Origin of the sequence: Alteromonas australica (genome assembly GCF_000730385.1) — a bacterium.
Taxonomy (GTDB): domain Bacteria; phylum Pseudomonadota; class Gammaproteobacteria; order Enterobacterales; family Alteromonadaceae; genus Alteromonas; species Alteromonas australica.
Map to the genome: position 1 here is coordinate 922,741 of NZ_CP008849.1, position 115,343 is coordinate 1,038,083.

A 115,343-nucleotide genomic window follows, 5' to 3' on the forward strand; every position below is an offset into this window, starting at 1 on the left:
TTTTCTACATCGCTTCCTGAGATTAATTTGGAAATGCAGGAAGACACAACCGAGAAACTGCTTCAGCAGCTCACCGACGGCAGATTAGATTTACTGATTTTAGCCTTGCCGATGGAAACGCCAGGGTGTAAGCAAATGGTGTTAGGCCATGATCCGTTTCATCTTATCGCCCATGAAGATGTGGCTTCTCAACTTCCTGATCCCGTAGATATCTCTAATTTACCTAAGAAAAGCATTTTCTTATTGCAACAAGAGCACTGTATGACCGGTCACGCCGTTAGCGCGTGTAACTTGCAGCACAGCGACCAAATTAGCAGTGTTGCCGCTAGCAGCCTTTATACGCTGGTGCAATTGGCTAACAGTAAAATGGGTTACACATTTTTACCCGAGCTTGCATTAAATCAGTCGATTATCAAAAATACCCAACTTAAAAGCTTTGCGGCGGAAGAGCAGGGGTATCGAGAAATAGGCCTAGTGTGGCGTTCAGGCACCACTCGGATGCAATTATTTCGACGTATTGGCGAGATCATTGCGCCTTTATTACCGGTTCCGACTTTAAAGTAGTTTTTAACGTCTTTTGTCCGTGATAGTCCATCGTAGATAATGTTGGAATGGGTTTTATTAGCCCTTGAGGGCTGCGTGGCCTAACGATGCTGCCCATTTAAGTTCGCGGCGAGAAAGGGCATTGGCCTGCGGGTTAATGCTGTGGAGGGCGCAATATGCACTGTCTGAAGGGAGCCTGTTATAGTGACAAAGGGCATAAAACAACAAACTGCATCTACTTAGCGTTGAATCGCAATGTAAATAGAGATGTGCGCCGTCTTTAAGTACGGTTGTTATTTCCCGCAAATATTGATGTAAAAAGGCTTCTTCAATCGATGCAGATATTGAGGTGGTCTCAAAAGGGACCCACATCCATTTTAGTCCCGACGTGAGACACTGATGTCTAATATCCGCGGCATTTTCATCGCGGGTTTGCACTGTGGCAATATGGCTAACTTTTGCTGACAATAATGGCGCCCAACTAGCGGTGTCTGGACGATTTCCAAAGCAAATTTTGCCGCCGTACAGTGAAAACCACGGAAATCTGCCATTGTCATCGGCAATGGCTTTAGGGTTAGAAGAAAGGTATTGCGATTGCGTTGTCATACTACGAAATAATAAATGGAAAAATAGTGGCAGGCACATCCGCCAATAACGAACAAATGCCAGATTGCATGGGTATATTTTACTTTCTTCGCCACGTAAAAGCACACGCCAATACTGAAGCACAAACCACCAGCAACTAACAACCATAATCCCGTGCCTGGCAACGCAACGTATAACGGATAAATAAGCCCCAAAGCAATCCAGCCCATGAGCAAATAGGTCATCACAGACACTTTAGGGAATCTGTGCTGCGCCACAAGTTTAAAGGCTACACCACCCACAGCAAGACACCAGATAATTGCGGTCATCGTAATGCCTAACGCACCACCAATAGACACTAAAAGTAATGGTGTGTAAGTCCCTGCTATCAATATGTAAATTGCACTGTGGTCGAAAAGTTTAAGCCAGCCCTTAGTTTTTTGGTGGCTAATCGCATGGTACAAGGTTGAACTTAAGAACATGAGAATAAGGGTAGAGCCGTAAATTGCCGCAACCGTAATAGTAAGCGCATCTTCAGCTCTAAAAAGCATAAATACTAAACCAACAATAGCCGCGACAAAGCCAACGCCGTGACTTATGCTATTAAGCCATTCTTCTATAACAGAATAGGCTTTAGTTGGAATTGAGGCCATAAACACTCCTTATGAAATCTGGCGTACACATGTACGCTCAATAGGTAATAATAGCAAACTCCCTAGAATAATGTGATGACAAAAAGGTGAAATAGTTTATTAAGCTTTACACCTTAAGTGACTTATTCATCTTCAATAGGCATAAAGCAGCCATGTAATTTATCAATTAACGTCGCCAGTTGGCTCGCTTCTTCTTTGCTCAGCCCATCAAGTTTACACAGCATTTGTACGGGGATGTCTCCGGCTTTCACTTTCGCCGTGTTGCCAAACGACGTGAGATGAACGTGCTTTACTCGTTTGTCAGCGTGGTCTTTTTCAATGGTGATGAACCCTTTTGCCTCCAGCTTTTTCAATATAAGTGACATGGCACCACCATCAATCATGGTCTTTTGTACCAAGGATGCCACTGTCACACCACTTGTTTCCCATAGCGCCATCAAGGTGACATATTGCGGATAGGTGATATCTAACGCTTTTAACAACGGGCGATAGGCCCGAGTGAAGGCATTAGACAAGGTGTAAAAGCGATGGCATAGCTGATTTTCTAATTTAAGGCGTTCAGTCATGGGTACTAACACGGAAGAAAAAGGTCTGAATAATATTTTGCATACAAATAACTTGATCTGCAAATAAAGATGGTGATATTTTTGTTTGCATGCAAACTAAATGATTGGAGAACAGCATGCATAAACTACAGCAAGTGATTTATACAGGTACAGCCACGGCAACCGGTGGACGTGAAGGTACCGCCACCTCTAGCGACGGCAACTTGTCGGTTACACTTTCAACGCCAAAAGCGTTGGGGGGAGCAGGAGGAGAGGGCACAAACCCAGAACAAATGTTCGCAGCTGGCTACTCTGCGTGCTTCATCGGCGCATTAAAGCATGTCGCGGCAGCCGATGGGGTTAAGCTAGACAATGATATTAAGGTGACTGGCGATGTGAGCATTGGGCCAATTGAAGTGGGGTTTGCCATTGCAGCGAAACTCAGCGTAGATTTAGGCAGCATGGATAAAGAGCAAGCTCGTAGCTTAGTGGAAAAAGCGCACCAGGTGTGCCCCTATTCAAATGCGACTCGCGGCAACATTGAAGTAGAAATTTCCCTAGTCTGACGGTTGTAGGCGTCGCTCTAGTGAGTGGCGCACTTATTATCTGAATTCGGATGCCGTTCACGTTATCTACATTGACTGAAAGCGATCTTAACCCTCTTTCACACGTAGCTGTATATAACCACTTTAGCCTAAGTGAGTTAGGCGAATCGGTGTCATTAATCACTGATTTAACATTTTATGGTACGTGATGAAGGAGTTTTTATGTACACACAAAAGCTACATGCCGGCGCTAAATTTCCTGACATTAAGGCAACATTAACGTCAGGAGAGGAAGTATCGCTAAGCAGTAAGCGTGAAGAATGCGATTGGAAAATGGTCGTGGTCTATCGCGGTAAGCATTGCCCAATTTGCACAAAATATTTAAACGCGCTAGAGGACTTTAAAGGGCGTTTATTGGAACAAAATATAGACTTAATTGCCGTCAGTGCAGACAGTAAGTCTCAGTTAGACGCCCACTTAGACGACCTTTCTATTAGTTTCCCTATCGCTTATGGGTTAACTGAAGACGATATGAAAGCGCTCGGTTTATATATCTCTGAGCCGCGATCAGAAAAAGAGACCGATCATAATTTCGCTGAACCTGCATTGTTCATCATCAATGGTGAAGGACGTATTCAAATTTGTGAAATTGCCAATGCACCATTCGTTCGTCCAGACCTTGAACAACTCGTGTCGGGTTTAGCATTTATTCGCGACCCAGAAAATAGCTATCCTGTTCGCGGAACGCGCGCTTACTAATACCCGTAAAACTATGACGTGTAGCCTGGCGGTTTATGCGTCATAGCCTGTTTACGTGGATAACCGAATTGCAGCGACATGAGCTTCAAAATCTCCCATCCTTTGCTCAGGAAGTGCCAGTGTCATAGTGACGCAATGCGCATAGTTGCAAGACTGAATTTTACCCTGGAATTGTTGGGTTAAATGCCGAACAAACTGTTCGTGTTTGAAGTCTACATTTAGACTTAATTCATGCAGGCTAACTTCTTGTTTGGTTTCGAGTTGTTCCATTACTTGCTGAGCAGCCGCAGAATAGGCGCGTACAAGGCCGCCAGCCCCTAGCTTAATGCCCCCGAAATAGCGGGTAACAACAACCATCACATCGCCCACGTTTTTATGCTGTAAAACATTGAGAATAGGTTTACCCGCGGTACCGCTAGGCTCGCCATCATCGGCCATAGCAAGTGAACGAGGTTGATCGGGAGACCCAATTAAATATGCCCAACAATGATGGCGGGCGTCTGGGTATTTTATTTTTATTTCAGCAAGTTGCTCCATGGCTGCCTCTCTACTATCAGCAAAAGTGGCAAAGGCGATAAACTTACTTTTTTTAATTTCGTACAGGATTTCATGCTGTACTGCAGGCACAGGATACGTCATTCGAGAAGTATATCTTCCATTAGCCGCTGTGGCTAATGGAAGATATGAGTGAGTTTGTCCGGTAGGCGTGACATTACCCTTAGACGGTATAGAGGTCGCTTTAGCGCCGCCTATTGCTACCGCAGAATACCCGAGACAGTTTCTGAGACGTTCACCGCACCTTTTTGAATCTCATCCATGACCGATTGAACTTGAGTAATTTGCTGGCTGTTCAAATCAACGTTATCTTTAACGGCGGCCATTTTCTTGGTGGACTTGTCGGCGAGTTTGCGGTTTTCTGCTACCACCGTTTCAATTTCTACGGTGGAGTCGCTGGTGCGCTGCGCAAGTTGTCTAACTTCATCGGCAACAACGGCGAAGCCGCGACCTTGTTCACCAGCCCGTGCAGCTTCAATTGCAGCGTTAAGCGCCAGTAAGTTGGTTTGGTCTGCAATGCCACTGATGGTGGTTACAATGGTTTCAATTTTTAGTGATTGTTCGCTTAACTCATGCATGAGCAAGTTGGTTTGATCAACTTCATCGAGGGTTGTTTGAAATACGTCAATACTACGATGTAGTGAGGAAGCGCCTTCTGCGGCGATTTGCGAGGTTTCTTCCGCCGTGGATACGGCTAATTCGGCTGCCTGAGAAATGTTGTGTTTTTCAGTGACTTGGTCAGTAACGTTAGAGGCAAACTTAATCACTTTAATGACTTTGCCTGACGCATCAAAAACAGGATTGTAGGTAGCTTCTAACCACAAAGGGTTACTGTTCGCATCAACGCGCTCAAAGGTGCCTGACGAGAAGTTACCTTGTGCCAGTGACTCCCAAAACGTCGGGTTTTCCTGGTAGAATTTATCCTTACAAAACATCCTGTGATGCTTGCCTTGGATTTCACTTAAATTGTATTTAACGGTAGCCGTAAAGTTTTCATTTGCGGTTATAATGGTGCCATCAGGCTCAAACTCGATAACTGCCATCGATTTATCTAGAGAATCAGAAACCGCTTTCCCTTCGTAATAAGCACGCTGCTGTTCGGTGACATCGTGGTAAACAGCGTGAACTTCTGTGCCGTTGGCAACCTTTACGGAGACGTAACTAGCCGTTAACCATAAGGTGGTACCCGTTGCCGATTTACGGGCTACTGTGTCGCTTACACTTTCACCGTTAAGTAATGATTGCCAGAAGTAGTTGTATTGGCTGTCTGTTTGTACAGCCTCAACGCGCAATTGACGGTGGCTAAATGCAGGCGGAGATCCTTTAGGGTAACCTAAGGTTGCCATAAGGCTGTCAGAAGCATAGGTGCAATTTCCTGAACCGTCATAAATGGCATAGGCTAAATTGTTCTTCAACGCATCCAGCGTTACTAAGAGATTGGTGTTCTCGTCCGTGAGAGAAGCTATGTCGTTAGTATATCTTGAACTTGTTACAAACATATCAACTCCGGCAAGCGAATAATTACTGATTAAGTGTTTTTTAAGTTTTTATAAAAATTATATTGAATATAGTAAGCAAAGTTTTTCGAAAAAGCGCTTAGACAATATATCTATTTTTACTGCACTCACGTGACAATTTGGTGTAAGAGGGCATGAAAAACTCGTCGAAAGAATAATGTTTTTTTGTAAACTTAAAAGGTTTTCTCACTTTGATTATTTTCCATAAATGTGTGCTTCTTTTCATAGATACTGACGATTCGGTCTTTTTCTGTCTTATGCGCTGTTGATGCATACCTCATTCATATTAGAATGAGCCCAATTCATTTTTATTTTTCTTTGTTGGCGTTTCACTTACATGAAAATACTGCACACGTCTGATTGGCATTTAGGGCAAAGCTTTTTTACAAAAAGCCGAAAACACGAACACCAAGCATTCTTAAAATGGCTTTTAAACGTAGTAAAAAAACATGAAATTGATGCCGTAATTGTCGCTGGTGATGTCTTTGATACAGGGACGCCGCCAAGTTATGCCAGAGAGCTTTACCACGGGTTTATCGGAGAATTACAAGGGTTGCAATGTACGCTTGTGGTACTGGGTGGAAATCATGATTCTGTGTCGGTTTTAAATGAAAGCAAGGCGCTACTTAAGTACCTAAATAGCCATGTGATTGCCAGTACTTATGGCGAGACAAGCGAGCAGGTAATTACCTTAAATAACCGCGAAGGGCAGCCAAGTGCGGTGTTGTGTGCTGTGCCTTTTATTCGGCCTCGTGATGTGCTGGTGAGTGAAGCAGGACAAAGCGCCACTGATAAGCGCCAGGCACTGGGCGATGCAATCAAACAGCATTATGCGGCACTGTACCATCAAGCGGTAGCACAACGGGCGGCTTTGATTGAAAAAGCAAAAGGGGCCAACGACGAGCAGAATAACGGGATTCCAATCGTCGCTACTGGACACTTAACCGCGTTAGGTGTCAGCCAGTCAGAAAGTGTGCGTGACATTTACATAGGTACTCTTGAGGGCTTTGACGCTAGAGGTTTTCCGCCCGCTGATTACATTGCGCTTGGGCACATACACAGGCCGCAAAAAGTGGCTAAAACCGAACATATTCGTTATTCAGGCTCGCCGATACCGTTAAGCTTTGATGAGCTCAATACGCAAAAACAAGTGGTATTGGTGGAATTTACGTCGCAAAGTACATCCCCGTGCATCTCTACACTCCCTGTGCCTCGCTTCCAACCCATGGAGGTGATTAAAGGAGACTTACAAGCTATTGAAAAAGCCATCAACGCAAGCGAGGCAATTGCCCAGGCATCAAAGACTGATTCAACCAATGGCGCAGATACTGATAGCAATAAAAGTGCGGTGTGGCTTTGCATTGAAGTGGAAACACAAGACTACCTTTCTGATTTACAGCAACGGGTTCAGCAATTTTTAGAGGGCAAAAACGCTGAGATTCTGCAGCTTAAACGGGTACGTCAGCGCACAGCGAAAAGCTTGAGCGAAACGCAAAATGTTCAGCTTAGTGAGTTGTCTGTTAAAGATGTATTTGAAGCGCGTCTGGCCTTGGCGTCTTTAGACGAAACATCTGCGGACACCGTAACCGAAGCGATAGAACCACAGTCAAAAAGTACACCGCTGTCGCGTATTGATCGCATTAGGCATTTGTTTTCTGATGCCGTAGAGCTTGTGCATACAAACAAAGAGGACTTAGCAAACAAAGAAGAGACAGAACCGCTAAGCACGTTGAGCGGCAGTGCGTCGGCTTCTGAGCAAAACCAAGCAACACAAGGCGAAGCATAAATGAGAATACTGACTTTACGCCTTAAAAATCTCAATGCCCTGAAAGGAGAGTGGAAAATTGATTTCACTCAATCGCCTTTTATCGACAATGGTTTGTTCGCAATTACCGGCCCCACGGGGGCAGGCAAGACCACGTTGCTAGATGCCATCTGCTTGGCGTTATATCACCAAACTCCTCGTCTTGGTGCTATTTCTACTTCGAACAATGACATTATGACTCGCGGCACAGCCGAGTGTTTGGCCGAAGTAGAATTTGATATTAAAGGCAAAGCCTATCGAGCATTTTGGAGTATGCGCCGAGCGCGAGGAAAGGTTGACGGTAACTTGCAAAGTGCTGATGTAGAGCTGGCAGAAGTTGAAAGCGGCGATGTTTTAGCCACGCAAGTGAGACCTAAAAATGAAGAAATAGAAAAACTGACCGGCCTTAATTTTGCGCGCTTTACAAAATCGATGATGTTATCGCAGGGTGATTTTGCCGCCTTTTTAAATGCTAATGAAGGTGACAGAGCAGAGCTTTTAGAAGAGCTGACGGGAACAGAAATTTACGGGCAAATTTCTCAAACAGTGCATCAACAATTTAGCGATGCCAAACAAAAGAAAAAAGAATATGAATTGAAGCTTGAAGGGGTTACCTTACTCAGTGATGAGCACGTTGCACAGTTAAAACAAGAGCAAGCCAGTACCCAGCAGCGGATAGAAGCATTTAATAAGCAACTAGCCGAATTGCAACAACAGCAACAATGGCAACTTGCAGTAAAAAGCAACGAACAGGCGCTTTATGACGCGAAACAAGCTCAAAATTCAGCGAATGATGCCATTAATGGGGCAGAGCAAACGCTTGCGCGTTTAGCACAAAGCGAACCGGCAGAAAAACTTCGTGTGCCCTACTTACAGCGCAATTCACTTCAACAGGATGTTACCCGCTACCAAAACAGTGTGAACCACAAAGCAGCTCAACTACCGGAATTGCAAAGCAAAAAAAGGCAGTTAATTGCAGCCGCTAGTCATGCTGAATCAGAACTTAATGAAGCCAAAGCGCAAACTGCGGCCCTTGAAAAGCGTATACATGAACACGTCATTCCCCTTGATAGTGACATAGCGCAACATATCAACGCGCAGCAAAAAGCCAATGAAGCATCACAGCGTTTAACGCAAACGCTAGAACAGCTAAAAACGCACCGTGCGGATACCGAAAGCGCTTCGGCGGAGAATAAATCAACGCTGGCGACATTAGAGACCTTCCTAAGCGAGCACAGCGCATTACTCGGTATGGCTGAATTTATGAGTGGATGGGGCGAAACCGCTCGCTACATAGACAACGAGCAACAGCAACTAAAAGCGCTAACGGAAGCCTTAAGTAAAGAAAGGGAAGTGCTAGCCACACTCGATGGCTCAATAGAAGAAAGTCAGCAAGCATTGAGCGTACTGACGGATAATTACAACGCTGAAAAAACGAGGGTAGCCCACTGTGAACAGGCGTTACACGCAGTACTTAGTAACACTAGCAAAGCCAGTTTGCAGCAAGAGCGCGATATAAAGCTAAACCATTGGGATAATTTGGTGCAGCTAGCCCATGTTCAACAGCAATATCTTGTGTGTGAAGAGGATAAAGCGTCTCTTACCGCTCAACAAGATGCACTCGCTAGCACGCTTTTACAGCAACAAGCAGAGCGAAACAGCTTAGTTCAGGCGTATAAAGCAACCCGCAGTAACTTAAAAGATATTGAGGCGCTTATTGCCCTTGATGCAGAAGTGGCTCACTTGCGTGCGCAATTAAAAAGTGGAGAACCTTGCCCGGTATGCGGGGCTAATGAGCACACCACGTCTAGCGTGACCATAGATGTGCCAGACACCATTGCTAAGCGAGACATCACGAAGCAGCAGCTTGATGACATAGAACAAAAAGGGGCCAAGGCAAAAGACAGTGTCACGCAAACCGAGCTGACGCTTGCCCAAGTGGAAAAGCAAATTACTCAGGCTCACTCACAAAGTGAGGCGCTACTTGTTAAATGGCACAGGATCTCAAACCAACTGTGCACCGATATTCCTCGTTTTAAAGAGGTGAAAGTAGACACTGCCCAAAGTGTGGAGAAGTTTACTCAGCAGTTTAAAACCCGTTTAGATGAAATAAATGTGCAGGTAAAGCATATTGAGCAATGTGAACAGGCGCTCAATACTGCAACGCAACGAGCGAGCCAAGCACACACTACTTTGCAAGCTGAACAGTCTGCCCATGCGATGAATCAGCAACAGAGGGAGACATTGGCAAAGCAAATACGCGAACGCCAAAATGAATTGACGCACAAAACCAAGGCGGTTAACGAGAAAGTGGCTGCATTGAGGCAAGATATTAGTGCCCATCATGATTCTTTTTCAGCGAGCGAAAGTGACGCTACCGAAAGCCAAGCACCGGTCATGGGCCATATTCTTCACTGGTTAAATGAAAAAGCCGACGCGCTTAAAACCTATAAGCAAAAGCAACAGCAGCGCGACGCACTTAAAGACGAGTTGCAAAGTGTTAATGAAACATTACTGCTAATAGACCGCGATATCGAAAGTGCGCAGGCGCAACTTAAGGAAGTGTTAACCCAATTAACACAGCACGAAGAGAAATTGGTTGCGCTGCGGAATACCCGCCTAAACATTTTCCCGGAAGCTGATATTGATGAAGCTCGAAGCAAAGCACGAAAAAAAGTCGATGATGCAGAACAGCAACTGAGTGACACCAAAGCAGAGCTGCAAAATACAGATAACGCGTTATCCCGTTTAGAGGCTGAAATTGCGCAGCTCAATGGGCAAATGGCTGAAAAGCAACAGGCGCTCAATGACGCCACTGAGGCTTTTAACGCCAAACTGGCAGACAGCCCCTTTTCCAACGAACAAGCTTTCAGCAATGCGTTACTCGATGAAGAAACCCGAATGGGCTACGTTGAACTTCAAAAGCGCTTAACCCATAAAAAGCAGCAGGCAGACTTGTTAGTAGAAAATGCATTGGCCACCCAAAAGTCGCTGTCAGCTAAAGCGCATGCCGAACGCTGGGCGCAGTCGTTAGAACACCATGGTTCAGAGTGGGTAGGGCTGCAAATAACTGAAATCGCGCAGCAAAGAGATGGGCTTTTATCGTCGTTAGGGCAACTTGAGCAACAACTTCACGCGAACCATCAAGCCCGTGAAAAGCAGCAAAAACTCGTGGATGAAATGGCAACGTTTGAAGCCTATTACGACGACATTACCTATTTGCATTCGCTTATCGGTTCGGCCAGTGGAGATAAATTCAGGCGTTTCGCACAGGGATTAACGCTAGATAATCTTGTTCAATTGGCCAACCAGCAGCTAGACAAGTTGCACGGTAGGTATCAGTTAAGCCGTAAAGAAAATGAGGGACTGGGCTTAAGCGTGCTGGATACTTGGCAGGGCGATGTGGAGCGAGACACCAAAACTTTGTCAGGCGGAGAGAGCTTTTTAGTGAGTTTAGCGTTGGCGCTAGCGCTGTCAGACTTAGTGAGCCACAAAACCAGTATCGACTCGCTATTCCTAGATGAAGGCTTTGGTACCTTAGATGCTGAAACCTTAGATGTCGCGCTCGACGCGTTAGACAACCTGAATGCCAGCGGCAAAATGATTGGTGTCATTAGCCATATTGAAGCGATGAAAGAGCGCATCCCCACGCAACTAAAAGTTATCAAACGCAACGGGGTAGGATTAAGTGCATTGGATGCAAGGTATAGGGTTGCGTAATATGTAGTGGCTCATATGTGTGATTCATACTAAGCAATTGAGCAGTCATTTCAATTTACTCATTTGCTTTTCTCGGTATTCAGACGGTGATAGGTTTTTAAGCGTTTTAAACTCTTTGTTGAAGCTGGACTTCGTTTGAAATCCGGAGTCAAGCATAACTGATGTAATTGACCGTTTTATCCCCACTAAGATGAACACCTGCTGTCCGCTGGTATCTCCATAACCTTCCTGATAATACTGGTATAGCTATTGCTATTCCAGAACCCAGTTGTGCATGACTGACCATATTTTTAGGGACAAAGCTGGCAACCGTGGAAACACACTTAACTCACATTCTCGTTTTGGATATAAGATAATGAAAAGATTACTATATAGGTTTGTCGCGCTTTCACTGGGTTTTGCAAGCCCTCTAGCATTTTCTGCTGACGCAGCTCCGGTCTCAGATATGGAGCAGGTTCTTAAAAATCTGGTAGAGGAGAATCAGTTAATTGGTACACAATTTGTGGCAATCGTGAACGAAGAAGGGTTGGTGTCTTTTGACAAATTTTCACAAGAAACGCTACATTTTGACGAAAATAGTCAATTTTTGATTGCCTCACATACCAAAGCGATGACCAGCACTTTGGCGGCATTATTACATGCAAATGAGGAAATTGACTTAAACAAGCCAGTCGTTGGCTATAACAAAAATCTCATCACTAACCACAAGGTAGATGCACAAAGCATCACCCTTAAGCAGCTGCTCACACACACTAGCGGCTTTACCAGTATTCAGCATTCATTTAAAACCGCTTACTTAGGGTATGCCGACCAAGCCGAACTTGTTAACGCTCTAAATTTTAATACATTAGTTGCACCCAATAAGGGGTTCCGATACTCAAACACAGGTCCGATTGTTGCGGCTATGGCGTTCGAGTCAACGTTAGGGAAACCTTGGCAGAACCTGCTCAATGAACGTATTTTCTCACCACTTGGAATGACAAATACCACTCATGAAGTTCCCGACAAAATATTTCCCTCGATTGTCACCGCAAATAATGGCACAAGATTCCTGCAAGGACACTTTAAAACTAACCAAACTATGCACGCATCTGGCGGGCTAACGTCTACAGTCGCTGACCTCAGCCGCTGGCTGCAAGCCAATATTAAGCAAAGCCTAGGAAACGAAAAAGACTCGAAGCTATTTGAATTGATGCACAGCAAACAGGTTGAGCAAGACCGACAATATTTCACTTACCAGAGAACAGGCTACACGTTAGGCTGGGATGTAGCACAATACAATACTGAGACCTTGCTAACACGCTTCGGCACTTATGCGGGGTACAGCATCCATGTCTCGTTTATGCCTGAGAAAAAAATTGGCGTAATCAGCTTTACCAATCAGGATATTGCCTTTCTCTTACCACACGTCATCGCTAACTACGCATACAACACAATGTTGTCTAAAGACAATGCCCAGTCGCTCCTTGCTGAAGAATCACAGCGGTTGAAGCAGTTCGTTGACAAACAACGACTGTCTGCACCTTCTCCATCGCAAATCGTGCCTGCAGACGGCAAGGTTAACAGTCTAATTGGTTCTTACTTAAATACGCAAAACTGGCCGCAGATGACAATTTATGTTGAAGATAATCAGATAAAGGTAAGTTGGGGCGTATTAGAAGGTGTTCTTTTGAACGTTGACGGTGAGTATGTCGCTCATTTTGGTTCCATATCACGCCCTATTACCACATCAATGAATGATGACGGTGAATTCATGCTAACAAACGGTTCACTGGTATACCAGCAACAGTAAAAGGCTGGCTTATTTCACTATTCAATACCAATAATATTTTGTTTCTATCGAATTGATCAAGAAAGCGACTCTATCCTACTATTGCTTCGAAGAAAGCCGTCTGATTGACAGGCGCAATTAGACAAAAAGCGGACATTTGCCTGGAATTTTGGTACGTTGGATGATAAACGACTTAAACGAGCAAGCTTTTTAGCCGCTCCACAAGCCGCTCCGAATTCTGTTTAAGGGAACTAAATGAATTTTCAAGCTGAGCCAGTGACAATAAATGCGCTATTGTCAGTTAGTAAACAATATTTTATCCCTAGATACCAAAGAGAGTTTTCTTGGACAAAAGAAAACATTGATGAGCTATGGTCTGATTTGATTAATTCTATCATCCAAACGGAATCAGGCTATGAATGTGAAGAATACTTTATCGGGACGTTAGTCTTGGCTGGACCAGATGACAGCTTCGAGATAGAAGTTGTAGACGGGCAACAAAGATTAACCGTAATCACTATGTTAATCTCTGCATTGTGTAGAGCACTGAATAGCATAGGTGTAGTTCGAGCTGCGCAATCTACATTTGAAACTTACATAAAAGGCTCAGACCGAAGAGGAAACGAGTTTGCAAAGCTAGACAAGCGTTCTTCTACGAACTACTTTCAGTTATTAGTCCAAGACCTAGAGCCACATCAATGTATACCCCAATCTGAAGAAGATACCCTCGTTAAAAATGCCTTTGATCAAATTGCTAAACTAGTAGGTAAGCCCTCTTTAAAAAAACTATTTGGTTTAACTGGCAAGGTTAGTAACGAGAAATATATAGAAATCCTCAATATACTTTTAGATTTAATTGTTGACCACCTGAAAGTTATTCGAGTAAATGTGCTGAATAGCGATGATGCCTACACTATTTTTGAAATACTCAACGCTCGCGGAATAAATCTAAGTCCAGTAGACCTTATAAAAAATAAAGTATTGCAAGAATGGGGGACAACATACCCAATTGATTTTGCAAAAGATAGGTGGAATGGAATTGTCAGCACCTTATCTTCGAGAGAAATATCGGTAGGGTTAGAAGAGTACACAATTCATCATTGGACGACGAAATTTGCTTATACTAGTAAGCGAAATTTATATAAGGCGTTCAAGAAGCAGTGGGATGGGGGTAACTTAATAGCTGAGGATTATCTGCAAGAACTTCATGATGACTGCCTGAGTTATATAAAAATAGTTTCTCCATTATCGACAGATTGGCCGCAAGCTGATCAAAGGGATATCTTCAATTCACTAAGCGCTTTAAGAGTTTTTAACGTAAGCATCATGCGTTCATTTCTATTGTCACTGTTTAAGGCGCGCAATAGAGGTATACTAAAACAAGCTAAGTTAATTGATACTCTGAAAAAAATTGAAAATTTCCACTTCATGTTTAATTCAATTTGTAGCTTGAGACCATCTGGTATAGAGGGAACATATGCCAAGTCAGCACGAAAGCTATCAAACACATCAGATAGCCGAGAAGCCAGAGAAACGATTGATGAACTTTTAACCACCTTAAGTCAGAAGAAACCGACTCAAGAAAATTTCATAGATAAATTTAATAAATTACAGTTTGTTAACGGGAACACCTCCCATAAAAAGCTGATTCAATATATATTTATTAAATTTGAGCGATCATTGAGGAACAGTAATGAGTTTGAACCAAGTGATTTATCAATAGAACATATCTTGAGCCAATCTACATCTGACATAAATAAAGAAATAATAGGCTCTATAGGTAATTTACTACCGCTGGGTCAAAGTTGGAATGGTCAAGCAAATGTCAGTGACTTTTCTATTAAAAAGCAAATTTATCAGAATTCTGATTACCGAATCGTGGAGGAATTCTTAGCATCAGAAACACAAGATCATTGGACACCAGAAAATATAAGTACTCGCACAAATACACTCGCTCTTCGCGCATATACCGATGTTTGGAATTAGCTCCTAAACTAATGACCCTTCAAAGTGTGCTTCTAATGAGCTTGAGCTGTTGTCTCTGTAAAGTAATTAAGTTGTAGCAACTGGCATATTGGCTAAATTGCATTGGTATAAGTCTGAATGCCTGTATATTTAACGGGCAAGCCCTATCTGACTCTACTATTTCCGCTATTCGCTCATTTTCGCAATTCACCACTAAGTATCAGGAACGACCGCTTCACGTACACAAGAGGCCGTCAGATTTGGATACACTTAATCACCGAACTTTAAGCTAAAAGCGCTAGTGTTTTGGCTAAAATTAAAACGAAGTGTGGCAGCCTACTTACTAGCGCATCAGCAGGTTTACAGCAACCGACGCGCTTAAATATCCCTTTTTAATCGTTTATTGACTGTTTCGAGATTTTGCTAAATCTTCGCTTAGATTTTTAGCAAGTTCTTGAATCTTTGGAATAGAAGCTTGCATTAAAGTCTGTGATATTTGCATCGATTCTTGCATCACTGCTGGCATCTTTAACAATAGAGACTGCCCTGTTTCTGTTTTGTAAAATGCCAAAATATCGTTAATTTCCTTTTCCGTGAAATTATTATCGTAGATATTGACAATGAGGGGCTCCATTTTGGCCCAGCTCATTTCTTCATTCATGATGAGAACCATCTGACTGTAATAATCATCAAAAATTTCTTGCTCAGAAGGTTGAACCCTCAATTGCGTGGACATGTTCTGCATCATTGCTTCCATTTGCGAATACATTTGCTCAACCATGGAGTCCATATCCATTACATTTACTAGCTCATTTAATTTTGCTTGCTTTGATTCACTGTCGGCATAGGAGTAACAAGAAGTCGCTAAGAGTATCGTGATGAGTAGAGATTTAATTTTCATTGTAAACATTCCTTAATTTAACGATGAGGTCTAACTTTTAAATAAGACGCCCAGCGAGCGTGCGTCCCTGCGAACCAAGTCTGCAATGGCATTGATAAATTACTTGTTCTCGGCAATGCGCCACAACACACCACTAGGGTCTGTCACACAAAACTCCAGCATTCCCCAAGGTTGAACAACCAATTCAGTAACCTTGGTATCAAACTCTTCAGTGAGATTTAGTGTTTGGATGTGTTCATACCAATGTTGTGCATCTTCCACCAAAAGGTGCATCATAAAGTTGTTACTGTGGACCGGTTTATAAAAGTCCTGAAGTAAAAATGAGCAAGCACCTAATTTAAAATAAGCGATATCCCCGAATTCGGATACCAATTCAAAGCCAATCAACTGATAAAAGCGCTTGGAGCATTCAACGTCCTTTGCAGGAACAAAGGGTTTTATTTCGCGTATTTTTAAATTTACCACTTCTTACTCTAATTCCTTTAGACGGCTTGTTGCTCAAGCGATTAAATAGCTTGAATAAAGTCTATAAACTTGGAACGATGCGCTTTATGTTTCAATATAGACCATCGAATTTTATAAATTAAGGGATTTTATGTTTTATCTATTTCCATTTGGGCGTGTGGCTACTGCAGACGGCGTCATTATTTACGGAGCAGGCGAAGTCGGTCAGTCATTTGTACGGCAATTAAACGTGTTAAATTTATTTCCAACCATATACATGGCAGACAAAAAATTTACTTCGCCACAAACAATAGAAAACATTCGTTATGTCCCTGCAGAGGAAGTGGCGAGTTTGCCCAACTACCCTATCGTTGTCGCTTCAGTCAAATTTGGTGGCGAAATAAGCCAGAGTTTAGTTTCCCAAGGTGTAAGCCAAGATAGGATTGTTACTATTGATAGTAGTTATGCACTGGAAGAGAGTCAGGTAGAGCCTCATTCCTACAACTGGAATGAGTACTATAACAATGCTGAAGGGCATAACGAAGTACATTTCCATACCTATCTTGAACCCTTAATGAATAAATACCACTTCGACTTTTCGAATGTTTTGGATTTTGCCTGTGGGAAAGGAAGGATTGCAGAGCTTTTAAGTACTTTTTCAGGTTCGCTAACTTGTGTGGATACAAATGACGAAGCCATCGCGTATTGCTCGGAACGTTTTTCTAATAAAGATAACGTAGTTTGTAAAGTCAGTGAGCCAGAAAGTATCCCTGTAGACAGCGGCAGTATGAGCTTTATCTATAGCTGGGATGCCATGGTACATTTTGATTATAGAAGTATTGATTACATATTAACTGAGTTTAGCCGAGTATTAAAAAGTGGTGGTCAGGCTGTCATACATCACTCAAACGCAAAAGGGCATAGCAGTTTTGAAGCTGACAAAAACTGGAGAAAAAACCCACATTGGCGTAGTGAATTTAACGCTCAAGATATGGCGCACATCTGCCAAAAGAGTGGCTTTATCATTGAAGAGCAATTGGTTATCGATTGGGGAGTAAAATCCCTAGATTGTATTTCGGTGATAAAAAAGCGCTAAAGCTAATCTGAAACTTACAGGCGGGGTGAAGATTTATTCACCTGAAGTCTGGTTACTATTAGTAAACAATAACAGTCACTTTTTATTCATAAAAGCGCAATCAAAAACTCATTGAACGATCGTTCACTGCATGGTTGAATGCCTATTCACATAAATAGGAATGTCACTATGCTTAAATTTTTCTTTCACCATACGCCTAACCCAATGAAAGTGGCTTTGTTTCTTGAGGAAACAGGGCTTGATTTTCAATTGGTACCCGTGGATACCCTAAAAGGCGACCAACATACCCCGGAGTTTCGTTTAATTAACCCTAATGGCAAAACCCCGGCTATTGAAGATAATGGTCAGCGTGTATTCGACTCGAACGCGATACTCATGTATTTGTCGGAAAAAACAGGCAAATTAGGTGGCAAACCTGAAGACAGAGCAGAGTTGTTGTCCTGGATGATGTTCATTGCCACAGGGTTAGGTCCATACTCTGGTCAATGTGTTCATTTTAGGCATGCGGCTCCCAAAGAAGGGTTAGAGTATGCCGTTAACCGTTATTTACGGGAAGCGCAGCGTCACTATGAAGTGCTCGATTCTCATTTAGCGAATAGAGAATTTATTGTGGGCGATGAATACACGATTGCTGATGTGGCCGCCTGGGGATGGATAGATAAAGCCAACGTGGTGCTAGGTGAAGAGGGGCTTAAGCCTTATCCAAATCTATCGGCATGGTTTGATAAAATAAACGGGCGACCTGCTGCGCTAAGAGCCAGAGACATTGCTAAGGGTATTGAGTTTAAAACAGAATTTGATGAAGAAGCCCGTCGTGCCTTCTTTCCATCAAACTATCCAAAAGCATAAGTTATTTGTTTCACGCCATATTGAGTATGGCGTGTTTGCACCCCTTTTCAATAAGCCTTTTTAATGTTTTTTCAAACACTGCATGCCGTGTTATTTTTAGTGGGTTAAACCAAGCCGTGGTTTAAAAAGTATAATCCAGCAATACACACTCACAAAGATGACAGAAGTGAATAGAATGAATAAACAAAATGATGGCATAAGATCCTGGTTGAAATGTCTTGGCGCAGTATCTGTGATGTTGGGGCTTTCAGCATGCAGTGATAGTGAAGTGGCCGATGTATCTTTGGGGCTTTTTACCACCAAAGACATTAAAATTGATGCATTACAAGACCCAGACATTCCGGGCGTAACTTGCCATATATCCAGCATTGAAGCGAATTTGGATTTGTCTGATCCTTCTGACAGCGCCATTGCTTGTAGGCAAACGGGGCCAATTACGCCCGCCATGCTCGCCAATATTGATACTTCTGATTCGGGGGATATTATTTTTAGAAAATCGAAAAGTGTTTTCTTTAAAAATATGAAAGTAAGGCGAATATTCGACGCGAATTCGCAAACCCTGATGTACTTAACCTACAGTACGAAAGAAACCTCTGGCAGTTACAAACACAGCTTATCTACCGTGCCGTTGTGGGGTACACAAGCGTATGTAAGCAACTAAGGATGGGTTAGGTACAAAAGCGTGCCTAAAAGTTACACCCCCCACTAATTCGACGAACCAAATGTCGGGGGGGGATGTGCGAACGTCATCTTGTTTTTTATTCGGCTTTAGAAAAAACGCGAAAACATCAACATGGCATTAAATGCGCTGTCGCTGTCGGTAAGAGGGCTATCACTGATACTGTCATCATAAAAGGTTGCACCTATTTGAAACCGCGTCATTCCACCCCAAAAAATAGGTGTGGAAACAGCAAGGGCAAGCTCGGTATTCACTGCGCTATCGCCCTTGTAAGCGGCACGAGTTGTCGTGGCTTCTGCTGCGGTTACGCCATAGTAGTAGTCAACGTAATGGTTGTCTTGAAACGTAACACCCACACTGGGCTCTATCACAAATGGCCCTGTTCTAAACGCTTTGCCAATGCTGGCCGTGGCCTGATAACCATTGAAAGTGCCTAGGATATCGGCGTTTGAAGCCAGTTCGTAAGTCCATCCATTTTTGGCATAACGCAAGCTTAGCCCTGCACCAAAACTGAAATCTCTGTCCTCCATGCCGTTAAACACAGCACTGTCATCCTCTTCATAGCCTGCAAAGATGGGCACGAGCTGGGCATCAAGGGTGAATCCGTCGTCTTGCAATAACTGATAACCTACAAAGGGCCCGTATACCCGCAAGCGTTCGCCGACATAACCTATGATGGGAATAGGTACTATGCGGTTATCAAAGTCTGTGTACACGTCTTGAGACGCAGCAATACCTACCCCCCACATCCAGCCTTGCGGGGAGTTATTGGGTGATTGGGCGAAGCTTGCAGTTGAAAAGGTAAGTGCGACAATCGCGCCTAATAAGCTGGTTTTCATTATTGGCTTTCCTTAATAGCGTAAAAGGAATACAGAGCGGCGTTTTAATTCGATCACTCGGTGAATTTATTCTAAATCGAAGGTGTAATCCAGTAGTTGAATGTCTTGTGCGAAGTGCTTATCCACCATCGCTTTCGTTTCATCGGTGTAATAGGCTTGATACTCTTGCCTGTCTGTGGCTTTACGTCTATGGGGTAAGGGTTTCTTCTTTAGTCCTAATCTATCGCAAACATAATGATAGTCTTGTTCGAACGTTTCATATTGGCCAATAAAGTCGGTAAGCAAGTTTCCGTGTAGGTCTATTAGATAATCGGTTTGCAGTTGTAGCGACGTGTCTATGTGATATTGATAAGGGCGTTCAGGGTCGAATTTCCAGCGCATGAAGCTAGTAAATGATTCATGCCCCTCCATTAAATGCGGGCGCTCTCGTTTAATGTGGTGATAAGAACTCACTTGCAAGTCCCATGGATTGCGAACAAACGCAAATTTGAACAGCTTATTAAAGTATTCGTCGGGGAGCATTTCTTTCGCAGCAATAATTTTTGCATGGCGAGGAAAACGACTAGCAAGCTTGTGGCCACAGAACTGACTCATTTTATGGCAAAGAAACTGAGGGAAAGAATACGGATGCCCCCACCGATAAGAGGCTAGCGAACCTCGGATACTGGTGCCGCCCGTTTTTGCAATATGAACAAAAAGAAACTGTTTACTATGGGAAAGCAACATTCAAGAATGTCCTTGTTTTTGTTTGAAAATCCGTTTAGAAGTATGCCTCAGGATTGTGACAACTTATTATATAAAAGCGACAAAGTGATCGCCTTACACAAACCTTACCTAAGGTGGTGGCATTTTGTACAGCGGTTTTACATTATGCTGAAATGCATTGCTAAAATGTCTGCCATGTTGGCGAGACTAAGCCCAGTTTAGTTAATACACAGGATACCCAATGAGCCCATGCGAATATTTCATCGGAATTGATGGCGGCGGAACTCAGTGCAGAGCACAGCTGGAAGATAGCGATGGTTATGTTCTGGGTACAGCTACCTCTGGGCCTGCAAATATCGTCAGCAACAAAGTGCAGGCTACACAATCTATCCTCATGGCGGTAAATGGTGCAGTAGAAAGCAGTGGCCTTTCTATCGCGCTTAATGAATTGCATGTGGCAGCGGGGCTAGCGGGCGCGAATGTGGCAGCAGCAAAAACGACGTTTGATGCCCAACATTGGCCTTTTCGTACATATGCTACGCTAAGCGATTTACATGCGGCTTGCTTAGGTGCCCATAAAGGAGAAGACGGCATTTTAGTTATTTGCGGAACCGGTTCTGCGGCCACCTGTTATAGAGAAGCAGGCTTTTCCGACAAGGGTGGATACGGTTTAACGTTAGGAGACAATGGTAGCGGCGCCTGGTTAGGGGTGGAGGCGGTTAGGCATACCCTTTTATGTATCGACGCCCTTACTAGTCACTCGTTGCTATCGCGAAATATAATGACGCATTTTGGCGTGGTCGATGGCGTTGATATGATTGAAAAAACCATGCATTTTTGCGCCTCAGACTTTGGCAAGCTCTCGCCTTTGGTGTTTGCGGCGTTTAATGAAGGGTGTGAGGCAGCCGCTAGCATCATTCATTTAGGCGCGGGGTATTTATCCCAATTAATACGTAGCATGAGCCAAGACAGACCCTTGCCCGTGGCTTTAGTGGGTGGCCTCGCTGAGCCTTATCAACCTTTACTTGGTAAGGATATTTCAAAGCAACTTTGCGTACCTGCACATAACGCACAAAAAGGGGCGATTCACTATCTTAAAGAAACCTTATTAAAGAGCAATGCCGAGCCACCCCTTAAAACTTAACCCTACAGATTGCATTAGAAAGGTTAATGTTAATTTTTAGTTGAATTAACACTTAATTTACTTTTTACTTAACCTATTAAAGCTGATGCGGTTTTCTGTTTGCCTGGTGGGTATCACTATTGGAAAAGCGATCAGCACTATACTAATAAAAATACATCCAAGAAGGGTGGATCTGCTTTCTAAGAGCATGCTCTTGGTGATTCAAATGGATATTGAGTTAACAGGGGTTAACCATGACTTACCGAGTAGCAATGGCCATTTCTGGCGCTGTGTCTTTAGGTTCTTATGAAGCAGGGTGTGTGTATGAGTTACTCAACGCCTTCAAAGAGCACAACGCCAACCCGCAAAATACACCCATAGAAATAGACGTACTTACTGGCGCAAGTGCCGGAGGTATGACAGCGGCAATGATAGCGCAAAAGCTGTTGTACGATAAAGATGCCCTAGACGGAGAAGAGAGCAACGTTGGCTACAAAGCCTGGGTAAAGTCGGTAGATATTGATGGCTTATTAATGGCCTTTGAAGGCGATAACGCGAAGACGTCGCTGTTATCAAACGGCTTTATTAAAGACATTGCGAATAAGCTTATCCTTAATAGGTACGCCGCGACACCTGCACCGCAAGAACGTGATCCTCATACCGCCAGTGCGGAATTTATTCGCTTAGGGTTGGCTATGTCTAACTTAAATGGCGTTGATTATAATGTACAAGTTTTTAGCTATGGGACGGAATCGCTGGCACAAGATACCTTCACGCAAACCCGTCACCAAGATAGGTTTACCGAAGTTTTAGGGTGGCATTCAGATACCTTTTCTCATTGGGAAAACATTACCACAGCATCTCGGGCATGTGGGGCGTTTCCGCTTGCGTTTTCGCCAATTAGAATGACACGACAATGGCAACATGATGACTACAAAGCGAGAGATGCGGTTAAATTTGAGGAAAACGAGTTTTGCTTTGTTGACGGAGGTACTTTCAATAATTATCCGCTAGGTATGGCAGTGGATTTAGCCAAAATGAACGACACCGAAAATACAGACTACAAACGGCGTTTCTATTTTTATATATCGCCAACAAAGCGAGAGAGCACCGCGAATCCCACGTTTAACAGTGATACCTCAAACCTGTTAGAGATTGCCGCTCAACTCGGTACCAGTATTTTTACCCAAAGTGGTTTTCAAGAATGGTTGATACAAGCGAAAAACAACGCTCTCATTATACGTTTAGACGAGCAAGCCATTACACTAAGAGATGAGTTTTATTTACTGTCACAAGAGAGCATAGCCGCTGAGCAAGCCATAATAACGCCACTCATTTTGCAAACGTTTAGCGGTAACAATGGGGATGAAAGCTACGAAAACGCTTTTGCTCGACTAGCCGAGCAATATGCCGAAGATGTAAAAGACAAGCCGTTAAGCCCTGATGCCTTTAAGTTGTGGATTGATAACATTGCGGTGCTGGAGAAAAGCGCAGAATTAGGCCTTAAAGATTTAAAAACAATATACACAATTTCGGCTGACGAAGACCGTTTAGTGGGTGATTTACTTCAATCTTTTTTGGGCTTCTTTGATGAAAAGTTTAGGCACTACGATTATCAACGGGGGCGCTTAAACGCCATGCATGTGATAAACGGTATATTAAGCGGAGAAAATACGAGTGAAAAAGGGGTAAAGCAACTCATACCTGGCGAACATTTACCGCTGAATATTTCTGCTAGAGATACGTCTACGTTAGACGCCTATTTTGCCAACTCAACATTAAATAAAATATCTGTTAAAGACGTGGACAAACCCACCAGAGATCGAGTTTTTAAACGCGTAAAGTCGAGGTATTACCTGATTGCGAAAGATTCCGGCTTGGGGTGGATTATACGCACTGCCTTATGGAATTTTGTGGTGAAACAGAAAGTGAGAAAAGCGCTGTACCTGTAGCGGCTTCCAGCTTATATAGTAAAGAAAATAGGGGGGCGTAGCCCCCCTGTTTCTATCAATTTACGCGGAAATTTAAGCCAGTGAAACAGTTATATCTCTGCAGAGTGAGCCAAAAACTCTTCGTAATTACCGTCGAAGTGGTTTAACTGTTTGTTTTTGATTTCAATAACCTGCGTGGCCAATGAAGAGACGAATTCTCTATCATGACTGACAAAGATAACCGTGCCGTCAAACTTATAAAGGGCATTATTCAACGCCTCGATTGACTCCATGTCCATATGGTTGGTCGGTTCATCTAGAATCAGTACATTGATGTCTTGCAGCATGAGTTTGCCAAACAATAGCCGGTTCTTTTCACCACCAGAACAAACCTGAACCTTTTTGTTGAAGTCGTCAGAGCTAAACAGTAGTCGTCCAAGCATACCTTTTATTTGTAAGTCATCGTGCTTAGGGCTGCGCCATTGGCTCATCCACTCAAACAAGGTGATATCGTCAGAAAAGAATTTAGCGTTATCTTGCGGAATATAGCCAATGGCCGCATTTTCAGCCCACTTAAGGCTACCTTCTGTCGGGTCTAAATCACCCACAAGGCATTTCAGTAAGGTGGTTTTACCTGCACCATTTTCACCGATAATTGCGAGTCTTTGGCCCGCTTCTAACAGCAAGCTGGCGTTACTGTATAGAGGAAGTTCAGGGTAGCTATGACCCAATTCTTCTAGGGTAATGGCTAATCTGTGAAGCTTTTTGTGTTGCTTAAACACTATATATGGCTTGCGACGGCTAGACGCTTTCACTTCAGCTAATTCAATTTTCTCCAAACGACGCGCTCTCGATGTGGCTTGCTTGGCTTTAGAGGCATTCGCTGAGAACCGTGCGACGAAGCTTTGAAGCTCTTCAATTTCCGCTGACTTTTTAGCATTTTCATTGTGTAACTGTTCTTGAACCAGCATCGCCGCTTGAATGTAGTCATCGTAATTACCGGGGTAAACACGTAATTCACCGTAATCGATGTCGGCCATATGAGTGCAAACAGAGTTTAGGAAGTGTCTGTCGTGAGAAATAATAAGCATGGTTGATTTACGCTTATTCAATTCATCTGCTAACCAACTAATGGTATAAATGTCCAAGTTGTTGGTAGGCTCATCGAGCAGCAATATATCCGGTTCAGCAAAAAGTGCCTGGGCAAGCAAAACACGCACTTTCTTACCTGGTGCCACTTCTTTCATTAAGCCAAAATGGTAGCTTTCATCAATGCCTGCTGAGTTGAGTATATCTCCCGCCCTTGCTTCTGCAGTGTAGCCGTCCATTTCAGCAAATTGTGTTTCTAAGTCGGCGACTCGCATGCCGTCTTCTTCACTCATTTCAGCCTTGCTGTAAATGGCGTCACGTTCTTGCTTAACTTCCCATAGCTCACGATCACCCATTATCACAGCATCAACCACACTAAATTCTTCAAATGCGAATTGATCCTGGCTCAAAATCCCCAATTTAGTCCCTGGCGCCATAGAAACGTTGCCAGAGGTAGGGGTAAGCTTACCACTTAATATTTTCATGAAAGTAGATTTGCCGCAGCCGTTTGCGCCAATGAGGCCATAACGGTTGCCATTGCCAAACTTGGCAGAAATGTTTTCAAACAGCGGCTTAGAGCCAAACTGCATGGTGATATTTGCGGTGGTAATCAAAACAGGTATCCAGCGGGTAAAAATAGAAGAAAAGCTGCTTTCATAGGTATTAGAAGAATACGCCATGAAGCTTGTAGCTATGGGCGCGCACTATAAGGAATTCATGGCCATCTGTCGAGGAAATTTTGAGCATTTAGGGAATATCCCCTTTGTATAATTGAACCTAAAGTCAGCATGCAAAGTAAAAATGACAGAAGTTTAATAAATAACATTGGAAAAGGTATTTCATGAAGATTTTAACGAAGTTTTTAGCGGGCGCGCTGAGTGCGCTAGTATTAGTAGCAGGTAATGTGCACGCGGAAGCGATTAGTTCAGATAGCGTAATGCAAACTCAGTCTGCACAGTACAATAAGCAACAACTTCTTGCCATGGTTAGCCGCGAAGATGTGCAAAATAAACTTATGAGTTTAGGGGTAGACAGTAATGATGCGGTGGCGCGTATTAATGGCATGACTGAAAGTGAAATCGCAAAGCTTAATCAAGAGCTTAATCAAGCGCCAGCGGGTGGCGTTGTGGGTGCGGTGCTTACCGTTTTAGCCATTATTGCTATTCTAGATTTAGTGGGCGTCACCGATGTGTACCCATTTATTCGCCCAGTGAACAGCTAGAAGTATGAAGCCTATTGTTAAAGCCTGCATTGTTGCAGGCTTTTTAGTGTTAGCCGGGTGTCAAGGGACACCTCAAACCGACCAATTGGCCAAGGCCACGCCTGTGGGGTTGGTGAGCGCCCACCAAATCGATAATGTACCTTTCATTGCGCAACAGCAATATTATTGCGGCCCCACGACACTCGCTGAAGTATTTGGCTTTTATGGTACGTCAGTCAGCGCCAATGATATTGCACCTAAAATTTTTATTCCCGACAAAGAAGGGAGTTTGCAGTTAGAAATGGTGACGGCCACCCGCCAGTACCAATACCTACCTTACCAAACCCAAGGTTCGCTTACCCTGATAATGCAGTTTATTAGCGACGATATTCCCGTCATTGTTTTTCAGAATTTATCCATCTCATTGTTACCCCAATGGCACTACGCCGTTGTAACCGGCTTTGATTTAACTAAGAAAACCATAACTTTGCACACTGGGGTGACAAAAGACCATGAAATGTCATTTTCCCTTTTTGAAAAAACCTGGGGCCGGGGGAATTATTGGTTACTTGCGCCTGTTCCACCTAGCGTAACAAGCGAACATATGGTGCCCTTTACCTATGTTAGCGCCGCGTACGATATGCTTAAAGTGGCAGAAAATAACCCCATTCAACAAACCCAGGCATTAGCGTTTTTGCAAAGTGCGACCCAACAATGGCCCAGCCAATGGCTAGCCTATTTCTTATTAGCAAACTTCTATTTAGAGACGCAGCCAGATTTAGCCCGTGAGTGGTTTGAAAAAGGTTACGCGTACGGAAAGGGGCAGAAGCCCTATGTGCACAATTACGCGCTCGCGTTAATAAAGACAGGCCAGCAGGAAGTGGCAAAAAATGTATTGGCCAATGCAACAGACACTTTTCCTAACGACAGCGAGCTTTTAGCACTTAAAGAGCGCTTGGCGGCTAAAAACAGCCCGTAAATACCAGTGAAATAAGACTGTTACGGAATGGGAAGAACAGTTAAATGTTCATCTAAAACCAGCATGGCATTGGCATAGCCCGGTTTAATTGCCCCAAATTTCTGGTGAATGTTGGCGGCGCGAGCGGGCGTTGAAGTCAGCATTTTTAGGCATTCTTGAAGCGGGATATGAGCCTTGAAATGGGCATTTTGCAGCGCCTCAACGAGGGTTAAAACCGACCCTGCCAAATTCCCATTTGAGGTAAGGAGTTTGCCGTCTTTCAAATAAATTGTGTCATCACCGTAGTTAAATGACATATGACGACTGGCAGAGGGCGCCATTGCATCGGTTACCATGAATAGCCGATGACTACCCAACGCCCGATAGGCAGCTTGCAAACTGATGGGGCTAACGTGGATCATGTCGGCAATGATACCGGCGTATGCATCCGCAGAGGCCATTGCACTGCCCACTAACCCTGGTGCCCGGCCAGTGAACCCTGACATAGCGTTAAATAGGTGGGTAAAGCCAATCGCTCCAGCACTTAACGCCTCATTAGCTTGCTCAGCACTGGCATTTGAATGGCCTAAAAATACAATTATACCGTGAGACACAAGCTGGCGAATCTGCTCGCCAGAGACAGTTTCTGGGGCAACGGTGACAATAACTTGCCCCATATCTTTGCGGCAATAAATCGCTATTTCTTCCTGACTTAAGGGGCGAATGTGTTTACCTTCGTGCATACCTTTTTTGCTGTCGCTAAGGTGGGGGCCTTCAAAGTGAACGCCAGCAATCCCTTGAATGCCTTCAGCACGCACCTGGGCAACTGCATCGGCACTTTGCTTCATCACATCAATATCATCAGTGATCACAGTAGGAAACATGGCGCTTGTGCCTGTAGCGGCGTGAGCGTTAAACATGGTGTGCAGGCACTCAGGGGTGGGCGTATGGTTAAATTGCATACCGCCCCCGCCATTAATTTGTAAATCAATGAAACCGGGCACCAGTAAACCTTGAAGTATACTAACCCCTTGTTGCTCAAGTTCGGGTATAGAAAGTGTGGTGTCTTCCACTTTTTCTATTTGCTTTTCACTGGTGTGAATAAGGCGGTTTAACACCATTTGGTTGCCGTCGAACATACGCGGGGCAAAGTAGGTTTTCATAATTAAACAACATGCATAACGATTTAGCGAAAGCATAACGAATGGCGGGTAGCAGTACAATCAAGCGTGAGGGAAAAAGCAAAACCGTTTTCCTCTTTTATAAAAAAAGCAGGGTGTTGAGCTTGGTTTGGGTTTTGCAGGTACAAAGGAAAGAGAATGGGCTTTGGTTTACCCACGTTATCGATACATTTGCCTGAGGAACGCAGTTTACATGGAACTTCCAGCTTGGTTTCAGCAACAAGAGTTTTACACGTTTTGCGCATTAATCGCCGTTGTACTTCTGCTGTTTGGGGTTAAACGCATCATCTTAGTGCGTTTGAAAGAGAAGGCTCGCTCAGAAACCAGTTCTATGTCGAGTATTTATCGAGTATTGGTGTTGTCGCTAAATGCGCCCCTCACCGTCGTTATTTTGCTGATATTTTTGCTACTGGCACGAAACGTTTTCACTTGGAGTGGCCTGCACGAGCAACGTGTGCCTGTGTTTCTTGATGGCGTAGTAGAGGCAGGGGTCATTATTGCGCTTTTCTTATTCGCAGAGCGCTTTTTCACTTACTCACTTAAACGCTATCGAGAGCAATCAACATTGGTGAAAAATACCAGTGCGATTGCGGGTGGCGCATTAAGAGCAGTGTTGGCAACCCTTACCGTATTGATAATTTTGAGCAATATGGGGGTGTCTATCACCCCAATTATCGCGTCGTTAGGCATCACGTCTTTGGCGGTGGCATTGGCGCTGCAACCCACCCTAGAAAATTTCTTTTCCGGTATTCAACTGGTGATGGATAAACCCATTCGTATTGGCGATTACATTGAACTGGATTCAGGGGAACAAGGCTTTGTAGAGAAAATAGGGTGGCGCTCAACGTGGATAAGAATGCTGCCGAACAACATTGTGATTATGCCCAACAGTAAATTATCTAACTCTAAATTAATAAACTACTACTATCCCGAGCGAGAGCTTTCCGTGCCTGTAGAAGTGGGCGTTCACTACAGTTCAGATTTAGAGTTAGTGGAAAAAGTATGTATCGAAGTTGCCGAAAGAATACTCAAAGAGCACGAATATGGTGTAGACACCTATCAGCCATTCGTGCTGTTTCATACCTTTGATAATTCAAGTATTAACTTAACTATTATGCTTAGAACCAAAGAATATTTTAACCGTTTCTTTATCAAGAGTGCTTTTATTAAAAGCCTTAAAAAACGTTTTGATGAAGAAGGTATTGTTATCCCATTTCCCATTACTGCCATTAATACCGAGCAGGAGGGCGTTAAGGTACCGCACCAAAGCGCAACGCCTGAGTAAGCTGGCATTAGACTTCACGTTCTGTTCGGAAGGCGGGAAGGGTGTGCTCAAAATTTGCTTGGCTCAGCACAACCTCTTAGTACCCACGTGCATTATGGTTAGCGGTTCACACTGAATAAGACAGGCCTGTTTATACAAAGCTATGCGTTGTAATGGCGCCATTTAATGCCTGTCTGGTTTAGTTTGTTAAACGAGTATTAGCGTATTACCTGCTACTGTCGTCTTTATCGCTACTTTTAGTTAGCTGCCCTTCAAAACTGGGCACAGCGCGATTTTCTGCCTGCGAGGCATTAAGCGCTTTTCCATTGTCTTCAATATCTTGAATAAGCCACTCCATTTGTTTTATCTCTTTACGTTGGGCTTTAATGATCCCATTAGCGAGTTCGCGCACCCTAACATCTTCAATATTGGCACGCTCACTGGTAAGAATGGCGATGGAGTGGTGCGGTATCATTGCTTTCATATAGGCAGAATCTGATACCGTGGATTGTGAACGTAAAAGGTAAAGGCTAAGCGAAAATAGCGCTATTGCTGAGAGAAAAATCACGGCGTTTAACTTCTTGTTGGTATACATGCCCAACATGAACGCCAGCATAATAATGGCCATGCCCGCGCCCATGTATATCGCCATAAATGTGCGGGTTTCACTAAACCATATATGGGACACCGCGTAGGTATTTAAGTACATCATGACAAACATGGCGAGGGTAGATGTTGCTATCATCGCGAAGAATTTTGCGTATTTCATCTGTAATCCTTACGTTAGAACCCAAAAGGACTTTGAAAAATTTTCTGATTTAACTACGAAAATTAACGAGTAGTAAGGTGGTTACAATTTCTATACCGATAGGGAGGCAGAAGTGATAGTCGCGCTTATAATTTCAATTTTTACGCTATTGATAGGGGTGTTTTTTCATCTTTTAAATATCACTTGGATTGCGGATAGAATTAAATCGCAAAGCGAAAACCTGTATATAAAAACGCCCGCTGTAGTGACCATTGCGATAGTCAGCCAAATTCTGATAGCAGGAATCTTCACTCTTTCCTATGTAATAGCAATGAAGCTAGGAGTAGGCGGTTTCGGGCAACCTGCTACCTTAACCGACATTTTTTATTTTTCTCTGACCACCATTACCACACTGGGGCTTGGAAGCGTTGAGCCTACCGGTGACTTGCGTATGTTGGCAGGCATTGAATCTGCCACTGGTTTTTTACTTATCAGCTGCTCAGCGCAAAAGGTATTTAGAACGATAAATGAGTAAAGGGAAGGAGCAGGGGAGTTCTGAGGTGTTTTTCTGCTTAGGGCCGGCGTTTCTAATGGCTAGTTTTATGCCTGTCTTGTTAAGTTCCATAAAAATTTGAAAAAGACTATGGGACGTTTTAAGAGAAACAAAGCCAGGGGTGACTGGCTTTGTCGCTTTAGTGGTTTTCTTTATTCTTAAATCCTATACGAAAACTCGGCTTCCAAACGGCTGAAGCACCGCATCGATATTGTGACTAAGATTACTCTGAAATAATCTTATCAAACCCAGATTTTGATTTAGAAAGTGCTTCCATTGGCGATAGGTTGTCAGGATATTCTTCTTGTTCAATAACAATCCATTTTGCGCCGCCGCTAACCACCGTCGCTTTGTAAATTGCAGACCAGCTAATACCATCTTCACCGATGATTGGGCGTAAATTACTGCCCTCTTCTACGTCAGATTTAAAATGCGTGGTAATCGTCCTGCCTGGGTACCTCTTTACAAAAGCGATAGGGTCTTTGTCTGCGTGAATTGTCCAGCCTACATCTTGCTGAAGAATCACCGACTTAGGTGTGTTATTCGCAATAAAATCAAAAAACGTGGTGTCTTCATACGAGGCCCATTCTTCGGCGTGATTATGAAACCCAACTCTCATTCCTTTAGGGGCTAATTTTTCTGACAAGCGCGACAACTCACTAACGAATTCTGTTACATCATCGTCATTAAATGCACGATCATCCCAAGGAATAATGAGATCGGTAACGCCCAGCGCTGTATAAAACTGAACGATTTCATCAAAATTATTATTAAGTAGTTCGGCAGACACATGCGCACCACTTGGCGCTAGCCCAATGGATGAAAGGTAGTTTTTTAAAGCGGCTGGATCGTTGTCATAGGGGCCAAAATCGCCCGCAAACTCCACTCCATCAAACCCTAAATCTGCCACTTGTTCGAGTGTACCTTTAAAGTCTTGTTTAAGCGCATCTTTCACAGACCAAAGCTGCACACTAATTTGGGGCGCATTGAGGGTGGCGTTTAGCTGTTTGCTCTCCATCTGCTGCCCAGTATTCTCGGTTTTAGTATTCATAGTGCTGTCGTTGTTGCATCCAGCCATCATGGCAGTAGCACAAAGTACGAAGGGCATCATGATGGAAGAAATGTATTTTTTTCTTAATATCATTAGAGTCGTCCTGATTTAACTTCTTTAACAGCATAGTCGACTGCTCGTGCTGTCATGGCCATAAAGGTAAGTGATGGATTTCCTACGCCAGTTGAGCAGAAGCTGGCCCCATCGGTTACAAATAGGTTGGGTACATCGTGAGATTGATTGAACCCGTTTAAAACCGAATCTTTTGGGTCGCGCCCCATTCTAGCCGTTCCCACTTCATGAATCGCTAGCCCTGGCGGTTGCCCCAAGATACGTTTTTGAATATTGTGAAACCCTGCTTTTTCCATCATGGAAGACGCTACTTCTAATGCACTTTGCATCATAAGGTTTTCGTTTTCCGACCACTGACAGTTAATATGCAGTTGAGGAATACCCCACTTGTCCTTCTTCGACGAGTGGAGGGTAACTTGGTTATCTTGGCGCGGAAGCATTTCACCTTGGGCTTGCAGGCCAATTCCCCATTTACCTGGGTTGTGAAGCATATTTTTGAAACTTGCGCCAAAGCCGTCTCTGGTTCCCATAGATTGCCAGTCTTCACGAGATGCTGATCCCGCCAATGCAAAGCCCCGTTTGAACTTTTTATGGTAGCGGCTGGGTTCATAGTGAAAGTTGGGAACGTATAAAGAGGCGGGCCGCCTTCCGGTGTAATACTCTTGTTCGTACCCATCAATACTGGCTGTAACAAGGGCATTGTAATTATGATCCATCAAATACTGCCCCAATACACCAGAGCTATTGGCAATGCCTTTTGGAAATTTTTTTGAGGTACTGTTCAACATGATTTGAGTAGAACCTAGTGTTGATGCACATAGGAAGACAATCTTGCCGAAATACTCTCGTTGTTTGAGTGTGTCGTTATCTATTACACGCACACCCTTTACCCGATTTGTGGTGTCGTCGTAGATAAGGCTTTCTACAACGCTGTTCGGGGCAATAAATAGGTTACCTGTTTTAGCGGCGGCGGGTAACGTCGCGCTTTGAGTAGAAAAATAGGCGCCAAACGAACAGCCTTTTTGGCATTCGTTTCTTGCCATGCATTGCATTCTTCCCAAGTCGACATGAACTTTCTCAGGCTTGGTTAAGTGTGCGCATCGACTGATAATAACCGGCTTGTCAGGTTCAGCGTCTGCCATTTTTGCGGCGAAATCTTTCTCTGGCTTAGTCATTTCAAACGGTGGCTGAAACACACTATCTGGCAGCTGTGGAAGATTTTCTGATGTTCCGCTGATGCCTACAAACTTTTCAACGTACTCATACCAAGGCGCCAGATCATTATATCTGATTGGCCAATCGTTACCATGTCCGTCCAGTTTATTCGCCTCAAAGTCGAAAGGGCTCATACGATAAGATTGGCGATGCCAAAGCAGTGACTTTCCGCCTAGCTGATTGGCTCTTATCCAGCTAAATTCAGTGCCTGTTTTGGTGGTGTAGGGATAGTCTTTATCATTGCCAAAAAATTGCTTTGTACCATCGTGAAAAGCGTAACACTGCTTTTGAATAGCGAACTGCTCGTCAACAAGTTCCTTATCCACTTTTGTTCGGTTAGCATATTCCCACGGCGGCTTACCTTCGCTAATGTAATCTTTACGATGCTCTACAATACGACCTCGCTCGATAATAAGCGTCTTAAATCCTTTCTCAGTGAGCTCTTTAGCTGCCCACCCACCGGTAATTCCAGAGCCAATAACAATGGCATCGTAGGTTTCTGATGATTCTTCAATATAGGTTTCTTTATTCATAATTGAGACTTCCGTATCTTAATAATAGGCTTTCGAACTGAACGCACTGCCCACAGTAGTTAAGGGGACTGAGCCTTTGAACCCGCCGGGAACGGCGAGATAGGTCAGCTCTTTAGTTGCACCTATTTGAGATGTGTAGTACCCAAAAACGATTAAGCCCTTGATGGTTTTGAAATCAGACCTTAGCGTTTCACTAAATGGTGCCTTGCTGGCTTCCAACATAGAAAGCAACGCCAACTGTGACGTTTTATCTGCGTTAACGAACGATTGTTTGTTTATTTCTTCACTTGCCAAATTAATCGCTGACATGACGTTAATTGCAGATTGCTGTTGTTCTGACGAGTACACAGTACTTAGCTGGTGGTCGATAAAGAGGTGACAATTTACTTCTGCTGCTCCTGGGGTGTCCGTTGGAGGAATGGTTAGCGCACAAATTTGGCGAAGTATCGCGAGGTTATCTCCGCTGAAAAGCGTTGGCGATTTTCCACTTTGCTTTTCACCAAATGCTTTGGCAGATGCAAGTGCAGGGATACTGACCATTGAGTTGGCAACCGCTACACCGCATATCGTCGCAAGGTTTTTGATCAAGTCTCTACGGTTCATCTTAGTCTCACATATTTAATTGAGAGGTATTGGATACTTTCAAATGCTGTAAATTCATTTGGATTTATTTGTTAATTTACATCCTGATGTAACCGGTTTCAAGATTTTAAGGGTGTTACATTGTAATTATATTTTAAATTGTTGATATTTAAGTATTATTTTTATTGTTGGTGAGTTGCTTTGATGGTTATTATGTAACGCAAATGTAAAGTTATTTGTCGTTTTTTATGTGCGTTTTATCGTAATGGGTGAACTTTTTATAATTGTAATTGTTTAGGTGTTTTAATTTTATCCATTTGAATATTAAGATTTTTGTGATGTTTTTTGAGGGTTTTTAAAAAATAATTAAAAAATATATGTAAATGAATTGTTGTTGAAAAGTGTCTTTTGGTGATTTACATTTTTATCACTGAAAACGGTTTCATTTGTGGTGGCGCTAGACGTCATTGACTCATGAAATATTGCCATCACGCTAAAAGGGATGAAAGATGAGAGACAGTTCAAAACACCATCACGGATTCAAACGAACCGCACTAGCATTGTGCGTTCTAGCTGCAACACAAAGTTATGCGGCATCAGCCCAGGAAACTGAGACATCTGATGAACTCGACGATATAGAAGTCATTAATGTTAGCGGTATTAGAGGTTCTCAAGAGGCTTCCATTTTTGCCAAACGGCATGCTGCAACGGTGGTCGACTCTATCGCCGCGACAGATATCGGTAAATTACCGGATGTGACCATTACTGATTCACTGCAACGTATTTCAGGCGTTCAAATTCGACGCACAGCTGGTGAGGGAGGTTCGCTTAACATTCGCGGTTTACCTCAAGTTGTCACTCAGCTAAATGGTGAGCAGTACCTTGGCGCAAACTCAGTAGTATCTACTCAACCTAACTTCAGTGATATTCCTTCTCCCTTGTTTCGTGGTGCCGATGTATTTAAAAATGCCACTGCGAACCTTGGAAATGCGGGTATCACCGGCACGGTGAATCTTAAAACTTATCGTCCATTTGATTTCGAGGAAGGTTCAACATTCAGTGGTGCTGCAGAGGTTCAGCGAGGCGATGAAACAACCTCAAATGATCCGAACTTATCAGCACTTTATAACTGGCAAAACGGGAAAGTTGGCTTCATGCTTTCCGGTACCTATGCCAATGTGAATTTAGCGAATTCTTATAATGGTTTAAACACAGCAAACCCTGGCGACGCCGGTTGGACTGACCGAACTAGTGCCGATGATATCGGAGTAGCAGGCCGAGAAGGAAGGGTGATCCTTGGGGCACAAGGTTTTTCTGCATGGAATCAAGGTACTGAACGAGAACGGATAGGGATAAACTCCTCTACCCAGGTCGATTTAGGAGAAGGTTTCATATTTACCGCTGATGTATTTTACACAGAGCAAGAAGAATACAACCGAAAAGTAGGACTAAGCGCGACCAACAAGTGGGGCCCTAGAGGTTGGTTTGAACCAACCGAAGAGCGAGCTACGGGCGCAATGATTGATGGTGGCGAAATGTACGCTTGGCAGCAAGCAGAGCTTTACCCCTCGCGAATGAAGTCTTTCACGCAAAATGACGTTTATAACAATAGCTCGACGAATATAAATTTGCAGCTAGATTACGATAATGGTGGCGCATTTACTGGTCAGTTTAGAGCAATCATAGGCAGAGCGTCACAGGAGCATCGTCACGGTTATAACGAAGGTGATATGACTAACGGCCAAACTACGCTTGGTCGTACGACGAATCTAGTGCCAGCGGATAAGTGCAGACCAGAGGATGAGGTAGTCGGCGATCAAGGCGGCTGCCTACAAGCGATTAATGCGTTAGGTTATAGTGAAAACCCGCACCTTACCTACGATACAACCGGTGAACATCCTGTATGGAGTGGCTTCGACCGTTCTCTTGCTGGTGGGTTAGGCGATGGCGCGACAATAGCCGATTATATGGGGAATCTGGGAAGCTACAATGTGGGGGCGTATAGCTCTGAGAATAATGAAAACGCAAACGGCGACATTAATGCCTTCAGTATGAAAGGTAAGTATCTCTTTGAAAGTGGTTTCGTTACTAGTATTGAAGCGGGGATCCGTTATGGGAAGCGAAGTGCCGATTATGAGCGCTATCATCTATTTTCACCGGTGCAAACTGCAGGTTGCTTAGCCCAGTGGAAAGCGACCGATGTATTGCTTGGTGCAAATGCTCCATCGTGTTCAGACGGTGAAGTTGTTGATGGTCAATTTATGCCTTATGCCGCGTTAGAAAATATTCCATTAGATCAGAACAACAACGTTATTCAAGTCTCAGACTTTGGGCCAGTGTCGGGCATACCTACCGTATGGGCAGTAGACCCCGCTGACTATGATGATCCAGAAGCTTTTCACAATCGCGTATTTGGCCAATCAACCCGAGAAATTGTGCCAGGTTCCAGCTTCAATGCAGATGTGGCAGAGCTGAGTTATTTTCTACAAGCTAACTTTGAAGGCTTAGATGGTTTATTAACAGGTAATGTAGGCGTACGAGTTATCGAAACAGACTTGTCTGTTAAGCAAAATATTGCCGGTGATAATTTACCGTATAGCGCCACAGCCATTGATGTAGGCGATGTGCTTTCAGACAATGAATATACCGATGTTTTACCCTCATTGAATTTGGCCTACCGCATTACTGACAACGTAATTGCCCGATTTGCTTACTCTGAAAATATGACGCCATTAAATCTAAACCAGTACGGTGAAGGTTTAGCACTTAGCAATGCACTTGATTCAGTTGAAGGCAGCCCTACGCAAGGTCAGTTCATTGTTACCGGTGGAAGTCTTGCGGGTAATCCTCAACTCGATCCATGGCGCTCTACCAACTACGATTTGTCACTAGAATGGTACGTCGGTCAGGCGAGTATGGTGAGTGCCGCTGTTTTCCGTGTTGATATAGACAGTTTTACTGTGAATGAAACGGTAGATATGGAAATGCCAGATGCTGATGGCATTGTAAGAAGAAGCGTGCCTATAACTACCTTGGTGCAGGGAGATGGTGGAACACTTGAAGGCTTCGAACTTGGCGCTAAAGTAGCATTTAGCGACATAGTTGAACCTGATTCATTACTCGCTAGTTTTGGTATAGACACGAACTTCACTTACTCGCCTAGCGAAGGTGCAGGTACCGATATTTATGGTGAAGAGAACATGTTCACCGATAACTCAGAACGTCAGTTCAACGTTATTGGTTGGTATCAGGGAGACAGGTTCGAAGCGCGTATTGCTTATAATTATCGTAGTGAAAGACTAGCTGGCCAAGGCGGGTGGGGAGCACTTAACCTATTTCAAGCGCCGACCTCATACGTAGATATTTCTGCCAGCTACGACATTACAGAGAACATGTCTGTCTATGCGCAGGGCTCTAATATTACTGGGGAATACGAAGATTACTACCTGCAATGGGAAGATCAGTATGCCTTTCAAAATTACTATGAAACAAGATACATAGTAGGCGTTCGCGCCAAGTTCTAATTTAGCTAATCATTGTTGGGGGGTACGTTTTGTACTCCCCATGAATTACACTTGGCAGAAAGGGAAAGTTAGAATGATTTTCAGGTATCTGATATTTCACACCGTAGCACTCTTTTAATCACCTCCATGTTAATAACAATAAGTATCAAAATACTATGGCGACCATCCGAGACGTTTCTAGGGAATCTGGCTTATCAATAGCGACAGTTTCGCGCGCAATAAGTAACCCTGAGATGGTTTCAAAACAAAGCCTTTTACGAGTCAATAAGGCTATTGAGAAACTTCAATATCGACCTAATTTATCGGCACAGAAGTTCCGTTTGCAGCGAACCAATACCATAGTGGTGTTGGTGCCTGACATCGCCAATCTATTTTTTGCGACGCTTATAAGCGGTGTTGAAGATACTGCTGCCAAGCATGGCTATAATGTGCTGTTGGGGGATACTCGAGACAACATGAACCGAGAAGAAGAGTTTATTCGGTTAGTGGAAACCCGACAAGCTGATGGGCTTATTCAACTTACGCCACATTCTAAAAATGCGTTGCTGCCTATGAAAGACGTTAAAGCGATAAATGCTGCTGGCTGCGAGGGCACGCCCTATTTATCTGTTCGTATCGATAATATTGATGCGGCACAAAAAATGGTGCAATACCTCATCAATCTAGGCCATAAACGAATAGGCGTGATTTCGGGGCTTCGAGATAACGCTCATTCGAAGGAAAGGCTTCAAGGATATCGCCAAGCGCTAGAAAAAGCAGGCCTAAGCTACGAAGAAAACTTAGTAGTAGAAGGCGATTTTAAATATTGGTCTGGGTTAAATGCGGTGCGCCATATTCTTAAAATGGAAGATAGGCCAACAGCTATTTTTTGCGCAAATGATCAAATGGCGATAGGAGCAATGAAGGGGATTAAAGAACAAGGTCTTAGAATACCTGAGGATATATCAATAACAGGATTTGACGATCTTGATGTGTCGAGTTATTGCGATCCGTCGTTGACTACAATAAGGCAACCCGCAGTTGAGATGGGAGAAAAAGCCGCCGAACTTTTGTTTCGCATAATTGATGGGAGACAGCCCAGCTTTTCCGAATATATTCTTCCCTATGAAATCATCATTAGAGATAGCACCAGCGCTTTGAAATAAATGTGAGGTTGTTCGTTATTAGTTAATGATAATCAGATTTACATCATGCTTGGTTATGCACACAGTGGTGAAGGTGTATATAGAAAAATGGTGGCCCCACCCTGACTTGAACAGGGGACCTGCCGATTATGAGTCGTTATCTTTCTTGTCACTGACTGCTCTTTCTTGTTTCATGGTGCTTGTTTATCTTATCTATATCAATATTTTATCTCTTTGTGTGGCTCGTTCTGTTGTAGCTTGTTTCAAGTTGTCCTACTATTTAGTCGACTAATAAGGCGACTAAAAAATGCTTACCGATAAACTAATAAAATCACTAAAACCAAAATCGACGCCTTTCTATTCACGAGATACTACAGGGCGTAGAGGCACAGGAACGCTTGTGCTTCAAACTCTGCCTTCTGGAACTAAGACGTTTCACTTTCAGTATTACAAGGATGGAAAAGCTCAGTACTTGAGAATAGGGCGACTGACTACTCATACACTCTCAGAAGCCAGAGCCAAAGCATCTGACTATTCAAGAATGTTGATGGACGGTACAGACCCTAAAGAGTTCGTTGAACAAGAGAAGATGAAAGCCGCTGAAGAGTCTCTCAAAAAGGAGCAGCTCAGCGCGCAGGGCACGTTCAAAGAGCTTATCTATGACTACACAGAGGATATGAAGGTAAAAGGCAAACGGACATTTGATACCGTCCGTAAAGCCATGGAGAAAGAGTTTGAATCATTGCTCGATAAAGCCGCAAGTGAAGTTTCGACAGAAGAGATAGCGCTTGTGCTCTCACACATGATTAAGCGAGGGGCTGCTGTCCAATCTAACAGAGTTCGTTCTTACGCTATGACAGCCTTCAATTTTGCTATTAAGCATGATTACGACCCAATGTATCTTGGCAGGAAGAAGAAGTATTTGGTTAAGACAAACCCTGTTCTTAATATTCCGCGTCAAGCATCTGCGGAAGTAGTAAGAGAGCGCACCTTATCGAGTGATGAGGTGAAGGGCCTACTTACTGCTCTTGAGGGCAAAGGTTTCTCAAGCGACCTGGCAACCTTGATTAAACTCATGTTCTTCTTAGGTGGGCAACGAACATTCGAAATAATTACGCTTGAATGGAAAGATGTCGACTTCTCCAAGTCCGTGATTGAGATATCATCGCAGCGCTCTAAGAACAAAAAGGCTCACGTCATTCCAATGACCTCTACTGTCTCTGAGGTTTTATTGAATCATCGCAAACTGGGAGACAGTGACGGCTTTGTTTTTCCAAACCGTAACACCCCTAGCGAGCATATGCCGACTACCAGCGTTGCGCAGTGTCTAAGGCGCTACTGTGAAAGAGCTGATGTGGAAAGGTTTCAACCTAAAGATATACGTCGAACGGTTAAGACGATTATGGGTGAACTCGGTGTTTCGAAGTTAACTCGTGACCGATTACAGAACCATGCTTTGCAAGATGTATCAGCGAAGCACTACGACAGATATGACTATATAAAAGAAAAAAGAGAAGCGTTAGAAAAATGGGACACTTACTTAAGCAGCCTTTTGCAAACGAAACGATAGGCTTGTCAAAACTGGGACCGGCTGAGCTTATATTAGTTTATATGTCGCAGTTTAATAATCTACCTTGGAAAATTCCATTATGTATCGATGAGGGTTTTGAAGGCTCTTTCAGTGTAACGGAGAGAGCACTGTCTGTACCTACCTCCCATTACCAACGAACAGAATGTCAACGAGAGCGAACGATTTACGAAGATCTCTTTGTTAAAGAGCGGTATTTACCAAAGCGTGTTTATGAGGTTGATAGCGAGAATGCTTTAAACATCTTGTTGACCAAGATTGTTCATTCAAAAGACAAAAAAACGCTATCGAAAAAGTTTATAGAAAAAATTTACTCGATAAGGCCTTCGAATGATTACGTTCATAATTGTGTTAGTGCGGTGAGTCCGTATAAAGGTGTAAAGATGGACTTTTGGCTTGTATTCGAGAGCGGAGCATCAATAGATATTGAGCAGCTATTTGTATATAAAAAAGACCTAGTTCATGACCTAGAGCAAACCATTTTGCAGTTGATAGAAAGTTGTGGCTCAGCGGATGAAGTAAAGAAGTTTCAGCAAGAGTTAATCGACCGTATAAAGCCAAACTCTTTGGATAACGATTTCTTCCCAATAGCCGAAGCCCTTGTGAGATTTATTTTCAAAAAGAAAAGACTGCCATATCAAAGTGGAGTGGATAGAAAGCAGCTATGGGGTCTCATAGCGGTGGCTGTTAGCAAATTTAGTTCACGAAGTGAGGTTAACGCTGGAGAGATTTGCTATTTGTCTAATGATAAAGGTGATAAAGCTTACATTCACAGCGATTACGTTAGATCAGATCTTGAAAAGACATACTACGCAAAATTATTGGCAGAACTATCCGTAAGCCTCTTACCCGAAGAGGATGATGGCTTTTAACGCTTTTTTTACATTCCGGAATTTTTAGGTAATTTAACTCTGCTTCTAAAAATCGTGGAATCATTTCGTTGTCTTAATTACGAGGATATATGAATGATTCTACGAACAGCAAAATTACAAACCTATGTTGGGCTAAGCAGAACAACTATATGGCGCTTAGAAAAGAACGGTCAATTCCCTAAGCGAGTCAGGCTAGGTCAAAACAGCGTGGGCTGGCTCAAAGGAGATGTCGACACTTGGCTTGAGTCTAGAAAGGGGGTTGAGCTATGAACCCTTCTATGATGAAGCGCCGCCTGCTGTGCCCAGCTAAAAAGGGCTTCACTGGCAACATCCACAATTTTGATGAATATACTTCTCACGAGGAACTTTTATTGCCAGCGATAATAAGGATGTCAGGTTGGTTAAGAATCAATCATAATAGCCTAGAATGTTGGCTCATTTTGCAAAATGTCCCGACGAAAGCTGACTTCTTTGTAGTCGCTTTGCGAACTAATCCTAAGTTACGAATCTTCTTTAACCACCACATTGAAGAGTCGTTTGATTTCGTATTCTCGCTTGATAAAGAGGCTTTTAAAGAGTGGCTTGAAGAGAGCTTTTTGCAAAAGCTTTTAAGAGGCGGTTTGATTACCTCTGACGACGTAGTAACTCTCATCGATAAGGTTTAGTGATGGGAGCTGAAGAACAGGTTTCAATCAATGAGGCAGAAGAGGACAGCGTAAAGCTGTCTTCTTTTGACGCGCTAATTAACAGTCCTTTGTCTGCTTGGTCGAACGATAAGCTAATCGAGGGAATTGAGTTAATCACTTCAAAGGTGAATCAAGATAAGTCTCTGTATTTCTCTGTACGAAGAAAGCTGGTGGCGCTTCATCTTGCTTTGAACCGAAAGAAAGGGCTCTCACCGGCACTTAGAGGCGCTGTAAAGCTACTTCCAAGAATGGCTTATGATGATGGACTATATCCGTTGTGGGCAAAGGCGGCCTCTAATGATAAACAGCTCATCGATTTGGACTTTGTATTGCAACAGTATGCACAGTTCGTGAATTTCACTAGAAGCAAATATGGGACTTTCGACTCTGCGCATAATTACGACCTTAACTTAGTTCAAGACTTTGTTTGGGATGTTGGCTCAATTGCGCATAAGTTAGATTCTTTAAACTTGCCGAAATTTTTACTTTTCGCATTACAAAGCCTTAAATCGTCAGAAACCCATAAGCAATCAAAGTTGATCTCAAAAAGCTGCGTAGCTTATGAGCAACTTCTTCGTAAAAGGATGTTTTGCGACAGAAGGTCTCGTCTCAATGAGTCATCAATTACGCTACGAGTACAGGTGCTTAGATGCTTGTGTATATCAAACATGTTAGGCACAACGAAAAACTCGGACGTTAATTTTTATCTTGAATGTTTAACAGGGCAAGCGGTCAACGCTGGTTCATTGTCGAGATTGATTCAACAAGTGCGAAGGGAATGCAGAAAAAGCGAGGTCAGAATATATGACTAAACGAAGTCGACGTACTAGGAAGCTCACTCGCGCAGAATATGAAGATATTTACTATTCGAATTACGTGGGTGAAAAACTTGGATTGGGTGCTATCAGTAGAAAACTCGACATTCCAAAAACGAACCTTTCCCGCAATTTCAAAAAGTTCGACTTGCCGTTGCGTTCCAACATAGAGGCTACCCAACGTTCCAACCGAAAGTGGAGTGATCGAGACATTGAGAAAATATATCAAAATGAGCACATCAATAAGAAGATGACGTTCGAGGCGATATCAAAGGTTCATGGAATATCGCCATCTAGGTTTTCTGCTAGATGTGCGAAGCTTGGACTTAAGGCAAGAAGTAGAGCTGAAGCCAATGAGTGCTTTTGGGAGAGACTTGCTTCTGAAGTACTAGAATCACATATGCTGTACTTTGACGACGATGTAACCGTAGAAGAAATAGCCAAAGAGCAAAACATATCAACTTATCAGGTATATGAGCGCTTTAAACACTTTGGCTTAGAGTCAAAGAGGCCAAGAGGAAGCAACCTTACAGGTGATGATATTTCGCAAATTGTTAAGCTGCATGCAGACGATCAAGCTCCGCGAGAAATCGAAGAGAACCTTGGTATATCAAGCAGCACTGTAAGAAAGGTGCTCAAAAAGCTGGGAATTGAGTCGAGGTCACTCAGTGAAGCTATGAACCTAGCACTTTCAAGAGGCCGAGACAAAAATCGCAATTCGATTAATGCAAATATAAAACTTGAATTCTTTGATCAGGTAACGCCTCAGTTAGCGTGGTTCTTAGGGGCAGTTTGCAGCGACGGTAGTATTGGTTCAATTTATGGGCCTAACAAAACCACAAGTTCCTTTTCTCACGCCTCAATAGACAAAGACTTTGTAGATAAGTTAGGTGCGCTGGTGGGGTTATCACCATCAAAAAGTATGTCATCGACCTATGACAAGCCAATATGGACGCTACGGTGCTCTAATAAGCACTTTGTGAATCACCTTGAGAGATTGGGCGTCCATAGTAATAAATCTTCTACTGTGACGATCCCAGAGGCTATTCCGCCAGAACTAATACGGCATTTTATCAGAGGATACTTCGAAGGTGACGGGTGTGTGAGCAAAAATAGCAAGGGTACGATAAGGTTTAGCCTCTCTTCGAAATCGAGAGAATTGATAATGAGTGTTGCCAAGGTATTGTATGAGCAAGCTGGGATTGGAATCTATGGTAAGAGGTATTCGCAGTCACACGTCAACCCGCAAAACTGTCCTTGCCTTACTGTTTACGTAGTTAGAGAGCAGAGGTCTGATTTAATTATGTACAAGATTGAAACTAGCGCACTGGGTATGATGGAGAAACTTTACCGCTACTTGTACGAAGATGTTGATGAAGCCAACCGAATGAACCGGAAGTTCAACGTGTTCGAGAAGGCACTGGGCAGTTTGTAAGCGAATCTTGAAGGTGCACCGCAATGCTCAAGCAAACCGTCTTGCTAACTTGTTTCAAACGAAGTCCTAGATGAGGTGAGCCAAACACCGTAGCTACCATTCAAAAAAAATTTTCGCATTATAAGAACCCTTATAGTTAGCCTCGCACCCACTTTACTCCGCTGGTGTATGCTTTCTAACACCGGATCTAATTTAAACTTTGTAAAAAGCGAAGAGGTGCGTTAGCGCCTCTTCAAATATATAAAGTTACAAAGTTACAATATTATAAAGTTACAAAGTTATGCTGTTATGTAAGCGTGCGTAATGCTAAGTGATTGTATTGTAATTATTTAATCAATGTGAGGTGCATCGATTGAGTGAATAATGTGTTCAAGAACGAATTTAATCGGGTAATATCAGCATTAATGCAAAATTTCGTAAGATGCCGTATCCTCTCATAAATAGCACAGACATGGACGGTCGTTTCAAATGCAACACAGTTTAGTTTATTCTTTGAGTTACTTCCTATTATCCTTCAACATGCTTCCGAGAGCTGAGAGCTTTAAAGGTGTGAAATGATACTCCACTGCACCAAGAAGCTCTATACCAAGCTACCGGAAAGCGTAAAGATTGCCGAGCCGGCAACGTCCGCTATCGGCACGCAGGCGCACTGGTTAAACTGGCATGCAAATATTGTCACAATTCAACGTAGGCAATGCATAATAGCGGTGAATGATACAACGCGCTTCACGTTGTTTATCCCCTGCTTAACCAAGAAAGATTTCGCAAACCTCGATTGGCATTTTAACGATGTGTTTATTAACGCCTTGTTGAAAAATGATATGCCGCCCGAGCTCGTTAATGTCGCTGCGACGAATTACCAACCACTCACGTTCGATACAATCTGCAATCGTTCTGTACAAGGTACGATGAACCAAGTGGCTCAGGATGTTGATTACGGGTTTCATTACAACAGAGCTTCGGTTGCAGATATATGCGCTTACCGATACAGCGCGGATTTAAATCATAGACCTTGCGGAGTAAAAGGGCAGAAAGATTACATATGGCCAGACAAAGAGATGGCAAAGTTACTCCTTAAATTATCAACCAAAATCGCCGTTGGGGCAGCAAATACAAGCTTGCACTAACGCAAACAGAATTAAGATACGGACACAGTAAATGAGCAAAGCGACTAAAAAGTCCTCGACTAACAAAAAAGAAATCGTTTTCGAAGAAGCGTTATGGGACGCAGCCAACAAGCTGCGTGGAAGCGTTGAATCAGCAGAATACAAACATATCGTGCTCAGCCTTATCTTCCTCAAATTCATCAGCGATAAGTTTGAAGCCCAACGAGAAAAGCTCAAAGCAGAAGGCATGGGCGACTATGTTGATATGGTCGAGTTTTACACTAAAGATAATGTGTTCTACCTACCAGAAGAAGCACGCTGGTCGACTATCCAAAAGCAGGCAAAACAAGATGACATTGCGGTAAAAATTGATACGGCATTGCATACCGTCGAGAGAACGAACCCATCATTGAAAGGCGCGCTGCCAGATAACTACTTTTCTCGCTTATCGTTAGACGTAAGTAAGCTCGCCGCCCTCATTGATACCATTAATAACATCAACACTGTCGCCAATGAATGCGATATGAGCGAAGAGGACCTCGTAGGCCGTGTTTACGAGTATTTCTTAGGTAAGTTTGCAGCTAACGAAGGAAAAGGCGGTGGCGAGTTCTACACGCCCAAATCGGTAGTAACACTTATCAGTGACATGCTAGAGCCGTATAAAGGCAAAATATATGACCCGTGTTGTGGTTCGGGTGGCATGTTCGTGCAGTCGTTAAAGTTTATCGACAGCCATAAAGGCAATCGTAAAGACATCTCCATTTACGGTCAGGAGTATACCAACACCACTTATAAACTGGCGAAGATGAACCTAGCTGTTCGTGGTATCTCTGCCAATCTTGGTGACATTGCCGCCGACACTTTCTTTAAAGACCAACACCCAGACCTAAAAGCCGACTACATTATGGCGAACCCACCGTTTAATCAGAAGCAGTGGCGTGCCGACAATGAACTCACCGATGACCCTCGATGGGCTGGCTTTGATGTACCGCCAACAGGTAACGCTAACTATGCGTGGATCATGCATATGATATCTAAGCTGAGTGAGCACGGTACGGCAGGTTTCGTGTTGGCCAATGGTTCAATGAGTTCTAACACTAGCGGTGAAGGTGCTATTCGTCAGAAAATCATCGAAAACGACCTAGTCGATTGCATGATTGCGCTTCCCGGACAGTTGTTTTACACCACACAAATCCCTGTTTGCTTATGGTTTATCAGCAAGAATAAAAGCGAAGATAAAGCGTGTGGTTATCGTAACCGACAAGGCGAAACGCTGTTTATTGATGCCAGAGAAATGGGCAGCATGATTAGCCGTGTGCATAAGGAACTAACTACCGAAGATATCGCCAAAATCGCTAACACCTATCACGCATGGAGGCAGGATAAACAATCCATCGAAAAAGCACTTGCCGAAAAACCAGACGACACTTCGACACAAGAGCTGCTGCTAGAACACAAGCAACTTGATGTTTACGAAGACGCAGCAGGCTTTTGTAAATCGGCAACCTTAGACGAAATCAAAGCCAACGATTACGTGTTAACGCCTGGTCGGTATGTCGGTGCTTCTGCTATTGAGGATAATGGGATTCCGTTTGAAGTGAAGATGCGCGAGCTCAGCGAAACGTTATTTAGGCAGATGGGAGAGTCCGAGCAACTAGATGATGCTATTCGTCAAAATTTAGCGGAGTTAGGTTATGGGAAATAGCAATATTGTAAAAATCGGAGATATTGCTGAAGTTTTCGATGGTCCTCATGCGACGCCAAAGAAGATTGACGTTGGGCCTTTCTTTTTAAGTATTTCAAGCTTGGAAAATGGACAGCTTGATCTGTCTAAGTCAGCGCATATTAGTGATGAACAATTTGAAAAGTGGACGCGAAGAGTTACGCCTAGATTCGGCGATGTTTTGTTTTCTTATGAGACGCGACTAGGCGAGGCTGCTTTGATGCCTGATGGTGTTAAGGCTTGTTTAGGGAGGAGAATGGGGCTTTTGAGACCCCAAAAGAATCGAGTCCTACCTGAATACTTGCTATATGCTTATCTATCTCCTGAGTTTCAGCAGCAAATTAAACGTAGAACTAACCATGGTGCAACCGTTGAACGAATCTCATTAAAAGAGTTGCCGGACTTTGAAATTAGAATTCCTTCAATCGAAGAGCAGCGACAGGTAGTTCAAGTAATTAAGGCGTTCCCTCGAAAGCTTGAAGTGAATCAACAAGTCAATCAAACCCTAGAACAAATGGCGCAGGCGCTATTTAAAAGCTGGTTTATTGATTTTGATCCAGTGATAGATAACGCACTAGCGGCAGGCAATCCAATACCCGACGAATTAGCCCATCGAGTCGAAATTCGCAGGAAAGCGCAAGCATTACCCGACTTTCAGCCGTTGCCCGACCATATCCGAAACTTATTCCCGAGCGAGTTTGAGCAAACAGGTGAGCCTACTGTTGGTATAGATGGATGGGTGCCAAAAGGGTGGTCTGTCATGTCACTAGGTGATGTAACCAAAGAGCTAAGGCGAGGCATTAGCCCAAAATATACGGATGAAGGTGGAGTTCAAGTAGTAAACCAGAAATGTATTCGGAACCATGAGGTTAATTATGCTCTAAGCCGCCGCAATGACCCAACGCTTCGTAAAGTCGATGGTAGAGAAATCGAAATAGGAGATGTGCTGGTAAATTCTACAGGGGTAGGAACATTGGGTAGACTGGCTCAGGTGAATGCCGTACCCGAACCGACAGTTGTAGATTCTCATGTTACCGTTGTTAGACCTAACCCTCAAATTTGCCCGATTTACTTTTTTGGTCAGCTAATGGTCAGTAAAGAGAGAAGTATTGAGTCGTTGGGGGAAGGGAGCACGGGGCAAACTGAACTAAGTCGGCGAATTCTTGCAGAGCAGCTAGTTCTGGTTCCCCCTTATGAGCAGGCTATGCTAATAGAGGGGCAATTGAAATCGTTGTCGGATAAATCCTCACTAAATTTAAAACAAAATTCTGCGCTAGCTAAATTGAGAGACACCTTGCTGCCAAAGCTTATCTCTGGCGAAATAAATATCAAAGATACAAAGGAATGTAATGGCTAAAATTATAGGTGATACCGACAACAAAAGGTCTCTTTATGAAAGCCTTACCCGTTACAACTACTTCCCAAATCAAAAAGTAAGTGTAGGGGAGCTACCTCCCAGTATAAGTACCAGACAGTTTACACCCGAAGTCGCAGAGAAGCTCACTGCTATAGCCGATGATAAGGAGAGACGCGCAAGTGGCTATGACTTAGTTGAATATAAAGCAACTCGATACAACAATGTCCCAAGAGTTTTAGGGTTAATTCACCCGAAAGCATATGCGTTGTTGGCAAAATGTGTGCACGAGAATTGGGGAGAATTGAAGTCTATTTCAAACAATTCGTGCAGTATCGTTAAGCCTGAAATTCACCAAGAAGAAGAACGGCTAATGGTTATGAACTATGAAGAGCCTTTGGCAAAAGTTGCTCGTTCGCACCAGAAGAGTTTTTCAAAACGATTTATAGTTGAAGCAGATATAGCAAACTGTTTTAACAGTATTTATTCACACGCAATCCCTTGGGCCGCAGTTGGGCTTTCAAAAGCCAAGCGTGAACGAGGTGATAAGAATGCTTGGTTTAACAAACTAGATACCTACCAGCGCAAAACTAAGCGTAATGAAACATTAGGTGTGCCCATAGGGCCAGCTACCTCAAGCATAATTGTTGAGCTCATTTTGGGTGAAGTGGATGCTAAGCTTTGTACTAAGGGTTATGACTTCTATCGCTATATCGATGACTACACCTGTTATTGTAATAACGACGATGAAGCTCAGCAATTCATTCAAGATTTGACTGACGAGCTAGCGCTTTACAAATTAACTTTGAACCTCAAAAAAACCGTTATAAAAGAACTGCCGTGCGCTGTCGAAGCACCTTGGGTTTTAGAGCTAAGAGGAGCATTACCAAGTCGTTTGAACCACGCCTCTGAACACGAGCCTAAGCTCTCTGCTCCTGAGGTGTTAACTTATATCAATCGCGCGATTGAACTTAATAAAGCCACACCTGATGGTAGTGTCTTAAAATATGCGGTATCTCTGGTTTTACCCCACCTGAATGATGACGTTGCCGTAGAGTTGATAGAGCCTTTATTTAATCTATCTTGGCATTTTCCAGTGTTACTGCCTTTTCTCGACTCGCTGATGCAAAGCGAGAAAATTGATGCGGCGATTTATCGAGCTCAGTTTATGGAAATTATCAAGATCAACGCTGTGAAAAGGCGCTCTGACGGAATGGCTTGGCCTCTTCATTCACTTTTAGGGGCTGGTTCAATAGTCGATGATGAAGTAGCAAATCGAGTCATAGAGAGTAAAGACTGTGTCTCTATATGCCTCTTACTTGAAATGGGAGTGTTTGAGCAGCAAATCGTGGATTTTGTAAAAGATTGGCTTGTTCTTGCTAGTGCCTATGAGAAAGACAGCTATTGGCTTTTGTTATATCAGTTGTATCGAAAAGAGTTTATTAAAGACCCATACGGGGATGGCGTTTTCGAGATTCTTAAAAATAATGATGTTAACTTTTTACCGGGTGACAAAGTCACTGAAGCAGAAAAAAAGTGCGATGAAATAAAGAAAGGTTTAACTTCAGAGGCGCTAAAATGGCTTTTTCAAGCATCAGAGATAAACGGTAAGGAAGACGACGATAAAGCAGAAGGAGAGCCCCCAGCTTTCTAAACGAGTATTCAAATGGAATGATGGCATGAAATTTACGGAAGCGGTGTTAGAAAAGGCAATTATCGAGTTGCTAAAAGGGCAGGGATACCCCTATGTGGCTGGTAATAAGGTAGCGCGTACACCTACTGACGTTATTATCAAAGATGACCTGCGTACGTTTTTAGCTGAACGGTATGTCGATGATGGCATTACCAGCGGTGAAATTGACAGCATTTTACGGCAGATAGAGCTTCTGCCTGCTAGCGACCTATACGAAAGCAATAAAACCTTTTGTAAGTGGCTAAGCGATGGCTTCTTACTAAAACGTGAAGCCAGTAGCGAAGCAGGTAAAGTTTCTCAAAAAGACTTGTACATTCAGCTTATTGATTACGACAACGTGGTTGAGTCACTGCTGCCTTTGATATCTAAAGACCAACTGAACACTAGGCGTATTGATGACGTCCCTTTACGTAACGTGGCTGAACAAAGCTCAGACTTCAAAACTACTACTACCCTAAATAAAGATATCAATATTTACAAAATCGTTAATCAGCTTGAAATAGAAGGTGCCGAGGGCGAGCTGCGAATCCCTGACGGTATTCTGTATATCAATGGATTACCTATCGTTGTATTCGAGTTTAAAAGTGCGATTCGCGGTGAAGAGGCAAGCATTCACGATGCGTATGTTCAGCTCAATACGCGATATCGAAGGGATATCCCTCAGTTGTTTATTTACAACGCGCTATGCGTAATCAGCGATGGCGTTAATAACAGGATGGGGAGCTTATTCGCTCCTTACGATTTCTACTATACGTGGCGTAAAGTAACAGGCAATGAGTCGATTGAAAAAGACGGTATCAGTTCACTGCACACTATGCTGGAAGGGTTGTTTGATAAAGCACGGCTTCGCGATGTGATACGAAATTTTGTTTTCTTTCCTGACACCTCGAAGCATGAAGTCAAAATAGTCTGCCGCTATCCGCAGTATTATGCCGCTAGAAAGTTATATCAAAATATCAAAGAGCACCGAAAGCCCATAGGTGATGGTAAAGGTGGTACATACTTTGGGGCAACAGGATGCGGTAAAAGCTTCACCATGCAGTTTTTAACACGTTTATTGATGAAGAGTGTTGAGTTCGAAAGCCCTACCATCGTACTCATTACAGACAGAACCGACTTGGATGACCAGTTATCGCAGCAGTTCACTAATGCAAAAGGGTATATAGGCGACCAGACCGTTGAGTCGGTAGAGAGCCGCGCTGATTTACGCGCCAAGCTTCAAGGCCGTAATAGCGGCGGTGTATTTCTTACTACAATTCACAAGTTCACCGAGGATACTCAGTTACTAACCGAGCGAAGTAATGTGATTTGCATTTCAGATGAAGCTCACCGCAGTCAGACTAACCTTGATCAAAAACTTCGCATAGTCGACAAGGGGCCTGATGCGGGCGTAAAGCGCACGTTCGGGTTTGCAAAGTATCTTCATGACTCTTTACCTAACGCCACTTACGTGGGCTTCACGGGCACGCCTGTAGACGCTACTCTAGATGTGTTCGGGCAGGTAGTAGACAGCTATACCATGACGGAGTCAGTGAAAGATGAAATCACCGTTCGCATCGTTTATGAAGGTCGGGCCGCCAAAGTCATATTGAATAATGCAAAGCTTGAAGAGATTGAAGATTATTACCGACAATGCGCCGAGGACGGTAGCAACGAACACCAAATTGAAGAAAGTAAGAAAGCCTCAGCGAATATGACATCGATTCTCGGTGACCCAGACCGAATTGAGGCTTTGGCAAAAGACTTTGTAGCGCATTATGAGCAGCGATTGTCAGAAGGCTCGACGATTAAAGGCAAAGCAATGTTTGTATGCAGCAGTCGTGAGATTGCATGGCAATTCTATCAATCACTAAAAGGTATAAAACCAAAGTGGTTTGAGGTGTTAGAGTGTGAGGCAGGCGCAACGCTTACAGAACAAGAGAAGAAAAAAATTAAGCCGATGGAACGGGTTAAGATGGTGATGACCCGTGGCAAAGATGACCCTAAAATATTGTGGGATGCACTTGGCAATAAAGAGTATCGCAAAGAGCTAGATCGCCAATTCAAGAATGAAAAGTCCAACTTCAAAATCGCTATCGTCGTAGACATGTGGTTGACGGGTTTCGATGTACCGTTTCTAGATACAATTTACATCGATAAGCCCGTACAACGCCACAATCTTATTCAAACAATATCCCGTGTTAATCGCAAGTATGAAGGCAAAGACAAAGGCTTAGTGGTTGACTATATCGGTATCAAAAGCCAGATGAACAAAGCGCTGGCGCAATATGCCAAGACCGATGAAACCAACTTTGAAGATATCGCTCAGTCGGTGGTAGTGGTAAAAGACCATCTAGACTTGTTGGCGAAGCTTACACATGGATTCGATGCTGCTGCGTACTTCACAGGTAAACCCTTAGAGCAGTTAAACTGCCTGAATAACGCCGCAGAATTCGTGCTACAAACCAAAAAGCTTGAACACCGCTTCATGGGATTGGTTAAAAGATTAAAGGCTGCATACGACGTTTGTTGCGGAAGTGAAAAGCTCAATCAAACAGAGCGAGACCGTATACATTTTTATCTTGCTGTGCGTTCTATTGTATACAAGCTCACTAAAGGTAATGCGCCCGACACCGCGCAGATGAATGCCAAGGTTAGAGAGATGATTACCGAGGCTTTAAAAGCCGATGGCGTTGAGGAAATCTTCAAGCTTGGGCAGGGGCAAGATGGCGTAGATATCTTCGATGACGATTACCTCGCCAAAATTGAAAAGATAAAGCTGCCAAATACCAAGATACAGCTACTTCAACAAATGCTGGCTAAAGCCTTGGGCGAATTCAAAAAGGTTAATAAATCGAAAGCGTTTGATTTCTCTGAGCGTTTTAAATCGTTGGTAGAACGATACAACGAACGCAAAGAAGATGACGTACTTGTAAGTAACGTACTCGAAGATTTCTCTGATGAAATTATCAATATGTATAACGACCTCAGAGACGAAATGAACTCGTTTGAAGACATGGGTATCAATTTCGAAGAAAAAGCGTTCTACGACATCCTACTCGCCTTAGCAGCCAAATATGACTTTAACTACCCAGAAGAAAAGCTGGTTGAGTTAGCCAAGTCTGTAAAAGCCGTTGTAGATGATAAAGCTAAATATACAGATTGGAGCCAACGAGACGATATCAAAGCTGAACTCAAGGTGGATTTAATCATTCTGCTCGCAAAACACGGTTACCCACCGGTAGACCGTGATGAGGTATACAAAGAAATCTTCGAACAAGCGGAGAATTTTAAAAAGAATAGGGCAGAGGCATGAGCAGCAAAACTCGCGTAGATATGATTATTGAGACTTTATGTGACCATAAAGGCGAAAAGTTGACGGCTCGCGAGCTTGCTAAAAGCGAAAAAAGCATGGAAGTATAAGTCAGGGACTATCAATGTTAATGGCTGAAAAACTATTGTCCTTCATAAGGTTTTTTTAACACTAATCGTTACTCTTATGTAATCCGTAATAATGTAGTATACTTTCTAAACAAAAAAGGGGGATATATGGATAGCAAGCAAAAAATGTCAGCTAAAAAGATCGCCGCGCCTGTTCAACCTATGGAGGTTGCAAACTTCACCACCGCAGATGGTTTGACGGTTGAAATGAAAGGGGTGCGTGTATTCGTAACGCCCGAGCAGGGATCGTGGGATATTGTCAATGTTGGTGGTACACAGTTTATGACGGGAAGAGTCAGAAAAGCGTTTAATCCAGCGGCATCGATAATGCAAGGCCCTGTTCAATTATCGCCCAACGAGGGGCAGATGCTTGATGACGCGTCAAAAAGCTTGAGCGCGGCACATACTAACCTTAACTCAGCAAACGAGTGTATTGAGGCATTTTTACAACAAGGACGATGAATGTTTAAGGACATTGCAAAACTTCTCAAGACGGCGCTAACCATTGAGAAAGACACCGCGCAACTTAACGCTAACATTAAAAGCTTGGTTGAAGAGCTAAAGTACGAGCGTGAGGCTAGAATTAAGCTAGAGCACCGCATAACCCGATTAGAGGCCAAAGAAGAGGCGTTTAATCAAGTAGCGGCGATGTTGGGTAGCTCGCAACCTAACCTACCACATCATAACGGCACGTCAGACAGCAAGACGCTGCCTAAAGGGTAATACCAACGGCACTCGCTCGTAGTGCCGTTCATTTTTTCAATGAATGGGCGCTCAAAAGCTCTTTTAACATCAATCCAATTAAAGAGTGCTAGTGGCTTTAGAGTAATTTTCGAAAATTCCACCGCTTTCCCATAGTTTACCCCATTAAAGAGTTGAACTAAGACCTTATACTTACCCGACTAATTATCCGACTAAAGCTGATATTGTGAAAGTTATGTTAGTGAAGGCTATCGCTTGAAACGTAGGGAAAATGGTGGCCCCACCCTGACTTGAACAGGGGACCTGCCGATTATGAGTCGGATGCTCTAACCAACTGAGCTATGGGGCCATTTTGAAACTTGTGATTTTAGGTACAGCGACCTAACAAGCGAGCGCAAGTATAAGCAGTTTTAAATCTCTTGTCACGTCTAGAACAGCGTACTGTGAACAGTTTGCTTTATTTTTGTTCAGGTGCTTGCCCTTTCACCTCAATTTCATGTTAATTAAAAGCAATTCTTGACGAATAGGTAGGCGGGCTAGCACTATTGCCTTTCGTTGTTGTCGAATCTACAGAAGCCTTTCTCTTTCTTCTTTTGCATTCATTATTTATTGCTGGGTAGTTTTTAAAACATGAATATTATATTGCGTACTGGTGTGGTCTTCTTCTCACTACTTAGCCTATCGGCCTGTACTAAAATTGGGTTCGATAAGCGTGAGTCGGGAGAAATTCCGTTTAAACTCATTGGCGTTGAAACGGGCGCGTGTCCATTGCAAACGCGTATTGGGCAAGACAAATGGCAACTAGATTATTTTGGCTTTTACTTAAGTAATCCTGAGGTTCGTATAGATGGCCGCTGGCAGGTGGTTAAATTCAAACAAAACGAATGGCAAACGAAAAACGTGGCATTTCTTACGTTCCATTCTCTTTGTAATCACCCTGAAAACGCCAACAGTAAGATTATATTGGACGTGTCTGATGAGTTTATGAAGTTAGCCACAAATTTACGTTTTACGCTGGGCTTACCTTTTGAACAAAACCATCAATCACCAGAGTCTTTAGCCACACCATTAAATAACAAAGCCATGTTTACCAGTGTGCAGCAGGGGCACAAGTTTATGCGCTTGGACCTTTCTCACGCAGCGTCAGACAAACAGTGGCGCTATAGTTTAGGCAGTGTAGGGTGTCATTCGGCGTCAGCAGACGAAGCGCCAGAAAAAGTGTGCGACTTCACTAACAGAGTGGAGTTTATCCTTCCTATGACCCAATTAGATACCGACCTAGCGCTGGAGATCTCTATTTCTAATATTGTTTCGCAAGTAAATTTAGATTTGCCACAAGATTGCGCGGTGCAGTCACCAGAAGCGTCGCCGTGTAATAAGCTGCTTAACAACTTATTGCATAGGCCTTGGTTGAAATGGGATTAGTGAGGTATTTAGTTGCGTAGGTAGGCCTGTTTGCGTAAAAATACGGCCTTGGTTAACTAAATTACACTATTTGTTGAATTTGTGTTTATACTTTAGACAATAAATTCAACCAAATGCCAATATTTATATTGTCTTTAGCATGTTAAACTTTGGCGTTATTGAGTCAAATTTTACACAGATCTGAATAAGTCAGACTGGTGCGGAGAGAAGAATGACAGAGAAGCCGTTCATTACTAGTGGTCGTAACACCATTATCCATAAGATTAGAAAGTTAGATTTGTTAGTCATTAATGGTGACGAGCATCCACCGATAATCGTTACTTATAAAGGCATAAAGCAGTATGAAGGGAAAATCCCTGAAAACAAACGCGAAGCCAAAATGATGGATATGGAGCTTGTTGACGTAACAACGGGCGATGTTTTTGGTGATGAAAAAACACTACTGTTTATTCAAACCCTTAACGGTAAAGAATACAAAATAGACTACAGTAAAATTGGTACTAGTATGTTTATTAAAATACATCAAGACAGCATTTTTTAAGCTGTTCTGTGTTATGACGTGGGGGCTTAAGCAATTTGCCCCCAGTTGTCTGCCGATAAGCTATTAAACCCGGTTATCAGCCTACCTTCGCCTTTTACTTGTACGTACCTGGGCTCAAAAATTGAAAATCGGCATATGTCTACCGGTGTGACTTCCGACGCATTTACCCCTGAAATAACTCCCGCCGTTTCTAGTCCTTCTGCCACTAATTCTGAACAAAACCAACTGCTGAAGTCTTCTTGATTGTAACTGATGTTCTTAAAGATAGGGTGATCGTCTAGTGCATCAACCGCTGATCCGAATAACTGAAGCACATCATATTTTTTTCCATCCTGAGCAAACATAAAGTTGAAAAAGTCGCGTTTTCTCTCATTAAAGCGCTGTCGTGCAGTTTCACCCAGTGGCAACCACCAGATGTCGCCGTCGTAAGTATGTACCCGCTCACTGAGCCGGTTTGTCATCACGCCTTTTTTGCCTTCATATACGGTGGCTTCCATCACTTGGTTAAAGTATCTTCCACTGTCTTCGTCTCGCATTTTAGTTTGCATCACGATGGCAATGTGAGTCACCGCAGAACGCGTAGTCAGCTTTGTCCACTTTGAAAATAGACTGTTGCCACCAAATGCAATGATGTCACCGGGGCGCATTTGCTCTCGAATCAAGTGGTAGGGTTGTTGCTCTAGCATGTTGTCTTCCCTGTTTCATAAAAGTTCAATGGTTGTATCAAAGTGTGTACAAATGCCGACAAACCGCAGGCTACAACGATTATTAAACTGCCTTTATGGGCATCTTATCGCAACGTCGCAAAAAGCGACCTTTTAACGTTTTTATAGCGTGATTATTACAAAATTTCACTAGTTTATGTTTGCGGTTACGAAAATAGGTCGTTGTCGCATACATTAAATACATCAGAGGAAATTGATTATGTCTATGTCACGCCGCGTTACCTTATCTGCACTAGTTTGTATGTCGTTTGCTTTAGCTGCTGGTTCAGCAAACGCGAGGGATTATCCAAAGGAAATTGAAGGCGATCTTATTGCTGTGTGTGAAGCAATAAAGAGTGATAACCGTCTAGCCTTAATGCGCGCAGTAAAGCGCAGCCGTTTAAGCTTTCAAACCCTTAATAAAGGCTTAGTGTGTAACGGCCAAGACATGTTGACCTTTGCGCTTACACATAATGCTTCTACCACGGGTAAACTTATTGCTCGCCGCACCAATGCCGACAGTGCCACGCTTACTGCTAAACGTTAATGACACATTACTTTGATACCATCCCTGGGCGTTGGGCTGTGCTCTGCACAGTCCCTTTTTCTCCCTAGTATCGCGTAAACTCATTAACTGTATCAAACATGATTGCATTGGTTTTTCTACAATCGGTAAGTCAGGCAACAAAGCTTGTAAGTTTGCTTTGTGATCTGGATGTTTTCGACACTATTTATCATGCCGAGAATGAGCAAGACTGTAGTGCGTTGTTGCAGCAAAATCAGAACGCTTTAAGCTTTTTACCCGTAGGTTTCGCGTCACTTTGCCCGCCTTCTTCGTGCTGGGTGGCGGTGGGCGAAACCACATCCGATGCCTTAACGGCTTTTAACCATTCTGCCCAAGGGTTTGTTCATGTGCCCTTTGATGAAAAGCAGTTGGAATGCGTCATTCAGCGCTTAACCCTTCATTGCGAAAAAGCACATCATCGCAGACAATATCAACGCTTGGTGAAGGGGCTATGCATTCAATATGGTGTGAATGAGCACGCGCTTTTGGCTACGCTTCGTCGTCAACACGCGCTTATTAAAGCGCCAGGTATCGTCAGTGTGAAAGCGCAAGATGGGTGGTGTTGTTTACAACCACGGGATATTAAGTGGATTGAAGCGTGTGGGGATTATATGGAAATTCATACCCTTGATAGGCGTTTGTTAGTACGTTCAACCCTATGTCAACTGATGCAAAAGTTAGGGCATGAATATTACCTAAGGTGTAACCGTTCGGTTGCGGTTAATCTCGACTTTGTAGATAAAATAGACAAAGTAGGGAGTCAGCTTCATGTCATATTAGATGATGGTCAGCGGTTTAAGATGAGCCGACGTTATCAAACGCCGCAATGGCATCCTACAAAAGCGGCGTCTATGCTTGCTGAACTGCAGTAAACATATAATAAGACCTTTGTCCTGCTAGTATCTCGTCTGTGATATCAGTTACACTTTCCGCCTACTAATGCGCGATGTCATGCAGTAAGGGAGATAGTCGATGAATAAAGCAGTAAAATGGCTGTTAGGTTGGGCCATGGTACTTTTTTGCTATTATTCTGGTGTTTTTCTTTCTGCCCATTTTGATTTAGTACTCCCAGGTACCCTAATTGGGTTGTTTTTGCTGCTAGGGGCTTTGTTTACTTTCCACATTGTTGAGCCTTTGGTTTCTACCGCCGTTGCGCCACTACTAAAACATATGTCAGTTTTATTTGTACCTGCCGTGCTTGGTGTGTCTGTGTATTGGCCCGACATTCAGCGCCATGGCATAGCGATTGTGGTTGCTGTGGTTATGTTTACTGCATTTAGCTTGGGAGTTACGGCTAAAATTGCTAGTAAATTAATGCGGCATAGACACCCGCAGGGTGAAAGGGGGAACCAGTGAGCGATATTCTCTCTACAACACTATCTATCACGGGCGGGGTTTGGCTAAGCCTTACCTTAATCGCCTACGCCGCTGCGCTTGTTGTGAATAAATACTGCAAAGGGCACCCGCTTGCCCATCCCCTCATTACCACTTCCGCGATAATTAGCTTGGCCCTGTTAGTGAGTCAGGTGTCGGTGACAAACTATCAAACGGCCGCAAGTTTCCTTCATTGGTTACTAGGCCCTGCAACAGTGGCATTGGCGCTACCCATTTACCGACAATGGCATGTGCTAAAGCACTACGGTTGGCGCTTACTTCTTAGTATCGTTATTGGCGGCGTGATTGCGCCCATTACGGCATGGCTAGGGTTATGGGTAAGCAGCGCTTCCACCGCCTTACAAATGAGCATGCTGGTTAAATCCATTACTACCCCTTTGGCCATGGAAACCGCAAGCCAAATTAACGGTATTCCCGCACTTGCCGCAGTGTTTGTCATTATGACAGGAATTGCGGGGGCAATTATGTCAACCTGGGTTTTTCAGCTGTGCAAGGTTAAGGACACCCAAGCACAAGGGATAGCGCTTGGTACAGTGGCACACGCTGTGGGTACTGCAAAAGCATTGCAATTGGGTGATGATGTGGCTGCAATGGCAACGTTAGGCTTATGTGTCAATGGTATTGTTACTGCCATTGTGTTGCCTGTATTTTTTATTGGCTCTTAGCCATTCAGCTAAATTGCACTTACTGAGTGTGGCAAATTCCGCCAAAAGTGCTATTCCTAATAGAGCAATAACACGTCACTATAGGTGTGTTGTTATTTGGTAGCTTTAGTTACAGGCGTAAGTGCCGATAAAGTTTAAAGTGATGCGCATGACTGCGTTATCGTCAATTCAAGGTGGTGTATTCGCTCAATGTTTTCTGTACTCGTCTGTGACGATTCACTGGTTGCTCGCAAGCAAGTGGCTAAATGTTTACCGCAGGATTGGGATGTGGCGGTTCATTTTGCTAAAAATGGCCAAGAAGCCGTGACAGCGCTGAGCGAGGGGAAAGGAGATCTTCTACTACTCGACCTAAATATGCCGGTATTAGACGGGTATGGCACGCTAGAGGCAATAAAAAATCAAGGTTTAAATACCAAGGTCATTGTTATTTCCGGTGATATACAACCGGAAGCCTATGATCGTGTTACCGCGTTAGGCGCACTCGATTTCATTCGCAAACCGGTTAATCCTAAAACCTTGAATGAAATGCTCGAAAAGCATCAAATCCGACATATTGAAGTGGAAGAGGAAGTTGAGCAAACTCCCTTAGATCCAGATATTCGCGACTGCTACCAAGAAATTACCAATATTGCGATGGGGCAGGCAGGAGATCACTTAGCTCGCATCATGAACGTATTCGTGCGTTTACCCATTCCTAATGTCAATCTTATTGAAGTGTCTGAATTGCATATGATGTTGTCAGATATTGAAAGCCATGAGCAGGTAACCGCGGTGTGTCAGGGCTTCCTAGGGCCGGGCATCAGTGGCGAAGCGCTGTGCATTTTGAGTGATTCCAGCTTTGAAGACGTGGCTAAAATACTCAATGTGGAAGGTGAGGTAGACGATCAACTACAGCTTGAACTGCTAATGGATGCCGCCAGCATACTCATTGGCACCTGCTTAAGCGGGTTAGCGGTGCAAATGGATGTGAATTTTAGTCAGGGGCATCCTATTGTCTTGGGCCAACACAGAGCCATTACAGAAATTATCAGTATGAATCAAATGCAGTGGAAACGTACCCTTGCCATTGAATTAAGCTATGGACTAGAGGGCTATAACGTACAATGCGATCTTATACTGCTCTTTACCGAAGAGTCGATGAAAACCATGAACGCTAAGTTAGCTCACTTGTTGGAGGATATGTAATGAGCCAGCAATTAGATGAGTTATTAGAATTTCACTGGATGATGGACATGTTGCAATCCGTGGACGTGGGTATTGTCGTGTTCAATCGACAGTACCAAATTCAGGTATGGAATGGGTTCATGGAAAGTCACAGTGGTATGCTACCCAGTGAAGTCCGCGACAAATCGTTATTTGACCTCTTTCCGGCCATCAAAGAAGACTGGTTTAAGAAGAAGTCTAACCCCGTATTTGACCTAAAAACCCGCGCCTTTATGACATGGGAACAGCGTCCATATTTATTCAAGTTTCCCAACTACCGGCCGATTACAGGTAGTGAGTCATTTATGTATCAAAATATCACGTTAACGCCGCTGACCTCGGCGACCGGTAAGGTTGATTACGTCAGTATGATGATTTACGACATGACAGACGTGGCTGTAGGGAAAAAGCAACTTGAGGCGCTACAGGTATCAATATCAGAGGCGCAAGAGCGCAATCAATCCCTGCTATAAAGTGCATCAAAAAGTGCGCTCAACTCACAGTTAATTTTATTCACGTTTTTTATTCGGCTCTAATAGGGTACCGAATTGCGGGAGTTCCTATGCAAATTAGAAGTGTTGCGTATGCCAAGCGTGCGCTTTTCACTGTTGCCACAGTTTTCTTTTTATCTTCATGCGGTGGTGGCGGCTCTGATGCCAATTCAGACAGCGGTACCGACACCGATAATGACAGTGAATTGCTCGTGAATGCGGGCCCTGACGATACAGTCACTGAAGGCGCCACCTATTCGCTGAGCGCTGAAGTTACCGGAGGTGACGGGGAATACACGTACAATTGGACCGCGTCGCCTTCACTCACACTTACCCATGAAGATACCAGTTCATCTCAAGCAAGTTTTACCGCGCCTGCGGTTTCGGTGGCCACGGAATATACGCTTACCGTGTCAGTAAACGATACGTCAGGTAATGCCGACAGCGACTTCACTATTATCACCGTAAGCCCGGTTAATATCGCCCCAGTGGCGGACATTTCTGTTCCCGAATGGGAAGGGCTTGAAGAAAATTACTTTCCTGGCGGCGTGGAGGTAATACTTGATGGCTCAGCTAGCTCCGATGAAGATGCCAGTGACTCGAGCGACGCTATTAGTGAATACAGCTGGACACAGACCGACGGCACCAATGTGATTGTGGGTGAAGAAACAAATTTATCGACGCTTACCTTCACCACGCCTATTTTAAATGACGAAGAAAGCATTACCTTTCAATTGGAAGTCACCGACAGCGAAGGCGCAACCGACACGGCCACAGTAACACTCACTGTGCAATCAAAAAGCGATACTTTACCCGTTGTGGATGCTGGTTATTCTCAAGGGGTATTTAGCGGTGAAATCATTATTTTAGAAGGCACTGCTAGCACCAGTATTTCAGAGGCTGAACCTCTTACATACAGTTGGGGGCAAAGTAATAATGTGTCGGCGTCAGAGTATGTCGCAAGTGAGAAAGGCGGGTATGTAAGCATTAAAGCCATCGACGACACTGATGCATTGTCTACCTTTGCTATTGCACCTTCGGTCAGTGAGTACACTGTGGTTGCTTACACGCTAACGGTCACCGATGCTTTTGGCAATCAAGTGGAAGATACCATTAACGTGGGGGTAAGAGTAATGCCCACGCCACTTATCAACGACACAGGTTTTTTACAGCAAGCCACAGACAATGCGCTAACACAGGCGCAACAAAACGACTGGCCCGGCCAAGATGGCCAACGAGGTGCTGACATTGTGGAGCAAAATGGTTATATCGAAAAAGCAGGGCGAGGAAAAGCCGGTTTCGATTTTACGCGTTTAAATGCTAACGGCGACGAGCAAGATGCCAGCGCCGACACCTGGTCATGCGTGCGAGACAATGTGACAGGTTTAGTGTGGGAAGTGAAAACCGACGACGGTGGTTTGCAAGACAAAGACTACCTTTACTCTTGGTATAGCGATGACACCAATGGTGGCTATGCGGGTGACGAAAATGGTGACGACACCTCGTGTTCATTGACCAGCTGCAATACTCAAGCCTACGAGAACGCGTTAAATGAACAGGGACTATGTGGCTTTTACGATTGGCGCATGCCGACGCATCATGAACTATTTACCCTTATGCATTTAGGTTTATCAGACAGTATAGCCATAGATGAAGATTACTTTCCCTACACCGGAACGGTGGGAACCGATCCTGTATGGTACTGGACTTCGGTTCCCAGTGCTGATGGTGTGAATAGTGAAGATGCACAAAACGCCTGGGCACTGGATTTCGACTCAGGTGTAGATAACTTTTTAAACAAGTCTTCTGCGGCAAGAGTTCGCTTAGTGAGAGCTGGGAGATAGCAATGAAAATTTTACTACCCGCATTGGCGTCGTTTGCAATAATGTCTGTTCAGGTGTCGGCACAAACCTGTTTATCCAGTGGTTTAGAAACCACGCCTGAAACTGATTTTAGTGAAGTAACCAGCAGCACGTACTTGCACGATACTACAGATTTAGTTTGGAAACGATGTGCAGAAGGGCAAACTTGGGATGGCACCACCTGCGACGGTGAAGCGGTGAAATACACATGGCAAGAAGCATTGCAGTTAGCGCAAGAAGCCAGTAACGAAGATTTATTAGGATGGCGATTACCTAATGTAAAAGAGCTGGCGTCTATTGCAGAGCGCCAGTGTGTACGCCCAGCGGTAAATAGCACGCTATTTCCAGAAACCCCACCGGATGACTTTTGGACTTCAACACCGTCCTCAGACGATCCTGATAGGGCTTGGGTGGTCGCATTCTTTAACGCGAGTCACTCCATAAAAGAGAAAGATCGCTACATTTACGTGCGTTTAGTGAGAACTTACACCGACGATTAAAGAATTTAGTCTTTAGTCTAAATGCACAGGCTTTAAGTATAATACTGAAAAGCACGCCGTTATACTGCGTGCTTTTATTTTAATCGTAAAGGTACTTCTCGCCTCTGCTTCACCCTGATTTTTAGCGGTTTAGACTCAAGTCACCTTTCTATTTCAGTAGAAGCTAGCCACAATACCCTCATGAATGATTTTAAATACCTGATCACGGGTTTACTTAGTTTTCTATCGCTCAGCTGGTGTACGCCGGCCATGGCTGAATTTACCTGTAATATCGACTTTGGCTATGGCCTTGCCGTTAACGATACTCAAGTACGAGTAATGGAGAAGTCGCGAACCCTCGTTCAAATTAATAATCAAGATCAGCTTTTCATCGCTGGTCGATGGCAAGAGCTAACACCTGAACAGGCCGTTTGGTTGCGAGAGTATTCCGATGGGCTACATTATGTGGTGCCCAAAATGATCATATTGGCTACTGAAGGCGTGGATTTGGCCATTGATACCATAGAGCATGTTTATCTAGGGTTAGTTGGCAGCGATCACGACAGCTACGCTAGGCTGAACACCGCCATGAAACGGGTACAGGCGCGAGTGAAAGATAAATTTCGCCATGCGAGTAATCATTATTTTATTGGCCCTGGATCGCTAGAAAGCGTTGATGACTTCGTGGATAGCGAGATAGAAGCACAACTTGAAGAAGCAATTTCCACCTCTGTAGGCGGCATTTTATCGGCGATTAGTGGTATTAATACCAGTAATGGCGAAGTGAGCAGCGAAAAAGTGGCTGAAATTACCCGTCAGCTAGGCACGGTGGGTGAACAACTAGAACGGGATGTTGGCGATAAAGCCACCACGCTTCGTAAGAAGGCGCAGTGGTTTTGTAACAAGCTTAAACGCTTAGACATTGCCGAGGAGAAGTTACGAGAGAGTCTCCCCGCGTTTAAACCGTATAACATTATAACTTCTAGCCAAGACAGCAAAGATTAGCGATTACACAAAACAAGATAGAAGGCTGTTTAAATACCGGCGGCCTTTATCAGTAACCTGCCAGTGTGACGGTGATAGTCGAAGTAATCCTTGCTGCTGTGCGTCGGCTAATGCGGTATCGACGTCCTTTGGCAATGTTAACCCCGTGAATGACGAAAAATCGTCAATAGGGCAAGGCTCAACCAACCTAAACCTATTCATAAAAAATTCGAAAGGCAAATCGTCTTCTGCCACCTGGGTTTGGGTGTCAAGGTACGGCCTACTTATTTCCATGTAGCCCCTCGGGTGTTTTACTTTCACCGTTCTATGGATGGTGCCTTTTTTTGCATCTGTAATTTTGCCATGAGCGCCGCAACCAATACCCAGATAATCACCAAACCGCCAATAGTTTAAATTATGTTGGCATTGATGGCCGTGTTTAGCGTAGCCAGATATTTCGTATTGATGATAGCCTGCGGCTTCAAGAATCTCATGTCCGCGCTGTTGAATTTCCCACAAAATATCGTCGTCGGGCAGTGCAGGTGGGCGCGAATAAAAAGGCGTATTGGGTTCAATAGTCAGCTGATACCACGATAAATGATAAGGGTTTAATGCGATACCTTGCTGCAAATCACCCATGGCGTTTTCCACACTTTGCTCTGGTAAGCCGTGCATTAAGTCTAGGTTAAAGGTGGGCAACCCAGCGCTATGAGCTTGCTTAACTGCATTTTCCGCTTGGAGTTCATTGTGAATTCTTCCCAGTACCTTCAAATGGTGGGGTTGGAAGCTTTGGATCCCTACTGAAATTCGATTCACACCGGCTTGATAAAACCCGGCAAATTTACCCGCCTCAACCGTGCCGGGGTTAGCTTCCATGGTAATTTCCGCATTCGGCGCTAAGTTAATGCGTGCTTTGACGCCCTCTAAAATAGCTGCCATGGCATCAGCTGAAAATAAGCTTGGTGTGCCGCCCCCAATGAAGATGGTCTCAACTTGCCTATTGCCAACACGTTTGGCGTCTATCGCTAAGTCGTCAAGAAGATGAGCGACATACTCTTTTTCAGGCAGGTCAGACTTAAGCCCGTGAGAATTAAAATCACAATACGGGCATTTTTGAACACACCATGGTATGTGGATGTAAAGGCTTAAGGGAGGGTTACGCAAAAGTGGATCTCATCGATTGCAATAAAATACCTAGTGCACTTCCTCGGTGACTAATGCGATTTTTTTCAGTTTTCTCTAACTCAGCAGCGGTGCATTTATGAGAGGGAATATAAAATACAGGGTCGTAGCCAAAGCCGCCTTTACCAGCGCGTGATGACAATATTTCACCTTGCCATTTCCCTTGGCTTACCAATGGAACTGGGTCGTCGGCGTGACGCATAAAAACTAACGTACAAAAGAAATGGGCTTTGCGATTGGCTTGGCCTTCAAGGGCATTCAGTAGCTTGTCGATGTTGCTCTCATCAGTGGCGTGGTCACCAGCATAACGTGCAGAGTAAATACCTGGTGCGCCCCTTAAGGCGTCAACCACTAAACCAGAGTCGTCGGCAATGGCTGGCAGGCCCGTCACTTGCGCTGCATGTCGGGCTTTAATAATGGCATTTTCTACAAAGGTGGTACCGGTTTCAGGCACATCTGAAACCCCTAATTCTTTCTGTGCAACCACATCTACGCCGTAGTCAGCAAATAAAGAGGAAAACTCTTTTACTTTGCCTTGGTTACCTGTGGCGAGAACAATTTTTTCTGGAAATTTCATTGTGTACTCTTTTGAACTGACGGTGAGCTAAAGCATAGGGGGCTAAACACATCCATGTGCGCTACACTGCCGTATCCCTGCGGCAGAGGGTTTGTGTCGGCAATGTTCAACCTACATCCTGGCACACCGCATTAACTCACCTGAAGGTTACTTTTATTTACTTACGCTTTTTGGGCCTCGCTTTCGCCTTAGCTTTGTCTTTTACTTTTTTCTTTCTCGGGCCAATTTTAGGTGTTTTGTTTTTAGGACGTAGTTCGTCAATCACACGTGCTTTTAAGGGTTCACCCATATAACGTGCTGCTTTAGCCACCATTTCAAAATCGTGAGCTTCAATTAACGAAATTGCAGTGCCTTTTGCGCCAGCCCGTCCTGTTCTGCCGATGCGATGTACGTAAACGTCGGCTTTACGCGGCATGTCGAAGTTAATAACGTGACTGACGTTAGGTACGTCGATACCACGGGCAGCAACATCAGTTGCTAATAAGATAGGGACGTCACCACTTTTGAAGCGGGCCATCGCTGCGTTGCGTTTGTCTTGTGGCATTTCGCCCTGAAGCCAGCACACCGGAATATCTTTAGACGCTAAGAAGTCTTTTAGCATTTGCAGGCGGTCACGGGTTTTCACAAACACAACCGCTGACGTCGTTGTCTCTTGCTTCAGAATATTAACCAGCAAGGCTTGCTTGTGGTTCATGTCGTCAGCGAGGTGATACCACTGATGAATCTTATTTTTCTCTTTACGCGACGGATTCGCTTCAACAATTTCAGGGTTGTTAAGAATGTCGTGGGCGAAGGTTTTAACCGCTTTACCTTCCAGCGTGGCAGAGAACAACAGGTTTTGCTTACGCCAGCGCGCTTCAGCTGCAATCTGGTTAACGACCGTTGAGAAACCCATATCCAACATGCGGTCAGCTTCATCAAGGATCAAACACTCGATATCGCGACAATCAGCGGTTTCTTTTTCGATGTGTTCAAGTAGTCGACCCGGTGTCGCCACCAAAATATCTAAGTTTTGGCTAAGGGTTTCTTTGTCGGTGCCGTAATTTATACCACCTGTAATTACGCCACACACCAATTGGGTATGCTTAGTCAGGGCCTTGGCCTGCTCGTAAACTTGCAAAGCAAGTTCTCGGGTAGGCGTGAGAATAAGAATACGGGTGGCGCCTGGTTGCTTGCGAGGGTAGTCGAGTAGAAACTGACACGCGGGAAGCAAAAAGGCAGCTGTTTTTCCTGTGCCTGTCGGCGCAGAGGCTAAAATATCACGCCCGTCTAAAGCATGAGGGATAACCAGTTCTTGAATACTGGTGGGGGTTTCAAAGCCCATGTCCGCCACAGCATGGCACAGGGCGTCGTCTAGTTCGAGTTCTTCGAAAGTCATAGTATAAAAACACTTTAAATGAATGGGGCATAGTGTAGCATTTATGTGAGAATCGCACTATTTGAAAAAGCCACTATGCCATGCCGAGTTAACCTCTATTGAGGTTGCCTTTACATCGCTTGAGCTATAGCGCTGCACTTGGCATCGTTCAGAGCCTGTTTAATTGCGGGCCCTTTTATTCCTGTGGCAATGATGTCTTGCACGTTTACATCATTTGCTGCCGAAAGCGCACGTTGAATCAAGGTTGTTTGAGCTGGCCAATCAAGATGACTACGCTTTGCTAATGGCGTCATGGCCGTTAGCAACAAGCTAAACCTTTCTGGTCGCCGCCATGCATCGGCGCCATTAAAAATATTAAGCAGTGCACTAGCGGCTTCGTTCACGCTATCGGTGGCCGAAAAATCAGTCAGTAGGTGCTGCTTAAATTGACTAAGCAGCCGCGCGAGATCGCTGACCTGGTTCGGCACTTTCAATCTTGAACATAACTGTGACACTTGAGTGGGGTTTAATGGGCTGCACAGGGCAGAAAAGCGCACTGCCAGTTGGGTGTCTTTATCATGGCTTGCCTCTTCTGACGATACTGACAGTGGCGAGGCGGCTAATGTTAAGCAGGCTAAAGCCTCGGTTAGGTGCTCGCCAAGCTCTGAAAACCAGCTGGTTAATGCTTGGCTTTCAGCCAGTACGGTAAAAAACACGTCTGGCGTGGCTTCAAGTAGGCTGCGTTTAGTTTCTTGCCATACGCGTTCTGCACTCAGAGCACGTAATTCGCCGCTGTTTGCCATAGATTGCATTAATGTCAGTGTTTCAGGAGCAATGGTAAAACCCAAATAGCGGTAGCGAGTGGCAAATCGAGCCACACGAAACACCCGTAATGGATCTTCACTAAAGGCCGCAGAAACATGGCGAAGACAGCGGTTTTCTATATCTTGCTGCCCCTTGTAAGGGTCAATAATATTGCCGTCATCATCTAACGCCATCGCATTTACCGTAAGGTCGCGGCGCTTCAAGTCTTCTTCTAGGGTGACAGACGATGAGGCATCGCAGACAAACCCAGTGTAGCCTGCACCTGATTTTCGCTCGATACGGGCCAGGGCATATTCTTCACCGGTTTTTGGGTGAAGAAAAACAGGAAAATCTTTTCCCACTTGGGTAAAGCCTTTGGCGAGCATTTCTGCAGGCGTAGCGCCAACCACGACATAGTCTCTTTCCGTGACAGGTCTTTCTAACAAAGTGTCTCTCACGGCGCCGCCAACTAAATAAACCTGCATGTATTCTCGCTTTTAAATCGGGGTGATAAAAAGAAGTAGTATATCAATGTTCCAAATAAAATTGTCAGTGCGTGTAAAGCGCCCTTTTACTTACCCTCGTGCTCTGGTAGTTTAATCCTCGTTTTTACCATTACTTAGCGAATACCATGTATTTGAACTATTTCGGGTTAAGCGATAACCCGTTTTCAATAGCCCCGAACCCTGATTATCTCTATATGAGTCCTAGGCATAAGGAAGCATTAGCGCATTTAACATTCGGGCTTCGCGAAAGCGGTGGCTTCGTTATGCTGACCGGTGAAGTCGGCACGGGAAAAACCACCGTATCGAGAAAACTACTACAGCAGTTACCCGATAATACGCAAGTGGCAATGATTTTAAACCCCACTTTATCTGCGTTAGAGTTACTCGCCACGGTGTGTGACGAGTTGGGTATTGCCTACAGTGGACCTCAAGCCAGCTTGAAGTATTTTACCGATCTTATTTTGGGTAAATTAGCGGCGAATCATCAGGCCGGAATTAACACTGTACTTATGGTGGATGAAGCCCAGCACTTGTTGCCCGAAGTATTAGAGCAATTGCGTTTGCTAACCAATTTAGAAACCAACCGCGAGAAGCTCCTTAAGGTGGTATTAATTGGTCAGCCAGAATTGCAGCAGTTACTGAAACGTAACGAATTACGTCAGTTAGCCCAACGTATTACCGCGCGTTACCATTTACTGCCGCTTACGTCTTTAGAAGTGAAAGCTTACATCGCACATCGTCTTAGCGTAGCCCATGGCGATGTCAGCATTTTTAGTCAGTCTACATTGAAGGCGGTGCATCAAATAACCGGGGGTATCCCTCGGGTTATTAATTTGCTTTGTGACAGAGCCTTAACGCTCTCTTTTACAAAACAGCACGCGGTAGTGAAAAAGCCCATTTTTTTTGCTGCGGCAGAACAAATTTTAGGTGAAGACGTTGTCAGGCAGCGTTTACATAGTCAGCGTAAATGGCATCTTATCGGCGTGTTTTTACTCGCAATTGGGTGTGGCTATGGTTTAGGGAGCCTTTATGTCTAACGTGGTGACCATTGAAAACTTAACGCCGGGCATGGTGATTATTCAAATCACAAAACAAAATGGCCCCGTCAAAATTAGAAAATCAGGGTTAGTGACAAGTGATGCCATGGTGCAAGGTTTGGCGGAAATGGGCGTGCAAGAGCTAGAAATAGACCCAGACCAAACAGTAGAAATTGCACCGGTTACTCAACATAGAACCCAAACTCAAGCTCTGTTGAGAGGCGAGCACGATACCAAAGCCAATTTTGACTCGTCGCTTTCCGAACAATTTAATCGAAGTTTGTTTTTGCCCACCGTTCAGGGGCTACCGTCAATGTGGTCTGTGTATGCGAAAGAACTTGCAGCCTTCGGTGTTACCCTATTGTTGGGGTTGGGCATAGGCTTTATGGCCGCTACGCCAAGTCTTTGGTGGCCGTTAATTTCACATGAAGATACGCAAATTACTCCAGTTGCGATAACCCCGCCTGCGGATATCTCATCTTTGCCTTTTACCGACGATACACCTACGCCCCTTGATACTAACGCAGAGGTTGCGGCAAATGTTGCGTCCGCTGAAGACGCGAATACCGAGGGCAAACAGGCCCCTCAGGTAGCTAACGTCAATCAATCCAGCGGGTTAAATGACAAGCAGACACCACCCTCGGCAGCACAGAACAAGGACGATGAGGTACAAGAAAGTGCGGTTGCGTCGTTATCAGAAGAAGGTGGAGAAGTACTCAATGACAGTGGCAGTGACAGTGATATTGCGGTGTCGCCTGAGTTATTAGCCCGTTTTAACGCGGCTGTAGAAGCGCTCGATAAGCAAACCGACGAAGGGCGCTCTGAACCTGCAAGGCCTCTTACCGTTCACGATGATATTCAACGGGTGGACCAATTACCGGTGCGTCTGTTAACACGGCTTCCTAGTATGAATTTCAGTGCGCATATGTATGCGTCACAAGTGGACGATCGCTGGGTTCGCGTTAACGGTGTGCAAAGGTTCGAGGGGGACTGGATTGACGATAAAGTGCAAATTATCAATATAGAGGCGCAGCGCGTCATTCTTTCCTTTGAAGGAGAATTGTTTTCGATGAGCGCATTAACGGACTGGTAACGGGCGTCGCTATTTTTTAGCCTGTTTGCCAGCCCATGTCACAGGCGCCTAATTCGGCGCCTGGCTTATGAATACTTCTTGGAAAAACTTCGATAAATTAAGTTTAAAGTCTTCTGGACGAACACCTGAGACTATCTCGTCATCATATTGGCTTAAATCGATTCGCTTAATTTCATTGTAATGATTTGACGTCACGCTATAAAAAGACATGACCACAGGGCTTAAGGCATCTCGCTTACCGCGCTGACTAACAATGGCTAGCTTGCCACTTTTCAATCGAACCAATGACCCCACAGGGTGAACCCCCACACATTGAATAAATTGGGTCACTAAATTTTGGTCGAGGTTATCAATACTGGTTAACCGCTTGAGTGCCTGGGTAGGCGTGATACTTTCTTTATGAGGGCGGTTGGATGTCATGGCGTCGTAGGCATCTACGATGGCGGCGATGCGAGCAAGTTCACTTACATCATCACCCGCTAAGCCGCGAGGATAGCCACTGCCGTCTTGCCGTTCATGGTGTTGTGCAATAATAGAAAGCGCTAAATCTGAAATGTCGCCGCATTGCTCAACTAAATCTATACCAATTTCCACATGGGTTTTCATTACTTCCCAGTCGGCATGAGAGAACTCACCTGTGTTATTTCTTACTTCTTCGGGCAGAGAAGACATGCCCACATCCATCAACAGTGCCCCTAAACTGGCTTGGTCAATAATGTCACGGTCGTAACCTAAAAACTGCGTAAACATACCCATGATGATGCTGCAATTGATAGAGTGTTCAAGCAAGTAGGAGTCGGCATCTTTGATTAAGGTTAAGCAGGAGAGGGCGTCTTTATTATCGAATACGCTTTCAATTAAGCTTTGCGATAATTCCTCGACGGGTTTTAGGTCTTTTGCTGCGCCACGCTTTAACGATTTCAAGAAACCGTTTTGAATATTCACTGCGTCAAAATATAAGTCGTTAGCCTCGTTTAGCGATTCTCGATTAATGGGTTTTTCTTGTGGTTGCGTTGCCGTGTCTGGGGCTACACTTTCTGGCGCTGGGGCAATGTCTTCCACTAAGCCTTTCGACTTTTCGGTATCAATTTCTACGCGTTGAATACCCCGTGTTCTAAGTGTGTCTATGACTTTCTGAGTTTTGACTATTCCTTTTGAGCGCATTTTTAGTGCGCCGCTTTGTTCAAGCACTTGATTGACGTACATGCCAGGCTTCAATTCGTCAATGGGTACGGCTTTTAACATTGTTTCTCCAAGAGCGCTTTCTGACACAGATTGTGATGGGGGTAAATAACCACTAAATATTACGACAAACTCATACATACGTCAGTGTATAATTGATATTTGTTGGTATATTTAACTGTCGATGCGAAATGACATGATATACGACAAGCGATAGGGCTTGTCTTACACGAGATAAAAATGGTCAGCTAACATAATAGAAAAGTAAGCACTAACCCACTGATAATCAGCGGTCAGTGCTTCTACTTACTATTAAAGCCAGGCAGGCTGCTTAGCTTCGAAAGCCTTAATGGTTTCAGTCAGTTCGAGGGTCTGACCAATAGCATCTAGCCCTTTAATTAAATTGTTTTTATGGTGCTCAGCAATATCGAAGGAAACAGATACGCCACCGAAAGTCACAGTTTGAGCGGGTAAATCGACTGTAATCTCAATGGCAGGATTGTCTTCTACGGCAGCAAAAAGTTTATCCATTTCTGCGCTAGGTAATGCTACAGGCACCAGTTGGTTGTTAATGCAGTTACCGTAAAAAATATCTGCAAAGCTGGTGGCGATGACTGTTTTAAAGCCAAAGTCAGCCAGCGCCCAAGGCGCATGCTCTCGGCTTGAACCACAACCGAAGTTTTCACGCGCTAGCAAAATACTGGCGCCCTTATGCTCAGGCTTGTTTAAAGAAAATTCCGGGTTCGGCTCTTTTTCTTCTAAATCTAAATAGCGCCAATCATGAAACAAATGTTTTCCGTAGCCCGCGCGGGTAACACCGGTTAAAAACTGCTTTGGAATAATTTGATCGGTATCCACGTTAGCCTGGTCTAAAGGAGCAGCAATACCTGAATGTTGTGTAAAACCTTGTTCTGACATGACTTACTCCTGAAAATCTCTAACGTCGGCAAAGCGGCCAGTGATGGCTGCGGCGGCGGCCATGGCAGGGCTAACTAAGTGGGTACGTGCCCCACGACCTTGGCGACCTTCAAAGTTTCGGTTACTGGTTGACGCACAGCGGTCACCAGACACTAATTTGTCGTCATTCATACCTAGGCACATGGAGCAACCTGGCAGACGCCATTCAAATCCGGCTTCTTCAAAAATCTTGTCTAGGCCTTCTGCTTCCGCTTGGCGTTTAACATTACCAGAACCGGGGACCACAATGGCCGTTACTGAATCGGCAACTTTGCCGTTTTTAGCAATATGTGCGGCGGCACGTAAGTCTTCAATACGACCATTTGTGCATGAACCAATAAACACATGGTTAACGGAAACGTCAGCGAGCTTTTCACCGGGTTTAAGCCCCATGTAGCCTAACGCTTTCACAGCACTTTCTTTTTCAATCGGATCACTAAAGTCTTCTGGTGCAGGCACGGGCGTATCAACACCAATCACTTGACCTGGGTTAGTGCCCCAAGTGACCTGTGGTGCAATATCTGCAGCTTGCAATTCTACGACTGTGTCAAACTCAGCGCCTTCTTCGGTGTAAAGGGTTTTCCAGTACGCAACAGCGTCATCCCAGTCTTTACCTTTAGGCGCGTATTCGCGGTCTTTTAAGTAAGCAAAGGTGGTTTCATCTGGTGCCACAAGCCCTGCTTTCGCGCCAGCTTCAATACTCATGTTGCACACCGTCATGCGCTCTTCCATAGACAAGCCACGGATAGCTTCACCGGCATATTCAATAACATGGCCTGTCGCACCGGCGTGACCAATTTTGCCGATGATGGCAAGAATAATGTCTTTTGCAGTAATACCAATAGGAAGCTTACCGTTAACATTAATCAGCATGCTCTTAGCGCGGCTTTGTTTAAGGGTTTGCGTAGCCAGTACGTGTTCAACTTGTGATGTACCTATACCGAATGCGAGTGCACCAAACGCACCATGAGTTGCCGTATGAGAGTCGCCACACACCACAGTCATGCCAGGTTGAATAAGGCCTAACTCTGGCCCCATTACATGCACAATACCTTGCTTTTGGTGCCCAACGGGATAAAGCTGAATACCGTGTTCTTCACAGTTTCGCGCTAGGGTATTTAGCTGAAGGGCATTTTGAGGTCCGCATGCATCAATGGCTAATGAGCGGGTGGATATACTGTGATCCATCGTGCCCACTGTGCGGTCAGGACGACGCACCTTACGGCCCTTTTCGTTAAGCCCTGCAAAGGCCTGTGGTGAGGTTACTTCGTGAATAAGATGGCGATCGATATAGATTAAGCTGTCTTCACCTAGTTGATCGATAATGTGTGCCTGCCACACTTTGTCATATAAGGTCTTGGCCATGGGGTCTATTTACTCCTGCGCCATTAATTGTTTAACAATTTCATCGCCCACTTGCGATGTACTTGAGGCCTGTTCGCGCTTATCAGCAGGCAGTAACTCGCCTGTAAGTACACCTGCTTCTAATGTGGCCACAACGGCTTTTTCTATGGCATCGGCTGCTTCACCTAAATTCATGCTAAATCTAAGCATCATGGCAGCGGATAAAATTTGGGCGATAGGGTTTGCAATGCCTTGGCCCGCAATATCAGGGGCAGATCCGCCCGCTGGCTCGTAGAGGCCAAAGCCATCTTCATTCATACTGGCTGATGGCAATAACCCCATAGAACCGGTCATCATGGCGCACTCATCAGATACGATGTCACCAAACAGGTTAGAGCACAGCATGACGTCAAACTGTGCAGGGTTTTTCATTATCTGCATAGTGGCGTTGTCAATGTAGATGTGCTCAAGTTCTACGTCTGGGTAATCTTTGGCGACTTCTTCGGCGATTTCACGCCACAAACGGCTGGTGAGCAATACGTTAGCTTTGTCTACCGAGGTCACTTTACCCCGACGTTTCTGCGCAGCTTCAAATGCGGCCACGGCAATGCGTCTAATTTCTCGCTTGCTATAGCGCATGGTGTCGAATGCAAATTCTTCTTCGCCTTCACCTTCGCGGCCTTTAGGTTGACCGAAGTAAATGCCACTGGTGAGTTCACGAACTACCAGCACATCCACGCCTGACTGTGCAATGTCTTCGCGCAATGGCGAAAGTGCCTCTAAACCTGGGTAAATACGCGCCGGACGTAGGTTACTGAAAAGGTCGAAATGGCTACGTAATGTCAGTAATGCTGCTCGCTCTGGGCGTTGTTCGAGAGGTAAGGTGTCCCATTTAGGACCGCCGATACTACCAAACAAAATTGCATCGGCCTGTTCACAGCCTAACAGTGTTTTTGACGGAAGTGCTTCACCCTCAGTATCAATAGCATAACCACCTACAGGGAATGCCGTACGGTTCAAGGTTATGTTGAACTTTTTCTCGACGGCATCTAAGACCTTATTGGCCTCCTGCATAACTTCTGGGCCGATACCGTCTCCGGCTAATACGGCAATTGAATACTGGCTCATTTACACTCCTGCAACGCGTTCTTGTTGGTTTTTTTGCTGATCAATTTGGTCAGCTAAATAGGTATTGTTTAATACAAAGATAAGGGCTTTTACACCGGCTTCTACAATGTCAGTCGCTAAGCCGATACCGTGGAATCGGCGGCCTTTATAGGTGGCAATAACACTCACCTGTGCCAAAGCGTCCGCGCCTTCACCTTTTGAATCTAGTTTGAAATCGACCACTTCTAAATCTTCATGGCCAAGTATCGACATAATGGCTTTGTATGCCGCATCAACAGGGCCATTCCCTATGGACGATTGGGTAATTTCTTCCTCGCCTACTTTAACTTTAACCGTGGCACTTGGAATGATTTCTCGCCCAGAGTTAGCCTGCAAATAAAGTAATTGGTAGTGGGCTTGGTCATGCTTCTGTTTATCGAAGAATAACAAGGCTTCTAAATCATAGTCGTACACTTGCCCTTTTTTGTCGGCAAGCTTCAAGAAGGCTTGATAAACCGCTTCTAAATCGAAATCTTCGGGTTTGTAGCCAAGTTCTGTTAATCGATGCTTAATGACATGACGGCCCGAACGCGAGGTTAAGTTCAGGTTGTTTTTATTTATGCCCACACTCTCTGGGGTCATGATCTCATAAGTATTTTGCGCTTTTAATACACCATCTTGGTGGATACCCGATGAATGGCTAAACGCGTTGGCACCTACAATAGCCTTGTTCGATTGCACGGGCATGTTGCACAAGTTGCTAACCAATTTCGATGTGCGTGATATTTCCGTGGAATTAATATTAGTATCAAAGCCAAGCATGTTCTTACGGGTTTGTAAGATCATGGCTATTTCTTCTAATGAGGCGTTACCTGCACGTTCACCAATTCCATTGATGGTACATTCTACTTGTCGAGCGCCTTGCTCCACCGCGGCAAGAGAGTTAGCGACAGCTAATCCCAAATCATTGTGGCAGTGAACCGAAATAATGGCTTTGTCGATATTAGGTACGCGATTAAAAAGCTGCTGGATAATACTGCCAAACTCTGTTGGCGTGGTGTACCCCACTGTGTCGGGGATATTTACCGTGGTAGCGCCGGCATTAATGGCTGACTCAACCATTCTGCACAAGTAGTCAATATGCGTACGGCCTGCATCTTCGCAAGAGAATTCTACATCATCGGTGTATTTACGGGCATGCTTCACCGCCGCCACTGCCATATCTACCACTTCATCTTGCGACTTACGTAGCTTAGCGCCAACGTGAATTTCCGAGGTGGCTATAAAGGTGTGAATTCGGAATTGCTCGGCTACGCTCAATGCTTGACCACATGCATCGATATCTGCCGGCAAAGCACGAGACAAACCACATACCACAGAGTTCTTCACTTCCTTGGCAATCATTTGTACCGAGCGGAAGTCACCTGGCGAAGAAACGGGAAAACCAGCTTCAATAATATCTACACCTAAACGTTCGAGTGCCAGAGCAATCTGCAATTTCTCTTTGGCACTTAGGCTAGCAGGTAACGCCTGCTCGCCATCTCGCAATGTGGTATCAAAGATTTTCACTTGATTTGTCATGACACTCTCTCAGTTTAATAGTTAAAAAAAAACCCGTGCTTGGCACGGGTTTTTGTGTGATTAATCGCTGGTCGCAATCTACCCGTGCAGTCTGGCTGCCATAAGGAGTAGAGTTAGAAGTAGAAAACGCGTCTTCATTTGCGGTAATTCTTTGCTGACCAATTTGATAGCGACAATTTAACCATCTAGAGGCCTAAGGTCAACCTTTGTTTACTATAATGCGTATATTTTTTGGTTATATTTAGTGACTTTTAGAATTTAGTAGAAACATCCTAATTTTTATCGATTAGTGCGTTCGAAAATATCAATTAACAGGGGCTAATCCATTAAAAACGGCTTTCATCTTCTCTTAATAGGATGCGCATCCTAATGTTGGTGGTTTCATGTGATGCAGATTTGGGTTTTATTCAGATTTTTTATTTAGTTTAAATGTATTTTTATTCATTTTTTGCAAGTTTAAAAGTACGCCATTCAATATTAGTGGAGAGTCGCATTTCTCGCAGGGAAAGGGCCCTAGGCATCCCTTTACTTTTGTGACGCCACGTATGCCCACAGCATGCCGACGCCATAATCGCCTTGCTGGGTTTAAGTAAGGTTTTCTCACTGAAGCAGAGTGTTTCGTTGTTCAGGCCTATCCCTTCAAAGGTAAACCACCCGTGCAAATTGGCGTGGAGCGTTTGATTCTCCCACTGTACCTTATCTATTGAGTCGAGTTCTATATGGCTTCCTTCTAAGCTCTTTACCAATATTGGAATCACCAACCCCCACTGGGCGTTTTTTTGGTACCAGGTGTTACAGCTTTCAGCGGTTTGCGTTAAACCGGGGCATTTTGCAGGCTGCTTGAAAAACCAGCTTCCATTATGCGCGTCTACATCAAGAGGCGTGGAATGGCCAACTAAATAACGAGCTACGCTACGAATATGGTGGGGGAGGCCCGCTAGTCGCCGACGTAAAATCGACACATTACTTGGGCCATTGTGAGCAATATGGAGTAATTCTCGTTCGTAAAGTGCGGTACAAATTTCAGTAAATTGAGGGTTGGTTCCCTCTAATTCTCCTGAGTGAGAAAAAAAACCAGATTGCTCTGAAGACATCGGACTATCAGATACCATAGTTAAAAGTAAGCATGCTGCAATTAGCCTACCGTAGCAGTATTTAGACTGAGTATCTAGTTTGGGCGCGCGTTGCCGCAATAGTGACAAGTTCTCGTACTCATTTACATACAGTGGTCAGACTTTTTTGCCGCTAATATTGATGTAAGTTATATGACCAATTCATGTGAAAAATAATGTTGCTCAAATGTCACCCCTTTTTTTTCATTGATTCCTAAACTTCTTTTTATTCTTGTTAATTTATTTACACCGCCTTTACTGGGGAGATTTCCGTCTCCATGTGACGTTTTTATTACGAAATTTTCTTTTATCTTTATGAAAATAAAGAAGTTGTTATCTTGTTTTGACCATTTTTATATGGCGGGGTAAACGAGGTGATGAATATTGGTAATACCAACTTTGATCGAGATGTGTACTTTTTTATTGATTTTGTGTTGACCAATTGGGTTTTTTGAAATACTTTTGTAATTATCTTGTAAATCACATGTGACGTGATTTATTCAAGAATGGTTGATACAAAACGAAAACGTGACACACATAGCTCCTTCAAAAACGAACACGGTTTTTATGAGCTAACACACATCCGTAAAAGGAAACACACATGGGACACAAATTATCTAAAATCACACTTGCCGTTTTATCCCTCGGTACGCTTGGTTTTGCGCAACATTCACTAGCGCAAGAAACTGAAACTGAGTCGGAACAAGACGTGGAGGTTATTGAGGTTTCTGGTATTCGTGCATCACTCGCCAGTGCGCTTAATGAGAAACGCTTTCAAAATAACTTGGTTGAAGTCATCGAAGCTGAAGATATCGGTAAATTGCCTGACCAAAACTTAGCTGAAGTATTGGAAAATATCACAGGTATTCAAATAACTCGTGAAGCCGGTGTAGGTACAGGCGTACAAATTCGCGGTACCGATGCAAACAGAACAGAAATCAATGGTGTGTCGACGGTTGGTTCTGGTACAGGTCGAAGCGGGATTGATTTTGAAGATGTTTCAGCGTCTATTATTGCTGGTTTAGAAGTGACTAAATCGCCGGATGCTAAAACCATAGAAGGCTCAGTGGGTGGTACAATAAACCTAAAAACCATTCGCCCACTGCAGTTAACCGAACAGTTACTTTCTTTTCGTGTTCAAGGTGAAAACAGCAGCTTGACCACCGACAGCGGATTGCAACCACGATTCTCGGGCACCTATGGTGACAACTGGGAAAATGACCACGGTAAATTTGGTGTGGTCATTAGTGGTAGTTATGCAGAGCAAGATGTTACGGCATTTCGTCCTCGCGCAGACCGCGATAACCTCATTACATCCGACAGCGGTGTAGCAAGTGCGCAGTCTTTCGACTTCCTTCCTATTCAGTTCTTCGTTCAAGATTACGATAACTTTGAATATGAAACGAAAAACTTTGTAGGTTCATTTGAGTGGGCCCCAAACGACAACACCCGTTTCTTCTTCGATGCGGTTATTAACGACCAAGAGCGATTACAAGAGAGTTCACGCGTTCAAGCGTCGGGTGTGAGTGCACTGAATGATATTTCTGTACCTGATAGCTATGAAACAATTAACTTTGGTTCGTTAGGTGGAACCGATTTAGGCTCTATTCAAGCGGCATTAACGGGTGTCATTCCGGTAAACTTAGACAATGATGATGACGATCCTAACCTTCGTCTTTCAAGTGATACCAATTCACGGGTGACAGAGAGCAAGATTTTCCGTCTCGGAGGGGAGTGGACAGGTGATAAATGGTTTGTGAGCGCGGAAGTGGCGTCGTCTTCTTCAGACACCACAACACCAAGCTTCAATACTACGCTAAACTTTATTAACCCCAATGCGCCTATTGATGCAGGTGGTGCGAATGATAACAGCGTACCTTTTGAGTATGACTTAACGGGTGGTTCATTAGCATTCGGTATCGCCTCTGGTGCAGACTATGCACCCACTACGGCACAATTACTTGACCCGTACAATGTGGTTTTACGTGACGTCAACATCGGTCGCGATACAACTGAAAACTTCGAAGACGCGTTCCGTACTGATTTTACTTATTTCTTAGATACCATGATCACGTCAGTCGATTTTGGTTATCGCTACAGTAAAGCGGGCAGCAAGCGTGAAGACATCAGTTCAAGCGTGGGTCTTCGCACAATGGAAGACAGCCCACGAGGTGATTTATTCTCTGAACTATTGGTGGCGGGTCCAGACAACTTTAATGATGCCGACGGCCGTGACTTGTACGTGAAAGATTTCTTGATCATTGACCCAGAATTAGTGGCATCAGATCCTGATGGTGTGCTTGAGACTCTGCAAGCAGCGATGACCGAGCACGGTTCAACCGCAAGCATTAGCGCGCCAACGTCTAGCTCATCTGGTTTCTTTGACATCGAAGAAGAAACTCATGCCTTGTACGCGCAGGCTAATTTCGAATATGAGATGTTCCGCGGTAACTTTGGTGTTCGTTATCTAGAAACAGAAGTCACGTCGGTAGGTAACTCCATTACTGTAGATGACGAAGGTAACGAGTTAGTTTCTCAAGTAACCACCACAGGCGATTACGATTTCGTATTGCCACGTGTGAACATTGTGGCTGACGTTGCTGATGATGTTGTATTGCGATTCGGCGCGGGCAAAGATATTCGTCGCCCTGACTTTGATGACTTGTCAACCTCTGTAACCTTCAGTACCAGTCCTAACCCTAACGTGGCGATTGGTAACCCTAATCTAACACCTGAAGAGGTTATTTCTTACGATTTAGCGGCTGAATGGTACTTTGCTGAAGGCAGTGTGGTCAGTGTGGGTATTTTCCATAAAACCCGTAAAGATTTGCATGTAGAGCAAATTGTTAGCCCTTATGAAGATCCTGTTACTGGCTATCGCGACCTAACCGACCCTTGTGAGGGGGGCGGTATCTTTAACCCAATTGCTGATATCAACGTGTTTGGTCCCGATCTAGGTACTGGTATATGCGTGGGCACAGAAACTAAGGTTAATGATTCTGGTGAGACTACGCAAAAAGGTATCGAGTTTGCTGTGCAGTATGATCTAGCTGGGTTTGAAGAAGAACTAGGTTGGGCATCTGGCTTTGGTGTGCTAGCAAACTATACCATCCAGGAATTCTCAGGTGGTGAAGCTGAAAACTCTGCCACTAGCCGCGCAAGCAATGTATTTGCCGCCACAACTGGCGATGACGACATTGAAGTGTCAGCGGTTCAAGGCCTACTTAACCTTTCTGAAAATGCCTACAACGTCACGGTTTACTACGAGAAGTTTGGGTTATCTGCACGTATGCGTTACACCTGGCGTGAAGCGTACCGCACGGATGATTTTGGTAGCACATCTAGCTTCCCTTGGGGTTTCCCAGCGGTACAAGCAGATCGTGGTCAGTTGAATGCTAGCGTTAATTATGATGTTAACGAAAACCTAAATGTGGGTATTGAAGCAGTTAACATTACCAAGTCGGATGTAGAGCAATACTGTGTTAACGATGGCGCGCTACTGTGCTTCCAAGGCTTAACGGACCGTCGTATTACAGTAGGTGCGAGCTACCGATTCTAAATTTCCTAATTTAGCTGTTGTGTGTGAGTTTTAGCCCCGGTACCCCCGGGGCTATTTTTTTGCGCCAGCGCTGTTTAGTTTATGGGGCTGTTGCGCAAACAGAAAGTAAAAAAAAGCGTTATCGGAACAAATCCGCTAACGCTTTTTGGGTAAGGACATGCAATATGATGCCCTTACGATGCGGTCAATATTGGCTTATTGACCTTTAATTTCTGAACGACCTTTGTAGGTTGCAGCATCACCCAGTGCTTCTTCAATGCGAAGAAGTTGGTTGTACTTAGCAACACGGTCAGAACGGCATAGTGAACCTGTCTTGATTTGGCCCGCCGCTGTCCCTACTGCAAGGTCAGCAATGGTGGCGTCTTCAGTTTCACCAGAGCGGTGAGAGATAACCGCTGTAAAGCCCGCGTCTTTCGCCATCTTAATGGCGTTAAGAGTTTCAGTCAGTGAACCAATTTGGTTGAACTTGATAAGGATTGAGTTACCAATACCGTTATCGATACCGCGCTTAAGAATTTTAGTGTTAGTCACAAACAAGTCGTCGCCCACTAGCTGTACTTTTTCACCAATCTTCTTCGTTAGGCTTGCCCAGCCGTCCCAGTCGCTTTCATCTAGACCGTCCTCAATTGATACAATTGGGTACTGTGCAGAAAGGTCAGCAAGGTAGTCGCCAAACGCTTCTGAATCGAAGCTCTTGTCTTCGCCAGAAAGCACGTATTGACCATCTTTGTAGAATTCAGACGCCGCACAGTCTAGTGCCAGCGTGATGTCTTCATTCATTTTGTAGCCAGCGTTTTCAACGGCTTCAACAATTACTGCCAGTGCTTCAGCATTTGAGCTAAGGTTTGGTGCGAAACCACCTTCATCACCCACTGCGGTGTTAAGGCCTTTGGCAGACAGTACTTTCTTAAGGGCGTGGAAAATTTCAGCGCCCATACGAAGGGCTTCTTTAAAGCTTTTCGCGCCAACAGGCTGAACCATGAATTCTTGAATGTCTACGTTGTTGTCAGCGTGCTCACCACCGTTGATGATGTTCATCATAGGCACAGGCATTGAGTATTCACCAGACGTTCCGTTAAGGTCGGCAATGTGCTCATAAAGCGCTACGCCTTTTTCAGCTGCCGCTGCTTTCGCTACCGCAAGAGACACAGCAAGAATGGCATTTGCACCCAGTGTTTCTTTGTTTTCGGTGCCATCAAGGTCAATCATGATGCCATCAATATCAGCTTGTGCGAGTGCGTCTTTGCCTAAAAGTGCAGGAGCGATAGTATCGTTTACTGCTGCAACGGCTTTTGTTACGCCCTTGCCTAGGTAACGAGACTTATCACCGTCGCGTAGTTCTAGTGCTTCACGGCTACCTGTAGAGGCACCAGATGGTGCAGCAGCACGGCCCATTACGCCAGACTCTAGGTACACGTCTGCTTCTACGGTAGGGTTTCCGCGTGAATCTAAGATTTCGCGTCCGATTATGCGACTAATTTTCGCCATGTTTTTTCCTCAACAATTGAATTGGGAACGCAACGGGAGAGAGCATTCCCTTTATTAGAAACTAGTGATTTTCTTTTTGGTATTTTCCTGCGGCTGCAACAAAACCAGTAAACAATGGGTGTCCATCTCGAGGTGTAGACGTAAACTCGGGGTGGAATTGACCCGCAATAAACCATGGATGATCAGGGATTTCGACAACTTCTACAAGTCGCTTGTCAGTGGACAAACCACTTACTTTTAGACCTGCCGCTTCAATTTGATCACGAAGGTTGTTATTCACTTCATAACGATGACGATGGCGTTCGTATATTTCAACGTTACCATACATATCGTGTACTTTTGTGCCTTCAATTAAATGACAAAGCTGGCTGCCTAATCGCATGGTGCCACCTAAATCTGAACTTTCAGTACGGATTTCTGTGGTACCGGCGGCGTCTAGCCATTCGGTAATAAGGCCAACAACAGGGTAAGGTGTTTCAGGGTCAAATTCAGTACTGTTTGCGTTTTCCATACCTGCAACGTTGCGGGCGAATTCGATTAGCGCAACCTGCATGCCTAAGCAAATACCCAAGTAGGGCACCTTGTTTTCACGGGCATAACGCGCAGCTGCAATTTTACCTTCTATCCCACGTTCCCCAAATCCACCTGGTACCAAGATAGCATCAAGGTTCTCTAAGATTTGCGCACCTTTGCTTTCAACATCTTGTGAATCTATATACTGGATGTTTACCGTTAAACGATTTTTCAGACCCGCATGTTTAAGTGCTTCGTTAACCGATTTATAAGCATCAGGTAACTCAACGTATTTACCTATCATGCCAATGTTGACTTCAGCCGTGGGGTTAGATTCTGCGTAAAGCACTTGTTCCCACTCGGATAAGTCGGCTTCTTTGCAGTCTAGTCCGAAGCGGTCGACAACAAGCTGATCCATTCCTTGTGCTTTAAGTGCAGCAGGAATTCGGTAAATACTGTCTACGTCTTTGAGCGAGATAACGGCTTTATCAGCAACATTGGTAAATAGGGCAATCTTTGAGCGTTCGCTGGTAGGTAATGCGCCTACAGAGCGACAAACGAGGATATCTGGTTGAATACCAATTGAGCGCAACTCTTTTACCGAGTGCTGCGTTGGTTTTGTTTTTACTTCGCCTGACGCAGGCATGTAAGGCACGAGTGTAAGGTGCATAAACATCGCACGTTCACGGCCGACTTCAGTACCGAGTTGGCGAATGGCTTCTAAGAAGGGTTGTGATTCAATATCACCCACCGTTCCGCCCACTTCAACAATGGCCACATCATGACCTTCCGCACCTTCGATAACCCGGCGCTTAATTTCATTGGTAATGTGTGGAATAACCTGAATGGTTGCACCTAGGTAATCACCACGACGTTCGCGTTTAAGTACTTCTTCGTACACGCGGCCAGTGGTGAAGTTGTTGCGTTTGGTCATACGGGTACGAATAAAACGTTCGTAATGGCCAAGGTCAAGGTCGGTCTCTGCGCCGTCATCGGTTACAAATACTTCACCGTGTTGAATGGGGCTCATTGTGCCCGGGTCGACATTGATATAAGGGTCGAGCTTTAACATGGTGACGGTGAGCCCGCGGGCTTCCAGAATTGCGGCAAGAGAAGCAGCTGCAATACCTTTACCAAGCGATGAAACTACACCACCGGTGACGAAAATATAATTTGTCATGCGAAACCTAGAACGTTTGGGTTGTATGGTAAATATGAGTGTAGTTTAAGAATAAAACCACCCACACTTTGGACGGGGCAATAGTATACGCAAAATAGAAGGAGCAGACAATCAATTTGCCTGCTCCCGTGTATCTAAATTTGAATGTTAAAGCCCTGTTATTAAATAAATGATGCCGAAGATTAAGCTTGGCTAAGCCGTTTCAGTGTGTAGATGAGGTCTAGCGCTTGACGGGGTGAGAGTTCGTCAGGTGAAACGCGCGCGATTGCGTCAATAACCGGGTTCGGTTTATCAGGGAAGCGCATCTCTGCTTGCCCGGGTGCCGTTGAGGTAGTAGGCACGTCTGTAGGAGGGGGCTCACTTAATACGTGAGCGGATTCAAGCATTGCTAGTTTTTGCTGTGCTGATTTAATGACAGCTTTGGGCACACCGGCTAATTGCGCAACTTGAAGACCAAAACTTTTACTTGCTGCGCCTTCAGATACGGTATGCATAAAGCGTATAGTATCTTCAAATTCGACCGCGTCGAGGTGCACATTCACCACGCCTTTTTGATTATCTGGCAGTTCCGTTAACTCGAAATAGTGTGTAGCAAAAAGGGTGTAAGCATTGAGCTGTTTGGCTAAATAGCTGGCGCAAGCCCAGGCAAGGGACAAGCCATCATAGGTACTGGTGCCTCGGCCAATCTCATCCATTAATACTAACGAGTTTTCTGTGGCGTTATTGAGAATGTTCGCTGTTTCTGTCATCTCCACCATAAAAGTAGAGCGTCCAGACGCTAAATCGTCGGATGCGCCAATGCGCGTAAAAATACGATCTAGCTTACCAATATGGGCATTTTCCGCAGGTACAAAGCTACCAATACAGGCCAATAACGCAATCAGCGCGGTTTGGCGCATGTAGGTTGATTTACCCCCCATGTTGGGACCCGTAATAATGAGCATGCGACGTTCGCTATCAAGTTCAAGCGGGTTGGCAATGAAAGGGTCTTTCATCACGTTTTCTACCACGGGGTGGCGACCTGCTTCATAGGTAAGCGCGCATTTTTGGCTTAAGTGTGGGCGATGCCAGTCAAGGGTGACGGCACGCTCGGCAAAACAGCACAGCACGTCGAGCTTCGCCAGTGCGGCGGCCGTGTCGATTAAGCGATTTAAGTGGGGCGCAAAATTTTCGAACAAAGCGTCATAAAGCTGCTTTTCTAAAGCAAGAGCAGCACCTTGGCTGCTTAGTACTTTGTCTTCGTGTTCTTTAAGCTCAGGTGTAATGTAGCGCTCGGTGTTTTTAAGCGTTTGTCGACGGATGTATTCGGCTGGTGCTAATGCGCTGTTTGCACGGCTGATTTCAATAAAGAATCCATGTACCTTGTTGTAACCTACTTTTAGCGTAGAAATGCCCGTACGTTCGCGCTCGCGTTGTTCCATCGCGTCTAAGTAATCGGTCGCCCCTTGGGATAGCTTGCGCAGTTCGTCAAGCTCGGCATTATAGCCCTCAGCAATTACGCCACCATCGCGTATAACCACCGGGGGGTTATCAATTATAGCGCTGTTTAACAGGGCTTGAAGCTCTGGATAAGTGCCAATGGTTTCGCCAATATTTCTAATTTGTCCGGTGTCAAAACGGCCAAGGGCATCTTGCAGGTCAGGCAATGCATTGAATGCGTTTTTTAAACGGGCAAAGTCTCGTGGGCGCGCCGAACGTAAGGCGAGTCGCGCCATAATACGCTCAATATCACCTATGTGCTTTAATGCAGCGCGGATGTCTTCCGGGTCGTCGCTAATAAAGGTTTCTACCGCATCTAAACGACTTTGTAGCTCGTGCTGGTCGGTTAATGGCGAATGGATAATACGCTGAAGCATACGGCTGCCCATCGCCGTTGTGGTGGTATCCATCACGCTAAATAAAGTGTTTTCCTGTCCGCCAGATAAATTGTGGGTGAGCTCTAAATTTCGGCGCGTGGCAGCATCAAGTTGGACGCGGCTATCTTGCTGCTCGGTTTGAATACGGCGAATGTGAGGCAGTGCAGTTCGCTGTGTATCTTTCACATACTGCAATACACAACCTGCAGCGCCTAACCCTTTGCTGATGCCCTGAATGCCAAAGCCGTCTAAAGTTTTGGTTTCAAACTGGGCGTTCAGTTGTTCTATGGCAGTATCTATGTCAAATTCCCATTCAGGGCGACGGCGAAGGCCTTTGCGGTTTTCCACGAGCGGCAGGCTTTCAAACCCTTCTGGGTAAAGCAGTTCAGCGGGATTTATCCGCTGAATTTCAGCCAATAAACTCTCGTCGCTTTCGCATTCAAATACGACAAAGCGACCACTGGTGACATCAAGGGTGGCTAACCCGTAATGCATACTGTGCCCGCATACAGCGGCAAGGATATTGTCGCGACGTTCTTCAAGGAGTGCTTCATCTGTAACAGTGCCGGGAGTAACTATGCGTTGTACTGCGCGTTCAACAGGCCCTTTGCTGGTGGCGGGGTCGCCAACTTGCTCACAAATAGCCACAGACTCCCCCATTTTTACTAAGCGAGACAAATAACTCTCTACGGCGTGATAGGGAACACCTGCCATAGGGATAGGGTCGCCACCGGACTTGCCTCTGGCGGTTAATGATATATCCAGTAGTTCGGCAGCTTTTTTGGCATCGTCATAAAACAATTCGTAAAAATCGCCCATGCGATAAAAAAGTAAAATATTCGGATGTTGCGCCTTTATTGTTAAGTATTGGCGCATCATAGGAGTATGTGATTCCAAAAAAACCTCTGCGAATTTGTTACTGGGTTTAATGCCTGTTCAAGGGAATAAATGATAAACTCACCCCCATTAAGATCAAGGGAAGATCTGATTAAGCACAACAAGTGTAATTAGGTATAACCAAATGAACACAACATTTTCAACTGATTCGACAGTAAACACCACCCCTTTAAAGATTGATAGCGCATTATCTGCCCAAGTGCAGGTGGTGGGGGACTCACTTAGAGCAAAAGGGTGGAGTGTGTCTTGCGCTGAGTCGTGCACTGGCGGAGGCGTTGCATTTGCCTTTACTAGTGTCTCGGGCAGTTCCGACTGGTTTAATCAATCGTGGATAACCTACTCTAATGACGCTAAGAAACGTACTTTGGGCGTGAGTGAACAGACCCTGCAAGAATTCGGCGCCGTTTCTAAGCAAACGGTAAAGGAAATGGCGGAAGGTGTTCGCCGTAACAGTGGTGCACAGCTGGTGGTAACGGTGAGCGGTATTGCCGGGCCAGGTGGTGGCAGTGAAGAAAAACCTGTGGGCACTGTATGGTTTGGCTTTATGTGTGGCGCAATGTCAGAACAAATTAAACAAGTATTCAGTGGCGACAGAGATGAAGTGCGACAACACGCTATCGCCTTTGCCATAACGCACTTAGTAAAAATGTTGAGCGAAAATTAAAAACATGGCTTGAAACTGTATGCTTGTACAGTATAGAATGTAGTCATTATTTGGTACCTTCACTCTTCGAAAAGACGAGTTGATAAAGAAAATTCGTCAAGAAGAAGCCTAAATAGCACGCTTGTGAAAAGGGCTTGTTAAGAGAGTGCCGAAACAGAATTTAACCGCAAATCCTAGAGGATACATACGTGGACGATAACAAATCAAAAGCTTTAACCGCCGCTGTAGGCCAAATTGAAAAGCAATTTGGTAAAGGTGCAATCATGCGCCTTGGCGACAATCAAGCCATGGATATTGAAGCAATTTCTACTGGCTCACTGACCATTGATATCGCTCTAGGTATAGGCGGCTTACCCTGTGGACGTGTCGTAGAGATATACGGCCCTGAATCATCAGGTAAAACGACACTAACACTGCAAGTTATTGCTGAAGCCCAGAAAAAAGGCAAAACCTGCGCCTTCGTTGATGCTGAGCACGCGCTAGACCCAGTGTACGCTGAAAAGCTTGGCGTAAATATTGATGAGCTATTAGTATCTCAGCCTGATACCGGTGAGCAAGCGCTTGAAATTTGTGACATGCTGGTTCGCTCTGGGGCAGTAGATGTGGTTATCGTTGACTCGGTAGCTGCACTTACACCTAAAGCAGAAATTGAAGGTGACATGGGTGACTCTCACGTAGGTCTTCAGGCGCGTCTTATGTCACAAGCCTTACGTAAACTGACCGGTAACATTAAGCGTTCAAACACATTGTGTATCTTCATTAACCAGATTCGTATGAAGATTGGAGTTATGTTTGGAAACCCAGAAACTACGACGGGCGGTAACGCGCTTAAGTTTTACTCTTCTGTTCGCCTTGATATTCGTCGAATTGGTGCAGTTAAAGAGGGTGACGAGGTCGTTGGTAACGAAACCCGTGTGAAGGTTGTGAAAAACAAGGTTGCCCCTCCCTTCAAGCAAGCTGAATTTATGATTCGCTACGGTGAAGGTATCAGTAAAGAGGCTGAGCTTATCGACTTGGGTGTGAAGCAGAAGCTTGTTGATAAAGCCGGTGCTTGGTATAGCTATAAGGGCGATCGCATTGGCCAAGGTAAAGCAAACGTCATGAAGTACCTTAAAGAACACCCAGAAACGGCTAACGAGATTGAAACTAAGATCCGCCAAGAGCTATTGCTTTCTAAGACAATGAAAGCAGAAGAGGCTTTACCACAAGGTGAAGATGGCGTACTACCTGAGTAAAGTTTTAGTTAAATAGAATAATGAAAAGCCCACCTAATAGGTGGGCTTTTAAGTCAAACAATGGCTATTCATGAATATGAATAGCCATTGTTCATCTATAAGCCAGTAAAATCAATAGCTGGGCGTTGTTTGGTAACCCTTTCATCGTACTGGGCGTTTCTAAATTTCAATTACTTAAGTTCTTATTGGGCACTCATGTAACCACTAGACCTGTGCATAGTATTCTCATTACAAGCCAAGTAAGTTAATAGGGCTGTCACTACCACGTGACTGGCCTAATTTAGATACAAATTTATCAGAACAAATAGTCCGCTTAGCCACTTAAGCTCAAGCCGAATCAAGCTCATCCACAAAATTAGTTTTATTGAATGAATAGAGGGAACACTGAGCATTCGTTTAATGAGTTAAAGTCCGTCTATATAGTTTGTGCTTGAATAAAGTTTTCGCAATATACTAAACTCATGCATTAATGGAGATCAAACTAAGGAAGGCTATTGAAAGTATTAATTATTATTGTTGTTTTGATAAATGTCATTGGTTGCTCCATGCAACCAACCAACGATCGCCAACCAAAAAGTACATTAGAAACTACAACAAAGAGTAGTCACTCCCAAAACTTTAAAGAAAGGGTGCCAATTGGGACTTGGGAAGGGATCAGCCGCTCAGGGGCAGAATTTAAAGTATTGAAAATTATGCCCAACAACCAACACAGCCTAACTTCATACAATATTGCGTCAGGTATGCAGTTTCAAAAAAGTGTCTCGTTCACAAATAAAGATATAGAATGCGATAAGTTTGACTGCCATATTTATACTCACACGGCAGATGGAAAACTCCCCTTAAAAATTACTCTGACAAAATTCGTTGATCAAGATTACTTAGTGACGGAAGCCGTTTGGCTAGCATCAGAAAAGATACACAGCACAAGTTATGGACTTAAAACAGTCAAAGCTACAACAACGCCAGAGCGGTTTATAGCACAAGAAACTGAAAAATTAACAGCGATAGCTTCAATACATAAAAATAAGAGGTTTGGTTATTGGTCTGGCATATTAGAGATTTCAAATGAAGACCAATTAAAGTTCGCTACATTGGATTATCAACCCGGGCAGGAAGCAACTTTTACGGTTTATACCCCAGGGCTACCTTACCAAGCAAAGATGCATTTTAAGCCTGAATGGCTAAAGCAAAATAACGGTGAATTAATCACTAAGCTAAAAGGTGCTTCATTTGCAAGCGAAATGACATTCAGGTTTCCTCTGAAAGATATGATTAAAGGAGATTTCGAGCAACGCTTTGAACGTTACCCAGAACGGCTGATTAGCAATGGTAATTTCAGTCTTTTCCGTGTTACACCATTAGAGGATTATAAACTACCCAAATGGCTGAAACCTCTGCTACAAAAATTAGAATAATAATACATACATGAACGGCAGCGGTGAGCCTTGGAGCCGATCTTGTCAGCAGCGACTCTGAGACTTCCTCGATGCCCACAAAGTGAATATTAATAAATACAATGCACTCTTAAGAAAGGTATTCACGATTGAAACTCAAATTTAGAATATCTTGGGCACTACAAACGCTATCAACTATACCTACCCGCTATGCAGGTGTTGTAGGTTCATCATTAAATCCCTTTAACGGCTGAACGGCGACATAACGAGAATAAAGGTTAGGATTCATTTGTCACTCAGAACATTTGCCAGGTTGTGTTTGTGTCTTCCACATACTTTTTAACACTTAATGTTTCAATAATTCTTGTGCCGGCAAAAAAAAGCAGGAATGCTGTAATAAAATCTAGGTGAGCAAGACTAATAACGAATATCACGCATTACTTTTTGCAATGCGTACCTAGCTAACAACAAGATTGCTCAGTTTAATAATAATGATAGAGGGAAAGGGAATGATTGAAATATCAGGTCTCGCTAAGCGCTTTGCGGTGGAAAACCCAAAGAAGCTTAGTGAACAGGAAAAAAAAGATCCACGTTTAAAAGGGCGCTTTTTTAATTCGGTGCGAGATGTGTCTTTTTCATGTGGAAAAGGCGAAGTGTTAGGGTTGCTTGGGCCGAATGGAGCAGGGAAAACCACGACCTTGCGTATTCTATCAACTGCATTAAAACCCGATAGTGGGTCAGTGAGCATTGACGGTGAAGATGTGCTGGCTAACCCATTAATTGCACGTAAAAAAATTGGCTTTTTATCCAGCTCTACTGGCTTATATGGACGCTTGTCAGGAAGAGAGAATATCGCTTACTTTGGCGAGCTACATGGCATTGATAAAAAGGTGATAGCAGAGCGTATTGATGAAATGGCAGATTTACTTGATATGCACAGTTTCCTTGATAGACGCGCTGAGAACTTCTCTTCTGGCATGAAACAAAAAACTTCCATTGCACGCGCGGTTATTCATGAGCCTGCACTCGTGGTACTAGATGAGCCAACCACGGGGCTTGATATTATGGCAACGGGCACGGTCATGGAATTTATCCAACGTCTTAAAGATAAAGGCACGCCAGTTATCTTTTCTACGCACCATTTAGATGAAGTGCAGTTATTGTGTGACCGCGTTACCGTTATTAATCAAGGCAAAACGGTGTTCAACGACACACTTTCTAACTTCGGTGCCCTGTCTGATGGGCAAATGCATCAAAGCTTTTTGAAGACCTTATCAATGGACACGGGAGACGCAGACAATGTGGTTAATCTTTAAGAAGGAATTCAAAGAGCTATTGAGAGACAAAAAAACTATCATTTTTATGATTGGTTTACCTTTGTTATTTTTCCCTTTGATTTTTGGCGCAGTCATCTTTTTCATGAGTAACGCTGCAGATAAAGCAGAGAACGAGATATTAAAATACGCCATTGTGGGTGAAGCCTTTGCGCCAGAAATGGCTGCTCAGTTTTCCGCGCAACCCGACAAGTTCGAGCGTGTAGATATCGATAATTCCATTGACTATAAAGCGTTAATTAAATCGGAAACGGTTGATTTTGTTTTAGTGGTTCCAGAGGGTTTCAATAGTGAGGTGTTAACCTCGGGTCAGCATACGCTGAACCTTTATTTAAATGACGCTGGATTAAATCGCGTAGTGGGCAGGGTGTCAGAAATAGTCGATGTGTATATTGATGAATTTCAATCGACGGCGTTTGCGCAATTAGGCTTAAATGAAGATCAGCAAGCCGCGTTGCTTGCACCAATTGTACTAGAAAAACAAAACGTGGCAGACGACAGAGAGGTATGGGGTGAGCGCATTGGCGGCATGTTGCCTTATATTATCTTTATTTTATGCCTACAGGGCGCTATGGCTCCCGCTGCCGATTTAGGTGCAGGTGAAAAAGAAAGGGGAACTTTAGAGACCTTACTTATTTCACCTATGGATCGCTACAAGCTAGTCCTTGGGAAGTTTTTTACTATTAGTTGTGCGGGGCTGATCACCGCATTAATCACTGTGTCGTCCATGGCCATGTGGGGAATTGTGTTGTCACAAGGGATGGCGATAGAGTTTGTGGTTGAAATTATGTCGATGATTGGCATTATCGACTTCGTGCTTATCTTCCTCATGCTAATTCCTGTAGTCGCGATTTTTGCCGCCGTGCTTTTGTCGCTTTCCATTTATGCTCGGTCATTCAAAGAAGCCCAGAGTTATATGGGGTCTTTAATAATGGTAGTGATATTTCCTGTCATTATTGCATTGATGCCTGGCGTTGAACTCAAAGGCGGTTGGGTATGGGTACCTTTAACCAATGTTGCTTTGGCGATGAAAGAGTTATTTAAAGGCACAATGGATTATTTTGCATTGTTTGGCATTTTTACTTCTACTGCAGTCATCGCGGGCGCGCTTATTGCGTTTTGCGTTCACTGGTTCAATAAGGAAAAAGTGCTATTTAGGTAAGCCATCCTTAAAATATCATCGAGTAAGCCAGTGAGAAGCTTTGTATTTTCGCTGGCTTTTTATTGCGTCATGATTTTGATGCATTAGTACATACACCTTAATACGCTCACCTTAACGCTTAGGCATGAAAATCGATGCGCTTTATAACGTCTTCCCACCCAGGGGGGACTTTTCCTTGAAGTACATAAGAGTAAGCAAGTAACTCGGCAATCACAAAATACAAGGATTCTGGAATATCTTGCCCTACATCAAGGTTACCAAGTACTTCACTTAAATAGGGGTCTTCATGCACAAGAACGCCAGTCTCGTGAGCCATGTCGATAATGGCTTGTGCTAAATCGCCATAGCCTTTAGACACCACCTTGGGTGCATTCTTTTTATCACTACTGTCATACTTTAAACCAATAGCGCGTTTTGCTTTATCACTCATACGCGAGTCTCAAAGATTGAATGTGGACGCGTGCTCAAGGTAGTTGGGATACTCCCTTGTTGAAAGCTGGAAGAAGCGACTTCTAGCCCTAATTCGGCCAAGCGCTGTTTTAAATAAGGAAGCGTATCGCCAATGCGGGCCACTATGGTTTGGTTCGACGCATACAGATCAAGGGTAATGGTGTCGCCTTTAATCTTTGATTTGGCCAGCACTTCACCTATCTCACCAATATCTAATTTCATGGTCACATGCCACAAGCTTTGCTTACCTTTTTCTTTTCCTTTCGCGCCGTGGTGGTCTGGCTCACGTTGAATGAGCAGTTCTGGGGCAGCCGCATGCTGAGATACGGACGGCAAAATATAGTAAAAGTTGTCTTGCCCCTGAATGCGTGATTCTACCTGCGATACTTTATGTTGCTGGTGGTTCGCTAATAGGGTTTTCAAATTGTTGAGTATATTTGTGCGACTGTCCAAATTAGCAAAATCTTGCGCCACACGGCTGGTGGCACCCTGAGTATTCGTGGTTGCCCCTAACGTTCGGCTGATAACGCTGTCTGGTAAATCTATCTGAGCTTTTAGGCTTGGCTGACGTTGTAGTGCACGCCCGGCTAAGGATACTTGCAATAAGGCCACCAAGCCCTGAACGAAATTAGACGCGGCAATTGGACTATTCAAGGTAGTTGGCGTGGCAAGTAATGCTGGGGATAACAACATGCTTTGTATACGGCTAGCGAGGTTGGCATCCTGTTTAACCATGTCTGGGTGATTCGGGGTTGACGTGGAATTTTCAGAGTGTGTGTCTGCTACACTATTTTTTGCTTGTGAGCCGGACGATAAAGCATCTGACATCTTACTGGTGTCGTATTGAGCTTGCCCAGGCGAGCCTTGGCTAACCTGTGGTTTAGGTTTATTGACACTGCTTAAAAGCAAATTTGCCAGTTGACCAAGGGTGTGTTTAACACTTCTCTCTTGTGGAAGCGCTTTGGCATTCGTTGGGGCCGCTTCATCGGTTAATTCTGTCGTTGGGACTTCAGAATGCGCTGGCGTGATGGTGGCCTCAGTATGAGGGGGCAGAGCATTGGGGCGCGTGACAGGTACCTTTGCATGCAAAGAGTCAATATGTTGCTTCATCTGCGAGATAAAGCGTTGAGTATGGGGCGATAAGGTTTCTGAATGAGCGGTAGGGCTAGTACTGCCTTGGCCGTTTAATACGCTGAGCAGTTGCGTTAATGCCTGCTGGGTCGAACCGGATTGACTCAATAAGGTGCGAGACACTGCTAAAATCGTTTGGTGAATGTCTGAACCCTTCAACTGCGTAGCGTTGCCTGTGGATGAAAGCGATTTACCAGGTATGTTGGCCTCGGTAATTGCACCATTATTTGTTTTATCTACAGGGGAGGGCGTTGTCAGAATTTGAGCGTTGGGCACCTTGTTAGACAAGGCTTTCTCAGAAAAAGAGGCGGTATTGAGTAACGCGTTCGCCATATTTGATTGTAATACGCCCTGTAATGACGGAGGCAACGGCGCCTTTGCCAGTACGTTTGTGACCGCGCTTACGCTTTTCAACGTGTTCCCTTGTAGTGCCAGATGAGACGCTTGTTGAACGGTATTGCCTTGAGCGATTGCCGGTATATTGCGCTCGATGGTTGGCGGCAGCGCAGTACTAGAGTGGTTAAATGCGACGCCCTTATGATTAAGTGCGCCCATCATCAGATTTTGAAGGCTGGTTTCCCCTGCTTTACTTTTGGTCGCGAGAGAAAGCGTACTGTTTATTGTTGTTTGACTGCGTAATGAGGATGTCTGCTCTTGTGGCGCTACTGTTACCTTTATGTTGTTAGTGCCGTCACCGCTTATGCTGATATTGACTTTTTTACCAGGGGTAAACACCTCCGTGAGCAATGGGTTATTGGATGCGTTTTGTCGTTCTACAGGCAGTGAAATGCGGCCACCTTTGGGCAGGTTTAGTGAAAGGCTAGCGTCATTTATTGATGAAACCGTTGCGGGAATAGTGGCAGCAACTTGGGTGTTTTTCACAATTAAACTGGCAAGCTCTTTACTAATAAGTGCTAGCTGTTGCGGGGTTTGAGGCGCTGACTGAGCCCCCGAGTTTTGCGTGCTTATGATGGCTGTTGGGGAGGTATTTGCCCCTTGATTGAGCACGGCAAGCTGCAAGGCGGCCGACTTAGGTAACGTTAAAGACGGTGGCAGCTGGATATTCGCCACGGTTTGCTGATGAGACTTAATGGCCAGAATGTTTTCCGGAAGCCTCGCGATGGTTACCTCAGCAGCAGTTGCAAGGCGCGTAGCAAGAGAAAGCTGCCCAGCCACATTTGCGGTCGATGACGCTGCCTGCCCGGAGGGCTGGGTAATTTGCGAAAGAATGAAAGAAAGTTGAGATATCATAGGTCATATATCGGCACGGTATCGGCGAAGTTTAGTTGAGTCAGGAGAATCTTCATCACTGCCTGCGTGCTTTATCCTTGTCCTTGAAGTAAATCATATTTAATCGATTTTCGCGACTGCGAAATTTGCCGTGTGTGGTAAACTAGCGCGGATTTGAATAGTGACTGAAGATGAGGAGTGCGTTTGTCCGGTTTACGTATATCTGGGCTTACCTGCGTAAAGCGGGATCGCGTGTTGTTCGAGGCATTAAATTTCCAATTGATGCCTGGCGAACTCTTATATTTGCGCGGGCCAAACGGGGCAGGTAAAACAAGCCTGTTGCGTATTATTACCGGGTTAAGCGAGCCTGAATCGGGAGAGGTCTGTTACGACAATACGCCCATTGCTTCATCGCATTCCTTTTTAAGTGCGTTGATATACTTAGGTCACAAAGCTGGTTTGAATGGCGCTTTGTCGGCCATGGATAACTTGCAGTTTTGGTTAGCGCAACACGGCGCTGAAGTTGCTCCCAGCGGTATTTACGCCGTTTTAGAAACCTTGGGGCTAGTGGGCTTGGAAGATATCCCGGTTCGACTACTGTCGGCTGGCCAGCAGCGACGCGTAGCGCTAAGCCGTTTATGGCTGAAGCCAGCAAAAATATGGGTGTTAGACGAACCTTTTACCGCACTAGATATAGCAGGTATTGCATGGCTTGAAAGGCAATTTAAGCAGCATGTAGATAACGGGGGCATGATAATTACAACCTCGCATCAGCCCTTGTCAGAAAACGCAGGAAAGCATTCCACATTAGATTTGGAGTATCGCTTTTGAAGCACTTATTACTAGGCATCGCTCGCCGGGATGTGCGTATTGCCTTTCAGCAGAAAGCAGAGTTAGTGCAACCCATTATGTTTTTACTCATGGTGGTTACCCTCTTTCCTCTTGGTGTCAGCCCAGCGCCAGAAACCCTTCAGCGCATTGGGCCAGGGGTTATTTGGATTGCGGCTATTTTGTCATCATTATTAAGCATGGACAGATTGTTTCGAGAAGATTTCAATGATGGTTCATTGGAACAATACATGTTGTCAGGTATGCCGCTAAGTGGTGTGGCCGCAGTCAAAGTGCTTGTTCACTGGCTGATTAGTTTTCTTCCTTTGCTGGTATTATCCCCGTTATTGGCGGTGTTTTTGAACTTAACCGTTGATATGTACGTTGCGCTTATCGCCACATTAATCTTGGGCACGCCCTTACTGTCATTTGTTGGCGCGATTGCCGTAGGGTTAACCGTTGGGCTTCAACGGGGAGGGCTTTTGCTTGCGCTGCTATTGATTCCGGTGTTTATTCCATTATTAATCTTCGCAACGTCGGCGGTAGATTCCGCTGCACTGCAATTACCTTATTACTCCCAACTTGCTATTATAGGCGCCATGCTGTTGTTGGCAGCGGCCTCAGCGCCATTTGCCATAGCTTATTCTTTAAAAGTGAGTCAAAACTGATGTGGAAGTGGTTACATCCCTACGCGAAAACAGAAAATGCTTACCAGTTGTGTTTAACTCTACAACCTTGGTTTTGGGTTGGCGCAGGTGTGTGTTTAACCCTAGGCACGATTTGGGGGCTTGCCTTCGCGCCTCAGGATTACCAACAAGGTGATTCATTTCGAATTATTTATATTCACGTGCCAAGTGCGATTTTATCCATGAGTACTTATGTTGCAATGGCAGTAGCTGCGCTAGTAGGCATGGTGTGGCAATGGCGAACCGCCTATATGGCGATGATTGCTATGGCGCCTGTAGGCGCGGTGATGACATTCATTGCGCTGTTTACCGGCGCAGCGTGGGGTAAACCTATGTGGGGTGCTTGGTGGGTATGGGACGCAAGGCTTACCTCTGAATTAATACTGTTATTTTTATACATAGGGGTTATCGCTCTGTATGGAGCCTTTGAAGATAAACAACAAGGCGGCAAAGCAGCCGGTATAATGGCGCTAGTTGGGGTAGTCAATATTCCTATTATTCATTACTCAGTTGAGTGGTGGAATACACTGCATCAAGGTGCCACTATCAGTAAATTCGACAACCCGTCTATTGCTCCTGAAATGTTGTGGCCATTGCTTATTAATTTAGCTGGGTTCGCGTTTTTTATTGCTGCGGTGACGACAGTAAGGCTTCGTAGCGAAATTGTTTTACGAGAAATGCATAGGCCATGGGTAAAACGCCTTGCAGATGAATCAGGAGTAGCGTGATGCAGTTTGATTCTTTTTCATCGTTCATCCATATGGGTGGCTACGCCTTTTACGTGTGGCTATCATTTGCCGTCAGCTTCGGTGTCATGGCAGTGTTAGTTTTTGCCAGCTACCAGCAACATAAGTCCCATCTGAAATCGGTAGTTTTAGAGCAAGAACGTCAGCAGCGTATAAAGCGCGCTAAACAAAATGCCGCTGTTTCAGCATCCCATGACCGTTAGATTTATCAGATATTAAGTGAGTGAGTTTCATGAATCCAAGAAGAAAGCAGCGCTTGGCCGCCGTTGGAACAATCGTGGTACTTGTGGGTGCTGCAATTGGTTTAATGCTGTACGCATTGAACGATAGTATCGACCTGTTCTACACACCTAGCGAAATCATTGAGGGAAAAAATGGTCAAAAACCACAGGTAGGTCAACGCTTGCGTATTGGTGGAATGGTGGTGCCTGGAAGTGTTAGCCGTGATAATGAAAGTTTAGCGGTCACGTTCCAGCTTATGGACACCGGGCCCACAGTGACAGTGTCTTACAAGGGTATTTTGCCTGACTTGTTTAGAGAAGGTCAGGGCATTGTCGCCACTGGTGTATTAACTGGCACTTCGCGTATTGAAGCTCAAGAGGTATTGGCGAAGCATGATGAAGAGTACATGCCGCCTGAATTAGCTGAAAAAATGAAGGGTATCAAACACGTTAAGCCGGAAAATACACCCCAGTACGACACTGAGGGTCTGTAGTATGGTTCCTGAAATTGGTAACATCTCCCTCACGTTAGCGTTAGTTGTGTCGATATTGCTGGCGATTTATCCGCTTTGGGGGGCGCAACGTCAACACGAAAACTTAATGGCAACAGCTAAGCCATTAGCAATAGGCTTGTTTCTGTTTACGCTTATCGCTTACGTATGCTTAACCTACGCGTTCGTGAACGATGATTTCAGTGTTGCATATGTGGCGCAGCATTCTAATAGTAAACTGCCCATATATTACAAAATAACCGCGGTATGGGGTGGCCATGAAGGCTCTTTCCTATTGTGGGTATTGATGCTTTCAATTTGGACAGTTGCAGTCGCTATTTTTAGTAAAGGTATCCCGCTTGCTATGGTTGCGCGGGTGCTTTCCGTATTAGGTATGGTGGGTATTGGATTTTATCTTTTCATGTTGCTAACCTCCAATCCCTTCGACAGCATGCTCCCCTTTTTCCCTGTTGATGGCCGTGATTTAAATCCTCTGCTACAAGATTTCGGCATGATTATCCATCCCCCCATGCTTTATATGGGCTACGTGGGCTTTTCTGTGGCATTTGCATTTGCTATTTCAGCGTTGATTTCAGGGCAACTTGATTCTACTTGGGCACGCTGGTCACGACCTTGGGTGATTGCCGCGTGGGCCTTTCTCACTGTGGGTATTGCATTAGGTAGCTGGTGGGCATACTACGAGCTTGGCTGGGGCGGCTGGTGGTTTTGGGATCCGGTAGAAAATGCCTCTTTCATGCCCTGGCTTGTTGGTACGGCGCTAATGCATTCACTTGCCGTTACTGAAAAACGAAAAGCTTTCAAGTCGTGGACCGTGTTGTTAGCCATTGCCGCCTTTAGCTTAAGTCTGCTAGGTACATTTTTAGTACGTTCAGGGGTTATTGTGTCGGTGCACTCGTTTGCCAGTGATCCCACCCGAGGTTTGTTTATTCTTGGTATCCTCATTGTACTGTGCGGGTTTGGTTTGTTGCTTTACGCCTTACGAGCGTCGTCGTTGAAAAGCCCTGGTAGCTACAACGCATTTTCTCGTGAAGTGATGCTAATGGGAAACAACGTATTTTTGTGTGCCGCTACCATAGTGGTGTTGCTGGGTACGCTATTACCTTTAGTGCACAAAGAACTGGGGCTAGGCAGTATTTCTGTTGGAGCGCCTTTCTTTAATCAAATGTTTACGCTACTTATCGTGCCATTCGTATTGATGTTGGGGCTAGGCCCGCTAACTCGTTGGAAACAACAACGGGTTTCTGCTCTGAAGAATCAAATGCTTATTGCCGCTGGCTTGGCAATAAGTGCCGGCCTTTTAGTTAACTTTGCCTACGACACCCCAAGTTATATGGGGATACTAGGCATGATATTGGTATTTTGGATTTTGGTTACAACGGTGCAAGAAGTTCTGCAGCGGTTGTCTGCATTGCCCACTGATACGGGGGCATTGTCGAAACTTCGAACGCTAACCCCTAGTCACTGGGGAATGGTTTTAGGCCATGTTGGGTTTGCAATTAGTATTATCGGTATTACTCTGGTTTCAAACTACGAATCAGAACGTGATGTGCGTATGGAAGTGGGCGAAACGGTGTCTTTAGGCGGCTATGATTTCACATTTGTTGATGTCCTTGATGCTAATGGGCCTAACTACACCGCTGATGCCGGTGTCTTTGATGTCACTCAAAACGGTGAGTCTGTCGCTAGATTAACACCTGAAAAGCGCCTTTATACGGTACAGCGCATGCCAATGACAGAGGCGGCTATTCATTCAACCATTAGCCGTGATTTGTTCATTGCCATGGGAGAGCCTTTAGATGATGGTGCCTGGGCTATTCGTATTTATATCAAACCCTTTGTGGTGTGGCTGTGGGCCGGTGCCGTGGTGATGGCAATAGGGGGAATCTGCTCCATTTCTGACAAGCGCTACCGAATGGCAAAATCGAAAAAAATAAAGGGGACATTAGCAAAAATAGTTAAATCGAGTAGCCCCTCTACGCAAGGAGAAGCGCAATGAAAAAAGCGCCACTGGTTATTATTCCACTTGTGTTGTTTAGCTTACTTGTTGTGTTTCTATTTAAAGGGCTTTTTTCCGACCCTAGAGCGCTTGACTCTCAGGTAAAGGGAAAGTCACTTCCGCCTTTTTCTTTGCCAGATTTAATGCAGCCAGAGATGACTTATGAACCCGCTGATTTAAAAGGCGAAGTGACTATTCTTAATGTGTGGGGCGTATGGTGCGTGACGTGTGCGGTGGAAATGCCGTATTTAACGCACTTAAAGCAAGAAGAGAATGTGCACATTGTGGGGTTGTATTTTGATCAGGATTTAGACCCCGATTTTGGTACAAAAACGCTGACGCGGGTACAACAAGAAGTTACAGATATGCTTAGCCGATATGGCAACCCCTATGCGTTTAATATTTTCGACGTGTATCGCGACACCTCTTTGGATTTAGGGGTCACAGGCGCACCTGAGCATTTTGTTATCGATGCCAATGGTATTATTCGTATGCATCATATTGGTGATATTAATGAACGCGTATGGTCGTCAAAAATTGGCCCCCTGTATCGCGCACTGGTGGCTGAGGCTAAACAAAATAAGGAAGGTGGTGAATGAGGTTTACGCTCTTTTCATTGTTACTTTTCATGTGTGCTGCTTCGTTTGCCGCAGAAGATAATTTTTCTTTCGACACACCTGAGCAGCGTGCTCAGTTTTTATCACTGACAAGTGAACTTCGCTGCCCGATGTGTCAAAACCAAAACATAGCTGACAGCGATGCGATGATCGCCCACGACATGCGGCGCAAGGTGTATACCTTGTTAAAGCAAGGTAAGTCAGAACAAGACGTTATTGATTACATGAAAGCACGTTATGGTGACTTTGTTCACTATCAACCGCCCATTACCATAGCCACGTTTTGGCTATGGGCTACGCCAGTGTTGTTTGTTTTATTGGCTTTTATTTTCATTGTTAGACGCAAAAAGAACGAAAAAACAGAGGATTTTCAGGCCAAACTGGCTAAGGCAGATGCTTTGTTGGAGCAAGAAAAAGAATGATGTGGTCTGAATTTTACCTCGTAATATCAGGGTTAATTACCTTGATATTACTGATTGTCGCTTTTCCTTGGTTGCGCAGTAAAAATCATGCAAAAGCAGATAGCTTAAGCAATACACAAATTGTAAAACAGCGACTGCAAGAACTGGATCGTGAAGAACGTGAAGGGCTCATTTCTGCCGGCGATAAAGCTCAAGCAGTCGATGAGCTAAAAGTGGCCTTGGTGGATGAGTCGGCGTTCGCTTCGCAAAAAACAGGTACAGCCTGGTTACCTTTGGCCGTGGGGGCAACAATTGCTATTGCCACCGCGGTGAGTGTTTATGCTCATGTAAACCAATTGGCAAAGGTGAAGCATGCAAGTGATGCTATGGCGGCATTGCCTGAGTTGAGCCAACAATTAGCGACCGGCAATGGCAATAACCTTTCTCAGCAAGATATGATCAGTCTTGCTTTAGCACTTAGACAGCAGATACGCTCTTTGCCTGAAGACGACAGTGGATGGATGGTTTATGGACGATTAATGTTGAGTTTAGGGCAAGAAGTTCAAGCCATTGAAGCTATCGAGCGTGCAGTCAACTTAGCCCCAGACAAGAAAGCAAATGCCATCTCTTTAGCGCAGGCTCTGATGACAACAGGTGATGTAAACAATTTATCCCGTGCACAGGGTATTCTAGCGAATCTACTTCAAGAGAATGCTGAAAATGACAATTTAGCCCTTATGATGGCGGTTGTGTCGGCGCAGTTAGGTGATTTAGAAAATACAGCGTTTTACTATAACCAAGTGAAGAGTAAGTTACCGCAGGACAGTGAATTGGCGCAAAGCTTGGTTAGTCGTATTGCTGAACTGGAAGGGCAAGTAGAAAAAGTGACGTTTAGTCAGCCTAGTAACCAGTCTTTGGATGATGCTGGGCAAGGGATGACCGAATTTTCAATCACCATAAGCCTATCTGAAGCAGCAAGCGTTTCGTTACCGCCAGAAGGCTTTTTGGTTGTATTTGCACAAGATGCGGATTCGCAAAATCGTATGCCAGCGGCAGTAGTAAAACGACCTTTGTCATCGTTTCCACTTACCGTTAACTTAACCGTTGAAAATGCCATGATGCCGCAATTTACACTTGATAGCCTCGAGAACGTTAAGCTAACCGCACGTATTTCAGAAGATGAAAATGTGGCTGTGGCCGCTGGTGAGTGGGAAGGCAGTGTTCAGTCTAAAGTGAGTAAAGGTCGAAATACTGCGATAAGTATTACCATTAATAAGGAACTACAGTGAACAAATTAGCAAAATGGGTTGTGGTCAGTGGATTTGCTCTCACCAGTATGTTGAGTGGTTGTGCCACAAATAATGCCAATCAACAAAGCGACAACGCCCAGCAAGAAGTGGTTGATACCTCGGATCCGAGAGATCCATTAGAATCGGTTAACCGCGTCATGTGGGATTTCAACTGGGAAGTGCTAGACGCTTATTTTCTTCGCCCGGTAACGGTAGGTTACGTCACTGTTATGCCTCAGTTCGCTCGTACCGGCCTGCTCAACGCTGCAGAAAACCTGCAAGAGCCTGCCAACATGATGAACAATATGCTACAAGGTAAGTTTGATGAAGGAATGGATAGCTTAGCCCGTTTTGTGTTGAACTCAACGATAGGCTTATTGGGCACAATTGATGTGGCGGACAAGCTCGGAATTACCTCTCAAGAAGAAGAATTTGGTGAAACCTTAGGAACAATGGGCGTGGGTACAGGTCCTTTCTTAATGCTTCCTGCACTTGGCCCTAATGATCCTCGCAGTTTCTCTGGCGAGGTGGTTGACGGCATGGTTTATCCTATGGCGGTTATTGATGGCAACTTAGCCATTGCTCGATACCTTATTTCACTGCTTGAAACTCGCGCTGCCCTCATTGAGCAGGAGCAACAAATTGAACAATCAATAGATGACTATGCCTTTGTGAAAAACGCTTATTTTGAGAATTTAGCGTTTAAGGTCACCGATGGAAAAAGCGGTGATAAAGCCATTGATGAGGAACAACTAGACGACTTTGCTGAGTTTGAAGCTATGTTGGACTACGAAGAGTACGAGGAAGTAGAGGAAGAGACTGAGAAATCTACTGATGAAGAGGCGACAGAAGAAGTGGTAGAGCCACAGCCTTAATATTACGTTCATTCATTTCTTATGCAAAAAAAGCCCTTTCAGCTGTGCTGAAAGGGCTTTTTTAATAGAGCTAACCTACTAATGAATCGCTAGGCGTTAATCTTTCGGGTAACCCTGAGGATTGTTTGATTGCCAATGCCAAGTGTCTGCACACATGGCATCTAGGCCTTTATCTGCGTGCCAGTTCAACTCAGTCGCTGCTTTTGTTGGGTCGGCATAACAGGCAGCAATATCGCCGTTTCGGCGAGGAGCAATGGTATAGGGAATGTCTTTGCCAGAAGCTTGTTCAAAGGCTTTTACCATTTCGAGCACAGAGTAACCTTGCCCTGTACCTAAATTGTATTTATCTAGCCCCATATTCAATGCAAGGCGGTCTAATGCTTTTAAATGGCCGTTAGCGAGATCTTCTACATGGATATAATCTCTTACACCTGTGCCATCGGGGGTGTCATAGTCATCACCAAATACACTTAAACGCTGCAATTTACCGGTTGCTACTTGTGAAATGAATGGCATTAAGTTATTCGGGATACCGTTTGGATCTTCACCTATTTGACCTGATTCGTGAGCGCCCACAGGGTTGAAATAACGTAATAGAACAATATTCCATTGATCATCAGAGTTATAAAGATCGGCCAGTACGTGCTCAACCATCAATTTTGACATGCCATAGGGATTCGTGGGTTGCCCTGTTGCCATGTCTTCGCGAAGTGGCAGAGAGGCAGGGTCACCATACACAGTCGCAGATGAACTAAACACAATATTTTTAACGTTGTGTTTTTGCATGGCGTTACACAAGGTCAGTGTACCGTAAACGTTGTTTTCGTAATACGCTAACGGCTTTTGAACAGATTCGCCTACCGCTTTAAGCCCAGCAAAGTGGATAACCGCGAATATGTCATTATCGCTGAAAATGCCATCTAATACTGCTGTATCACGAATATCTCCTTGTACGAAGGCCACCGACTTTCCGGTCAGCGCTTCTACCCGACGCAGTGATTCTGCACTAGCGTTAGACAAGTTATCCAACACCACAACCCCGTATCCTTGTTCAAGAAGTTGCAGCACTGTGTGACTGCCAATATAGCCGGCTCCGCCGGTCACTAAGATGGTTTTCATGCATTTTCCTTTTCTGGTGCTGGCGCTAGGTACTTAGCGCTCATTGAATTTTGTATCGGTTTCACAAGCAAGGGGTAAAGTAAAAAAACAAGAAGTGCCCATAGCAGCGAGGTCCAATTCGATGCGGTTTGAAGAATAAGAACAAATACAGGCACAATAACGAGCAATTTGAGTATATTTAGCAGGGTTTTCTCTGGCACAGTAAGCTTCTTTGCCGCTTGGTCTAAACGTTTAACCCGCTCAGCCAAAGGGAGCCCTTTTAGTGCTGGAATGTGACGTGTTGAAAAGTAGAAATTCATAAGTTGCTCTAAATAAAAAACCGCCGAAACGAAGCGTTTACGGCGGTTATTGTAGGGGATTGTGAAAACAGTTGAAACTGTTTATGCCTTTTCTTCGATACCAGATTTTTCCCAATGGCGTGATTTAAGGCTTAGCAACGCGATAATGATACCAATAGCGATACTAAACAACGCGATTTGGAGATATAGGTTAGGCATTTCGTTGACATTCTCTGGGTCAAAATTACCAGAAAGTAGGCCCGCGATAATGTTACCGATTGAGTAGGTAAGCACGAAAATTCCCATCATTTGGCCAGCAAAGCGCTTAGGCGACAATTTGCTGACCGCGCTTAATGCAACAGGGCTTAAGCAAAGCTCACCGACAGTATGTAAGAAATAGGTCGTAACAAGCCACATAGGCGCGACTTTAAGACCCTGAGCAGCGTACTGAGAGGCCATAAACATGACTAAGAAGCCGCTTGCCATAATCACAATACCGATAGCACACTTTAGTGTGTATGAGGGGTCTATCATGCGTTTAGCTAGGTTTATCCAAAGCGCTGCAAAAAATGGCGACAGAATGACGATAAACAGCGAATTAGACAACTGGAACCAAACGGTAGGAATTGCAGTCATGCCAAACCACGACGTTAGGAAGGATCCGCCTTCTAAAACCCTATCGGTATAGTTTTGTGCAAAGAGGTTTAAAGAGGAGCCAGCTTGCTCGAAGCCAGACCAAAAACAGGCAGAAGCGATACAAACAAGTAAAAGTGCCCATAAGCGCTTTTTCTCATTATCGGTTAGTTGGCCTTTGAAATAAATGAAGCCGAAGTAAGCGAAAAATACCGTGGTAAATAAGATAGCCACTTTTTGAGCAAGGGCCACAGGTTCAATTACAATGGTTCCCATATGTGCAAGAACGATCACGACCACCGCCGCGACGACGACCGCACTAACCGCCATCCAAGCTCTTTTGCGGGCTTCACCAACAAACGGGTTAGCAGGTTCAACAGATTTAGGGTCGAGCGTATTATTGGTAAAGTGGTACTGGATTAACCCAAATGCCATCCCTACCGCGGCTGCACCAAAGGCATAATGCCAGCCCCAATCTTCCTGAAGATAGCCAGTAACAAAATAAGCGATAAGCGAACCAATATTAATACCCATATAGTAAAGGGCATAGCCACTGTCTCGACGGGTGTCTTCTTCACTATATTGCTGGCCTACCATGGCCGAGATATTAGGTTTCAGCAACCCCGTGCCGGTAGCAACAAGAATAAGACCAACAAAGAAGAGGTTTTGTAGGTCGATGGCAAGGACGATATGGCCAGCAAATATAATGATGCCTCCATACCATACCGCTCGCTTACCGCCAATCAAACGGTCAGCCAACCAACCGCCAGGTAAGCCTAAGAAGTATACCGCGCCAGTATATAAGCCATAAATAGCTCCCGCGGTGGCAACGGTTAAGCCTAACCCTTGAGTTTGCAAACTTGCTGTCATGAACAAGACCAGTAGCGCACGCATACCGTAATAGCTCATTCGTTCCCACATTTCTGTGAAAAATAGTGTCTTAAGGCCTCCTGGATGGCCAAAGAAACTAGAATCGTTAGATGGTTTCATATTTTTATTTGTTCCATATTGAGTATGGTTATTATTGTAGCGCGCGTATCCCATGGCTCAGTAATCTACTGTTAGAAATTACTCCCTATGGGCTCGCTTAGGCTACCTATCCATGAATGCTTATACTAGAGCGAACGCGAAGACACAAGATTTGGTCGATAATCTGGGGAAATGATGTGCCAACCGGCCAAATATTGAACATTTTTGGCCGGCTGGTGAGCTCAGGTAGGGGGTACCTATTGGGCTTTACAATTCGCGAACGGTGGCGACAACGATGCGCACAATGCCGTAAAGAAGCAGCAAAATAACGCCAAATAAAATCAAATTATAAGTGACTTTAGGGTAGGCGTTATCGTCGGGCAAGGTAGGGGACTCTATGGTCACCAGATGTTGTAATTTTTGATAAGCTTCCACGCGCGCATTTTCAAGGGTGATTAATGACGAAGAGTAAGCTTGAATCGCTAACTGTAACTGCACTTGTAAATTACTGTATTGTGCCATTAACTCACTCACAGAAAGCGTTTCACCTTGGCCGTCAGCGGTGCTAATGCGCTCTTTTTGCTTTTCGACTTCTTCTTGTAAGGCGGTTATTTCCCGTCTTATATTGATAATTTCAGGTGCCATGTTAGACATCATGGTAGACATGGTACTGAGCTCGGCTTTTTTCTGCGCAAGCGTTGCTTCTAAAGAGAAGGCGATTTGCTGAAACGCTGCGCCTTCAGCTGTCGGGTCTAACACATTATATTTAGCTTGAAAGCCAAGAATATCTGTTTTGGCTTGTTGTAGTTTTTGCTCAACAATCTCATGCTCACCTTTTGCAAATGTTAGCTTCGATTTAGCCAGATCGTTGTTGATGTTATTAATAAACTGCTCTGCTTTTTTTACGATAGCCTGGTTTATTTGTAGCGCAAATTCGGGCGTGAAGGCACGAGTGCGCAGAGAAATAACAGATGAAGCAGAATCAACGCTAACCTCAATGTGACTGAGATAGAATTGGTAAAAGTCTTCTTTTCTATGATTTTCAGACAAGCCGCTAAACATGTCAGCTTCGTCAGACATATAATGCCCACGTAAACCTATTGTTTCGTCGAGGTATTCAATCATATCGGCCGATTGTATGTAGGCTTCCACCAATTGACTATCGTTTGTAACCCCGGTACTGCCCATACCTGCAGTCGCAAGTAAAGATGAGGGGTCGAAGCTACTGCCACCATCACTAGATTTAACAATCAATTGACTGTGGCTTTCGTATTGGGGCGCTGCCCAAATAATCAGATAAAAAGCATATGAAAGCCAAGGAAGAACAAGCAAAAGGGTTTTGTGTTTCTTCAGAAGAGCATTCAGTTGGGTAAGGGATTTTTCCACGTTTAATAAACCTATTTTAGCGACTTTTTGTTATCTGCATCCTGCGTGTAAACGTCGATGCCTTCTTCTAAATCTTCGTAATAATGTAATTTGCCATCGTCTATGATTACCGCAGAGGTACAAAACTCGCGAATTTGATCAAGCTCGTGGCTTACCATAATAACGCCAGCCTCTTCACTTTTTTCTTTCAGTGAAAGTCGCGCTTTTTTACGGAACAGTGGGTCGCCCACTGAGGTCGCTTCGTCAATTAAATAAATATCAAAACCGACATTCATACAACACGCGAACACGAGTTTGGCGCGCATACCGGAAGAGTAGGTTCTCACTGGTAAGTCAAAGCGTTTATCTAATTCGGCGAAAGCCTGTACTTTTTCTTCATACTCCGCAATAGAAGTGACATTGTTGATTCGACCAATAAAGCGGGTGTTTTCTCGCCCCGTCATTTGTGGGTGAATACCCGTTTGTAGAGCAACGGGCCAAGACATCGCTTTGTTGGTTAGCACTCTCCCCCTATCCGGGTATTCACTCTTCGCCAGCATACGAAAAAGGGTAGATTTACCAGCCCCGTTCTTACCTAAAATAGCGACGTTATTTTCGGTAGGGAAATTAAAATTTAAATTTCTGAAAATATACTGTGGCCCCATCTTGCTGGGGTAGCTTTTTGTTAAATTTTCTAATTTAATCATCGCGATAGCACCCGTTTCCAAGTTATATGGTACATAGCCAAGCTTAAAAACACAGTTGCAATTGTGACTTCGATAATGAATATATACGATACCCCTTTGACACCGTATGATTCAAAACAAGCATAACGCGCTAGTTCATTGAAATGTACCAAGGGATTCCATGTTAAGTAAGGCCAAAACTTCTCTGGTAGATCTTGTAAGCTAAAAAATACGCATGAGATGAATATGAGAGGTCGCGTGAGCAAAGCCTTAATTTTATTAACTTCGGGTACAAACGCAGCGGCAATCGCGAATATTAACCCCAATGAAATTGAAAAAATCCACAGAAGTGCGAACAGCGATATTAATAGGAGAGGGTCATGAATAGCAAAGCCCTCACCAATCAAATAGAGCGCCAGCGCAAGCAAGGCAACCACTATGACTTTTATCGAAAACTCTAAAAAACCAGCGGTTAGAATGGCGGATATGGGCTGCACTTGCCTAAAGGCATACAGGGGCTTATTACGCTTAATGGAAGTCGAAACCGAGTTTAAACAACTGGTTAGCGATTGTAAGCCCATTAAGCCAATCATCATAAAGATAAACAGTGGGATAGAATGTACATCCCCAGGGCGTAAAATACTTCTAAAGAAAGACAACGCAAATATGAATACAAAAGGCTCGAGAAATGCCCAGCCGAGGCCAAATTTGTCGTTGAATTTACTTTGTAGTTCACGAAGGAAAAGTGCAAATATTACACTTCTCCATGCGTAAAGTTGTGCTTTAAAGGTTACCATATCAAGTTAGGTAGCTACGTTTGCTGCAATGGCAATTTGGTAAATTACCTGGGTAATGTCTTTCACCGCTTGTAAAACCTTGGTATCAATAGCTGGCAATACGATAATCTGATCCCCAGGTGCCAAGTGTGGTTTATTGTCAGTGAATGACAGCATGCCATCATCAATACTGCTAAAGGCAACATTACCGTTTTTACGAATAACCATAATGCGTTCATCTTCAGCTCTTTGAGTGAAGCCACCAGCCCACGCAATGTAGTCCTCAGTGGTAGCGTCAGGATTGAAAACCACAGATTGAGGTAGCATAACTTCGCCACCTACGTGCACTAAATCGGTGATTTCAGGGATCACTATGGTATCGTTTGGTTCAAGAAGAATGTTTGCAATGTCGCCATTTTCAGACACTACCACGCGACCTTGAGGTTCTACTTGACGCGCTCGGGCAATAAAGTCTGCAACTAACTGCGCTTCTTGGGCGCGAATCGCGCCTTCACCTGTAGAGCTGATAGGTGCGGTATACATGCTGCGCTCTAGACGCTCTAAACCTTGCTCAATAATTTCCTTTTGTTTTACGGCTACTGATTCTCGCAATAAATAAATATTCTGAGTATCAGATAGTGTGGTATCGGCTTCAATATGGTCCAAGATATCAAGTAATCTTGTGCCTTTATCTACCATGAGTTGCGACGCGCCTGCAAAAGCGCCAGCGACATTTATCCGATAAATTTGAGGCTCATTATCGGCAACGTATTCCACTGTATCACCGGCTTGTAGTGGTAACTGAGAAAACTCACTAATTGAAAGGTAACGCGCAAATTGCTTGCCGTTACGCACGCCAGCAACAGAAGCATGAGACGCAAATTCCCCAGGACGTGCAAAGTAGTTCACCACCTCACCATTTAGCTCTTCGCTAGAGAATTCAAAGGTAAAGCTATTTCGTGCCCCTGTTTCAACCACAATGGTATTGCCGATAGGGTTAACTAGAATGGTATCGCCGTCTTTAAACGACAGGTTAGGAAGCTTACCATCTCTGAAAAAAGCATATAAATCCGCAGAAGCAACTACCTTACCATTTCTTACAATATCTATTTGGCGGAAACTGCCACGGCGAAAATCGATGCCACCGGCGCGTTTCAAATAGTACAGAACACTATCTGAGGCTAAGCCAGCATATTGACCTGGTCTTAAAACTGGGCCAGAGACATATATAGACACGGGCGTAGTGGTCAATAGGTTGACGTAAACGTTAACGTCGTTGGTATAAACTTGTCGTATTTTAGTGGTAACCGTTTGATTCACTGTACCTGCTGGCGTATTGGCAACACGAATTGGGCCAATATTGGGGATGAAAATGTTGCCTTGATTGTCAACCGTCACCACGCTTGAGTAGTTAACAGCGCCCCAAATCCAAATAGAGATCTTATCGCCTGGCGCAACCATATAGTTGTCGTTTAGGCCACTGGTACGCTCCGATTCGAAGCCGCCAATAAATAGGTTGGCAGCAAATGGAGGGTTCTGCATAGGTTCTTGCGCTGGAAAAACGGTGTTAATCGTTGGTTCACCTGGCAAGCTTACGCCGTTTCGAGGTTGCGTGGAAAATTGCCCCATGGTGTTCACATCGCCACCGTTGTCAGGCAATGTGCGTTGTGAATTAACATTCAAGGGAGATACATTAGGGGTACTTGTCGTGCCGCTGTTATTAGATTGAGACACCTGCTGACGAAGTTGCGACAGCTGTTCTGTGGTTTGTGCAAGAATACTTGGACTGGTTACACAACTGCACAATAAGAGAAGTCCCGCGAAAAAGTGGTGCGTTTTCGAGATTTTCATTGTGGTACCTTTATTCATCCGTTGAAACAACTAATGGTGCAATGACCGACCATTGGCCATTTCGGTTACATGCAGTAAGGCGCTGCTCGCGCTGCGATGAAACCGTACTCGTTTGCAAGGGGTCTAAACGCATGCACTGATTACCCGATGCTGATACGTAATATTTCGACGTTTTATAACTCTGCCCTTGGTAGGTTATTGAGATAGGGCTATTGGTATGAAACGCCGTATTTAATTTTGGAATATTTATTGCTACATCTTGCTCAGCTGACAACGAGTATGCGAGCGATGCGTGCACTAGGGGAATGTCTGCTTCGGTGGTTCTTGGGGCTGACGCGCAACCGCCCAAGAGGGTAGCAACACCAATTAAAAGCGCAGAGCCTCTGAAAATTTTTAACATTGACTGTCATATCCATATCGCAATTTGGCCGTAGGATAACACAAGATTTGGAAAAATCATGGCCTCCTAAGAGGGGAATCTGAAAAATGTCAACAAAAGCTGAAAGTAAAACGAAACTTTTTTACAGGCAAAGGTGGTCTCCGCGGAGAATGTTTATTATCATGTATGAGCGTTTCCGTACTCGCTCACAAAATAATTATACAACCCTCAGCAGAATGGAAAAAGGAAAGGTTATTTAAAATGGACACTTCGTTTATTCAAGTCATATCGTATTTTATACCATCCACGTGTCCCGACGCGCATGTGAATGTCGAGAGGTTTTGCTTGAAATGCTAGCTTATTTGCAGTTTGTGCCCCTGTGTACGGCTTTTTTTGTTGCACTTATTTTACTGGTAGTGATGACCCCCCTTGCTCATCAATTTGGACTTGTAGACCAACCTAGTGCCAGAAAAAGACATGCTGGCATTGTCCCATTAACGGGAGGGGTGGCCATCTTCATGGCTGTTCTTGTGGCAAGTGTTGCCACTGATGTGTGGATGAAAAACAACCCACTGTTTTTCACGGCATCCGCATTTATTGTTTTACTGGGAATGCTTGATGACAGATTCGATCTAAGTGCTAAAGGGCGCTTGATGTGTCAATTCGGTGTTGCGTCTATTATGGCGTGGAGCGCACAAAACTACATTACTTCACTTGGCAATATCTTTGGATTCGGTGACGTCGCCATGGGTATTGGTGGCTATTTCTTTACCATTGTCTGCGTAGTGGGTGTTATTAATGCATTTAATATGATTGATGGCATCGATGGCCTTGCTGGAGGGATGAGCTTAGTTATTTTGCTTACCATGGTAGGATTTTTGGTGGCTACTGGTAATGGTGCTTCTATTATGGAGCCGCTCATCATTGTTGCTGCTATTGTGCCTTTCTTAGCATTTAACCTTAGCTGGAAAGGGTTTAAAGGCAACAAAATCTTCATGGGTGATGCCGGAAGTATGTTTGTGGGCCTTACTATTGTCTGGTTACTGGTGGATCACACTCAAGGCGAGGGGGCAGCATTTCGGCCCATTACCGCAGTATGGTTAACGGGCCTGCCGCTCATGGACATGGCAGCTATAATGTATCGTCGGGCTCGCAAAGGCCAATCGATGCTGCGCCCAGACCGAAAACACCTTCATAATATCTTCATGCGTGCAGGGCTAAGTAGTCGTCAATCACTCATTGCTATTTTGTGCATGGGCGCGTGCTACTGCCTAATAGGTATACTCGGTGAAGTTTATCAAGTACCTGAAGCGATTATGTTTTGGGGATTCTTGGTTTTACTGGTGGTATATAGTATTGTTATCCAAAATATTTGGAGCGTACTAAGAGTTATCAAACGCACCTTTAAGTGAGTGCCATAACTCATCCAAAGGGTTCCTCACTTAGTATTCTTTGCCTTTTGTTTTGAAGGCCGTGTTTCCTTTACGGATTCGTGCGCCTTCTTTAGTGTGGTAGTTACCTTTGCATAAACATTTCTCTCTGCTTCATAACAAATATAATAAAAATAATGCAGAAACCTTGGTTGGGATGGCGTTGTATCATGGTGATAAAGAAGAATGGGTTATCCAAGCCATTGATAGTATCTTAAATCAGACTTACGAAGACTTTGTTTTTGTTGTTGTTATCGATGGTGAAGTATCCGTTAAAATGACGAATCTCCTCAAAGATAAGGCGTTTTCAGATAACCGGTTGGTGCTGGCGCAAAATACCTTTAATGTGGGGTTAGCCGAGAGCATGAACCGTGCTGTGGAGTGGGGCGCATGCCTTTCTCCCACGTTTTTTGCACGTATGGATGCCGACGATATTTCTACGCCGAACCGACTCTCCAGACAGGTTAGCTATCTAAGAAAGCACAGTTATATTTCAGTGTTAGGATCCGCCTTAACTGAGATCAATGAAAAAGGCGAAAAAGTAGGCTCACGGGTAATGCCGTCATCCCACAGGCAAATTATCAACATTTTACCAAGGCGGTGCTCGCTAAATCACCCCACTGTGGTTATTCGTTATAGCGTATTTGAGCAAGGTTACCGATATAACAACAGCTTACTGAACACTCAAGACTATTTCCTTTGGATTACCCTCGCTGCCGAAGGGTTTGTTTTTAGAAACTTAAAAGACAGACTACTGGCCTTCAGGCGGGTGAATAACTTTTATAAACGTAGAGGGTTAACCAAATCTATCAACGAGTTTAAAGCGCGGTGGCATGCAATGGTTAAGCTTAAACGCCTAACGCCCTATAACGTATTTTATGCCTGCGGCGTGCTAACGCTACGTATAATGCCAGGCAATGTGGTTAAGTGGGCGTACAAACTTGATAGGCACCTTCTTGAGAGGTTTGGTAAACATTGAACTGCGGTCTAATCGTTGTTTTATTTAACCCTGACATTGCTCATGTTCAGGGCATAATCGATGGCTTCGCTGATCCTCAATGGCGTATCTATTTGGTCGACAATTCACCAATCGCTCATCAATTTAACCTACCCGCGCAGGCTGAGTATCTGCATTTCCCTAACAACGAAGGCATAGCGAAAGCGCAAAATGAAGGTTTAAAACGCGCCTTTGATTGTGTCGACTATGCTTTTTTACTCGATCAAGACAGTCATTTTTCTGCTGATATGGCAGCCAAGCTTCTCTCTCAATTTGTGTCGCTTGAGCGCGCAAATCCTGTAGCAGCAATCGGTCCTTCTATTCATTGTGAATTTAGCCGGAAAAAAGTGGAAGGAAAGCTACAAAAAGGTAAGCAAATTACAAAAGACCTGAAAGAGGTTAAACAAATTATTGCCTCAGGCATG

The 115,343-nt window shown here is 44.3% G+C and carries 102 protein-coding genes, 1 tRNA gene and 2 pseudogenes (2 of these 105 only partly in view); 63 read left to right on the plus strand and 42 right to left on the minus strand.

Translation table 11 applies throughout. The features are described from left to right. A protein-coding gene (locus tag EP13_RS04030) for a hydrogen peroxide-inducible genes activator (RefSeq protein WP_044056140.1) crosses the window boundary here: on the plus strand, positions 1-564 show its 3' portion. It extends 345 nt beyond the left edge of the window; 564 of the gene's 909 nt are visible here — the last part of the coding sequence; the start codon falls outside the window, past its left edge; its stop codon occupies positions 562-564. A 57-nt stretch (positions 565-621) separates the two neighbouring features. On the opposite strand, the gene EP13_RS04035 is transcribed toward EP13_RS04030, so the two are convergent. The 3 genes from EP13_RS04035 to EP13_RS04045 form a co-directional block, all read right to left on the minus strand. After that, positions 622-1,149 carry a hypothetical protein gene (locus tag EP13_RS04035; RefSeq protein ID WP_231497920.1) on the minus strand — a complete coding sequence of 176 codons (528 nt, stop codon included), beginning with the start codon at positions 1,147-1,149 and terminating at the stop codon, positions 622-624. Further along, positions 1,146-1,781 (minus strand): PAQR family membrane homeostasis protein TrhA, encoded by a 636-nt coding sequence (trhA, locus tag EP13_RS04040; RefSeq protein ID WP_044056141.1) that lies wholly within the window; start codon positions 1,779-1,781, stop codon positions 1,146-1,148. Before trhA ends, EP13_RS04035 begins: the two co-directional genes overlap by 4 nt. Positions 1,782-1,903: 122 nt before the next feature. Further along, on the minus strand, positions 1,904-2,347 hold the full coding sequence (locus EP13_RS04045; RefSeq protein WP_044056142.1) for a MarR family winged helix-turn-helix transcriptional regulator: 444 nt from the start codon (positions 2,345-2,347) through the stop codon (positions 1,904-1,906). A gap of 116 nt (positions 2,348-2,463) precedes the next feature. Between EP13_RS04045 and EP13_RS04050 the strand changes: the two genes are divergently transcribed. Beyond that, positions 2,464-2,892, plus strand: coding sequence for an organic hydroperoxide resistance protein (locus EP13_RS04050; protein ID WP_044056143.1), 429 nt, complete (start codon positions 2,464-2,466; stop codon positions 2,890-2,892). Positions 2,893-3,093: 201 nt separating this feature from the next. Then, on the plus strand, positions 3,094-3,630 hold the full coding sequence (locus EP13_RS04055) for a peroxiredoxin family protein (protein WP_044056144.1): 537 nt from the start codon (positions 3,094-3,096) through the stop codon (positions 3,628-3,630). Between the two features lie 51 nt (positions 3,631-3,681). Here EP13_RS04055 and EP13_RS04060 read toward each other — a convergent pair whose 3' ends face one another. The 3 genes and pseudogenes from EP13_RS04060 to EP13_RS19410 form a co-directional block, all read right to left on the minus strand. After that, a complete protein-coding gene (locus EP13_RS04060; RefSeq protein WP_044056145.1) occupies positions 3,682-4,269 on the minus strand; it encodes a YigZ family protein in 588 nt (195 codons plus the stop codon). Positions 4,270-4,385: 116 nt separating this feature from the next. Further along, positions 4,386-4,742: pseudogene (locus EP13_RS19405) on the minus strand (methyl-accepting chemotaxis protein); the annotation flags it as partial. A gap of 177 nt (positions 4,743-4,919) precedes the next feature. Further along, positions 4,920-5,684: pseudogene (locus EP13_RS19410) on the minus strand (PAS domain-containing protein); the annotation flags it as partial. A gap of 355 nt (positions 5,685-6,039) precedes the next feature. Here EP13_RS19410 and sbcD point away from each other — a divergent pair. Then, on the plus strand, positions 6,040-7,488 hold the full coding sequence (gene sbcD, locus EP13_RS04070) for an exonuclease subunit SbcD (protein ID WP_044056147.1): 1,449 nt from the start codon (positions 6,040-6,042) through the stop codon (positions 7,486-7,488). Further along, entirely contained in the window at positions 7,489-11,226 is a 3,738-nt protein-coding gene (locus EP13_RS04075) for an SbcC/MukB-like Walker B domain-containing protein (protein WP_044056148.1), read from the plus strand. It begins immediately after the preceding gene. Between the two features lie 45 nt (positions 11,227-11,271). Here EP13_RS04075 and EP13_RS19415 read toward each other — a convergent pair whose 3' ends face one another. After that, entirely contained in the window at positions 11,272-11,424 is a 153-nt protein-coding gene (locus EP13_RS19415; protein WP_196897422.1) for a helix-turn-helix domain-containing protein, read from the minus strand. A 157-nt stretch (positions 11,425-11,581) separates the two neighbouring features. On the opposite strand from EP13_RS19415, the gene EP13_RS04080 reads away from it, so the two are divergent. After that, a complete protein-coding gene (locus EP13_RS04080; protein ID WP_052364278.1) occupies positions 11,582-13,018 on the plus strand; it encodes a serine hydrolase domain-containing protein in 1,437 nt (478 codons plus the stop codon). Positions 13,019-13,252: 234 nt separating this feature from the next. Continuing rightward, complete coding sequence (locus EP13_RS04085) at positions 13,253-14,983, plus strand: DUF262 domain-containing protein (RefSeq protein ID WP_044056149.1); 1,731 nt, start codon at positions 13,253-13,255, stop codon at positions 14,981-14,983. 379 nt (positions 14,984-15,362) lie between these two features. Here the strand turns inward: EP13_RS04085 and EP13_RS04090 are convergent, their stop codons facing one another. Together EP13_RS04090 and EP13_RS04095 are read right to left on the minus strand one after the other, a co-directional pair. Beyond that, positions 15,363-15,863 carry a DUF2059 domain-containing protein gene (locus EP13_RS04090; RefSeq protein WP_044056150.1) on the minus strand — a complete coding sequence of 167 codons (501 nt, stop codon included), beginning with the start codon at positions 15,861-15,863 and terminating at the stop codon, positions 15,363-15,365. A 99-nt stretch (positions 15,864-15,962) separates the two neighbouring features. Further along, positions 15,963-16,328: a VOC family protein gene (locus EP13_RS04095; protein WP_044056151.1), complete on the minus strand. Its 366-nt coding sequence runs from the start codon at positions 16,326-16,328 to the stop codon at positions 15,963-15,965. Between the two features lie 130 nt (positions 16,329-16,458). On the opposite strand from EP13_RS04095, the gene EP13_RS18855 reads away from it, so the two are divergent. The 3 genes from EP13_RS18855 to EP13_RS04110 all read left to right on the plus strand — a co-directional run bounded on the left by EP13_RS18855 (position 16,459) and on the right by EP13_RS04110 (position 18,913). Then, complete coding sequence (locus tag EP13_RS18855; RefSeq protein ID WP_052364279.1) at positions 16,459-17,403, plus strand: class I SAM-dependent methyltransferase; 945 nt, start codon at positions 16,459-16,461, stop codon at positions 17,401-17,403. A 168-nt stretch (positions 17,404-17,571) separates the two neighbouring features. Continuing rightward, positions 17,572-18,252, plus strand: coding sequence for a glutathione S-transferase family protein (locus tag EP13_RS04105; RefSeq protein ID WP_044056154.1), 681 nt, complete (start codon positions 17,572-17,574; stop codon positions 18,250-18,252). A gap of 235 nt (positions 18,253-18,487) precedes the next feature. Beyond that, complete coding sequence (locus EP13_RS04110; protein ID WP_044058735.1) at positions 18,488-18,913, plus strand: CreA family protein; 426 nt, start codon at positions 18,488-18,490, stop codon at positions 18,911-18,913. Positions 18,914-19,020: 107 nt separating this feature from the next. Here the strand turns inward: EP13_RS04110 and EP13_RS04115 are convergent, their stop codons facing one another. Further along, complete coding sequence (locus EP13_RS04115) at positions 19,021-19,770, minus strand: MipA/OmpV family protein (protein ID WP_044056155.1); 750 nt, start codon at positions 19,768-19,770, stop codon at positions 19,021-19,023. 66 nt (positions 19,771-19,836) lie between these two features. Continuing rightward, a complete protein-coding gene (locus EP13_RS04120; protein ID WP_044056156.1) occupies positions 19,837-20,496 on the minus strand; it encodes a sulfotransferase family 2 domain-containing protein in 660 nt (219 codons plus the stop codon). Positions 20,497-20,716: 220 nt separating this feature from the next. Here EP13_RS04120 and EP13_RS04130 point away from each other — a divergent pair, with 220 nt between their 5' ends. Together EP13_RS04130 and EP13_RS04135 are read left to right on the plus strand one after the other, a co-directional pair. Beyond that, entirely contained in the window at positions 20,717-21,619 is a 903-nt protein-coding gene (locus EP13_RS04130; protein WP_044056158.1) for a BadF/BadG/BcrA/BcrD ATPase family protein, read from the plus strand. 233 nt (positions 21,620-21,852) lie between these two features. Continuing rightward, on the plus strand, positions 21,853-23,550 hold the full coding sequence (locus tag EP13_RS04135; protein ID WP_044056159.1) for a patatin-like phospholipase family protein: 1,698 nt from the start codon (positions 21,853-21,855) through the stop codon (positions 23,548-23,550). A gap of 89 nt (positions 23,551-23,639) precedes the next feature. On the opposite strand, the gene EP13_RS04140 is transcribed toward EP13_RS04135, so the two are convergent. Next, positions 23,640-25,232, minus strand: a complete 1,593-nt coding sequence (locus EP13_RS04140; RefSeq protein WP_044058736.1) for an ABC-F family ATPase — start codon at positions 25,230-25,232, stop codon at positions 23,640-23,642. 227 nt (positions 25,233-25,459) lie between these two features. On the opposite strand from EP13_RS04140, the gene EP13_RS04145 reads away from it, so the two are divergent. Together EP13_RS04145 and EP13_RS04150 are read left to right on the plus strand one after the other, a co-directional pair. Next, a complete protein-coding gene (locus EP13_RS04145; protein ID WP_044056160.1) occupies positions 25,460-25,840 on the plus strand; it encodes a PA2779 family protein in 381 nt (126 codons plus the stop codon). Positions 25,841-25,844: 4 nt separating this feature from the next. After that, positions 25,845-26,798: a PA2778 family cysteine peptidase gene (locus EP13_RS04150; protein ID WP_044056161.1), complete on the plus strand. Its 954-nt coding sequence runs from the start codon at positions 25,845-25,847 to the stop codon at positions 26,796-26,798. A 20-nt stretch (positions 26,799-26,818) separates the two neighbouring features. On the opposite strand, the gene nagA is transcribed toward EP13_RS04150, so the two are convergent. Next, positions 26,819-27,940, minus strand: coding sequence for an N-acetylglucosamine-6-phosphate deacetylase (gene nagA, locus EP13_RS04155; protein WP_044056162.1), 1,122 nt, complete (start codon positions 27,938-27,940; stop codon positions 26,819-26,821). 211 nt (positions 27,941-28,151) lie between these two features. On the opposite strand from nagA, the gene EP13_RS04160 reads away from it, so the two are divergent. Next, positions 28,152-29,243 carry a mechanosensitive ion channel family protein gene (locus EP13_RS04160; protein ID WP_044446287.1) on the plus strand — a complete coding sequence of 364 codons (1,092 nt, stop codon included), beginning with the start codon at positions 28,152-28,154 and terminating at the stop codon, positions 29,241-29,243. Positions 29,244-29,448: 205 nt separating this feature from the next. Here EP13_RS04160 and EP13_RS04165 read toward each other — a convergent pair whose 3' ends face one another. Beyond that, positions 29,449-29,991: a DUF305 domain-containing protein gene (locus EP13_RS04165; RefSeq protein ID WP_044056163.1), complete on the minus strand. Its 543-nt coding sequence runs from the start codon at positions 29,989-29,991 to the stop codon at positions 29,449-29,451. A 112-nt stretch (positions 29,992-30,103) separates the two neighbouring features. Between EP13_RS04165 and EP13_RS04170 the strand changes: the two genes are divergently transcribed. Beyond that, positions 30,104-30,505 (plus strand): ion channel, encoded by a 402-nt coding sequence (locus EP13_RS04170; RefSeq protein WP_044056164.1) that lies wholly within the window; start codon positions 30,104-30,106, stop codon positions 30,503-30,505. Between the two features lie 241 nt (positions 30,506-30,746). On the opposite strand, the gene EP13_RS04175 is transcribed toward EP13_RS04170, so the two are convergent. The 3 genes from EP13_RS04175 to EP13_RS04185 are packed head-to-tail and all read right to left on the minus strand — an operon-like array spanning position 30,747 to position 33,997. Then, the gene (locus EP13_RS04175; protein WP_044056165.1) at positions 30,747-31,667 is read right to left on the minus strand and encodes a sugar phosphate isomerase/epimerase family protein; all 921 of its coding nucleotides are present in this window, start codon (positions 31,665-31,667) and stop codon (positions 30,747-30,749) included. Further along, the gene (locus EP13_RS04180) at positions 31,667-33,394 is read right to left on the minus strand and encodes a GMC oxidoreductase (RefSeq protein ID WP_044056166.1); all 1,728 of its coding nucleotides are present in this window, start codon (positions 33,392-33,394) and stop codon (positions 31,667-31,669) included. Before EP13_RS04180 ends, EP13_RS04175 begins: the two co-directional genes overlap by 1 nt. 18 nt (positions 33,395-33,412) lie before the next feature. After that, positions 33,413-33,997 (minus strand): gluconate 2-dehydrogenase subunit 3 family protein, encoded by a 585-nt coding sequence (locus tag EP13_RS04185; protein WP_052364281.1) that lies wholly within the window; start codon positions 33,995-33,997, stop codon positions 33,413-33,415. A 488-nt stretch (positions 33,998-34,485) separates the two neighbouring features. On the opposite strand from EP13_RS04185, the gene EP13_RS04190 reads away from it, so the two are divergent. The 15 genes from EP13_RS04190 to EP13_RS04255 all read left to right on the plus strand — a co-directional run bounded on the left by EP13_RS04190 (position 34,486) and on the right by EP13_RS04255 (position 54,039). Then, positions 34,486-37,500, plus strand: coding sequence for a TonB-dependent receptor (locus EP13_RS04190; protein WP_044056168.1), 3,015 nt, complete (start codon positions 34,486-34,488; stop codon positions 37,498-37,500). A 155-nt stretch (positions 37,501-37,655) separates the two neighbouring features. After that, positions 37,656-38,645, plus strand: coding sequence for a LacI family DNA-binding transcriptional regulator (locus EP13_RS04195; protein ID WP_044056169.1), 990 nt, complete (start codon positions 37,656-37,658; stop codon positions 38,643-38,645). A 286-nt stretch (positions 38,646-38,931) separates the two neighbouring features. Continuing rightward, a complete protein-coding gene (locus tag EP13_RS04200; protein WP_044056171.1) occupies positions 38,932-40,194 on the plus strand; it encodes a tyrosine-type recombinase/integrase in 1,263 nt (420 codons plus the stop codon). Next, the gene (locus EP13_RS04205; RefSeq protein WP_044056173.1) at positions 40,152-41,084 is read left to right on the plus strand and encodes a hypothetical protein; all 933 of its coding nucleotides are present in this window, start codon (positions 40,152-40,154) and stop codon (positions 41,082-41,084) included. The genes EP13_RS04200 and EP13_RS04205 overlap by 43 nt, the downstream gene beginning before the upstream one ends. A 93-nt stretch (positions 41,085-41,177) precedes the next feature. Further along, positions 41,178-41,354, plus strand: a complete 177-nt coding sequence (locus EP13_RS19025; RefSeq protein WP_081869435.1) for a helix-turn-helix transcriptional regulator — start codon at positions 41,178-41,180, stop codon at positions 41,352-41,354. Next, positions 41,351-41,749, plus strand: coding sequence for an O-methyltransferase (locus tag EP13_RS04210; protein WP_044056174.1), 399 nt, complete (start codon positions 41,351-41,353; stop codon positions 41,747-41,749). The genes EP13_RS19025 and EP13_RS04210 overlap by 4 nt, the downstream gene beginning before the upstream one ends. A gap of 2 nt (positions 41,750-41,751) precedes the next feature. Next, positions 41,752-42,582, plus strand: a complete 831-nt coding sequence (locus tag EP13_RS04215; RefSeq protein WP_044056175.1) for a hypothetical protein — start codon at positions 41,752-41,754, stop codon at positions 42,580-42,582. Further along, positions 42,575-44,020, plus strand: coding sequence for an LAGLIDADG family homing endonuclease (locus tag EP13_RS04220; RefSeq protein ID WP_044056177.1), 1,446 nt, complete (start codon positions 42,575-42,577; stop codon positions 44,018-44,020). The genes EP13_RS04215 and EP13_RS04220 overlap by 8 nt, the downstream gene beginning before the upstream one ends. Before the next feature lie 554 nt (positions 44,021-44,574). Next, positions 44,575-45,147, plus strand: a complete 573-nt coding sequence (locus tag EP13_RS04225) for a DUF6933 domain-containing protein (RefSeq protein WP_044056179.1) — start codon at positions 44,575-44,577, stop codon at positions 45,145-45,147. Positions 45,148-45,178: 31 nt separating this feature from the next. Then, positions 45,179-46,831, plus strand: a complete 1,653-nt coding sequence (locus EP13_RS04230; RefSeq protein ID WP_044056180.1) for a class I SAM-dependent DNA methyltransferase — start codon at positions 45,179-45,181, stop codon at positions 46,829-46,831. Beyond that, positions 46,821-48,206: a restriction endonuclease subunit S gene (locus EP13_RS04235; protein WP_044056182.1), complete on the plus strand. Its 1,386-nt coding sequence runs from the start codon at positions 46,821-46,823 to the stop codon at positions 48,204-48,206. Before EP13_RS04230 ends, EP13_RS04235 begins: the two co-directional genes overlap by 11 nt. Continuing rightward, positions 48,199-49,857, plus strand: a complete 1,659-nt coding sequence (gene drt4 / locus EP13_RS04240) for an antiviral reverse transcriptase Drt4 (RefSeq protein ID WP_044056184.1) — start codon at positions 48,199-48,201, stop codon at positions 49,855-49,857. The genes EP13_RS04235 and drt4 overlap by 8 nt, the downstream gene beginning before the upstream one ends. A 25-nt stretch (positions 49,858-49,882) precedes the next feature. After that, on the plus strand, positions 49,883-53,191 hold the full coding sequence (locus EP13_RS04245; RefSeq protein WP_044056186.1) for a type I restriction endonuclease subunit R: 3,309 nt from the start codon (positions 49,883-49,885) through the stop codon (positions 53,189-53,191). A gap of 233 nt (positions 53,192-53,424) precedes the next feature. Next, complete coding sequence (locus EP13_RS04250; protein WP_044056187.1) at positions 53,425-53,778, plus strand: hypothetical protein; 354 nt, start codon at positions 53,425-53,427, stop codon at positions 53,776-53,778. After that, positions 53,779-54,039, plus strand: a complete 261-nt coding sequence (locus EP13_RS04255) for a hypothetical protein (protein ID WP_044056189.1) — start codon at positions 53,779-53,781, stop codon at positions 54,037-54,039. A 251-nt stretch (positions 54,040-54,290) separates the two neighbouring features. On the opposite strand, the gene EP13_RS04260 is transcribed toward EP13_RS04255, so the two are convergent. Beyond that, a tRNA-Ile gene (locus tag EP13_RS04260) sits at positions 54,291-54,367 on the minus strand. 281 nt (positions 54,368-54,648) lie between these two features. Here EP13_RS04260 and EP13_RS04265 point away from each other — a divergent pair. Continuing rightward, positions 54,649-55,443: an MbnP family protein gene (locus EP13_RS04265; protein ID WP_044056192.1), complete on the plus strand. Its 795-nt coding sequence runs from the start codon at positions 54,649-54,651 to the stop codon at positions 55,441-55,443. A 211-nt stretch (positions 55,444-55,654) separates the two neighbouring features. After that, entirely contained in the window at positions 55,655-55,984 is a 330-nt protein-coding gene (locus EP13_RS04270) for a hypothetical protein (protein ID WP_044056195.1), read from the plus strand. A 26-nt stretch (positions 55,985-56,010) separates the two neighbouring features. Here the strand turns inward: EP13_RS04270 and EP13_RS04275 are convergent, their stop codons facing one another. After that, positions 56,011-56,670: a hypothetical protein gene (locus EP13_RS04275; protein ID WP_044056198.1), complete on the minus strand. Its 660-nt coding sequence runs from the start codon at positions 56,668-56,670 to the stop codon at positions 56,011-56,013. A 238-nt stretch (positions 56,671-56,908) separates the two neighbouring features. On the opposite strand from EP13_RS04275, the gene EP13_RS04280 reads away from it, so the two are divergent. The 9 genes from EP13_RS04280 to EP13_RS04320 all read left to right on the plus strand — a co-directional run bounded on the left by EP13_RS04280 (position 56,909) and on the right by EP13_RS04320 (position 64,353). Next, a complete protein-coding gene (locus EP13_RS04280) occupies positions 56,909-57,235 on the plus strand; it encodes a DUF3718 domain-containing protein (RefSeq protein ID WP_044056200.1) in 327 nt (108 codons plus the stop codon). 98 nt (positions 57,236-57,333) lie between these two features. Then, positions 57,334-58,125, plus strand: a complete 792-nt coding sequence (locus tag EP13_RS04285; RefSeq protein WP_052364282.1) for a LytR/AlgR family response regulator transcription factor — start codon at positions 57,334-57,336, stop codon at positions 58,123-58,125. Positions 58,126-58,225: 100 nt separating this feature from the next. Then, the gene (locus EP13_RS04290; protein WP_052364283.1) at positions 58,226-58,609 is read left to right on the plus strand and encodes a CidA/LrgA family protein; all 384 of its coding nucleotides are present in this window, start codon (positions 58,226-58,228) and stop codon (positions 58,607-58,609) included. Further along, entirely contained in the window at positions 58,606-59,313 is a 708-nt protein-coding gene (locus EP13_RS04295; protein WP_052364284.1) for an LrgB family protein, read from the plus strand. The genes EP13_RS04290 and EP13_RS04295 overlap by 4 nt, the downstream gene beginning before the upstream one ends. Before the next feature lie 189 nt (positions 59,314-59,502). Then, positions 59,503-60,498: a response regulator gene (locus EP13_RS04300; protein ID WP_044056202.1), complete on the plus strand. Its 996-nt coding sequence runs from the start codon at positions 59,503-59,505 to the stop codon at positions 60,496-60,498. Further along, positions 60,498-60,989 (plus strand): PAS domain-containing protein, encoded by a 492-nt coding sequence (locus tag EP13_RS04305; protein ID WP_044056205.1) that lies wholly within the window; start codon positions 60,498-60,500, stop codon positions 60,987-60,989. Before EP13_RS04300 ends, EP13_RS04305 begins: the two co-directional genes overlap by 1 nt. Before the next feature lie 89 nt (positions 60,990-61,078). Next, complete coding sequence (locus tag EP13_RS04310; RefSeq protein ID WP_044056206.1) at positions 61,079-62,851, plus strand: Lcl C-terminal domain-containing protein; 1,773 nt, start codon at positions 61,079-61,081, stop codon at positions 62,849-62,851. A gap of 2 nt (positions 62,852-62,853) precedes the next feature. Further along, on the plus strand, positions 62,854-63,369 hold the full coding sequence (locus tag EP13_RS04315; RefSeq protein ID WP_052364285.1) for an Lcl C-terminal domain-containing protein: 516 nt from the start codon (positions 62,854-62,856) through the stop codon (positions 63,367-63,369). Positions 63,370-63,549: 180 nt separating this feature from the next. Then, complete coding sequence (locus tag EP13_RS04320) at positions 63,550-64,353, plus strand: YggN family protein (RefSeq protein WP_044056207.1); 804 nt, start codon at positions 63,550-63,552, stop codon at positions 64,351-64,353. Positions 64,354-64,356: 3 nt separating this feature from the next. Here EP13_RS04320 and hemW read toward each other — a convergent pair whose 3' ends face one another. From hemW to EP13_RS04340, 4 genes are all read right to left on the minus strand, one after another. Further along, positions 64,357-65,496, minus strand: a complete 1,140-nt coding sequence (hemW, locus tag EP13_RS04325) for a radical SAM family heme chaperone HemW (protein WP_044056208.1) — start codon at positions 65,494-65,496, stop codon at positions 64,357-64,359. After that, entirely contained in the window at positions 65,489-66,091 is a 603-nt protein-coding gene (locus EP13_RS04330) for an XTP/dITP diphosphatase (protein ID WP_044056209.1), read from the minus strand. Before EP13_RS04330 ends, hemW begins: the two co-directional genes overlap by 8 nt. A 157-nt stretch (positions 66,092-66,248) precedes the next feature. After that, positions 66,249-67,469, minus strand: coding sequence for an ATP-dependent RNA helicase SrmB (srmB, locus tag EP13_RS04335; protein WP_044056213.1), 1,221 nt, complete (start codon positions 67,467-67,469; stop codon positions 66,249-66,251). Positions 67,470-67,579: 110 nt separating this feature from the next. Then, positions 67,580-68,737 carry a CCA-adding protein gene (locus EP13_RS04340; RefSeq protein ID WP_044056214.1) on the minus strand — a complete coding sequence of 386 codons (1,158 nt, stop codon included), beginning with the start codon at positions 68,735-68,737 and terminating at the stop codon, positions 67,580-67,582. 146 nt (positions 68,738-68,883) lie between these two features. On the opposite strand from EP13_RS04340, the gene EP13_RS04345 reads away from it, so the two are divergent. Both EP13_RS04345 and EP13_RS04350 read left to right on the plus strand, forming a co-directional pair. After that, on the plus strand, positions 68,884-69,795 hold the full coding sequence (locus EP13_RS04345) for an ExeA family protein (protein WP_044056215.1): 912 nt from the start codon (positions 68,884-68,886) through the stop codon (positions 69,793-69,795). Then, complete coding sequence (locus EP13_RS04350) at positions 69,788-70,888, plus strand: general secretion pathway protein GspB (RefSeq protein WP_044056216.1); 1,101 nt, start codon at positions 69,788-69,790, stop codon at positions 70,886-70,888. The genes EP13_RS04345 and EP13_RS04350 overlap by 8 nt, the downstream gene beginning before the upstream one ends. 48 nt (positions 70,889-70,936) lie before the next feature. Here the strand turns inward: EP13_RS04350 and EP13_RS04355 are convergent, their stop codons facing one another. The 6 genes from EP13_RS04355 to EP13_RS04380 form a co-directional block, all read right to left on the minus strand. Next, positions 70,937-72,133, minus strand: a complete 1,197-nt coding sequence (locus EP13_RS04355; protein ID WP_044056217.1) for an HD-GYP domain-containing protein — start codon at positions 72,131-72,133, stop codon at positions 70,937-70,939. 249 nt (positions 72,134-72,382) lie between these two features. Continuing rightward, a complete protein-coding gene (leuD, locus tag EP13_RS04360) occupies positions 72,383-72,988 on the minus strand; it encodes a 3-isopropylmalate dehydratase small subunit (RefSeq protein WP_044056218.1) in 606 nt (201 codons plus the stop codon). Between the two features lie 3 nt (positions 72,989-72,991). Continuing rightward, positions 72,992-74,392, minus strand: coding sequence for a 3-isopropylmalate dehydratase large subunit (gene leuC, locus EP13_RS04365; RefSeq protein ID WP_044056219.1), 1,401 nt, complete (start codon positions 74,390-74,392; stop codon positions 72,992-72,994). 9 nt (positions 74,393-74,401) lie between these two features. Then, a complete protein-coding gene (leuB, locus tag EP13_RS04370) occupies positions 74,402-75,499 on the minus strand; it encodes a 3-isopropylmalate dehydrogenase (RefSeq protein ID WP_044056220.1) in 1,098 nt (365 codons plus the stop codon). After that, positions 75,500-77,059, minus strand: coding sequence for a 2-isopropylmalate synthase (leuA, locus tag EP13_RS04375; RefSeq protein WP_044056221.1), 1,560 nt, complete (start codon positions 77,057-77,059; stop codon positions 75,500-75,502). A gap of 437 nt (positions 77,060-77,496) precedes the next feature. Then, complete coding sequence (locus EP13_RS04380; RefSeq protein WP_332309686.1) at positions 77,497-78,261, minus strand: hypothetical protein; 765 nt, start codon at positions 78,259-78,261, stop codon at positions 77,497-77,499. A 511-nt stretch (positions 78,262-78,772) separates the two neighbouring features. Here EP13_RS04380 and EP13_RS04385 point away from each other — a divergent pair. Beyond that, positions 78,773-81,730, plus strand: coding sequence for a TonB-dependent receptor (locus EP13_RS04385; protein WP_044056223.1), 2,958 nt, complete (start codon positions 78,773-78,775; stop codon positions 81,728-81,730). Between the two features lie 195 nt (positions 81,731-81,925). Here EP13_RS04385 and eno read toward each other — a convergent pair whose 3' ends face one another. The 3 genes from eno to mutS form a co-directional block, all read right to left on the minus strand. Next, positions 81,926-83,218: a phosphopyruvate hydratase gene (gene eno, locus EP13_RS04390; protein ID WP_044056224.1), complete on the minus strand. Its 1,293-nt coding sequence runs from the start codon at positions 83,216-83,218 to the stop codon at positions 81,926-81,928. A gap of 61 nt (positions 83,219-83,279) precedes the next feature. Beyond that, positions 83,280-84,911 (minus strand): CTP synthase, encoded by a 1,632-nt coding sequence (locus EP13_RS04395; protein ID WP_044056225.1) that lies wholly within the window; start codon positions 84,909-84,911, stop codon positions 83,280-83,282. A gap of 182 nt (positions 84,912-85,093) precedes the next feature. Continuing rightward, positions 85,094-87,646: a DNA mismatch repair protein MutS gene (gene mutS / locus EP13_RS04400; RefSeq protein ID WP_044056226.1), complete on the minus strand. Its 2,553-nt coding sequence runs from the start codon at positions 87,644-87,646 to the stop codon at positions 85,094-85,096. Between the two features lie 142 nt (positions 87,647-87,788). Here mutS and EP13_RS04405 point away from each other — a divergent pair, with 142 nt between their 5' ends. The 5 genes from EP13_RS04405 to EP13_RS04425 all read left to right on the plus strand — a co-directional run bounded on the left by EP13_RS04405 (position 87,789) and on the right by EP13_RS04425 (position 93,453). Further along, entirely contained in the window at positions 87,789-88,328 is a 540-nt protein-coding gene (locus EP13_RS04405) for a CinA family protein (protein WP_044056227.1), read from the plus strand. A 188-nt stretch (positions 88,329-88,516) separates the two neighbouring features. Then, positions 88,517-89,563 (plus strand): recombinase RecA, encoded by a 1,047-nt coding sequence (recA, locus tag EP13_RS04410; protein ID WP_044056228.1) that lies wholly within the window; start codon positions 88,517-88,519, stop codon positions 89,561-89,563. A gap of 494 nt (positions 89,564-90,057) precedes the next feature. After that, positions 90,058-90,978: a hypothetical protein gene (locus EP13_RS04415; RefSeq protein WP_044056229.1), complete on the plus strand. Its 921-nt coding sequence runs from the start codon at positions 90,058-90,060 to the stop codon at positions 90,976-90,978. 488 nt (positions 90,979-91,466) lie between these two features. Next, positions 91,467-92,273: an ABC transporter ATP-binding protein gene (locus EP13_RS04420; protein WP_044056230.1), complete on the plus strand. Its 807-nt coding sequence runs from the start codon at positions 91,467-91,469 to the stop codon at positions 92,271-92,273. Further along, positions 92,257-93,453 carry an ABC transporter permease gene (locus EP13_RS04425; RefSeq protein WP_044056231.1) on the plus strand — a complete coding sequence of 399 codons (1,197 nt, stop codon included), beginning with the start codon at positions 92,257-92,259 and terminating at the stop codon, positions 93,451-93,453. The genes EP13_RS04420 and EP13_RS04425 overlap by 17 nt, the downstream gene beginning before the upstream one ends. 118 nt (positions 93,454-93,571) lie before the next feature. Here the strand turns inward: EP13_RS04425 and EP13_RS04430 are convergent, their stop codons facing one another. Together EP13_RS04430 and EP13_RS04435 are read right to left on the minus strand one after the other, a co-directional pair. After that, positions 93,572-93,883, minus strand: coding sequence for an EscU/YscU/HrcU family type III secretion system export apparatus switch protein (locus EP13_RS04430; protein ID WP_044056232.1), 312 nt, complete (start codon positions 93,881-93,883; stop codon positions 93,572-93,574). Beyond that, complete coding sequence (locus EP13_RS04435) at positions 93,880-96,285, minus strand: flagellar hook-length control protein FliK (RefSeq protein ID WP_044056233.1); 2,406 nt, start codon at positions 96,283-96,285, stop codon at positions 93,880-93,882. Before EP13_RS04435 ends, EP13_RS04430 begins: the two co-directional genes overlap by 4 nt. A gap of 183 nt (positions 96,286-96,468) precedes the next feature. Here EP13_RS04435 and ccmA point away from each other — a divergent pair, with 183 nt between their 5' ends. Genes ccmA through EP13_RS04485 form a run of 10 tightly spaced genes read left to right on the plus strand, consistent with a single transcriptional unit; the run spans position 96,469 to position 104,435 of the window. Beyond that, the gene (gene ccmA, locus EP13_RS04440; RefSeq protein ID WP_156026728.1) at positions 96,469-97,095 is read left to right on the plus strand and encodes a cytochrome c biogenesis heme-transporting ATPase CcmA; all 627 of its coding nucleotides are present in this window, start codon (positions 96,469-96,471) and stop codon (positions 97,093-97,095) included. Continuing rightward, positions 97,092-97,760: a heme exporter protein CcmB gene (gene ccmB, locus EP13_RS04445; RefSeq protein WP_044056234.1), complete on the plus strand. Its 669-nt coding sequence runs from the start codon at positions 97,092-97,094 to the stop codon at positions 97,758-97,760. Before ccmA ends, ccmB begins: the two co-directional genes overlap by 4 nt. Then, complete coding sequence (locus tag EP13_RS04450; protein WP_044056235.1) at positions 97,760-98,506, plus strand: heme ABC transporter permease; 747 nt, start codon at positions 97,760-97,762, stop codon at positions 98,504-98,506. Before ccmB ends, EP13_RS04450 begins: the two co-directional genes overlap by 1 nt. After that, complete coding sequence (ccmD, locus tag EP13_RS04455; RefSeq protein ID WP_044056236.1) at positions 98,506-98,727, plus strand: heme exporter protein CcmD; 222 nt, start codon at positions 98,506-98,508, stop codon at positions 98,725-98,727. Before EP13_RS04450 ends, ccmD begins: the two co-directional genes overlap by 1 nt. Before the next feature lie 29 nt (positions 98,728-98,756). Continuing rightward, positions 98,757-99,239, plus strand: a complete 483-nt coding sequence (gene ccmE / locus EP13_RS04460; RefSeq protein ID WP_044056237.1) for a cytochrome c maturation protein CcmE — start codon at positions 98,757-98,759, stop codon at positions 99,237-99,239. A 1-nt stretch (position 99,240) separates the two neighbouring features. Then, on the plus strand, positions 99,241-101,253 hold the full coding sequence (locus EP13_RS04465) for a heme lyase CcmF/NrfE family subunit (RefSeq protein WP_044056238.1): 2,013 nt from the start codon (positions 99,241-99,243) through the stop codon (positions 101,251-101,253). Next, complete coding sequence (locus EP13_RS04470; protein ID WP_044056239.1) at positions 101,250-101,852, plus strand: redoxin family protein; 603 nt, start codon at positions 101,250-101,252, stop codon at positions 101,850-101,852. The genes EP13_RS04465 and EP13_RS04470 overlap by 4 nt, the downstream gene beginning before the upstream one ends. Beyond that, on the plus strand, positions 101,849-102,292 hold the full coding sequence (locus EP13_RS04475; RefSeq protein WP_044056240.1) for a cytochrome c-type biogenesis protein: 444 nt from the start codon (positions 101,849-101,851) through the stop codon (positions 102,290-102,292). The genes EP13_RS04470 and EP13_RS04475 overlap by 4 nt, the downstream gene beginning before the upstream one ends. Further along, complete coding sequence (gene ccmI / locus EP13_RS04480) at positions 102,289-103,560, plus strand: c-type cytochrome biogenesis protein CcmI (protein WP_044056241.1); 1,272 nt, start codon at positions 102,289-102,291, stop codon at positions 103,558-103,560. The genes EP13_RS04475 and ccmI overlap by 4 nt, the downstream gene beginning before the upstream one ends. Positions 103,561-103,607: 47 nt before the next feature. Next, complete coding sequence (locus EP13_RS04485; RefSeq protein ID WP_052364509.1) at positions 103,608-104,435, plus strand: MlaA family lipoprotein; 828 nt, start codon at positions 103,608-103,610, stop codon at positions 104,433-104,435. Positions 104,436-104,531: 96 nt separating this feature from the next. Here the strand turns inward: EP13_RS04485 and galE are convergent, their stop codons facing one another. The 8 genes from galE to EP13_RS04525 all read right to left on the minus strand — a co-directional run bounded on the left by galE (position 104,532) and on the right by EP13_RS04525 (position 112,512). Further along, entirely contained in the window at positions 104,532-105,554 is a 1,023-nt protein-coding gene (gene galE / locus EP13_RS04490; protein WP_044056242.1) for a UDP-glucose 4-epimerase GalE, read from the minus strand. Further along, positions 105,551-105,853: a DUF6170 family protein gene (locus EP13_RS04495; protein ID WP_044056243.1), complete on the minus strand. Its 303-nt coding sequence runs from the start codon at positions 105,851-105,853 to the stop codon at positions 105,551-105,553. Before EP13_RS04495 ends, galE begins: the two co-directional genes overlap by 4 nt. Before the next feature lie 81 nt (positions 105,854-105,934). After that, positions 105,935-107,455, minus strand: coding sequence for a peptide MFS transporter (locus tag EP13_RS04500; RefSeq protein ID WP_044056244.1), 1,521 nt, complete (start codon positions 107,453-107,455; stop codon positions 105,935-105,937). A 246-nt stretch (positions 107,456-107,701) separates the two neighbouring features. Further along, complete coding sequence (locus tag EP13_RS04505) at positions 107,702-108,820, minus strand: capsule biosynthesis protein (RefSeq protein ID WP_044056245.1); 1,119 nt, start codon at positions 108,818-108,820, stop codon at positions 107,702-107,704. Between the two features lie 11 nt (positions 108,821-108,831). Continuing rightward, entirely contained in the window at positions 108,832-109,506 is a 675-nt protein-coding gene (locus tag EP13_RS04510; protein WP_044056246.1) for an ABC transporter ATP-binding protein, read from the minus strand. After that, on the minus strand, positions 109,503-110,282 hold the full coding sequence (locus EP13_RS04515; RefSeq protein WP_044056247.1) for an ABC transporter permease: 780 nt from the start codon (positions 110,280-110,282) through the stop codon (positions 109,503-109,505). Before EP13_RS04515 ends, EP13_RS04510 begins: the two co-directional genes overlap by 4 nt. Before the next feature lie 6 nt (positions 110,283-110,288). Then, positions 110,289-112,112, minus strand: coding sequence for a polysaccharide biosynthesis/export family protein (locus EP13_RS04520; RefSeq protein WP_044056248.1), 1,824 nt, complete (start codon positions 112,110-112,112; stop codon positions 110,289-110,291). Between the two features lie 10 nt (positions 112,113-112,122). Next, positions 112,123-112,512, minus strand: coding sequence for a hypothetical protein (locus EP13_RS04525; RefSeq protein WP_044446370.1), 390 nt, complete (start codon positions 112,510-112,512; stop codon positions 112,123-112,125). 329 nt (positions 112,513-112,841) lie between these two features. On the opposite strand from EP13_RS04525, the gene wecA reads away from it, so the two are divergent. The 3 genes from wecA to EP13_RS04540 form a co-directional block, all read left to right on the plus strand. Next, entirely contained in the window at positions 112,842-113,903 is a 1,062-nt protein-coding gene (gene wecA, locus EP13_RS04530; RefSeq protein WP_044056249.1) for a UDP-N-acetylglucosamine--undecaprenyl-phosphate N-acetylglucosaminephosphotransferase, read from the plus strand. Positions 113,904-114,012: 109 nt separating this feature from the next. Then, entirely contained in the window at positions 114,013-114,900 is an 888-nt protein-coding gene (locus EP13_RS04535; RefSeq protein WP_044056250.1) for a glycosyltransferase, read from the plus strand. Then, positions 114,897-115,343, plus strand: the 5' portion of a protein-coding gene (locus EP13_RS04540) for a glycosyltransferase family 2 protein (RefSeq protein ID WP_044056251.1). 411 nt of this gene lie beyond the right edge of the window; only the first 447 of its 858 coding nucleotides appear in the window; it begins with the start codon at positions 114,897-114,899; the stop codon falls past the right edge of the window. Before EP13_RS04535 ends, EP13_RS04540 begins: the two co-directional genes overlap by 4 nt.

Excerpts from the sequence above, each read along its gene's own strand:
- EP13_RS04135 (WP_044056159.1), top strand. The coding sequence starts at position 21,853 with ATGACTTACCGAGTAGCAATGGCCATTTCTGGCGCTGTGTCTTTAGGT.
- leuC (WP_044056219.1), bottom strand. The coding sequence starts at position 74,392 with ATGGCCAAGACCTTATATGACAAAGTGTGGCAGGCACACATTATCGAT.
- EP13_RS04225 (WP_044056179.1), top strand. The coding sequence starts at position 44,575 with ATGATACTCCACTGCACCAAGAAGCTCTATACCAAGCTACCGGAAAGC.
- EP13_RS04210 (WP_044056174.1), top strand. The coding sequence starts at position 41,351 with ATGAACCCTTCTATGATGAAGCGCCGCCTGCTGTGCCCAGCTAAAAAG.
- EP13_RS04340 (WP_044056214.1), bottom strand. The coding sequence starts at position 68,737 with ATGCAGGTTTATTTAGTTGGCGGCGCCGTGAGAGACACTTTGTTAGAA.
- EP13_RS04120 (WP_044056156.1), bottom strand. The coding sequence starts at position 20,496 with ATGTTGCTTTCCCATAGTAAACAGTTTCTTTTTGTTCATATTGCAAAA.
- EP13_RS04525 (WP_044446370.1), bottom strand. The coding sequence starts at position 112,512 with ATGTTAAAAATTTTCAGAGGCTCTGCGCTTTTAATTGGTGTTGCTACC.
- EP13_RS04105 (WP_044056154.1), top strand. The coding sequence starts at position 17,572 with ATGCTTAAATTTTTCTTTCACCATACGCCTAACCCAATGAAAGTGGCT.
- EP13_RS04085 (WP_044056149.1), top strand. The coding sequence starts at position 13,253 with ATGAATTTTCAAGCTGAGCCAGTGACAATAAATGCGCTATTGTCAGTT.
- EP13_RS04350 (WP_044056216.1), top strand. The coding sequence starts at position 69,788 with ATGTCTAACGTGGTGACCATTGAAAACTTAACGCCGGGCATGGTGATT.
- EP13_RS04285 (WP_052364282.1), top strand. The coding sequence starts at position 57,334 with ATGATTGCATTGGTTTTTCTACAATCGGTAAGTCAGGCAACAAAGCTT.
- leuA (WP_044056221.1), bottom strand. The coding sequence starts at position 77,059 with ATGACAAATCAAGTGAAAATCTTTGATACCACATTGCGAGATGGCGAG.
- EP13_RS04075 (WP_044056148.1), top strand. The coding sequence starts at position 7,489 with ATGAGAATACTGACTTTACGCCTTAAAAATCTCAATGCCCTGAAAGGA.
- mutS (WP_044056226.1), bottom strand. The coding sequence starts at position 87,646 with ATGATGCGCCAATACTTAACAATAAAGGCGCAACATCCGAATATTTTA.
- leuD (WP_044056218.1), bottom strand. The coding sequence starts at position 72,988 with ATGTCAGAACAAGGTTTTACACAACATTCAGGTATTGCTGCTCCTTTA.
- EP13_RS04450 (WP_044056235.1), top strand. The coding sequence starts at position 97,760 with ATGTGGAAGTGGTTACATCCCTACGCGAAAACAGAAAATGCTTACCAG.
- EP13_RS04235 (WP_044056182.1), top strand. The coding sequence starts at position 46,821 with ATGGGAAATAGCAATATTGTAAAAATCGGAGATATTGCTGAAGTTTTC.
- EP13_RS04290 (WP_052364283.1), top strand. The coding sequence starts at position 58,226 with ATGAATAAAGCAGTAAAATGGCTGTTAGGTTGGGCCATGGTACTTTTT.
- nagA (WP_044056162.1), bottom strand. The coding sequence starts at position 27,940 with ATGAAAACCTACTTTGCCCCGCGTATGTTCGACGGCAACCAAATGGTG.
- wecA (WP_044056249.1), top strand. The coding sequence starts at position 112,842 with ATGCTAGCTTATTTGCAGTTTGTGCCCCTGTGTACGGCTTTTTTTGTT.
- EP13_RS04355 (WP_044056217.1), bottom strand. The coding sequence starts at position 72,133 with ATGTTAAAAGCCGTACCCATTGACGAATTGAAGCCTGGCATGTACGTC.
- EP13_RS04300 (WP_044056202.1), top strand. The coding sequence starts at position 59,503 with ATGTTTTCTGTACTCGTCTGTGACGATTCACTGGTTGCTCGCAAGCAA.
- EP13_RS04425 (WP_044056231.1), top strand. The coding sequence starts at position 92,257 with ATGTGGTTAATCTTTAAGAAGGAATTCAAAGAGCTATTGAGAGACAAA.
- EP13_RS04305 (WP_044056205.1), top strand. The coding sequence starts at position 60,498 with ATGAGCCAGCAATTAGATGAGTTATTAGAATTTCACTGGATGATGGAC.
- EP13_RS04220 (WP_044056177.1), top strand. The coding sequence starts at position 42,575 with ATGACTAAACGAAGTCGACGTACTAGGAAGCTCACTCGCGCAGAATAT.
- EP13_RS04180 (WP_044056166.1), bottom strand. The coding sequence starts at position 33,394 with ATGAATAAAGAAACCTATATTGAAGAATCATCAGAAACCTACGATGCC.
- EP13_RS04395 (WP_044056225.1), bottom strand. The coding sequence starts at position 84,911 with ATGACAAATTATATTTTCGTCACCGGTGGTGTAGTTTCATCGCTTGGT.
- EP13_RS04435 (WP_044056233.1), bottom strand. The coding sequence starts at position 96,285 with ATGATATCTCAACTTTCTTTCATTCTTTCGCAAATTACCCAGCCCTCC.
- EP13_RS04175 (WP_044056165.1), bottom strand. The coding sequence starts at position 31,667 with ATGATATTAAGAAAAAAATACATTTCTTCCATCATGATGCCCTTCGTA.
- EP13_RS04165 (WP_044056163.1), bottom strand. The coding sequence starts at position 29,991 with ATGAAATACGCAAAATTCTTCGCGATGATAGCAACATCTACCCTCGCC.
- EP13_RS04320 (WP_044056207.1), top strand. The coding sequence starts at position 63,550 with ATGAATGATTTTAAATACCTGATCACGGGTTTACTTAGTTTTCTATCG.
- EP13_RS18855 (WP_052364279.1), top strand. The coding sequence starts at position 16,459 with ATGTTTTATCTATTTCCATTTGGGCGTGTGGCTACTGCAGACGGCGTC.
- EP13_RS04315 (WP_052364285.1), top strand. The coding sequence starts at position 62,854 with ATGAAAATTTTACTACCCGCATTGGCGTCGTTTGCAATAATGTCTGTT.
- EP13_RS04195 (WP_044056169.1), top strand. The coding sequence starts at position 37,656 with ATGGCGACCATCCGAGACGTTTCTAGGGAATCTGGCTTATCAATAGCG.
- EP13_RS04470 (WP_044056239.1), top strand. The coding sequence starts at position 101,250 with ATGAAAAAAGCGCCACTGGTTATTATTCCACTTGTGTTGTTTAGCTTA.
- EP13_RS04215 (WP_044056175.1), top strand. The coding sequence starts at position 41,752 with ATGGGAGCTGAAGAACAGGTTTCAATCAATGAGGCAGAAGAGGACAGC.
- trhA (WP_044056141.1), bottom strand. The coding sequence starts at position 1,781 with ATGGCCTCAATTCCAACTAAAGCCTATTCTGTTATAGAAGAATGGCTT.
- EP13_RS04510 (WP_044056246.1), bottom strand. The coding sequence starts at position 109,506 with ATGATTAAATTAGAAAATTTAACAAAAAGCTACCCCAGCAAGATGGGG.
- EP13_RS04035 (WP_231497920.1), bottom strand. The coding sequence starts at position 1,149 with ATGACAACGCAATCGCAATACCTTTCTTCTAACCCTAAAGCCATTGCC.
- EP13_RS04045 (WP_044056142.1), bottom strand. The coding sequence starts at position 2,347 with ATGACTGAACGCCTTAAATTAGAAAATCAGCTATGCCATCGCTTTTAC.
- EP13_RS04160 (WP_044446287.1), top strand. The coding sequence starts at position 28,152 with ATGGAACTTCCAGCTTGGTTTCAGCAACAAGAGTTTTACACGTTTTGC.
- EP13_RS04500 (WP_044056244.1), bottom strand. The coding sequence starts at position 107,455 with ATGAAACCATCTAACGATTCTAGTTTCTTTGGCCATCCAGGAGGCCTT.
- EP13_RS04060 (WP_044056145.1), bottom strand. The coding sequence starts at position 4,269 with ATGACGTATCCTGTGCCTGCAGTACAGCATGAAATCCTGTACGAAATT.
- EP13_RS04145 (WP_044056160.1), top strand. The coding sequence starts at position 25,460 with ATGAAGATTTTAACGAAGTTTTTAGCGGGCGCGCTGAGTGCGCTAGTA.
- EP13_RS04200 (WP_044056171.1), top strand. The coding sequence starts at position 38,932 with ATGCTTACCGATAAACTAATAAAATCACTAAAACCAAAATCGACGCCT.
- EP13_RS04280 (WP_044056200.1), top strand. The coding sequence starts at position 56,909 with ATGTCTATGTCACGCCGCGTTACCTTATCTGCACTAGTTTGTATGTCG.
- EP13_RS04090 (WP_044056150.1), bottom strand. The coding sequence starts at position 15,863 with ATGAAAATTAAATCTCTACTCATCACGATACTCTTAGCGACTTCTTGT.
- EP13_RS04275 (WP_044056198.1), bottom strand. The coding sequence starts at position 56,670 with ATGCTAGAGCAACAACCCTACCACTTGATTCGAGAGCAAATGCGCCCC.
- srmB (WP_044056213.1), bottom strand. The coding sequence starts at position 67,469 with ATGACTTTCGAAGAACTCGAACTAGACGACGCCCTGTGCCATGCTGTG.
- EP13_RS04115 (WP_044056155.1), bottom strand. The coding sequence starts at position 19,770 with ATGAAAACCAGCTTATTAGGCGCGATTGTCGCACTTACCTTTTCAACT.
- EP13_RS04255 (WP_044056189.1), top strand. The coding sequence starts at position 53,779 with ATGTTTAAGGACATTGCAAAACTTCTCAAGACGGCGCTAACCATTGAG.
- EP13_RS04110 (WP_044058735.1), top strand. The coding sequence starts at position 18,488 with ATGTTGGGGCTTTCAGCATGCAGTGATAGTGAAGTGGCCGATGTATCT.
- EP13_RS04515 (WP_044056247.1), bottom strand. The coding sequence starts at position 110,282 with ATGGTAACCTTTAAAGCACAACTTTACGCATGGAGAAGTGTAATATTT.
- EP13_RS04265 (WP_044056192.1), top strand. The coding sequence starts at position 54,649 with ATGAATATTATATTGCGTACTGGTGTGGTCTTCTTCTCACTACTTAGC.
- EP13_RS04465 (WP_044056238.1), top strand. The coding sequence starts at position 99,241 with ATGGTTCCTGAAATTGGTAACATCTCCCTCACGTTAGCGTTAGTTGTG.
- EP13_RS04190 (WP_044056168.1), top strand. The coding sequence starts at position 34,486 with ATGAGAGACAGTTCAAAACACCATCACGGATTCAAACGAACCGCACTA.
- EP13_RS04345 (WP_044056215.1), top strand. The coding sequence starts at position 68,884 with ATGTATTTGAACTATTTCGGGTTAAGCGATAACCCGTTTTCAATAGCC.
- eno (WP_044056224.1), bottom strand. The coding sequence starts at position 83,218 with ATGGCGAAAATTAGTCGCATAATCGGACGCGAAATCTTAGATTCACGC.
- EP13_RS04230 (WP_044056180.1), top strand. The coding sequence starts at position 45,179 with ATGAGCAAAGCGACTAAAAAGTCCTCGACTAACAAAAAAGAAATCGTT.
- ccmD (WP_044056236.1), top strand. The coding sequence starts at position 98,506 with ATGCAGTTTGATTCTTTTTCATCGTTCATCCATATGGGTGGCTACGCC.
- EP13_RS04245 (WP_044056186.1), top strand. The coding sequence starts at position 49,883 with ATGAAATTTACGGAAGCGGTGTTAGAAAAGGCAATTATCGAGTTGCTA.
- leuB (WP_044056220.1), bottom strand. The coding sequence starts at position 75,499 with ATGAGCCAGTATTCAATTGCCGTATTAGCCGGAGACGGTATCGGCCCA.
- EP13_RS04185 (WP_052364281.1), bottom strand. The coding sequence starts at position 33,997 with ATGAACCGTAGAGACTTGATCAAAAACCTTGCGACGATATGCGGTGTA.
- EP13_RS04405 (WP_044056227.1), top strand. The coding sequence starts at position 87,789 with ATGAACACAACATTTTCAACTGATTCGACAGTAAACACCACCCCTTTA.
- EP13_RS04520 (WP_044056248.1), bottom strand. The coding sequence starts at position 112,112 with ATGAAAATCTCGAAAACGCACCACTTTTTCGCGGGACTTCTCTTATTG.
- EP13_RS04495 (WP_044056243.1), bottom strand. The coding sequence starts at position 105,853 with ATGAATTTCTACTTTTCAACACGTCACATTCCAGCACTAAAAGGGCTC.
- EP13_RS04080 (WP_052364278.1), top strand. The coding sequence starts at position 11,582 with ATGAAAAGATTACTATATAGGTTTGTCGCGCTTTCACTGGGTTTTGCA.
- EP13_RS04130 (WP_044056158.1), top strand. The coding sequence starts at position 20,717 with ATGAGCCCATGCGAATATTTCATCGGAATTGATGGCGGCGGAACTCAG.
- galE (WP_044056242.1), bottom strand. The coding sequence starts at position 105,554 with ATGAAAACCATCTTAGTGACCGGCGGAGCCGGCTATATTGGCAGTCAC.
- EP13_RS04475 (WP_044056240.1), top strand. The coding sequence starts at position 101,849 with ATGAGGTTTACGCTCTTTTCATTGTTACTTTTCATGTGTGCTGCTTCG.
- EP13_RS04420 (WP_044056230.1), top strand. The coding sequence starts at position 91,467 with ATGATTGAAATATCAGGTCTCGCTAAGCGCTTTGCGGTGGAAAACCCA.
- EP13_RS04150 (WP_044056161.1), top strand. The coding sequence starts at position 25,845 with ATGAAGCCTATTGTTAAAGCCTGCATTGTTGCAGGCTTTTTAGTGTTA.
- ccmE (WP_044056237.1), top strand. The coding sequence starts at position 98,757 with ATGAATCCAAGAAGAAAGCAGCGCTTGGCCGCCGTTGGAACAATCGTG.
- EP13_RS04050 (WP_044056143.1), top strand. The coding sequence starts at position 2,464 with ATGCATAAACTACAGCAAGTGATTTATACAGGTACAGCCACGGCAACC.
- EP13_RS19025 (WP_081869435.1), top strand. The coding sequence starts at position 41,178 with ATGATTCTACGAACAGCAAAATTACAAACCTATGTTGGGCTAAGCAGA.
- sbcD (WP_044056147.1), top strand. The coding sequence starts at position 6,040 with ATGAAAATACTGCACACGTCTGATTGGCATTTAGGGCAAAGCTTTTTT.
- EP13_RS04330 (WP_044056209.1), bottom strand. The coding sequence starts at position 66,091 with ATGAAATTTCCAGAAAAAATTGTTCTCGCCACAGGTAACCAAGGCAAA.
- drt4 (WP_044056184.1), top strand. The coding sequence starts at position 48,199 with ATGGCTAAAATTATAGGTGATACCGACAACAAAAGGTCTCTTTATGAA.
- EP13_RS04250 (WP_044056187.1), top strand. The coding sequence starts at position 53,425 with ATGGATAGCAAGCAAAAAATGTCAGCTAAAAAGATCGCCGCGCCTGTT.
- EP13_RS04270 (WP_044056195.1), top strand. The coding sequence starts at position 55,655 with ATGACAGAGAAGCCGTTCATTACTAGTGGTCGTAACACCATTATCCAT.
- EP13_RS04310 (WP_044056206.1), top strand. The coding sequence starts at position 61,079 with ATGCAAATTAGAAGTGTTGCGTATGCCAAGCGTGCGCTTTTCACTGTT.
- EP13_RS04205 (WP_044056173.1), top strand. The coding sequence starts at position 40,152 with ATGGGACACTTACTTAAGCAGCCTTTTGCAAACGAAACGATAGGCTTG.
- ccmI (WP_044056241.1), top strand. The coding sequence starts at position 102,289 with ATGATGTGGTCTGAATTTTACCTCGTAATATCAGGGTTAATTACCTTG.
- EP13_RS04385 (WP_044056223.1), top strand. The coding sequence starts at position 78,773 with ATGGGACACAAATTATCTAAAATCACACTTGCCGTTTTATCCCTCGGT.
- EP13_RS04430 (WP_044056232.1), bottom strand. The coding sequence starts at position 93,883 with ATGAGTGATAAAGCAAAACGCGCTATTGGTTTAAAGTATGACAGTAGT.
- EP13_RS04485 (WP_052364509.1), top strand. The coding sequence starts at position 103,608 with ATGTTGAGTGGTTGTGCCACAAATAATGCCAATCAACAAAGCGACAAC.
- EP13_RS04055 (WP_044056144.1), top strand. The coding sequence starts at position 3,094 with ATGTACACACAAAAGCTACATGCCGGCGCTAAATTTCCTGACATTAAG.